This is a genomic window from Bradyrhizobium sp. T-1, from assembly GCF_053592855.1.
In genome coordinates this window covers 4,890,922-5,003,261 of sequence record NZ_CM132115.1, presented here as the reverse complement: position 1 = coordinate 5,003,261, position 112,340 = coordinate 4,890,922, and the positions used below count along the sequence as shown (strand labels likewise).

Annotated in this window: 106 protein-coding genes and 1 tRNA gene (2 of these 107 only partly in view); 57 read left to right on the top strand and 50 right to left on the bottom strand. The window is 63.1% G+C overall.

Annotated elements, in window-relative coordinates; all coding sequences use genetic code 11:
* The 9 genes from ACWAT4_RS24295 to ACWAT4_RS24255 form a co-directional block, all read left to right on the top strand.
* On the top strand, positions 1–209 hold the final stretch of the coding sequence (locus tag ACWAT4_RS24295) for an AraC family transcriptional regulator (RefSeq protein ID WP_212302619.1). The gene continues 766 nt to the left of window position 1, outside the view; only the last 209 of its 975 coding nucleotides appear in the window; its start codon lies beyond the left edge, outside the window; its stop codon occupies positions 207–209.
* Between the two features lie 73 nt (positions 210–282).
* Positions 283–837, top strand: a complete 555-nt coding sequence (locus ACWAT4_RS24290) for a DUF3455 domain-containing protein (RefSeq protein ID WP_449728259.1) — start codon at positions 283–285, stop codon at positions 835–837.
* Between the two features lie 45 nt (positions 838–882).
* A complete protein-coding gene (locus ACWAT4_RS24285; protein WP_449728258.1) occupies positions 883–1,131 on the top strand; it encodes a DUF6894 family protein in 249 nt (82 codons plus the stop codon).
* Positions 1,132–1,358: 227 nt separating this feature from the next.
* Positions 1,359–4,412 carry an autotransporter outer membrane beta-barrel domain-containing protein gene (locus ACWAT4_RS24280; RefSeq protein WP_449728257.1) on the top strand — a complete coding sequence of 1,018 codons (3,054 nt, stop codon included), beginning with the start codon at positions 1,359–1,361 and terminating at the stop codon, positions 4,410–4,412.
* A gap of 228 nt (positions 4,413–4,640) precedes the next feature.
* Positions 4,641–7,850 carry an autotransporter outer membrane beta-barrel domain-containing protein gene (locus ACWAT4_RS24275; protein WP_449728256.1) on the top strand — a complete coding sequence of 1,070 codons (3,210 nt, stop codon included), beginning with the start codon at positions 4,641–4,643 and terminating at the stop codon, positions 7,848–7,850.
* A 148-nt stretch (positions 7,851–7,998) separates the two neighbouring features.
* Complete coding sequence (locus ACWAT4_RS24270) at positions 7,999–9,117, top strand: helix-turn-helix transcriptional regulator (protein WP_449731254.1); 1,119 nt, start codon at positions 7,999–8,001, stop codon at positions 9,115–9,117.
* Between the two features lie 111 nt (positions 9,118–9,228).
* A complete protein-coding gene (locus ACWAT4_RS24265) occupies positions 9,229–10,350 on the top strand; it encodes a helix-turn-helix transcriptional regulator (protein WP_212443811.1) in 1,122 nt (373 codons plus the stop codon).
* A gap of 220 nt (positions 10,351–10,570) precedes the next feature.
* Positions 10,571–10,828, top strand: a complete 258-nt coding sequence (locus ACWAT4_RS24260; RefSeq protein ID WP_449728255.1) for a hypothetical protein — start codon at positions 10,571–10,573, stop codon at positions 10,826–10,828.
* Positions 10,829–11,014: 186 nt separating this feature from the next.
* Entirely contained in the window at positions 11,015–11,743 is a 729-nt protein-coding gene (locus tag ACWAT4_RS24255; protein ID WP_212299212.1) for a sulfite exporter TauE/SafE family protein, read from the top strand.
* On the opposite strand, the gene ACWAT4_RS24250 is transcribed toward ACWAT4_RS24255, so the two are convergent.
* Positions 11,740–14,928, bottom strand: a complete 3,189-nt coding sequence (locus ACWAT4_RS24250; protein ID WP_449728254.1) for an efflux RND transporter permease subunit — start codon at positions 14,926–14,928, stop codon at positions 11,740–11,742. The two genes, ACWAT4_RS24255 and ACWAT4_RS24250, sit on opposite strands and share 4 nt — an antisense overlap.
* A gap of 144 nt (positions 14,929–15,072) precedes the next feature.
* The gene (locus ACWAT4_RS24245) at positions 15,073–16,314 is read right to left on the bottom strand and encodes an efflux RND transporter periplasmic adaptor subunit (protein ID WP_449728253.1); all 1,242 of its coding nucleotides are present in this window, start codon (positions 16,312–16,314) and stop codon (positions 15,073–15,075) included.
* A gap of 199 nt (positions 16,315–16,513) precedes the next feature.
* Between ACWAT4_RS24245 and ACWAT4_RS24240 the strand changes: the two genes are divergently transcribed.
* The 3 genes from ACWAT4_RS24240 (at position 16,514) to ACWAT4_RS24230 (ending at position 18,387) form a co-directional block, all read left to right on the top strand.
* Positions 16,514–17,116, top strand: a complete 603-nt coding sequence (locus ACWAT4_RS24240; protein WP_212299215.1) for a TetR/AcrR family transcriptional regulator — start codon at positions 16,514–16,516, stop codon at positions 17,114–17,116.
* 43 nt (positions 17,117–17,159) lie between these two features.
* Positions 17,160–18,065, top strand: coding sequence for a ribonuclease Z (gene rnz / locus ACWAT4_RS24235; protein ID WP_449728252.1), 906 nt, complete (start codon positions 17,160–17,162; stop codon positions 18,063–18,065).
* A gap of 118 nt (positions 18,066–18,183) precedes the next feature.
* A complete protein-coding gene (locus ACWAT4_RS24230; protein ID WP_212299217.1) occupies positions 18,184–18,387 on the top strand; it encodes a hypothetical protein in 204 nt (67 codons plus the stop codon).
* A gap of 26 nt (positions 18,388–18,413) precedes the next feature.
* Here ACWAT4_RS24230 and ACWAT4_RS24225 read toward each other — a convergent pair whose 3' ends face one another.
* Positions 18,414–19,262 (bottom strand): IclR family transcriptional regulator, encoded by an 849-nt coding sequence (locus ACWAT4_RS24225; protein ID WP_212299218.1) that lies wholly within the window; start codon positions 19,260–19,262, stop codon positions 18,414–18,416.
* A gap of 138 nt (positions 19,263–19,400) precedes the next feature.
* Between ACWAT4_RS24225 and ACWAT4_RS24220 the strand changes: the two genes are divergently transcribed.
* The 6 genes from ACWAT4_RS24220 to ACWAT4_RS24195 are packed head-to-tail and all read left to right on the top strand — an operon-like array spanning position 19,401 to position 26,100.
* Positions 19,401–20,315 (top strand): dihydrodipicolinate synthase family protein, encoded by a 915-nt coding sequence (locus ACWAT4_RS24220; protein WP_449731253.1) that lies wholly within the window; start codon positions 19,401–19,403, stop codon positions 20,313–20,315.
* 26 nt (positions 20,316–20,341) lie between these two features.
* Positions 20,342–21,781, top strand: a complete 1,440-nt coding sequence (locus ACWAT4_RS24215; protein ID WP_449728251.1) for an FAD-binding oxidoreductase — start codon at positions 20,342–20,344, stop codon at positions 21,779–21,781.
* A 2-nt stretch (positions 21,782–21,783) separates the two neighbouring features.
* Positions 21,784–22,890 carry a four-carbon acid sugar kinase family protein gene (locus tag ACWAT4_RS24210; RefSeq protein WP_449731252.1) on the top strand — a complete coding sequence of 369 codons (1,107 nt, stop codon included), beginning with the start codon at positions 21,784–21,786 and terminating at the stop codon, positions 22,888–22,890.
* Positions 22,887–23,924, top strand: coding sequence for a 4-hydroxythreonine-4-phosphate dehydrogenase PdxA (pdxA, locus tag ACWAT4_RS24205; protein ID WP_212443805.1), 1,038 nt, complete (start codon positions 22,887–22,889; stop codon positions 23,922–23,924). Before ACWAT4_RS24210 ends, pdxA begins: the two co-directional genes overlap by 4 nt.
* 13 nt (positions 23,925–23,937) lie before the next feature.
* Positions 23,938–25,068 (top strand): iron-containing alcohol dehydrogenase, encoded by a 1,131-nt coding sequence (locus tag ACWAT4_RS24200; protein ID WP_449728250.1) that lies wholly within the window; start codon positions 23,938–23,940, stop codon positions 25,066–25,068.
* 60 nt (positions 25,069–25,128) lie between these two features.
* On the top strand, positions 25,129–26,100 hold the full coding sequence (locus tag ACWAT4_RS24195) for a Bug family tripartite tricarboxylate transporter substrate binding protein (protein ID WP_449728249.1): 972 nt from the start codon (positions 25,129–25,131) through the stop codon (positions 26,098–26,100).
* Positions 26,101–26,155: 55 nt separating this feature from the next.
* On the opposite strand, the gene ACWAT4_RS24190 is transcribed toward ACWAT4_RS24195, so the two are convergent.
* Positions 26,156–26,899 carry an outer membrane protein gene (locus tag ACWAT4_RS24190; RefSeq protein ID WP_212299223.1) on the bottom strand — a complete coding sequence of 248 codons (744 nt, stop codon included), beginning with the start codon at positions 26,897–26,899 and terminating at the stop codon, positions 26,156–26,158.
* Between the two features lie 241 nt (positions 26,900–27,140).
* Between ACWAT4_RS24190 and ACWAT4_RS24185 the strand changes: the two genes are divergently transcribed.
* The 3 genes from ACWAT4_RS24185 (at position 27,141) to ACWAT4_RS24175 (ending at position 34,899) form a co-directional block, all read left to right on the top strand.
* Positions 27,141–31,361: a M10 family metallopeptidase C-terminal domain-containing protein gene (locus ACWAT4_RS24185; RefSeq protein ID WP_449728248.1), complete on the top strand. Its 4,221-nt coding sequence runs from the start codon at positions 27,141–27,143 to the stop codon at positions 31,359–31,361.
* Between the two features lie 276 nt (positions 31,362–31,637).
* Positions 31,638–32,768, top strand: a complete 1,131-nt coding sequence (locus ACWAT4_RS24180) for a sterol desaturase family protein (protein ID WP_212425753.1) — start codon at positions 31,638–31,640, stop codon at positions 32,766–32,768.
* A gap of 346 nt (positions 32,769–33,114) precedes the next feature.
* Entirely contained in the window at positions 33,115–34,899 is a 1,785-nt protein-coding gene (locus ACWAT4_RS24175) for a DUF6538 domain-containing protein (RefSeq protein ID WP_449728247.1), read from the top strand.
* A 237-nt stretch (positions 34,900–35,136) separates the two neighbouring features.
* On the opposite strand, the gene ACWAT4_RS24170 is transcribed toward ACWAT4_RS24175, so the two are convergent.
* The 12 genes from ACWAT4_RS24170 to ACWAT4_RS24115 form a co-directional block, all read right to left on the bottom strand.
* Positions 35,137–35,376, bottom strand: coding sequence for a hypothetical protein (locus ACWAT4_RS24170; RefSeq protein WP_449728246.1), 240 nt, complete (start codon positions 35,374–35,376; stop codon positions 35,137–35,139).
* Complete coding sequence (locus ACWAT4_RS24165) at positions 35,376–35,660, bottom strand: hypothetical protein (protein ID WP_449728245.1); 285 nt, start codon at positions 35,658–35,660, stop codon at positions 35,376–35,378. Before ACWAT4_RS24165 ends, ACWAT4_RS24170 begins: the two co-directional genes overlap by 1 nt.
* Before the next feature lie 164 nt (positions 35,661–35,824).
* Entirely contained in the window at positions 35,825–36,103 is a 279-nt protein-coding gene (locus ACWAT4_RS24160; RefSeq protein WP_449728244.1) for a hypothetical protein, read from the bottom strand.
* Between the two features lie 147 nt (positions 36,104–36,250).
* A complete protein-coding gene (locus tag ACWAT4_RS24155; protein ID WP_449728243.1) occupies positions 36,251–36,754 on the bottom strand; it encodes a hypothetical protein in 504 nt (167 codons plus the stop codon).
* Positions 36,744–37,085, bottom strand: coding sequence for a hypothetical protein (locus ACWAT4_RS24150; RefSeq protein WP_449728242.1), 342 nt, complete (start codon positions 37,083–37,085; stop codon positions 36,744–36,746). The genes ACWAT4_RS24155 and ACWAT4_RS24150 overlap by 11 nt, the downstream gene beginning before the upstream one ends.
* 298 nt (positions 37,086–37,383) lie before the next feature.
* The gene (gene istB, locus ACWAT4_RS24145; protein WP_208764263.1) at positions 37,384–38,196 is read right to left on the bottom strand and encodes an IS21-like element helper ATPase IstB; all 813 of its coding nucleotides are present in this window, start codon (positions 38,194–38,196) and stop codon (positions 37,384–37,386) included.
* A complete protein-coding gene (gene istA / locus ACWAT4_RS24140) occupies positions 38,193–39,707 on the bottom strand; it encodes an IS21 family transposase (RefSeq protein WP_433995304.1) in 1,515 nt (504 codons plus the stop codon). The genes istB and istA overlap by 4 nt, the downstream gene beginning before the upstream one ends.
* Before the next feature lie 617 nt (positions 39,708–40,324).
* On the bottom strand, positions 40,325–42,427 hold the full coding sequence (locus tag ACWAT4_RS24135) for a hypothetical protein (RefSeq protein WP_449728241.1): 2,103 nt from the start codon (positions 42,425–42,427) through the stop codon (positions 40,325–40,327).
* Between the two features lie 148 nt (positions 42,428–42,575).
* Positions 42,576–42,908: a gene transfer agent family protein gene (locus tag ACWAT4_RS24130; RefSeq protein WP_449728240.1), complete on the bottom strand. Its 333-nt coding sequence runs from the start codon at positions 42,906–42,908 to the stop codon at positions 42,576–42,578.
* The gene (locus ACWAT4_RS24125) at positions 42,901–43,299 is read right to left on the bottom strand and encodes an HK97-gp10 family putative phage morphogenesis protein (protein WP_449728239.1); all 399 of its coding nucleotides are present in this window, start codon (positions 43,297–43,299) and stop codon (positions 42,901–42,903) included. Before ACWAT4_RS24125 ends, ACWAT4_RS24130 begins: the two co-directional genes overlap by 8 nt.
* Entirely contained in the window at positions 43,299–44,924 is a 1,626-nt protein-coding gene (locus ACWAT4_RS24120; protein ID WP_449728238.1) for a terminase large subunit, read from the bottom strand. The genes ACWAT4_RS24125 and ACWAT4_RS24120 overlap by 1 nt, the downstream gene beginning before the upstream one ends.
* On the bottom strand, positions 44,899–45,276 hold the full coding sequence (locus ACWAT4_RS24115) for a P27 family phage terminase small subunit (RefSeq protein WP_449728237.1): 378 nt from the start codon (positions 45,274–45,276) through the stop codon (positions 44,899–44,901). The genes ACWAT4_RS24120 and ACWAT4_RS24115 overlap by 26 nt, the downstream gene beginning before the upstream one ends.
* A 47-nt stretch (positions 45,277–45,323) precedes the next feature.
* Here ACWAT4_RS24115 and ACWAT4_RS24110 point away from each other — a divergent pair, with 47 nt between their 5' ends.
* Positions 45,324–45,992 (top strand): hypothetical protein, encoded by a 669-nt coding sequence (locus tag ACWAT4_RS24110; RefSeq protein ID WP_449728236.1) that lies wholly within the window; start codon positions 45,324–45,326, stop codon positions 45,990–45,992.
* A 5-nt stretch (positions 45,993–45,997) separates the two neighbouring features.
* On the opposite strand, the gene ACWAT4_RS24105 is transcribed toward ACWAT4_RS24110, so the two are convergent.
* The 13 genes from ACWAT4_RS24105 to ACWAT4_RS24045 form a co-directional block, all read right to left on the bottom strand.
* Positions 45,998–46,315, bottom strand: coding sequence for a phage head closure protein (locus ACWAT4_RS24105; protein WP_449728235.1), 318 nt, complete (start codon positions 46,313–46,315; stop codon positions 45,998–46,000).
* The gene (locus ACWAT4_RS24100; protein WP_449728234.1) at positions 46,312–46,734 is read right to left on the bottom strand and encodes a DUF3168 domain-containing protein; all 423 of its coding nucleotides are present in this window, start codon (positions 46,732–46,734) and stop codon (positions 46,312–46,314) included. The genes ACWAT4_RS24105 and ACWAT4_RS24100 overlap by 4 nt, the downstream gene beginning before the upstream one ends.
* A gap of 1 nt (position 46,735) precedes the next feature.
* Positions 46,736–47,020 (bottom strand): head-tail connector protein, encoded by a 285-nt coding sequence (locus ACWAT4_RS24095; protein ID WP_449728233.1) that lies wholly within the window; start codon positions 47,018–47,020, stop codon positions 46,736–46,738.
* 17 nt (positions 47,021–47,037) lie between these two features.
* A complete protein-coding gene (locus tag ACWAT4_RS24090) occupies positions 47,038–47,487 on the bottom strand; it encodes a hypothetical protein (protein ID WP_449728232.1) in 450 nt (149 codons plus the stop codon).
* The gene (locus ACWAT4_RS24085; RefSeq protein WP_449728231.1) at positions 47,484–47,828 is read right to left on the bottom strand and encodes an HNH endonuclease signature motif containing protein; all 345 of its coding nucleotides are present in this window, start codon (positions 47,826–47,828) and stop codon (positions 47,484–47,486) included. Before ACWAT4_RS24085 ends, ACWAT4_RS24090 begins: the two co-directional genes overlap by 4 nt.
* Positions 47,828–48,376, bottom strand: a complete 549-nt coding sequence (locus tag ACWAT4_RS24080) for a phage tail assembly chaperone (RefSeq protein ID WP_449728230.1) — start codon at positions 48,374–48,376, stop codon at positions 47,828–47,830. Before ACWAT4_RS24080 ends, ACWAT4_RS24085 begins: the two co-directional genes overlap by 1 nt.
* 11 nt (positions 48,377–48,387) lie before the next feature.
* Entirely contained in the window at positions 48,388–49,509 is a 1,122-nt protein-coding gene (locus tag ACWAT4_RS24075) for a phage major capsid protein (RefSeq protein WP_449728229.1), read from the bottom strand.
* A 30-nt stretch (positions 49,510–49,539) separates the two neighbouring features.
* Positions 49,540–50,034, bottom strand: a complete 495-nt coding sequence (locus ACWAT4_RS24070; protein ID WP_449728228.1) for an HK97 family phage prohead protease — start codon at positions 50,032–50,034, stop codon at positions 49,540–49,542.
* A gap of 2 nt (positions 50,035–50,036) precedes the next feature.
* Positions 50,037–50,417, bottom strand: coding sequence for a hypothetical protein (locus tag ACWAT4_RS24065; protein WP_449728227.1), 381 nt, complete (start codon positions 50,415–50,417; stop codon positions 50,037–50,039).
* A gap of 94 nt (positions 50,418–50,511) precedes the next feature.
* Complete coding sequence (locus ACWAT4_RS24060; protein WP_449728226.1) at positions 50,512–50,829, bottom strand: gene transfer agent family protein; 318 nt, start codon at positions 50,827–50,829, stop codon at positions 50,512–50,514.
* Entirely contained in the window at positions 50,829–51,497 is a 669-nt protein-coding gene (locus ACWAT4_RS24055) for a tail assembly protein (RefSeq protein WP_449728225.1), read from the bottom strand. Before ACWAT4_RS24055 ends, ACWAT4_RS24060 begins: the two co-directional genes overlap by 1 nt.
* Complete coding sequence (locus ACWAT4_RS24050; protein WP_449728224.1) at positions 51,497–52,756, bottom strand: phage portal protein; 1,260 nt, start codon at positions 52,754–52,756, stop codon at positions 51,497–51,499. Before ACWAT4_RS24050 ends, ACWAT4_RS24055 begins: the two co-directional genes overlap by 1 nt.
* A gap of 228 nt (positions 52,757–52,984) precedes the next feature.
* A tRNA-Gln gene (locus tag ACWAT4_RS24045) sits at positions 52,985–53,058 on the bottom strand.
* A gap of 300 nt (positions 53,059–53,358) precedes the next feature.
* On the opposite strand from ACWAT4_RS24045, the gene ACWAT4_RS24040 reads away from it, so the two are divergent.
* Entirely contained in the window at positions 53,359–53,718 is a 360-nt protein-coding gene (locus ACWAT4_RS24040) for a DUF1428 domain-containing protein (protein ID WP_449728223.1), read from the top strand.
* On the opposite strand, the gene ACWAT4_RS24035 is transcribed toward ACWAT4_RS24040, so the two are convergent.
* Positions 53,673–54,386, bottom strand: coding sequence for a TetR/AcrR family transcriptional regulator (locus tag ACWAT4_RS24035; protein WP_212425754.1), 714 nt, complete (start codon positions 54,384–54,386; stop codon positions 53,673–53,675). The genes ACWAT4_RS24040 and ACWAT4_RS24035 overlap by 46 nt on opposite strands.
* 89 nt (positions 54,387–54,475) lie before the next feature.
* Here ACWAT4_RS24035 and ACWAT4_RS24030 point away from each other — a divergent pair, with 89 nt between their 5' ends.
* On the top strand, positions 54,476–56,764 hold the full coding sequence (locus ACWAT4_RS24030; protein ID WP_212425755.1) for an arylsulfatase: 2,289 nt from the start codon (positions 54,476–54,478) through the stop codon (positions 56,762–56,764).
* Between the two features lie 25 nt (positions 56,765–56,789).
* Here the strand turns inward: ACWAT4_RS24030 and ACWAT4_RS24025 are convergent, their stop codons facing one another.
* From ACWAT4_RS24025 to ACWAT4_RS24015, 3 genes are all read right to left on the bottom strand, one after another.
* Entirely contained in the window at positions 56,790–57,359 is a 570-nt protein-coding gene (locus ACWAT4_RS24025) for an invasion associated locus B family protein (protein ID WP_212425756.1), read from the bottom strand.
* 63 nt (positions 57,360–57,422) lie between these two features.
* The gene (locus ACWAT4_RS24020) at positions 57,423–60,560 is read right to left on the bottom strand and encodes a multidrug efflux RND transporter permease subunit (RefSeq protein ID WP_449728222.1); all 3,138 of its coding nucleotides are present in this window, start codon (positions 60,558–60,560) and stop codon (positions 57,423–57,425) included.
* Entirely contained in the window at positions 60,557–61,732 is a 1,176-nt protein-coding gene (locus ACWAT4_RS24015; RefSeq protein ID WP_212299231.1) for an efflux RND transporter periplasmic adaptor subunit, read from the bottom strand. The genes ACWAT4_RS24020 and ACWAT4_RS24015 overlap by 4 nt, the downstream gene beginning before the upstream one ends.
* Before the next feature lie 390 nt (positions 61,733–62,122).
* On the opposite strand from ACWAT4_RS24015, the gene ACWAT4_RS24010 reads away from it, so the two are divergent.
* From ACWAT4_RS24010 to ACWAT4_RS23980, 7 genes are all read left to right on the top strand, one after another.
* Entirely contained in the window at positions 62,123–62,362 is a 240-nt protein-coding gene (locus tag ACWAT4_RS24010; RefSeq protein WP_212299232.1) for a hypothetical protein, read from the top strand.
* Between the two features lie 231 nt (positions 62,363–62,593).
* Positions 62,594–65,011: a TonB-dependent receptor gene (locus ACWAT4_RS24005; RefSeq protein WP_449728221.1), complete on the top strand. Its 2,418-nt coding sequence runs from the start codon at positions 62,594–62,596 to the stop codon at positions 65,009–65,011.
* Between the two features lie 292 nt (positions 65,012–65,303).
* On the top strand, positions 65,304–67,865 hold the full coding sequence (locus tag ACWAT4_RS24000) for a TonB-dependent receptor (protein WP_212425758.1): 2,562 nt from the start codon (positions 65,304–65,306) through the stop codon (positions 67,863–67,865).
* Positions 67,866–67,885: 20 nt separating this feature from the next.
* Positions 67,886–68,575: a Fe2+-dependent dioxygenase gene (locus ACWAT4_RS23995; protein WP_449728220.1), complete on the top strand. Its 690-nt coding sequence runs from the start codon at positions 67,886–67,888 to the stop codon at positions 68,573–68,575.
* On the top strand, positions 68,572–69,558 hold the full coding sequence (exbB, locus tag ACWAT4_RS23990; RefSeq protein WP_449728219.1) for a tonB-system energizer ExbB: 987 nt from the start codon (positions 68,572–68,574) through the stop codon (positions 69,556–69,558). Before ACWAT4_RS23995 ends, exbB begins: the two co-directional genes overlap by 4 nt.
* 3 nt (positions 69,559–69,561) lie before the next feature.
* Positions 69,562–70,023, top strand: coding sequence for a TonB system transport protein ExbD (gene exbD / locus ACWAT4_RS23985; RefSeq protein ID WP_212299237.1), 462 nt, complete (start codon positions 69,562–69,564; stop codon positions 70,021–70,023).
* 10 nt (positions 70,024–70,033) lie between these two features.
* Positions 70,034–70,825 (top strand): energy transducer TonB, encoded by a 792-nt coding sequence (locus ACWAT4_RS23980; RefSeq protein ID WP_212299238.1) that lies wholly within the window; start codon positions 70,034–70,036, stop codon positions 70,823–70,825.
* Between the two features lie 7 nt (positions 70,826–70,832).
* Here ACWAT4_RS23980 and ACWAT4_RS23975 read toward each other — a convergent pair whose 3' ends face one another.
* The 3 genes from ACWAT4_RS23975 to ACWAT4_RS23965 form a co-directional block, all read right to left on the bottom strand.
* Positions 70,833–71,255, bottom strand: a complete 423-nt coding sequence (locus tag ACWAT4_RS23975) for a hypothetical protein (protein WP_212299810.1) — start codon at positions 71,253–71,255, stop codon at positions 70,833–70,835.
* A gap of 74 nt (positions 71,256–71,329) precedes the next feature.
* Entirely contained in the window at positions 71,330–72,010 is a 681-nt protein-coding gene (locus tag ACWAT4_RS23970) for a site-2 protease family protein (protein ID WP_212299811.1), read from the bottom strand.
* Between the two features lie 73 nt (positions 72,011–72,083).
* Entirely contained in the window at positions 72,084–72,950 is an 867-nt protein-coding gene (locus tag ACWAT4_RS23965) for a LysR family transcriptional regulator (RefSeq protein ID WP_449728218.1), read from the bottom strand.
* Between the two features lie 91 nt (positions 72,951–73,041).
* Between ACWAT4_RS23965 and ACWAT4_RS23960 the strand changes: the two genes are divergently transcribed.
* The gene (locus ACWAT4_RS23960) at positions 73,042–73,953 is read left to right on the top strand and encodes a DMT family transporter (protein WP_449728217.1); all 912 of its coding nucleotides are present in this window, start codon (positions 73,042–73,044) and stop codon (positions 73,951–73,953) included.
* A 2-nt stretch (positions 73,954–73,955) separates the two neighbouring features.
* Here ACWAT4_RS23960 and ACWAT4_RS23955 read toward each other — a convergent pair whose 3' ends face one another.
* The 5 genes from ACWAT4_RS23955 to gntR form a co-directional block, all read right to left on the bottom strand.
* Positions 73,956–74,348, bottom strand: coding sequence for a GFA family protein (locus ACWAT4_RS23955; RefSeq protein WP_212425763.1), 393 nt, complete (start codon positions 74,346–74,348; stop codon positions 73,956–73,958).
* A gap of 7 nt (positions 74,349–74,355) precedes the next feature.
* Positions 74,356–75,102 carry an SDR family NAD(P)-dependent oxidoreductase gene (locus ACWAT4_RS23950; RefSeq protein WP_449728216.1) on the bottom strand — a complete coding sequence of 249 codons (747 nt, stop codon included), beginning with the start codon at positions 75,100–75,102 and terminating at the stop codon, positions 74,356–74,358.
* A 17-nt stretch (positions 75,103–75,119) separates the two neighbouring features.
* Positions 75,120–75,851 (bottom strand): SDR family oxidoreductase, encoded by a 732-nt coding sequence (locus ACWAT4_RS23945; RefSeq protein WP_212299243.1) that lies wholly within the window; start codon positions 75,849–75,851, stop codon positions 75,120–75,122.
* A 152-nt stretch (positions 75,852–76,003) separates the two neighbouring features.
* Complete coding sequence (locus tag ACWAT4_RS23940) at positions 76,004–77,833, bottom strand: IlvD/Edd family dehydratase (protein ID WP_212299244.1); 1,830 nt, start codon at positions 77,831–77,833, stop codon at positions 76,004–76,006.
* A 127-nt stretch (positions 77,834–77,960) separates the two neighbouring features.
* Positions 77,961–79,055, bottom strand: a complete 1,095-nt coding sequence (gene gntR / locus ACWAT4_RS23935) for an HTH-type transcriptional regulator GntR (RefSeq protein WP_212299245.1) — start codon at positions 79,053–79,055, stop codon at positions 77,961–77,963.
* Between the two features lie 204 nt (positions 79,056–79,259).
* On the opposite strand from gntR, the gene ACWAT4_RS23930 reads away from it, so the two are divergent.
* The 12 genes from ACWAT4_RS23930 to ACWAT4_RS23875 all read left to right on the top strand — a co-directional run bounded on the left by ACWAT4_RS23930 (position 79,260) and on the right by ACWAT4_RS23875 (position 90,781).
* Positions 79,260–80,321: an ABC transporter ATP-binding protein gene (locus ACWAT4_RS23930; protein WP_212299246.1), complete on the top strand. Its 1,062-nt coding sequence runs from the start codon at positions 79,260–79,262 to the stop codon at positions 80,319–80,321.
* 54 nt (positions 80,322–80,375) lie between these two features.
* Positions 80,376–81,689: an ABC transporter substrate-binding protein gene (locus ACWAT4_RS23925; protein WP_212299247.1), complete on the top strand. Its 1,314-nt coding sequence runs from the start codon at positions 80,376–80,378 to the stop codon at positions 81,687–81,689.
* A gap of 65 nt (positions 81,690–81,754) precedes the next feature.
* Positions 81,755–82,702 (top strand): carbohydrate ABC transporter permease, encoded by a 948-nt coding sequence (locus ACWAT4_RS23920; protein WP_212299248.1) that lies wholly within the window; start codon positions 81,755–81,757, stop codon positions 82,700–82,702.
* Positions 82,703–82,704: 2 nt separating this feature from the next.
* Positions 82,705–83,580: a carbohydrate ABC transporter permease gene (locus ACWAT4_RS23915; protein WP_212299249.1), complete on the top strand. Its 876-nt coding sequence runs from the start codon at positions 82,705–82,707 to the stop codon at positions 83,578–83,580.
* A 75-nt stretch (positions 83,581–83,655) separates the two neighbouring features.
* The gene (gene denD / locus ACWAT4_RS23910) at positions 83,656–84,642 is read left to right on the top strand and encodes a D-erythronate dehydrogenase (protein WP_212425766.1); all 987 of its coding nucleotides are present in this window, start codon (positions 83,656–83,658) and stop codon (positions 84,640–84,642) included.
* 29 nt (positions 84,643–84,671) lie between these two features.
* Positions 84,672–85,628 (top strand): sugar kinase, encoded by a 957-nt coding sequence (locus ACWAT4_RS23905; RefSeq protein ID WP_212425767.1) that lies wholly within the window; start codon positions 84,672–84,674, stop codon positions 85,626–85,628.
* Positions 85,629–85,646: 18 nt separating this feature from the next.
* Positions 85,647–86,297 (top strand): bifunctional 4-hydroxy-2-oxoglutarate aldolase/2-dehydro-3-deoxy-phosphogluconate aldolase, encoded by a 651-nt coding sequence (eda, locus tag ACWAT4_RS23900; protein WP_212299252.1) that lies wholly within the window; start codon positions 85,647–85,649, stop codon positions 86,295–86,297.
* A gap of 60 nt (positions 86,298–86,357) precedes the next feature.
* Positions 86,358–87,527, top strand: coding sequence for an acetyl-CoA acetyltransferase (locus ACWAT4_RS23895; protein WP_449728215.1), 1,170 nt, complete (start codon positions 86,358–86,360; stop codon positions 87,525–87,527).
* A 117-nt stretch (positions 87,528–87,644) separates the two neighbouring features.
* Positions 87,645–87,851, top strand: a complete 207-nt coding sequence (locus ACWAT4_RS23890; protein ID WP_212299254.1) for a hypothetical protein — start codon at positions 87,645–87,647, stop codon at positions 87,849–87,851.
* 118 nt (positions 87,852–87,969) lie between these two features.
* A complete protein-coding gene (locus ACWAT4_RS23885) occupies positions 87,970–89,169 on the top strand; it encodes a CaiB/BaiF CoA transferase family protein (protein WP_449728214.1) in 1,200 nt (399 codons plus the stop codon).
* Between the two features lie 119 nt (positions 89,170–89,288).
* Positions 89,289–90,425, top strand: a complete 1,137-nt coding sequence (locus tag ACWAT4_RS23880) for a thiolase family protein (protein WP_449728213.1) — start codon at positions 89,289–89,291, stop codon at positions 90,423–90,425.
* Positions 90,422–90,781, top strand: coding sequence for a Zn-ribbon domain-containing OB-fold protein (locus ACWAT4_RS23875; RefSeq protein WP_212299257.1), 360 nt, complete (start codon positions 90,422–90,424; stop codon positions 90,779–90,781). Before ACWAT4_RS23880 ends, ACWAT4_RS23875 begins: the two co-directional genes overlap by 4 nt.
* Positions 90,782–91,055: 274 nt before the next feature.
* Here the strand turns inward: ACWAT4_RS23875 and ACWAT4_RS23870 are convergent, their stop codons facing one another.
* Positions 91,056–91,262: a hypothetical protein gene (locus ACWAT4_RS23870; RefSeq protein WP_212299258.1), complete on the bottom strand. Its 207-nt coding sequence runs from the start codon at positions 91,260–91,262 to the stop codon at positions 91,056–91,058.
* Between ACWAT4_RS23870 and ACWAT4_RS23865 the strand changes: the two genes are divergently transcribed.
* Both ACWAT4_RS23865 and ACWAT4_RS23860 read left to right on the top strand, forming a co-directional pair.
* A complete protein-coding gene (locus tag ACWAT4_RS23865) occupies positions 91,261–91,788 on the top strand; it encodes a carboxymuconolactone decarboxylase family protein (RefSeq protein WP_212443777.1) in 528 nt (175 codons plus the stop codon). The two genes, ACWAT4_RS23870 and ACWAT4_RS23865, sit on opposite strands and share 2 nt — an antisense overlap.
* Before the next feature lie 26 nt (positions 91,789–91,814).
* Positions 91,815–92,117 (top strand): nucleoside triphosphate pyrophosphohydrolase family protein, encoded by a 303-nt coding sequence (locus ACWAT4_RS23860; protein ID WP_212299260.1) that lies wholly within the window; start codon positions 91,815–91,817, stop codon positions 92,115–92,117.
* 9 nt (positions 92,118–92,126) lie between these two features.
* On the opposite strand, the gene glsA is transcribed toward ACWAT4_RS23860, so the two are convergent.
* Both glsA and ACWAT4_RS23850 read right to left on the bottom strand, forming a co-directional pair.
* Positions 92,127–93,974 carry a glutaminase A gene (gene glsA, locus ACWAT4_RS23855; RefSeq protein ID WP_449728212.1) on the bottom strand — a complete coding sequence of 616 codons (1,848 nt, stop codon included), beginning with the start codon at positions 93,972–93,974 and terminating at the stop codon, positions 92,127–92,129.
* Between the two features lie 150 nt (positions 93,975–94,124).
* The gene (locus ACWAT4_RS23850; RefSeq protein ID WP_212444174.1) at positions 94,125–94,346 is read right to left on the bottom strand and encodes an acyl-CoA carboxylase biotin carboxyl carrier protein subunit; all 222 of its coding nucleotides are present in this window, start codon (positions 94,344–94,346) and stop codon (positions 94,125–94,127) included.
* Between the two features lie 94 nt (positions 94,347–94,440).
* On the opposite strand from ACWAT4_RS23850, the gene ACWAT4_RS23845 reads away from it, so the two are divergent.
* The 3 genes from ACWAT4_RS23845 to ACWAT4_RS23835 all read left to right on the top strand — a co-directional run bounded on the left by ACWAT4_RS23845 (position 94,441) and on the right by ACWAT4_RS23835 (position 97,683).
* Positions 94,441–95,415, top strand: coding sequence for an IclR family transcriptional regulator (locus tag ACWAT4_RS23845; RefSeq protein WP_212299263.1), 975 nt, complete (start codon positions 94,441–94,443; stop codon positions 95,413–95,415).
* Positions 95,345–96,904 carry an acyl-CoA carboxylase subunit beta gene (locus ACWAT4_RS23840; protein WP_212443774.1) on the top strand — a complete coding sequence of 520 codons (1,560 nt, stop codon included), beginning with the start codon at positions 95,345–95,347 and terminating at the stop codon, positions 96,902–96,904. Before ACWAT4_RS23845 ends, ACWAT4_RS23840 begins: the two co-directional genes overlap by 71 nt.
* Positions 96,905–97,143: 239 nt before the next feature.
* Positions 97,144–97,683 carry a hypothetical protein gene (locus ACWAT4_RS23835; RefSeq protein ID WP_449728211.1) on the top strand — a complete coding sequence of 180 codons (540 nt, stop codon included), beginning with the start codon at positions 97,144–97,146 and terminating at the stop codon, positions 97,681–97,683.
* A gap of 26 nt (positions 97,684–97,709) precedes the next feature.
* On the opposite strand, the gene ACWAT4_RS23830 is transcribed toward ACWAT4_RS23835, so the two are convergent.
* The 5 genes from ACWAT4_RS23830 to ACWAT4_RS23810 all read right to left on the bottom strand — a co-directional run bounded on the left by ACWAT4_RS23830 (position 97,710) and on the right by ACWAT4_RS23810 (position 103,315).
* A complete protein-coding gene (locus tag ACWAT4_RS23830) occupies positions 97,710–99,185 on the bottom strand; it encodes an FAD-binding oxidoreductase (protein ID WP_212425776.1) in 1,476 nt (491 codons plus the stop codon).
* 108 nt (positions 99,186–99,293) lie between these two features.
* Positions 99,294–99,590 carry a hypothetical protein gene (locus ACWAT4_RS23825; protein ID WP_449728210.1) on the bottom strand — a complete coding sequence of 99 codons (297 nt, stop codon included), beginning with the start codon at positions 99,588–99,590 and terminating at the stop codon, positions 99,294–99,296.
* A 217-nt stretch (positions 99,591–99,807) separates the two neighbouring features.
* Positions 99,808–101,103 carry an MFS transporter gene (locus ACWAT4_RS23820; protein WP_212299267.1) on the bottom strand — a complete coding sequence of 432 codons (1,296 nt, stop codon included), beginning with the start codon at positions 101,101–101,103 and terminating at the stop codon, positions 99,808–99,810.
* A 113-nt stretch (positions 101,104–101,216) separates the two neighbouring features.
* A complete protein-coding gene (locus tag ACWAT4_RS23815) occupies positions 101,217–102,413 on the bottom strand; it encodes an acetyl-CoA C-acyltransferase (protein WP_449728209.1) in 1,197 nt (398 codons plus the stop codon).
* 131 nt (positions 102,414–102,544) lie between these two features.
* Positions 102,545–103,315 carry an enoyl-CoA hydratase gene (locus ACWAT4_RS23810; RefSeq protein ID WP_449728208.1) on the bottom strand — a complete coding sequence of 257 codons (771 nt, stop codon included), beginning with the start codon at positions 103,313–103,315 and terminating at the stop codon, positions 102,545–102,547.
* Positions 103,316–103,468: 153 nt separating this feature from the next.
* On the opposite strand from ACWAT4_RS23810, the gene ACWAT4_RS23805 reads away from it, so the two are divergent.
* Together ACWAT4_RS23805 and ACWAT4_RS23800 are read left to right on the top strand one after the other, a co-directional pair.
* Positions 103,469–104,008: a PaaI family thioesterase gene (locus ACWAT4_RS23805; RefSeq protein WP_449728207.1), complete on the top strand. Its 540-nt coding sequence runs from the start codon at positions 103,469–103,471 to the stop codon at positions 104,006–104,008.
* 59 nt (positions 104,009–104,067) lie between these two features.
* The gene (locus tag ACWAT4_RS23800; protein WP_449728206.1) at positions 104,068–104,688 is read left to right on the top strand and encodes a TetR/AcrR family transcriptional regulator; all 621 of its coding nucleotides are present in this window, start codon (positions 104,068–104,070) and stop codon (positions 104,686–104,688) included.
* Between the two features lie 112 nt (positions 104,689–104,800).
* Here the strand turns inward: ACWAT4_RS23800 and ACWAT4_RS23795 are convergent, their stop codons facing one another.
* Complete coding sequence (locus tag ACWAT4_RS23795) at positions 104,801–105,709, bottom strand: LysR family transcriptional regulator (protein WP_212299271.1); 909 nt, start codon at positions 105,707–105,709, stop codon at positions 104,801–104,803.
* A gap of 102 nt (positions 105,710–105,811) precedes the next feature.
* Here ACWAT4_RS23795 and ACWAT4_RS23790 point away from each other — a divergent pair, with 102 nt between their 5' ends.
* From ACWAT4_RS23790 to ACWAT4_RS23765, 6 genes are all read left to right on the top strand, one after another.
* Entirely contained in the window at positions 105,812–107,308 is a 1,497-nt protein-coding gene (locus tag ACWAT4_RS23790) for a CoA-acylating methylmalonate-semialdehyde dehydrogenase (RefSeq protein ID WP_212299272.1), read from the top strand.
* Positions 107,309–107,332: 24 nt separating this feature from the next.
* Positions 107,333–108,478 (top strand): isobutyryl-CoA dehydrogenase, encoded by a 1,146-nt coding sequence (locus tag ACWAT4_RS23785; RefSeq protein WP_212299273.1) that lies wholly within the window; start codon positions 107,333–107,335, stop codon positions 108,476–108,478.
* Positions 108,475–109,542, top strand: a complete 1,068-nt coding sequence (locus ACWAT4_RS23780; RefSeq protein ID WP_449728205.1) for an enoyl-CoA hydratase/isomerase family protein — start codon at positions 108,475–108,477, stop codon at positions 109,540–109,542. Before ACWAT4_RS23785 ends, ACWAT4_RS23780 begins: the two co-directional genes overlap by 4 nt.
* Positions 109,543–109,567: 25 nt before the next feature.
* The gene (mmsB, locus tag ACWAT4_RS23775; protein WP_212299275.1) at positions 109,568–110,455 is read left to right on the top strand and encodes a 3-hydroxyisobutyrate dehydrogenase; all 888 of its coding nucleotides are present in this window, start codon (positions 109,568–109,570) and stop codon (positions 110,453–110,455) included.
* Positions 110,456–110,584: 129 nt separating this feature from the next.
* The gene (locus ACWAT4_RS23770; protein ID WP_449728204.1) at positions 110,585–112,300 is read left to right on the top strand and encodes an AMP-binding protein; all 1,716 of its coding nucleotides are present in this window, start codon (positions 110,585–110,587) and stop codon (positions 112,298–112,300) included.
* Between the two features lie 6 nt (positions 112,301–112,306).
* Positions 112,307–112,340, top strand: the 5' portion of a protein-coding gene (locus ACWAT4_RS23765; protein WP_212425782.1) for a MaoC family dehydratase. It continues 446 nt past the right edge of the window; 34 of the gene's 480 nt are visible here — the first part of the coding sequence; the start codon lies at positions 112,307–112,309; its stop codon lies beyond the right edge, outside the window.

Sequence of the window (112,340 nt, the reverse complement as noted above, 5' to 3'; positions counted from 1 at the left end):
AGGTCGACGGCAAGACGTTCTCCTCCTTCCTGATCGAGCAACGTCTGAAGCGTGCCCATCGCATGTTGCGGGAACCGGAATTTGCCGAGCGTCCGGTGTCCTCGATCGCCTACGACGTCGGCTTCGGCGATCTCTCTTATTTCAACCGCTGCTTCCGGCGAGCCTATGCGGCCACGCCGAGCGACGTCAGGAGCGGCACGGCAGGTTGAATGCCTCCCGGCGAATTTGACCGAGCCGCCGATTTCAATGCGGGCTTGGGAATTCTTCTTGGGAATATTTGACATGATCCTTGATCGTGAAGGCATGGCTATTGCGCGATTGCTGAGCAGAGGTGTCGCTGTTGCGGGTGTGCTCTATGGAGCGTCGGCCTGGGCGAGGACGCCGGACGAGATCAGGGTTCCCGGAGAGATTCCTGGCACAGTCCTGCATGCCGAGGGGGTGCAGATCTACGAATGCCGGCCCGACGCCGCGCATCAACTGGTCTGGCAGGCCCGCGAGCCGGCGGCGACGCTGATGGACGGTGACAATTCCGTCGGCCGCCACTATGCCGCGCTCCAGTGGAAAGCTGTCGATGCCAGCACGCTGACGTGGGAGCACAGGGACGGCAGCTCCGTGAAAGCGAAGATCGTCGCCCAGGTGGCGGGCCGGAATTCCGACGATCTGCCCTGGCTCAAATTCGGCGTGATCGCGCAGAGCGGCGATGGCCTGTTCTACGGCGTCAGCCATGTCCAACGGATCAACACGAGAGGCGGCGCGGCCCACGGGACATGCGAGCAGGCGGGGACCTATCGCAGCGTGCCGTACTCGGCCGACTACGTATTCTGGCGCGTGGAATAGGGAATGACGCAGCGTTGCGTGCGGCGCCGCCGATTGGAGTATTGAATGCGCCGTTTCTTCTTCGATCTCCTGGTCGGCAATGTCGTCAAGATCGATCCGGGCGGCATGGTTTTCGAGCATGCCAAGGCGACCTTCGTGGTTGCGGATGAGATGGCAAGACACCTGTTCGTCTGGCGCGACGATCTACGCGATCGCGATGCCTGGATCCGCGTCAGGGACGCTGGCGGGCGCGAGATCTACCGCGCTGCGGTCTGGGCCGAGAGCGCCGAGAAGGCGGGTTGGGACCAGGCGTAATGCCTGAGGCGACGGTGTCGCAACTCTGCATCAGTGCCTGGCGAAACGGCGTCAGTTCGTTTTAAGCCCAGGTCCGGTCGCTTTCGTCCAAGTCGAATGCGACGGCCATTCCTACTCTAACGGTCGGCGAATCCAGTTCGCCGTGGCGGGCCTCCTCCATTCGGATGAGGTCGGCCGCAATAGGCCTTCGCGCCCTTTTGGCGAAGGGCATCGACCGGGGAATGGATATGAAACGAAGGCTTCTTGGGACCGTCAGCCGTCGCTTGCTGCGGATTCCGGCGTCCGCGCTGCTGCTGGCGCCTTGGATCATGGCTGAGTCCGCGGAAGCTGCTTGCACGCCGCCGTCGCCGGTCAATAACGCGGTCGTCACCTGTTCCGGAACGATAACCAATGCGAACGGAACGATCGGCTATGGATCGGCAACCGACACCGGCAATACCATCAATGTGGTGGCCGGCACATTCCTGAACGGCACGACCTCCGGCATCACGCTTAACCAGGGCTCGATCAACAATGCCGGCGCAGTCCTGGGCGGCAGCGCGGCGTCGAACGGCGCGACCGGAATTGCGGCCGGCGGGGATTTCGAATTGAAGAACACGGGAGATCGCGTTCAGGCCCTTGGGACCAACGCGATCGCCATCAGCAGCCCCGGTACCGTGAATATCGAGAATGCAGCAGGCATCTACGCGATTGCCACAGGTGGAATCGCGATCCAGGCAAACGTCGTCAACCTGACCACGAACTCCGGCCAAGTCGATGGACTCCGGTTTGGAATCCTCGCAACCACCGCTGTGACGGTCAACAACACCAGCTCCGGCTCGGTCGTTACAAACGGATTGAACGCCGCTGCGATCATGACGTCCGGTAGCGCCCTCATCAACAATGACGGCACATTTTTCGCTACATCGAACGGCAGCGTTGCGATTAGCGCCGGAACCGTGACTGTCGCGAGCAACACCGGCACAATTGCGGGAGGCGCGGCCGGCATCTCCTCCGCCGGCGCGGCCACGATCAACAATGGCGCAACTGGTGACATTCAAGCTGCCCTTATGAACGGCGTCGCCATATCGGGCGGGAGCATTGTGACGGTTGCCAACGCCGGCGAGATTGAGGGGCGTACGGTGGGAAGCCGGGCCATTGCAGCGACGACGGTTGTGGTGTCCTCGAATTCCGGCCTCATCGAGGCCGGTGCGCAGGGCATTGTTGCCAATATCGCAACCGTCACGAACGGCAGCTCCGGAGCTATATCGGCCGACGACGCCAATGGATCCGCCATTAATGCGGGGCTCGCGAATGTCGCCAATGCCGGACAGATCTTTGCATCGAATGCGGGCGGCATCGGTATCCTGGCCACAACGGTCAATGTGACGGCCAACACCGGCACGATCTCGGGCGAGTTCAATGCGATTCGATCGCCGTCGGGTTCCGTGACGGTCAACAACAATGGCGGCACGATCCAAAGTACGAACTTCAATTCCACCGCGGTGTTCGCCAAAACGGACGCGACCATCGTCAATGCCGGCACGATCAAGGGGGGCGCAGGCGGCGGAATCGGAATACGAGCGGATGGCACGGCGACGGTCGCCAACGCCGCCGGCGGGCTCATCTCCGGCGGCCAATTCGGGATCAGCGCCGTCAACGTCAAGCTCAACAATGCGGGTATCGTGGAGTCGAGTTTCTTGGCCGCCGGCGTCGATGCCCGGACGGCCGAGATCATAAACTCCGGCACGATTCGAGCGAACGACGGCGCCGCCATTCAAGCGTTCGATGTGCTGACATTGAGCAACTCCGGCACGATCACCGGCGCGCCGGACGCCGAGGCCATCTCCGTTGGGGGAGCCGCCACCATCAACAACGCCGGCATCATCTCGACAGGCGTGCGCGGCGTGTCGGTCGACGGCGCCGCAACCATCATCAACTCGGGCTTGATCTCCGGTCAGACCGGCGTGCTGGTGAAGGGCGGAGCGGATATCACGAACTCCGGCACGATCACCGGCACCGGCGGCACGGCGATCAAGCTCTCCGCCAACGCGGACACGCTGACGCTGCTGCCGGGCTCGAAGATCGACGGCGTGGTCGATTTCGGTTTCGGCAACGACGTCGTCAACGTCGACTTCGGAGTGCGTAGCAGGGTATCGTCGCTGACAACGATCGACCTGCCGACCTTCATCAATTTCAACGGCACGATCAACACCATCACGTCGGGCTTCAATGGTCCGTCAGTCGTCTCCGGCACGACGCTCGCAACGTTGGATCCGACGGCGCTGGCGCAAACCGACCGCACGCTGATGGAGTTCACCGGCGGCGTGTCGTCGCTGGTGCAGGGTCGTTTGAACGGCGGCGGGACGACCGGTGGCAACATGATGGCGATGGCTTATGCGCCAGAGAGCGCGCAGGCAGGTCCCTTCACCAAGGCGCCGAAGAGCATGTGGACAGATCCGGCGCCGATCACGGTCTGGGTCAACAGCTTTGGCGGCCAGCGCGTTCAGGACGAAACCGCCGCGACGTTGCGCGCGACCTCGACGGCCTGGGGCGGTGCGATCGGCATCGACCGCAAGGTGCAGCCGAACTGGCTGGTCGGCGCCTTCCTCGGCGGTGGGCAGGGCGGCCTCACGGTCGATCTCAACTCGCAATCGGTCGACACCAATTACGTGTTCGCCGGCGCCTACAGCCGCTTCGAATGGGCCTCGCAGTTTTTCGATTTCACGCTCCAGGGCGGCAACGCGGACAACAAATCGCGCCGGTTGGTGCTGAACAGCGCCGCAATCGGTGGCATGGAGACGGCGAGGGCGACCTACAGCGGCTGGTACGTCAGCCCGGAAGTCTCGTACGGCTACAAGCTCAGGATCGGCAACGGCTATCTGCTCACCCCGACGGCGCGGCTGCGCTACGTCGCCGGCCGGTTCGACGGCTACAGCGAGACCGGTTCGGCGCAGGGACTGTCGGTCGGCGGCCGCACGCTCGGAGATTTCGAAGAGCGCGGCGAGATCGATCTCTCGCGTGTCACGGGCCTCGCAGACGGCGAGCTCAAAACCAATATTCATGGCGGCGTGATCGCGCTGCAGCGGGCCGGCGACACCACCATCAACACGGTGCTGCTAGGGCAGAACCTCTCGTTCGTCACGCCCGGCAGCCGCAGCGTCGTCGGTGCGGTGGCTGGCCTCGGTTTCGACTATCGCACCAGCCGCAACGTGTCCGTGTTCGGCGCGGTCGAGGGCATGATGATGTCCGACCAGAGCCGCACCGGCACAGCCAAGGGCGGCCTTCGCGTCGCGTTCTGAGCCGGCAGTCGTGACGTAGATTTGCAACAGCGCTGAACCGAATGCGTCGGTTCGTTTGGAGCATGAATAGCGTCGTTCTCGTCCAAGCTGCAAGTCGACCTTCTCTCTAATTTTGATCTGCGCGAATCGGAAGCGTCCTTCGCCGTCAAATGACGGCGTCGTCGCGTGCAGACCAACGTCGAGCCGTCGGCCGCCATCTTGCGCCGATGGGGCAGTGGGGAAATGGAAATGAACGTGACAGCTCTGAACGGGATTGAACGGCGGCGTTTGGTACGGCGATCGATATGCCTGCTTGCTCCCTCGCTGCTGGCCGTGCCGCTGATCACGCTAGATCGCGCCGAAGCCGCCTGCACGCCGACGTCTCCGGTCAATGGTGTGGTCGTGACCTGTACCGGAACGACAACCGATGCGAACGGCACCAGCGGATATGGGACGGCAACCGACGCCGGCAACACGATCAACCTGACGTCCGGTTCACAGGTGATCGGCACGAAATCAGGCATCACACTGGACCGGGGCGGCATCAACAATGCCGGCACCATCGTGGGAGGCTCCGTGGCAGTCAGCGGCGCGACCGGCATCGATGCCGGCAGAGACCTCGACCTGACGAACAACGGTAGCTCTGGTCTCGTTTCAGTAGCTGGTATCAACGCTATCGCCGTCAGGAGCCTCGGCACATTGAATGTGAGCAATCAGGGATCGATCTTTGCGAGCAGCGCCGGTGGGGTCGGGCTCCGGGGAAATATCGTCAACCTGACCGCCAACAGCGGCACTATCTTTGGTGCCACGACTGGGATATTCGCGGAGGCCGACGCCACGATCACCAACGGCGTCAACGGGGGCATTTCAGCTGGCCCCACCGGCATCGGAGTCACGGCGCAAGGCAAGGCGCTCATCGACAACGCAGGCGCTATTGCCGGATTGTACGCAATCAGCGCCGACTCTGTGACCGTTGCCAGCAATACCAAGAGTATCTTTGGTGGCGACAGGGGGATCTCCGCTCAGACCGCAGCTGATATCACCAACAATGTCGGCGGTACGATCGTCGCGAACAATGCAGATGGCACCGCCATTCTCAGCCAGGGCACGGCAACGGTCGCCAACGCCGGCATGATCCAAGGGCTGGCGAACGGAAGCAAAGCGATTGCCGCGGTAACAGTCGTGGTATCCTCGAATTCGGGCACGATCTCCGCGGGCGCCATGGCCGTGGCCGCCAATACCGCAACCGTCACGAACAGCAGCGGCGGCACGATCTCGGTGTTCGAAAACGACGGATCTGCCATCAATGCGGTGACGGCCAACGTCTCCAATGCCGGACAGATTCTCGCGTCGGGTCCGGGCGGCATGGCGATCCTTGCCGGCACGGTGAACGTGACGGCCAACACGGGCATCATCTCGGGCGATTTCAATGCCATCCGGTCGCCGTCGGGTGCCGTCACCGTCAGCAACAACGGCGGTACGATCCAGTCCACCAGCGACAATTCCCAGGCCATTTTTGCCGGAGCCGGAGCGACCATCGCCAACGCCGGCACGATCAAAGGGGGGCCGGTCAACGGAGCCGCGGTGTTTTCACAGACGACGGCAACCGTCACGAACGCCTCGGGAGGGCTGATTTCCGCCGGGAAGTTCGCGATCATCGCCGACCAGGTCAAGCTCAGCAGTTCCGGCACGGTGGAGTCCACCAATACCGTCAATCCCGGCAATGCCAATGCCGTCAATGCCCGCATCGCTGATATCACGAACTCAGGCACGCTTCGTTCAGCAGGAGAGGCGGCAATCGAGACGTTCAGTGCGCTGACGTTGAATAATTCGGGAACGATCACGGGGGCGTTGAGTGGCATCGACACCAGCGGGCAAGCCGATATCGTCAACACCGGCGTCATCTCCGGACGAAACGCAGTCCTGGCCGGTGGCGGCCTCAATCTCTCGAACGCGGCAGGCGGCATCATTTCCGGCACCGTCGATGGCATTTTTGTGCTGGGCGTCGGTGCGATCAGCAACGCCGGCAGCATCTCGGGGGGCGTTGCCGGCATTGCGACCAACACAGCCGCAACGATCGTCAACACGGGCTCCATCTCCGGCAAGATCGGTCTGAAGGTCGGGGAAGCGGCGAACATCACGAACTCCGGCACGATCACCGGCACCGGCGGCACGGCCATCCTGCTCTCCGAGAAGGCCGATACGCTGACACTGCTGCCGGGCTCGAAGATCAATGGTGTGGTCGATTTCGGCTTCGGCAACGACGTCGTGAACGTCAACCTCACGCCGATCAACAGCAAGGTATCGTCGCTGACCAGCGTCGCGCTGCCGACGTTCACCAATTTCAACGGCACCATCAACACCAATATTTCCGGAGGAAATTTCAACGGCCCGTCGGTCGCCTCCGGTCTGGCGCTCGCGACTCTCGATCCCACCGCGCTCGCCCAGACTGATCGCACGCTGATGGACTTCACCGGCGGCGTGTCCTCGCTCGTCCAGGGCCGCCTGAGCGGTGGTGCGGGCGGAGCCGGCAGCAACATGATGGCGATGGCCTATGCACCGGAGACCGCGCAGGTAGGTGCCGTCACCAAGGCGCCGCACAGCCTCTGGACGGATCCGGCGCCGATCACGGTGTGGGCCAACAGCTTTGGCGGTCAGCGCATCCAGGACGAGACTGCTGCGACCCTACGCGCGGCCTCGACGGCCTGGGGCGGTGCTATCGGCATCGACCGCAAGATGCAGCCGGACTGGCTGGTCGGAGCCTTCCTCGGCGGTGGGCAGGGCGGTCTCTCGGTTGCGCTGAATTCGCAGTCGGTCGACACCAATTACGTCTTCGCCGGCGCCTACAGCCGCTTCGAATGGGCCTCACAGTTCTTCGACTTCACCATCCAGGGCGGCAATGCCGACAACAAATCGCGGCGGTTGGTCCTCAACAACACCGCCGTCGGCGGGATGGAGACGGCGACGGCCAACTACAGCGGCTGGTATGTTAGCCCGGAAATCGCCTACGGCTACAAGCTGGACGTCGGTAACGGCTATCTGCTGACCCCGACCGCGCGGCTGCGCTACGTCGCCGGCCGGTTCGACGGCTACAGCGAGGCCGGCTCCGCACAGGGCTTGTCGGTCGGCAGTCGCACGCTGCAGGATTTCGAAGAGCGCGGCGAGGTCGATCTCTCCCGGGTGACGCGCTTCGACAGCGGCGAGCTCAAGGCCAATATCCATGGCGGCGTGATCGCGCTTCAGCGCGTGGGCGACACCGGCATCAACACGGTGCTCCTCGGCCAGAGCCTGTCCTTCGTCACGCCCGGCAGCCGCAGCACCGTGGGTGGAGTCGTAGGCTTCGGCCTCGACTATCGCACCAGTCGAAATCTGTCCGTGTTCGGTGCTGTGGAGGGCATGGTGATGTCCGACCAGAGCCGCACCGGAACTGCGAAAGGGGGCCTCCGCGTCGCGTTCTGAGCCGGCATCAGCCCTGGCGGCCAGAACGCGGTGCCTGCCGGCCGGGCTCCATCCGCCCGGCCGGCACCCATCCTCCGATCGGAGGATGAGGGCATGCTCTGGTTGTGGTATGACACCAGGCATTGTTCATCCAAAGCTGTTCAACGCCATGCACAGACCGCGGAAGCTGCCCGATCTGGTCGAACAGATCTACGATGCCGGTCTCGATCCTTCGCTGTGGAACGATGTCGTCGTCGGCATCCGCGATTTCGTCGGTGGCCAGGCTTGCGGCCTGTTTTCCAAGGATTCGATCAGCAAGTTCGGCGTCACGCATTATTATTGCGGGGCGGATCCGCACTACATCCAGCTCTATTCGGAGACCCATTCCAAGTTCGATCCGCTGACGATACTGCCGCCGCACGGCCAGATTGTAAGCATTCCCGACCTCGTCAATTTCGACGAATATTGCCGCGGGCGATTCTATCAGGAGTGGATGCAGCCGCAGGGCAGCCGCGATGCCGCCAATGTCGTGCTCGATAAGTCGAATGCGAGTTGCCCCGTGATGATGACGGTGCTGTCGGGCCGGCGCATGGTCGACGCCAGGATGAAGCATCGCATGTCGCTGATCGTGCCGCACGCCAGCCGGGCTCTGCTCATCAACCGTGCCATCAGCTCGAAGCTGACTTTGGCCACGGCGCTGGCAGACGTTCTGGATAGTTTGTCATCCGGCATCTTCCTGCTCGATTCCTGCTGCCATGTGGTGCATGCCAATGCGAGTGGCCACGCGATGATCGAGGCCGACGACGTGGTGCGTCTCATAGCCGGCCAACTCGTGGCCAGCGGTACGGAAGCCAATCAGATCCTGCGCGACGCCTTCACGGCCCGCAGCGATGCGGCCTCGCTCGCGGCAGGAGGACAAGCGATCCCGTTGCTTTCCCCCAAGGGCGAACGCTACGTCGCGCATATATTGCCGCTGTCGTCAGTGCTGCGTAACGGCAGCGAGCATTCATCCGACGCCGTCGGCGCGCTGCTTCTGCGCCAGGTCACGCTCGGTGGGCAGTCCTACGGCGAACTGATTGGGCGGACCTTCGACCTCACGCCGACAGAACTGCGGGTGTTCCAGTCGATTGTCGAGGTCGGCGGCGTGCCGGAGACGTCCATCGCGCTGGGAATCGCGGAGACGACGGTGAAGACGCATCTGCACCGGGTGTTCGCCAAGACGGGCACATCCCGTCAGGCGGATCTGGTCAAGCTGGCGGCGGGATTCTCCAATCCGCTTGTGAATTAATCGGTCGATCGGCGTCGGCGACGTTGAACCTATTGGTCTCTCGGCCGACTCCATAGAAAAGCCGCCGGCATCAACCTCTCAAATCCTCGCGCCCGACTATTGGCTCTTCCAATGCAGTTGACTGCAAAGCACTCCGAATTGATCGAGAGTATCTATGACGCCGGACTCAATCCAGAGTTGTGGTCTGGCGTCGTCGTCATGCTTAACGGATTCTTCGGCAGCCGGGCCTGCGGTCTGATTTCGAAAGACAAGGTGAGCAAGTCCGGATCGACGCATTATTATTGCGGTGTCGATCCGCATTTCATCCAGCTCTATGCCGACGAATACGCGCAGCACGACCCACTCGCCAGGCTGCCCCGGTACGGCGAGGTGCGTAACATCCCCGATCTCGTGAATTTCGACGAATATCGCCGCGGCCGCTTCTATCAGGAATGGCTGCGTCCCCAGGGATGTGCCGACGTCGCGAATGTGGTGCTGGAACAGGCAAATTCGTCATGTCCGATGCTGATGACGGTGATCCCGGGGCGGGAGATGCTGGACGCGAAGATGCGCGCGCGCATGCAATTCCTGGCTCCGCACGCGAGCCGCGCTTTGATGATCAACCGGACGATCGAGCAGAAGCAACAGAAGTCGATGGCGCTGGCCGATGTCGTGGATCGCCTCAATGCCGGCGTGTTCCTGCTCGATGCCGCCTGTAACGTTGTTCACAGCAACCCGGCCGCCGATGCAATCCTGGATACCGACGATGTCCTACGATCCGTGCATGGCCGGCTGCTGGCAAGGTCGCCGGAGGCGAATGCGGCCCTGCGCAACGTCTTCCGTGGCGAAGTGGAGGTGGCTGCCGCGGCGGCGGTCGGCTGCAAAATTCAACTGACCTCGAGCGACGGATCCCATCACATTGCCCATGTGATCGCGCTGCCGTCGCTCTTGCGGGAGGGAAGCGCAGGGCGCGCCTGTGGCGCCATCGGAGCCCTGTTCGTCTGGAAGGCGAAACTCGATACCCGTTCCTGTGCCGGTCTGATCGACCGAACGTTCGAACTGACGCCTGCGGAACTCAGGGTTCTGCAATCCATCGTCGAAGTCGGCGGTGTGCCGGAGACGGCCGCTGCGCTCGGAATCGCGGAGACGACCGTGAAGACGCACCTGCATCGCGTGTTCGCGAAGACCGGCGTGAGCCGCCAGGCGGATCTCGTCAAGCTCGTGGCAGGGTTTTCCAACCCGCTCGTTCACTGACGCATCGTCAGCGCTGAAGCAGGTATCAGCGCCGCGTCGGCAATTTCTTCATCAGAATGTTATCGCGCGTCATTCGTTTGGGTGACGCGACTTGCTGCGTTCTCTCTTACGAGGGCAGACACGGTTTCTTGTTCGTCGCGTTCGATTCTTGTGTGAAGCAACTCACAGCGAGTGGAAGTGAAGTCCATCAATCTCGCTTGCAGGTTGAGAGGAGATCGCCATGCCAAATACGTCACGGAGCCTGGCCGGGAAGTTCCATGGCGTTGTCGACCGCATGGTCGCAGCGCTGCATCAGCAGCGTGCGATCGAGGCGCGGCGCGTCGTTCAGCAGTACCGCCATCTGCTGGACGCGCAGCCCGAAGCATCGCCTTCGAACGAATTTTTTTCCGTCTGCAATGAAGAGGAATTTTCAGCAAATGCCCACCAATCTGATACGCGCGAGCGTTCGGCCAGTCGCCTCAGTCTCGAGCGCGCGTAACGTCAATTATGTCGCAATAGCGCTCACCGCAGCTCTCGTCACCCTTCAACTCGTTGGTCTTGTCATGCTGGAGCGATCGCACGCGCATGCGATGGAAGTGTCATTTCCGCGCGAGGCGGCGACCTGCGCCGAAAATGCCGCTGCGCCGGTATCACCAATTCCCTATGACTGAGCGGAGGGCGGACTATGCCTGATATCACGACTCTGCTGCTTCTCAGCGTTGCCGTGTTCGCCGGAGCCTTCGTCTCCGGGCTCTCGGGTTTCGCATTCTCGGCCGTGGCGGGCGCGGTCCTGCTGCGCGTGTTCCAGCCGTTGGAAGCCGTGCCGCTGATGATGGCGTGCAGCATCGGCGTGCAGGCGACCAATCTGTGGGCACTCCGGCGCAACATCCGCTGGGAAGGAAGCCTGCTCCTGATCATCGGTGGATTGATCGGCGTGCCCATCGCGGTTTCGCTGCTGCAGAGCATGGACACGCATTTGCTCCGGCGCGGATTTGGTGTCGTCGTTGCGCTCTATGCCGCCTATATGCTGCTGCGGCCGACGCTGGTGACGGCCGGCGAGGCCGTCGGCCGGCACTGGGTTGCCCTGATCGGATTCGGAGGAGGGCTCGTCGGTGGGCTCACCGCGATGCCTGGTGCGATCCCGACGATCTGGTGCGACATGCGTGGCATGCCCAAGAGCGAGCAGCGCGGTCTCGTGCAACCCTTCATCGCGGCGATGCAGGTGTTTGCGATCGCACTGCTGGTCGGGCATCAGGACCTGTCGTCGAAGGTCTTCGTCGACCTCGCGATCAGCCTGCCGGCGCTGTTCGCGGGATCGGCGCTCGGCGTGATCGCCTTTCACCGGGTCAACGAGACGGTCTTTCGCAAGACCGTGCTCGTTCTGCTGTTGGTGTCGGGCTTATCGCTGATCTAATGCCCGGCGCCTTGAACCGGTGCCGCGCTGATGTCGCTGCCGTGATGCACCAGCGGCTTCATGCCGGTGATCGTCCTGAGCAGCACGTAGAACACCGGCGTCAGGAATAGGCCGAACACGGTTACGCCGATCATGCCGGAGAACACCGCAACGCCCATCGCCCGCCGCATCTCCGAGCCGGCGCCGGTCGAGAGCACCAGCGGCAGCACGCCCATGATGAACGCCATCGACGTCATCAGGATCGGGCGCAGTCGCAGCCGGCTCGCCTCGATCGCGGCCCGGATCGGCGTGCGGCCTGCGAATTCGAGCTCGCGCGCGAATTCGACGATCAGGATGGCGTTCTTGGCGGAGAGGCCAACCAGCACGATCAGGCCGATCTGGGTGAAGACGTTGTTGTCGCCCTTCGAGATCCAGACGCCGAACATGGCAGCCTGCAGTCCCATCGGCACGATCAAGATGATCGAGAGCGGCAGCGTCAGGCTCTCGTAGAGCGCAGCGAGCACCAGGAACACCAGCAGGATCGCCAGCGGGAACACCCAAAGGCCGGAATTGCCGGCGATGAACTCCTGATAGGTCAGGTCGGTCCATTCGAAGGCAAAGCCGGGCGGCAGCACTTCCGCTGCGATCCGGGTTGCGGCCTCCTGCGCCTGGCCGGAGGAGAAGCCCGGCGCCGCCGCCGCATTGATGTCGGACGACAGGAAGCCGTTGTAGCGGATCGCACGCTCGGGCCCCGCACTCTGGCGGATCTTGAGCAGCGCCGACAGCGGCACCATGTCGCCGGAGGACGAGCGCACCTTCAACTGCCTGACGTCGTCGGCACGCGCGCGGAACGGTGCATCGGCCTGGACATAGACGGAGTAGGTGCGGCCAAACTTGTTGAAGTCGTTGACGTAGTAGGAGCCGAGGTAGATCTGCAGCGTGTTGAACACCTCCGTCACGGGTACGCCGAGCTGCAGCGCCTTGGTGCGGTCGATGTCGGCGAACAACTGGGGCACGTTGACCTGGAAGCTCGAGAACACGCCGGCGATCTCCGGCGCCTTCTGCATCGCAGCCATGAACGCCTTGGTCGCCTCGTTCAGCGCCTCATAGCCGAGACCGGCACGGTCCTCGATCTGCAGCTTGAAGCCGCCGATGGTGCCGAGGCCATTGACCGGCGGCGGCGGAAACATGGCGATGAAGGCTTCCTGGATGCCGGCATATTTCTTGTTGAGATCGGCAGCGATGGCATTGCCGCTCAGGGCCGCGCCCTTGCGCTCGTCGAACGGTTTCAGTGTCGAGAACACGATGCCGGCGTTGGACGAGTTGGTGAAGCCGGAGATCGACAGACCGGGGAAGGCGACAGAGCTCTCGACGCCGGGCTGGGTCAGCGCGATGTCGCTCATCTTGCGGATCACCTCCTCGGTGCGGTCGAGCGTCGCACCATCCGGCAGGCGGGCGAAGCCGACCAGATATTGCTTGTCCTGGCCCGGCACGAAGCCGCTGGGCACTTGCTGAAACAGGAAGGCGGTGAGGCCGACCAGCACCACATAGAGACCCATCACAGCGGCCTTGCCTGAGATCACCTTGGTGACGGTGCCGCTGTAGTTCTCCGAGGAGCGGGTAAAGGCCTTGTTGAAGCCGCGGAAGAACCAGCCAAGGCCCTTTTCCATGATCAGCGTCAGCCGGTCCTTCGGTTCGTTGTGGCCCTTGAGCAGCAAGGCCGACAGCGCTGGCGACAACGTCAGCGAGTTGACAGCGGAGATCACGGTCGAGATCGCGATCGTCAGCGCGAACTGCTTGTAGAATTGCCCGGTGAGGCCGGAGATGAAGGCGAGCGGCACGAACACCGCGATCAGCACCATGGCGATGGCGATGATCGGGCCGGACACCTCGCGCATCGCCTGATAGGTGGCGTCGCGCGGCGACAGTCCGCCCTCGATGTTGCGCTCGACGTTCTCGACCACGACGATGGCGTCGTCGACGACGATGCCGATCGCGAGCACGAGGCCAAACAGGCTGAGCGCGTTGATGGAGAAGCCGAACACATGCATCACCGCGAACGTGCCCACGATCGACACTGGCACGGCCAGCAGCGGGATGATCGAGGCGCGCCAGGTCTGCAGGAACAGGATCACCACCAGCACCACCAGCGCGATCGCCTCCAGCAGAGTATGGATCACGGCCTCGATCGAGGAGCGCACGAACTGGGTGGGATCGTAGACGATCTGGTAGGACACGCCTTCCGGCATGGTCTTCTTGATCTCGGCCATGGTGGCGCGGACGTGGTCGGAAATCTCCAGCGCGTTGGAGCCGGGCGCCTGGAAGATCGGGATCGCCACCGCCTGCTTGTTGTCGAGCAGAGAGCGCAGGCCGTATTCGGACGCGCCAAGCTCGATGCGCGCGACGTCGCGCAGGCGCACGACTTCGCCGCGCGGGCCGGTCTTGACCACGATGTCGCCGAACTGCTCTTCGTTGGCCAGACGGCCCTCGGCATTGACGGAGAGCTGCAAGTCGATGCCCTTGACGTTCGGGGAGGAGCCGACCACGCCGGCGGCCGCTTCGACGTTCTGCGCCTGGATCGCCTTGACGATGTCGCTGGCGGTCAGGCCATGCTCGGCCGCCTTCTGCGGATCGACCCAGACCCGCATCGAATAGTCGCCGGCGCCGTAGAGCTGAACGTCGCCGACGCCGTCGATCCGCGCCAGCCGGTCCTTGACGTTGAGCACGGCGTAGTTGCGCAAATACGTCATGTCGTAGCGGTTGTTCGGCGACAACAAATGCACGACCATGGTGAGATCGGGCGACGATTTCTTGGTGATGATGCCGAGCTGGCGCACCACGGCCGGAAGGCGCGGCTCGGCCTGCTGCACGCGGTTCTGCACCAGCTGCGTCGCCTTGTCGGGATCGGTGCCGAGGCGGAACGTTACCGTCAGCGTCATCGCGCCGTCGGTTGTGGCCTGGCTCGACATGTAGAGCATGCCTTCGACGCCATTGATCTGCTCCTCGATTGGAGTAGCGACGGTCTCCGCGATCACCTTGGGATTGGCGCCCGGATAGGTCGCGCGCACGAGGACTGAGGGCGGCACGACATCGGGATATTCCGAGATCGGCATCGCGAACAGCGAAATCAGGCCTGCGAGAAAGATCAGGACCGACAGCACGCCGGCGAAAATTGGACGATCAATGAAGAATTTCGAAAGATTCATGGACTTGCCCCTGCGCGAGAGACACCTCTCCCGTCATTCCGGGGCGCGGGCAGAGCCCGCGAACCCGGAATCCTGAGGTGATGTCTTTAGTTCTGCGACTTCGAGATTCCGGGTTCGCGCTATGCGCGCCCCGGAATGACGGACCTAACGTTGCACCACGTCCTGGTTGCTGCGGTTGGAGGCCCGCTGCCCGCGCGCACCCATTGTTGCGATCTCCGTCTTGAGGAGAGCGCCGGGGCGCACGCGCTGCAGACCGTTGACGACGATGCGGTCGCCAGGCTTCAGGCCCGCAGTGACGATCCGCAAGCCATCGACCGCACCGCCGAGCGTGACCGGCCGGTAGACCGCGCGGCTGTCGTCGCTAACAGCCATGACAAACTTCTTGTCCTGGTCGGTGCCGATCGCGCGCTCGTCGATCATCACCAGTGTCTGCTGCTTCGGCTGGCCCATGCGGACGCGGGCGAACTGGCCGGGGATCAGACGCCCGTCCTCGTTTGGGAATACCGCGCGCACGCGAATGGTGCCGCTCTGGCCGTTGACCTGGTTGTCGATGAGCTGGATGTGGCCCTTGGCCGAGAGACCGCCTGACGTCGCCATCTCCACCGGGATCTGGTCGAGCTTGCCTCGATTGCCGGAGGTGTCCGCGATCGAGTTCAGTGCGCGCAACACGACCTCTTCGTCCGCATCGAACGAGGCGTAGATCGGATTGACCGAGACCAGCGAGCTCAGCACCGGGGAGGCGGTGCCGGCGGCGACGAGATTGCCGACGGTGATCTCGAACTTGCCGACGCGGCCGTCCACGGGAGCGCGCACCTCGGTGTAGTCGAGATTGAGCTTTGCGGTCTGCAGCGTCGCTTCGGCCGCCTTCACATTGGCGATCGCTTCGCGGTTGGCATTATCGCGCTGGTCATAGTCGCGCCGCGTGACCACGGCATTGCCGACCAGCTGCGCGCCGCGTTCGAGTTCGCTCTGGGTGAACACCACGCGTGCCTTCGCAGCCTCGAGCTGGGCGGCAGCCTTGTCGACCTCGGCCGCATAAGGCGCCGGATCGATCTTGAACAAGAGATCGCCGGCCTTCACCAGCGCGCCCTCGGTGAAATTGGTCGCCAGGATTGCCCCGCCGACACGAGGGCGAAGCTCGACGCGCTGGATGGCCTCGAGCCGGCCGGAGAAATCATCCCACAGCACGGTCTGCTTTGGTTCGATCGTTGCAACCGTCACCGAAACGGCTTGCTCAGCCGCGGCCGCCGTTGCGGTCGCCTGAGCCGAATGGAAATAATGGCCGGTCGCGATCGAGCCTGCTACCGCGAGGGCGCCCACGACAGCGACGCCGCCGAGAAGGCGGCGAATACGGCCGGTGCGGAGGGTATTTTGGGAGGGGTGCATTTGCGCGCTCCATATATGTAGTGTTCACTACAAATGTGGAGCTGGATGTCGCAGTGCAAGATACTTATGTATCATTCACTAAGAAAATTGTAGCCGCATACCGCAAGAATTGAAAGACGGCAGGAAAATAAAGCTAGAACAAATAGATAGGATTTGGCGTTAGCCTCCAGCAAACGCGAATTCCGAGGAGAACAGGCACATGGGCATGGGACGCCCCCGCGAATTCGACGCCGATGTCGCGTTGGATCAGGCGATGGAAGTGTTTTGGCGCCATGGCTATGAGGGCGCCACGATTGCCCAGCTCACGGAGGCCATGGGCATTAACCCGCCGAGCCTCTACGCCTGCTTCGGCAACAAGGAGGGCCTGCTCAAGGCCGCGCTCGACCGCTACACCAAGCTGCGCGGCGCCTGGATGGACGAGGTGGTGGCCGCGCCCACCGCCCGCGACGTCGCCGAGCGGATGCTGATGGGCATTGCCGAAAAGCAGACCGACCCCGCCAACCCGCCCGGCTGCCTGCTCGTACAAGGCGGCATCGCCTGCGGCACCGGCTCCGAAAACGTGCCCTTCGAACTCGCCGCGCGCCGCGCCCAAAACGAGGACCAGCTTCGCGACCGTTTTGTCCGCGCCAAGGCGGAAGGCGATCTCACGACGAGCTCCGATCCCGCCGCGCTCGCGCGCTACGTCTCGGCGGTGTCGGTCGGCATGGGCGTGATGGCGTCTTCAGGCTCGGATCGCGAAGCGCTGCGGCAAGTGGCGAGCGTGGCCGTGCAGGCGGTCGAGGCGCAGTCGGAGCGCAGGTAGGGTTCTTGAAGAGGATCCCCCCTGACCTCGCATAGAGTACGCAATGTTCGCCCTCACATTTCTAGGCACCTCGGCCAGCGTTCCATCCGCGGAGCGCAATCATCCGGCGCTTCTCCTGGAGGCCGCGGGCCATCGCATGCTGATCGATTGCGGCGAGGGCACGCAGCGCCAGCTGTTGCGAAGTGGCGCCGGCTTTCGGCGGCTTGATCGCATCCTCCTGACGCATGGTCATCTCGATCACGTGCTCGGTATCCCCGGACTGTTCTCGACATTGGGATTGCGGCAGACCACCGACGCGATGACCATCCATGGCGGACCAGGCACGCTCGACATCGTGATGCGCATGCTCGCAGGCCTGTGGGGCGCGGGCCGGGCGCCGATTGCGATAGAGTTCGCGCCGCTCTCTGAAAGGCAGGTCGTCGACACCGGCGACTTCACCATCGACGGTTTTCCGGTCCGTCACCGCGACACCGATAGTTTTGGCTTCGTTTTCCAAAGCCCGGCGCGCCGCCATCTGTTGTCTGATCGCCTGTCCGCGCTCGGTGTGCCGGATGGTCCGATCCGCGGCGAGCTGGCCGCGGGGCGGCCAGTCACGATCGAGGGCCGACGGACGATTGATCCGGAGGATGTTCTGGGTCCGCCGAGTGGCGGCAGGAAGCTGGTCGTGATCGGCGACACCGAGGCTACGGAGGGGTTGTCAAAACACGTCGCCGATGCGGACCTGCTGGTGATCGAGGCGACATTCCTGAATCGGGATGCGCCGACGGCGCGAGACTACGGCCATCTCACCGCGGCAGAGGCGGCCACCTTCGCGGCCGCGAGCAACGTCCGGCAGCTCGTGCTGACTCATCTCTCGGGCCGCTATGAGGACGACGAGATTTTGGCCGAGGCGGCAGGCATCTTCCCGAGCGTCCGGATCGCCGCAGACTTCGATCGTATCGCTGTTTAGGAAATGCGCGCACGGCCATTAATCTTACCTGTCAAGGTTTATGCGACTTCGTTCCCGCAGCCGTGCCTTGGCGCGATATTTTCCGTAGATCAGAAATCGGCTTTGTATTGAGAGTACTATGTCTCTTTCCGTTGAATTGATCGTCGAAGGTTATGTGAAACTGAAGGATCGCGATGCGCTGGAGGATATTTTGGCACATCGGCAGGACTTGCTGCGGCAGCTGGTGGCGGTCACCGGCGTCGACCCGAAGCAGGCCATCGCGCAGGTCAACGAGGAAATCACCATTATAGAAGCCGGACTTGCGACGCTCGTTCCGGAATAACCGCCGGGCATCGGCGGACGGCACGCTCAGCCCGACAGGCCAGACTTGATCGCGAGCTCCTGCACCGTGTTCGTCAGTTGCATCAGCCTTGGCATCGCCTGGTCGCGAAAGGTCGGCATGTCCATGCGCATCGCATCTACAGTGATGCTCAGCCCAGCGATCACGGACCCGTGCGCGTCAAGGATCGGCGTCGCCAGCGTGCGCAGGCCGTAAGCGTTTTCGCCGTCGGAGACGGCATGGCCCTTCTTCTTCACCTGGTCGAGCCGGGTGAGCAGGGCGTCGAGATCGGTCAGCGTTCGTTCCGACAGCTTGACGCGGGGCCGCGACTCCAGTCGTTGGATCTGCTCGTCGCGCGCCAGATGCGCCAGCATGGCATGGCCAAGTGCGGCGCTGTAGGCGGGGATGCGCGTGCCCGGCCGACGATCCATCTTGTGGCGGTCGAGGCCGGCGCCGACGCGCGCGAGGTAAATCACGTCGCCGCCATCGAGGATACCGAGCGAGGCTGCATCGCCGACCTCAGGCACGAGGTCGCGCAACAGGGGTTCGACAATGGTGCGCAATGACCCATGCGACAGCACCGTGTAGCCGAGGTCGAGGCAGGCAACACCGAGGCGGAACCGGCGGCTCTGCGGCACCGCCTGGAGATAGCCGAGTTCGATCAGGGTCTGGATCAGCCGGAACGCCGTCCCGCGATCGAGATCGGCGCGTGCGGCAACTTCGCTCAGTGTCAGTTCGAACGCCTCGCTGGTGAAACTCTTGAGCACGGCAAAGGCCTTGCCGACCGAGGCGACATAATTCTTCGGATTTTTATCCCTGGGGTTTTTCGGGGTAGCTTCCGATAGGCGCTTTGCGGCCTTCTTTTCGACCTTGGCCATGCTGAATGTCCTGCCCTGGCAGCCGCAGCCCTTGACGCGGCGACAGCCTGCTTTTACCAACGAAGCAGATTATAACAAATGTTCGCATTCCGAACAACATCGATCTGACGATCGGAGGAAGCTTTGTCGACATCATCGCTGCACCCCCAGTCCTTGCACCCACATGGCGTGTTCTGCGCCGCGTTGACGCCGCTCGACACCGAGCTCGCGCCCGATCACGCGCGCTTCATCGCGCATTGCAGCTATCTGCTGGACGAAGGCTGCGACGCCATCGCGATGCTGGGCACGACGGGGGAGGCGAACTCCTTCTCGGTCGCCGAGCGCACGGCGTTGCTGGAGGCCGTGGTCGCCGGCGGCATCAAGCCGAACCAGCTGCTGCCCGGTACGGGTGTCGTTGCGTTCACCGAGACGATCGCGTTGACGCGCCACGCGCTGTCGGTCGGTGTCGAGACCGTGGTGATGCTGCCGCCGTTCTACTACAAGAATGTCAGCGATGACGGCATCTATGCTGCCTATAGCGAGATCATCCAGCGCATCGGCGATGCCAAGCTCAAGATCGTGCTCTATCACATCCCGCAGATGTCGATGCAGCCGATCTCGCATGCGCTGATCGAGCGGCTGCGCAAGGCCTATCCATCGACCATTGCCGGCATCAAGGACTCTTCCGGCGACTTCGCCAACATGACCGCGATGGTCGAGCGGTTCCCGGGCTTCTCCGTGCTGACCGGCGCCGATCCGCTGCTGCTGCCGCTGCTGCGCAAGGGCGGTGGCGGCTGCATCACCGCGACCTCGAACCTCGTCGCGCGCGATCTCGCCTATGTCTTCAAGCATTTCCGCGACGACGACGCAAAGCTCGCGGCTGCGCAGGCGCGCATTGTGAAGGCGCGTGAGCTGGTCTCGCGCTTCGCGCAGATGCCGTCGTTGAAGGCCTTGGTCGCCGAGCGCACAGGTCACGCCGGTTGGGAGCGGCTGCGTCCGCCGCTGGAGACTTTGCCAGCCGCTCAACGGAAAGAGCTGCTGGCGACTGCCGCGGCAGTTGCGACGGCCGCTTAAGACCGAGGCAGACGACGAGGCGTCCGATGTCCGACACTTTCCGGGATGCATTGACCGGGCTCGCCGCCATCGTCGGCGACAAGCACGTCATTGCGCCCGGATCTGATCAGGAGCCCTATGTGGTGGACTGGCGCGGACGCTATCACGGCCGCGCCGTTGCGGTGGTGAAGCCCGGCTCGACCGCGGAGGTTTCGTCCGTCGTCAGATATTGCGCCGAGAAGCGGTTCGCGATCGTGCCGCAGGGCGGCAACACCGGCATGTGCGGGGCCGCGACGCCGGATGATCGCGCCGGCAATGTCGTGATCCGGCTGGACCGTATGCGCGCCGTACGCGACATCAGTCCGCTCGCCAACACCGTCACGGTGGAAGCTGGCTGCATCCTCGCCGACGTCCAGAGTGCGGCCCGCGATGTCGATCGCTATTTTCCCCTGAGCCTCGGCGCCGAGGGCTCTTGCCAGATCGGCGGAAACATCTCGACCAATGCTGGCGGCACTGCCGTGCTGCGCTACGGGCCGACGCGGGATCTCGTGCTTGGGCTGGAGGTCGTGTTGCCGGACGGGCGGGTGTTCAACGGCCTGCGCGCGCTGCGCAAGGACAATACGGGTTATGCACTCAAACAACTCTTCATCGGCGCGGAAGGTACGCTCGGCATCGTCACCGCCGCGGTGCTGAAACTGTTTGCGCCACCGCGCAGTTCTGCGCTGGCGCTTCTGAAATTGCAGGGTGTCGAGCAGGCGCTCGAGATCATGGCACGCCTGCGCGGCGCTGTCGGCGACCGGCTTGGCAGCCTCGAGATCATGTCCCGGTCCCAGATCGAGGCAATTGCCGCGACCGTGCCGCACGTCGCCATTCCCTTCGCGCTGACGACACCATGGTATCTGATCGTCGAGCTGACCGACGCGCTCGCGGGCGTCGACCTCAACGAGCCGCTGGCGGCGGTGCTTGCGGACGCCATGGAAGCCGGACTCGCTGAAGACGCGATCCTGGCCTCGAACCTCGCGCAGGCAAAGGCGATCTGGGCCGTCAGGCATAGCGTATCCGAGGGCAACAAGCGCAGCGGCTATGTAGTCTCGCATGACAGCGTGGTGCCGCTGGAGCGCCAGGCGGCGTTCGTCACCAATGTCGAGGCCCGGATCAAGGCGGCCGTGCCGCATGCCACCGTCGTGATGCATGGTCATATCGGCGACGGCAACATCCACGTCATCGCGCTGATCGATCGTGCGCGTTGCCAGGATCCGACCGCGACGGCCGCGCTGGTGGCGCAAATTAACGAGATCGTCGATGACGAGACCGCGGCGCAGGGCGGGGCGATCAGCGCCGAGCATGGCATCGGCATCACCAATCGTGGCCGGCTTGCCCGCGTCGCCGATCCGCTCGACATCGAGCTGATGCGCAGCATCAAGCAATTGCTCGATCCGTACGGCCTGATGAATCCCGGCAAGATCTTTGGCGCGGGAGCGGCATGACGATGACACGCGTCCGCCTGCTTGCCGACGATCTCACCGGCGCGCTCGACACCGCGGCGGAGTTCGTCGGCCTGTGCGGACCGTTCGACGTCATCTGGGCGGATGCGCCCGTAGCTTCAGTCTCGTCGAGCCTTGCGATCGACAGCGGCACGAGGGAGCGTTCGAAGGCGGACAGCGTAGATATAGTCGGGCGGCTGGCGCCGCTGCTTCGTGACGGCACGATCGCTTACAAGAAGGTCGACAGCCTGCTCCGCGGCGCCTGGGCGGCCGAGCTCGGCGCCTGTCTGGATTCTGGCCACTGGGCGTCATGCGTCGTCGCGCCTGCGTTCGACTATCAGGGGCGCCGCACCGTGGATGCCCAGCAATATGCACGCACCGTGCAAGGCGACTGGCATCGCGTCGGCGACAATCTGCTGGATCAGTTGAGACAAGAAGACATTGGCGCGCAGCGGGGCAGCGCCGACACCTTGCTGCAAGGCGGTGTTCAGGTCTTCGATGCCGAGAGTGACCTCGATCTCGACCGGGTCGTCGAAATAGCCCGGCGGATGCCCGGGCCCGTGCTCTGGTGCGGCAGTGGTGGTTTGGCCGGCGCGCTTGCCCGCAATCATGGTTCCACTACGCCTTTGGCGCTGAAGCGACCAGTGCTGGGCTTGTTCGGCTCCGATCAGGCGACGACCGCTTCCCAACTCGCGGCATGTGGCGAAGCCACCATCGCATTGGCCGAGGGGCAGGGCAGCGCGATCGTTCAGCGCAAGCTGATCGACGCCGGCGTGGCCATGGTGAAATTCGCGCTTCCCGAGGGCCTTCCGCGTTCAGAGGCGGCACAGCGCATCGCGCACGAATTGACAACGCTGATCGCGGCGCTTGATCCGCCCGGAACCCTGATCGTTGCTGGCGGCGAGACGCTGAAGGCCGTATGCCTTGCCGTCGGCGCGCATGCGCTCCAGGTGACAGGGCGCATCGTTCCGGGGCTGCCGCGCTCGGTGCTGCAAGGCGGGCGGTGGACCGGCGTCGATGTCATCTCGAAATCCGGAGCGTTCGGTGCGCGCGAATTGTGGCGCGATCTGCTGCAGGACAATCATCTGCTCAACATGGAGAGTCCGACATGACCTCTCGTCATCTTGCCATTACCATGGGTGATCCCGCCGGGATCGGTCCGGAGATCATCGTCAAGGCCTGCGTTGGCCTGAAGGACCGGATCGCAAGCGGCGATCTGCGCCTGCTGATTATTGGCAGTGGTGCGGCGCTGGACGGTGCAAAGACCGCGCTCGGCGCGCGCGTCGCGATTCCGCAAGTCACGGCCGACGATCGCGACTGGCCTAACCTTTGTTACCTGCAGGCCGACGCCGAAGGTGATCCGATCAAGCCCGGCGTGCTCAGCGCCGATGGCGGCCGCTTTGCCTACAAAGCGATCGAGCAGGGCGTCCGGCTGACCCAGGCCGGCCGAACCGGAGCCATCGTCACGGCGCCGCTCAACAAGGAAGCCCTCAACAAGGCCGGCTATCATTTCCCGGGTCACACCGAGATGCTCGCGCATCTCACCGGCGTGCGCGGCTCCGTGATGCTGCTGGCCCACGGCAACATGCGCGTCAGCCATGTCTCCACCCACGTGGCGCTGGAAGACGTGCCGAAGCGTCTGACACCGGAGCGGCTGCGCATGGTGATCGATCTCACCAACGACGCGCTGCACCGGCTCGGAATCGCGAAGCCCAAGATCGCGATCGCTGCGCTGAACCCGCATGCCGGCGAGGGCGGTCTGTTCGGCCGGCAGGATATCGACGTCTCCGCGCCGACGATTGCCAAGGCCGTCGCCGACGGCCTCGACGTCGTCGGTCCCGTGCCCGGCGACACCATCTTCGTCAAGCTGCGCGCCGGCCAGTTCGATGCGGCGGTTGCGATGTATCACGACCAAGGGCACATCCCGGTCAAGCTGCTCGGCTTCCAGGTCGATCCCGCCACGGGCCGCTGGCAGGAGCTCTCCGGCGTCAACATCACGCTGGGCCTGCCGATCATCCGCACCTCAGTCGATCACGGCACCGCCTTCGATATCGCTGGCAAAGGCATCGCCAACGAGCACAGCCTGATCGAGGCCATCGACTATGCCGAGCGGCTGGCCGCAGGCAGCACCGCTTCCAAGTCTTGAGATCGAGCCCACGATGACCAACGCCTTCACGCCCATCGAAATCCTCCGCCCCACCATCCTGGAGTTTGGCAACGGTACAATCGGTGCCGCCGCGCGTTTCGCCGAGCGGATCGGTGCCAAGCGGCCGCTGGTGATTTCCGATCCCTTCAATGCGCGCCGCGTTGACACGCTGGCGCTGCCAGGTGCGGTGAAGGTGTTCGGCGAAGTGAAGCCGGAGCCGGACCTGCCCAATCTCGAGAAAGCGGTGGCGATGGCGAAAGATGCCAAGCCCGATCTCGTGGTCGGTTTCGGCGGCGGCAGCGCGATGGATCTTGCCAAGCTGGTTGCGGTGATGTGTACGGGTGACGTCGCCTTCGCCGACATCGTCGGGCCGGAAAAGGTCGCCGGCCGCAGTGTCGCGCTGATGCAGATCCCGACCACCTCGGGCACCGGTAGCGAGGCCGGCACCCGCGCATTGGTCACCGATCCCGTCAGCCAGAACAAGCAGGCGGTGCAGAGCCGATTCATGCTGGCCGATATCGCCATCGTCGATCCTGATCTGACGATGACCGTGCCGAAGGAAATTACGGCCGCCACCGGCGTCGATGCGCTGGCGCATTGCGTCGAGGCCTACACCAGCCGCAAGGCGCATCCGACCATCGATCTCTATGCTCTCGAGGGCGCGCGGCTGGTCGGGCGCTACCTCAAGCGCGCGGTCGCCGATGGCGGTGATCGCGAGGCCCGCGCCGGTCTTTCACTCGCCTCGCTCTATGGCGGCTACTGTCTGGGGCCGGTGAACACCACCGCCGGTCACGCCGTGGCGTATCCGCTCGGCACGCGTCACCATATTGCCCACGGTCTCGCCTGTGCGATGATCTTCCCGCACACGCTGGCGTTCAACATGCCGGCGGTCGAAGCGAAGACGGTCGCGGTGCTGGCGGCGCTCGGATTGCCGGAGCAGACCGATCCGAAACATGCATTCGATGCGACCTACGCATTCTGCAAGAATCTCGGCGTCGAGATGCGGCTCTCGGCCCTTGGCGTGCCCAAGACTGATCTCGGCGTGATGGCGGACGAGGCGCACGCTATTCGCCGCCTGCTCGACAACAATCCGCGCGATTTGAGCCGGGATGCGATCCTGAGCATGTACGAGGTCGCGTTCTAATAATCTCCGCCACGCGCTCGCGGCATCTCAACAACGACGCTGAAAATAGAGGATACTTCGATGAGATCGATGTGGCTTGGCCTTGCCTCGGCAATTCTGCTGGCGATGTCGCCGGCGCAGGCGCAGGACGGTTATCCGTCCAAGCAGGTGACGGTGATTGTGCCGTTCGCCGCTGGCGGCACCGCGGACATCTTTGCGCGCATGGTCTCCAACCATTTGCAGATGAAGCTCGGCAAGCCGTTCGTGGTCGAGAATGTCGGCGGCGCCGGCTCGATCCTCGGCGTGACGCGGCTCGCAAAGTCGGCACCCGACGGCATCACGCTCGGACTGGCCAGCACGTCGGCGCTTGCGATCAATCCGTCGCTGTACGGGCCGAAGCTCAGCTACCAGCCGGATAGGGATCTGGTGCCGGTTGCCCAGATCAGCGTCGTGCCGAACGTGCTCGTCGTCAATCCCAACAAGATCAAGGCGCGGACCGTGCCGGAGCTGATCGCCTATCTGAAGGCGAATCCGGACAAGGTTTCGTTCGGTTCGGCTGGCGTCGGCACCTCGCAGCATCTCGCCGGCGAGCTGTTTCAGCAGATGACCGGCACCAAGATGGTGCACGTGCCCTACAAGGGCTCGAGCCAGATGCTGACCGATCTGCTCAGCGGCCAGATTGATCTGGCCTTCGACAACGTGCCGCTCTTGCTGCCGCAGGTGAAGACCGGCCAGCTCGCGATGCTTGCAACCGCAACGCCGAAGCGCGCTGCATTCGATCCGAAAGTGCCGGCTGTCGCCGAATTCCTGCCCGGCTTCGAGGCGGTGGCCTGGCACGGCTTCTTCGTGCCCGCGGGCACGCCGAAGCCGATCGTCGAAAAGCTCTCCGCCGAGATCCGCGCCTTCATGCAACAGCCGGAGACAGTGCAGAAGATGGCCGAGCTCGGCGCCACCGCAGTCGCGGTCGATTCCGAGCCGTTCGCAGCCTACATCGCCTCCGAGACGGAGCGGTGGAAGAAGGTGATCGAGGCCGCGAATATCAAGTTGGAGTAGAGAGCGTGTACCTGAGGGCCGGGCTGTTCAGCTTCATTTCGGCGGCAAGCCGAATTTACATCGCGAACCGATAGTTCATTCCAAGCTTCAAAGTCTGCAGCGTTGGAGTGACGATGACCGTGTTGGGAGAGCTCACGACGAACTTCTGCTGAGATAGCGTGATGTAGTTGTATTCGGCCTTTGCCGTCCACTGCGTTCCCGGAAACGCAAACTCTACGCCGCCGCCATACAGTCCGCCGCCGTTGGTGTTGGAAACGAAAGTGGTCGTGGTATCCAGCGCCAGCGGCGAGTTGATGGCGAGCGTCTGAGTGACCCAACCGTAGCCCACTTTGCCGTAAAACAGCGTCGTGTTGGCTGCATAACCAAAGCGCAGTCCGACACTTGATGCCCAATTGAACTGTCCGGTTGTTTTGGTCAGTCCGGCCGGTCCCGGAGTAGAGGGACTCGATGAGGAGGGGCTTGCGCTCATCCAGTCGCCGTCGATCTCAGCACCGAGCACGATGGAGCTGATCTGATAATTGAAGCCCGCCTGAAGTCCACCGATAAAGCCGATGTTTGTCGTGTTCCAGGGGCTGCTGAAGGTGGTAACTGTCTTCTGGGAATTCCATGCGGCTCCCAGATTGTAGCCTAGGTAGAACCCTGTCCAGGTAAACGCTGGAGCTACTCCGAACGTTGGATATGGTCTCTTGGGTGCCGGAACGGGGTCGATGGGAGGGTCTGCCGCGAGGGCAGGCGCGACAAGGAACGATATCATTCCCGTAAGAACCGTCGCGCGAAACAATCGTGCTGGTCGAATCATCCCAATGCCCCGCCGTAACCTCCCATACGCATTCGGGCAATTATGGTTAATCCTCGGTTAATTTGACGGCAAAACCGTTTGAGCCGCACCTGGGCTGTCGGCTCCCACCGTGCCGGAAAGCCACTTAACTGGATCGAAAGTTGATTGCCTTTGATTGCTACCTTTCAAGGCATTGGGGTTTTGGATTATGGCGAGTGTTGTGTCTGTCGCCGCGACGGGCAATCAAGATATTGATGGCCTGTTGGGAGGTACGGCTTGGTCCGGTCTCGTCACCTACAGCTTTCCGGATTCCCCATCAGATTTTCCTGCCGATTACGGTTATGGTGAAACCACGGATCCCTATTTCTCGGCGATCCCAGCCGCATTGCAAACTGCGGTAAGCTACGCTGTAGCCCTGGTGATGAGCTACACGAATCTGGTCGTGCAGTTCGCCGGAACTGATGGCGCGGACATTATGGTCGCGCAGACGTCGGTGGTGAATCCGACCTCGTGGGCCTACCTGCCGGACCCCGTATACGCCGAGGGCGGAGATGCTTGGTTCGGCACCGCGTATGATTTTTCGCAGGCTGCACCGGGAAATTACTATTTTGCCGACGCTTTTCACGAACTCGGTCACTCCTTTGGCTTGAAACACAGTCAGGACGCCGGCGGCGTTGCAGACGTAACGGTGCCGACGAACCACGATAGTCTCGAATATACTGTCATGAGCTATCGCAGTTACCCAGGCGGTGCCGTCACGGGCAGCTATAGCAACGAAGACTACGGATATCCTCAGACCTATATGGCCAACGATATCCTCGCGCTGCAGACGATGTATGGCGCGAACTACAACACGCAGAGCGGCAACACCGTCTACACCTGGAGTCCGACGACCGGGCAGGAGTTCATCAACGGCGTCGGACAGCTTGCGCCGGGTGACGGTAACGGCGGCTCGGCCAACCGTATCTTTGAGGCCATCTGGGACGGTAACGGCGTCGATACCTACGACCTGTCGAATTACACGACTGACCTGACCATCAATCTCAATCCCGGTGCGTCGTCGGTGTTCTCGACCGCGCAGCTGGCCTATCTTGGCGACGGCCATTACGCGTCGGGCAATGTCTACAACGCCTATCTTTATAACGGCGACGTGCGTTCCTACATCGACAATGCGATCGGCGGCTCCGGCAACGACACGATCATCGGAAACGCCATCGCCAATGTCCTGAATGGCGGCGCCGGGAACGACACGCTCTCCGGCGGCGGCGGCAATGACACCCTTGTCGGCGGCACCGGTGTCGACGTCATGACGGGTGGCGACGGAGCCGACACCTTCGTCTTTGCGGCCGGCGATAGCTCGCCAGCGGTCGGCCAGCATGATCAGATCACTGACTTTGCTCCCGGCGTTGATCTTATCGACCTGTCGTCCATGGACGCCATCCCCGGCACGGCGGCAAGCGACTCCTTTCACTTCATTGGCGTCTCGGCCTTTGACGGCAGGGCCGGCGAGCTCAACTTTTATTATGATGGCGCGCGGGGCGTCACGGTCCTCCAGGGCGACACCAACGGCGACGGCGTCGCGGATTTTGCCATCGACCTCATCGGCAAGCTGACGATCACGGCAGCCGACCTCGTTGGTGTTACGCCCAACCACGCGCCGGTGCTGACGATTCCGTCCACGAACGTCACCGCCACCGCCGGGCAGGTGATTGCCATGTCGAGCCTGCTCAGTGCGAGCGATGCCGACAACGATACCCTGACCTACTATCTCTACGACAACTCGCCGGCCGCCAGCAGCGGCTACTTCGTGGTCAACGGCACGGTGGTCCCGTCAGGCACCGGCTATGCCGTCACTGCGGCACAGCTCGCCCAGACGACGTTCGTTGCCGGCGCCGGCGGAAGCGTTGACGATCTCTATGTGAAGGTCTTTGACGGCCAGGATTATTCCGGCGGCGGCTTCTACAGCAGTTTCCACGTCAGCGTGGCGCCCAACCACGCACCGGTGCTGACGATCCCGTCCACGAACGTCGCCGCAACTGCAGGGCAGGTGATCGCCGCGTCGAGCCTGTTCAGTGCGACTGACGCGGACAATGACACGCTGACCTACTACCTCTATGATAACTCACCGGCTGCCAGCAGCGGCCACTTCGTGGTCAACGGCACGGTGGTGCCATCCGGTGCCGGCTATGCCGTCACCGCGGCGCAGCTCTCCCAGACCACCTTCGTTGCCGGTGCCGGTGGAAGCGTCGACGATCTCTATGTGAAGGTCTACGACGGCCAGGACTATTCCGGCGGCGGGTTCTACAGCAATTTTCACATCAGCGTCGCCAACCACGCGCCGGTGCTGACGATCCCGTCCACGAATGTCGCCGCGACCGCGGGGCAGGTGATCGCCGTGTCGAGCCTGTTCAGCGCGAGCGATGCCGACAACGACACGCTGACCTACTACCTCTATGATAACTCACCGGCTGCCGGCAGCGGCCACTTCGTGGTCAACGGCACCGCGGTGCCGTCCGGCACCGGCTACGCCGTCACTGCGGCGCAGCTCGCCCAGACCACCTTCGTCGCCGGCGCGGGCGGAAGCGTCGATGATCTCTACGTGAAGGTCTATGACGGCCATGACTATTCCGGTGGCGGATTCTACAGCAATTTTCACGTCAGCGTCGCGCCGAACCATGCGCCGGTGCTGACCATCCCGTCAGCCAACGTTGCCGCCACCGCAGGGCAGGTGATCGCTACGTCGAGCCTGTTCAGCGCGACCGACGCCGACAACGATACGCTGACCTACTACCTCTACGACAACTCACCGGCCGCCAGCAGCGGCCATTTCGTGGTCAACGGCACGGTGGTCCCGTCGGGCACTGGCTACGCCGTTACAGCCGCACAGCTCGCCCAGACGACGTTCGTCGCCGGCGCGGGCGGGAGCTCGGATGATCTCTATGTGAAGGTCTATGACGGCCAGGACTATTCCGGTGGCGGGTTCTACAGCAATTTCCATATCAGCGTCGCCAACCACGCGCCGGTGCTGGCGATCCCGTCTGCGAACGTCACCGCAACTGCAGGGCAGGTGATCGCCGCATCGAGCCTGTTCAGCGCGACTGACGCCGACAACGACACGCTCACCTACTATCTCTATGACAACTCACCGGCTGCCAGCAGCGGCCACTTCGTGGTCAACGGCACCGTGGTGCCATCAGGCACCGGCTACGCCATCACCGCGGCGCAGCTCGCCCAGACGACGTTCGTCGCCGGCGCCGGCGGAAGCGTCGATGATCTCTATGTGAAGGTCTACGACGGCCACGACTATTCCGGCGGCGGTTTTTACAACAATTTCCACGTTAACGTCGCGCCGAACCATGCGCCGGTGCTGGCGATCCCGTCAGCGAACGTTGCCGCCACCGCAGGGCAGGTGATCGCCGTGTCGAGCTTGTTCAGCGCGACCGACGCGGACAATGACACGCTGACCTACTACCTCTACGACAACTCACCGGCCGCCAGCAGCGGTCACTTCGTGGTCAACGGCACGGTGGTCCCGTCGGGCACCGGCTATGCCGTCACCGCGGCGCAGCTCGCGCAGACGACGTTCGTTGCCGGCGCCGGCGGCAGCTCGGATGATCTCTATGTGAAGGTCTATGACGGCCAGGACTATTCCGGCGGCGGCTTCTACAGCAATTTCCACGTCAATGTGGCGCCCAACCATGCGCCGGTGCTGACCATCCCGTCAGCCAACGTTGCTGCCACCGCAGGGCAGGTGATCGCTGCGTCGAGCCTGTTCAGCGCGACCGACGCGGACAATGACACGTTGACCTATTATCTCTACGATAACTCGCCGGCCGCCAGCAGCGGCCACTTCGTGGTCAACGGCACAGTGGTGCCATCCGGTACCGGCTATGCCGTGACCGCAGCGCAGCTCGCCCAGACGACGTTCGTCGCTGGCGGCGGCGGAAGCGTCGACGATCTCTATGTGAAGGTCTATGACGGCCAGGACTATTCCGGCGGCGGGTTCTACAGCAATTTCCATATCAGCGTCGCCAACCACGCGCCGATGCTGACGATCCCGTCTGCGAACGTCACCGCAACCGCTGGGCAGACGTTTGCGGCGTCGAGCCTGTTCAGTGCGAGCGATGCCGACAACGATACGCTGACCTACTACCTCTACGACAACTCGCCGGCCGCCAGCAGCGGCCATTTCGTGGTCAATGGCACGGTGGTGCCATCAGGCACTGGCTACGCCATCACCGCGGCGCAACTCGCCCAGACGACGTTCGTCGCTGGCAGCGGTGGGAGCTCGGATGATCTCTATGTGAAGGTCTTTGACGGCCAGGACTATTCCGGCGGAGGCTTCTACAGCAATTTTCATGTCAACACCGTAGCGAGCGCGGCGCCGCTTGCCGCGCAGCAAACTGTTTCGACAAGCGTAGATCAAGACACAAGCAACGCCTTGGCTGTCGGTATCGGGCACGACTTCCATTGGTTGTTGTAAGGGAGTGGACGAAGGTCGCGGGCAGGACGGCCGCGCTCCGCGACGGCTTCGACAGAGCCTACCGACACGGAGCAGGCTGGTTTCAGCCAGTTGGCGGAGCCAGAGGAGCATGGCTGGAGTTCTTGGATACTTATCGAACGATCTGCGTCGTCCCGGATAATCCTAAGGTTAAGGACGTTTTAAACAGATTCGCGCTTGACCGGTTGCTGTGGGCATACGGGCAGGGCGTTCTTGGCTATGCTGACGCGCTCCAGAATCATTGTTGGGAGACCATTGATGGCTCAAGAAAGTTCGAGGCCGCGCATCGGCGAGGGGCGCATCGGCAGTTCTCTCTGCGCCGCGATCGGCGTGCTCAGCGTCGCTGCGGTGCTATGCCTGCGCTACCCCGCCTTTCTCACGACGCCTGAACTGCGCGTCCATTACGACGTCGAGCTGCTCCGCCTCACTCTCGCGATCGCCATGGTCGTCGGTGCCTGGCTCGGCGTCATCGGGATCGTGCTTGGCGGCCCGCGGGTGAGCGCTACGATCGGCCTCAGCGCGCTTTTCCTCGCCACGCTGCTTGGCGGGCCCTACGTGCCGACACCGGACTTTCTCCAGCCGCGCGTCTATCTCGGCCTCGACTGGCTGGTGCTCGATCTATTCTTCACCGGCGCGGCCTTCGTGCTGCTCGAGTGGATCTTCCCACGGGTGCGGCCGGAGCAAGGGCCGCTCAGCCCCGGCTGGAGGCTCGATCTCGCCTATTTCGGCGTCAACCATCTGCTGATCGGCATCTTCCTGGTGGTGTCGACGCATTTTGCCCATGACTATTTCGCCTGGGCGATCAGCCCGTCACTGCAAGCGCATGTCGTGGCCCTGCCGGCGATCATCCGCTTCGTGCTGGTGATCCTGGCGGCCGATGCAGTCGAATACATCTCCCACCGCGCCTATCACGAGGTGCCGTGGTTGTGGCGAATCCATGCGGTGCATCATTCGCCCGAACACATGGACTGGCTCTCGGGATCGCGCCTCCATTTCTTCGAGCCATTGGCAACGCGCGCCCTGGTGCTGGTGCCTATCGTCCTGCTCGGCTTCCCGCAGGACACGATCTTCGCCTATCTCATTTTCATCTCTGTGCAATCGGTGCTGATCCATTCAAACATCAAGATGGATGTCGGCTGGCTGCGCTACGTGATCGTCACGCCACAATTCCATCACTGGCACCACGCGTCAGACGCCGAGGCCATCGACAAGAACTACGCGGCACACACGCCGCTGTTCGATATGCTGGGCAGAACCTGGCACCTGCCCAAAGACCGCTGGCCGGTCAAATACGGCACCGTGAAGCCGATCCCGGGCGGCATGCTCGGCCAGTTCCTGCACCCCTTTGTCGGGCCGGTGAAGGAATTCCTCGAACATCGGGACCCGTGAAGAGGCGCGTTCCGCTGTTGCCAGCATGAGAATGGCAGCGCGTCCACTCACCGAGAAACATCGGGTGAGGCGGAACGACGCCGGTGACCGGCGTTCACCGGCAATTCCGGTGACCCCAACTGGAGTAGAACTGTCCGCCGAGCAATTTCGGGAAGATGCGGGCCGCGGGCTCGCGCTGGTCGGTCTGAGTAGCTGAGAATACGACCGGATTGGGCTGGCTGGGGAACCTGGACCCGAAGGACCCCCAGCAAAAATTCAACGATTTCAATAATGGCATGAAAATAAACAGCTTTTCCGGCTGAGTGGTTACGAGTAGTGGTTACGAGTCACGGTTACGAGGACTCGAATGTCGATCGCCACGAACATCCAAAAACGTCCTGGTCGCACCTCCTACTATGTCCGCGTCGGTGTGCCGTTGAAGCTTCAGCCGGTGCTTAAGCGGAAAGAGATCTGGCAATCCCTCAAGACGACGGACCCTCGACAAGCACGTGACAGAGCGGCGCCGGTGATCGCTGCGTTCCGTGCCCAGTTCGCTGACCTGGAGCAACGCCGCGAGCCGTCAACTGCGGATCTCCAGGCGGCAGTGTGGTCGCACTATGAGGCTGGACTGGACCAGGACGGCCGTGAGCGTGCCGCCCTGCCTACCGCAGCGGACGTGCAGGAGGCGTCTGGCAAGCTTGCTGCCGATATTCAGGCCGGCCGCGTCGCCTGGACTGATGATCCTTTGGTGCAGTTGAACGCCGCCATTGACGTTCTCGCCATGAATGAGCGGGCGAAGACGGATCGCGAGCGCCGTTCCGTCCAGCTTGCCGAGCTTAAGAAGCATCTTGCGACCGGGGAGACGGCCTTGATCGAATGGAAGGCCGATGACGTGATTCAGAGCGAGCGCCTGTTGATCGCAAAGGGCACGCCTGCCTACCGCGATCTATGCCAGCGGTTACAGCGCGCCCAGATCGAGGTTTTGGAACGGGCCGCCGAACGCGATGTCGGCAACTGGGCCGGTGCCCCCTCTGATCCGATCGTAGTGCCCGCCGATCTCACGCAGGGCAAACGGATTGCCGCTCCGGGCGAAACGCTGATGGAGCTTTACGACAAGTTCAAGGCTGAGCGAATTGGAGACGCGCGGCCGGACACCTGGGATCAAAACCGCAAGATCGTGAAACTCTTTGCCGAGTTCGTCGGCGAGTCGTCGCACGTCTCTGTTATCACGCGCAAAGCGGTTCGCAACTGGAAGCAGGAGCTTGCGCGTTGGCCAGTGAAGGCGGCGGACAGCAAAGCTTTCGAAGGCATGTCATTCCGTAAAGTGATCGAGGCGAACGCCACGGTCAAGAAACCGTCGATCAGCCAGAAGAGCGTGAACAAATATCTCGCCGCGCTAGGCAGCTTCGCGCGTTGGCTGCTCCAGAACGAGTATATCGACGATGACGTGATGAGCGGCATGTATCTGTCGATCGATAAGCGAAAGAAGAACCGGTTTCCGTTCAATGAGCAACAGCTACAGGCGGTCTTCAACTCGCCCTTGTTCGGCACATGCCTTGGCGATGGCGCCGAAAGCAAGCCGGGGAATATCGCCATCCGAGATTGGCGCTACTGGATTCCGCTGATCGCGATCTATTCCGGTGCGCGCCTGGGCGAGCTGTGCCAGTTGCTAACGGCCGACGTGCGGCAGCTTCACGGGGTATGGATCTTTCATATCACCGAGGTCGGGGACGAGGAGGAAGACGGCTCTGCAAAATCCACCAAGACGGGTGGGTCAATGCGCGTGGTGCCGGTGCATTCCAGGCTGATCGAGCTAGGCTTCCTCGATTACCATACCGCCTTGGTGGCACGGGGTGAGCAACGGCTGTTTCCAGAAGTCGAGCGCGACAAGCGCGGCTATTTCGGCGAGGCCTCCAAGTTCTTCAATGGATATTTCAAGGCCGTCGGAGTGAAGCTAGACAAGCGGGTCAACTTCCATAGCTTCCGGCACAACGTCACGGATGCGTTCCGCGCTGCTGGCTATCTGGATGAGCAGCATGGCGTGCTATTGGGGCACACCAAGGCGAGCACGACGGGACGCTATGGCGTCTTACCGGAAGGTCCGCTGCGGGACCGCGTGATGATGATCGAGGCTGTATCGTTTCCGTTATAGGGGCTGGCTCGATGATGAAGATTGGACGATCTGCTTTTTGGACGATATTCGGTGGCGTAGTTGGTGCAGTCCTGGGTTTTCTATTTGGTGGAGTCGGGATCGCTGCACGCGGTAGTGCGATCGGAATTCCGGCGCTGGGGACGGCCATACTAATCGCCGCGGCGGGCTCTTGGATTGGCTATCGCATCGACACCCGAAAGCGAAAGGGCGCGGTGTGATCCCGCGCCCTGTTTGCTTTTAGGAGATGATCCACACTCTCTCTGTTGGATCCCAACGCCGCGTCTCATCTGTCTCATCTTCACAAATCAGCTTGAGCCAAAGCGTTTCGTCCAGCTTTTCTTCGGCGATGAATCTATCAGCGCAGACCTGTGCAGACTTACCCTTGTCGACGACCCTATCATCAATGGTCATAGTAAACTTGCCAAGTGCAACGAGTTCGCCTTTCCGGCTCATTTGAAAAAGTTTGGCGGCTACCATCAGGCGTTGCCCTGCGGCGTGCGATCTACGAGCCGTATTGCCCCCGGGCGCGGTTTAGCCTCAGCGTCGTGCCGACAAGACCAGTCGATTACCATCACAAGGTGCTGCAACAACGAAGGGGATTGCGCGCCCATGGCCCAATGAAAGTCTTCTGGGAAGCTTTCGGCATAGCCATCGATCGTCTTGGCAAGAGCGGTGCGCTTATCTGCTTTGGAAGCTGCGATCGCGGCTTCCAAAGCATCGAGCACGTCATGCATACACGTGAAACTATCGTCGTTGGTCATCGATACCCTCTCTTTCTTGGTTGCGGAGGGCCATTCAACTAGCGCACAAAAAATAGGATTGCGCGTGGCAGAATCGGTTCCGCTGGCTAGCCGGCTCGCAGACCTAAACGTGGCGAGCGTCGGCGATTTATTAAGTGATTGCAGATTGATAGCGCGCTCCGGCGCTAGCGCGCTGATGTTGCAAAACTGGCACAGTTCGCCACGTTCTGCTGGCGCTCCGCATGCTCCAGTGCGTCAATGATCAGGTCGCCGCGAATCTCCAGCGGCCAGATGTCGCCGATCTCGCCGAGCACGATCTTTACTTCGTTCTCCGCCCACAGCCGGGCGGGCTCACTCCCTTCCGAGAAAGGATTACGGGGGGCGATGCCAGCGATGCCGGCGACAATGTCATTGTAGGCAGATGTCGGAATGAAATTCCCAGATGCAGTCAAGGTCAGCCCCATGGTTGGTGATGCACGGGATTCGACATGCGCGATTTGCGAGTCGCCGGCAAGGTCACCGAGCGCGGGTGTAAGCGACTACTGACCAGGCGCGATCAGCATTAGGCAGTGTGTCAAGGGCCGAAGTTAAATCTTTTGATCAGTCATTGCTTACAACGGTCTTTCGCGGCTTCGCGTGAACCCGCCATTTGACCATTGCGCCAGAAGTTTGCCGTCGCGCTCCTTGTCGGCTAGGCATTCATATCGAGACGTGTCCGAGGCGCGCATTGGAATGGAGAAACGCTCGCCCTTGTCCTCAATTTGTTTGATTGTTCCGAAATAGCCCCAAAAGATTTGGAGCTCCGGGACGACTTGTAGTGCGACCCATGCAAGCTCGGCCTCATATCGCGCAGCGATGGCCGCGACGTCAGCTCCTCTTTTCTTCACGTTGTATGTTGGATTGAGCATTCCGCTCACTTGAAACTTATTGCGGGTTTTAACCCCAACCAAATACCTGGTGCTCCGGCGCTCAGCGTAGAGGTCTGCAAAGGGGTGATTAAGAGCGGGAGCGTTGATATTGCGAACGTTCACAAAGCCGGCCCGCTCAAGCAGTATGAAGGCTCTACGTTCGCCCCACTCGCCAAGGGCTTGTGTGCGCTCCCGATTAGTCAACATCCGATGTCCCCGCCCTGCCGATCTTCATTATCCTCCGAATCTCAGTGTAGGTCCATTCCGCGTCCTGTTGCAGCTGGCGCGTAACGGTGTAGGTCTGGCCGATGAGCTTCGAGACCCGCCGCTGGTTGGGCATGCGAAGGGCATAGGTGGCCCAACCGTCATCGCGTAGTGGCCTGATGTCAATTTGAAACTGGCGACCACGCTCCGGTGCCTCGCCCCAAGCCCGGCGCATGGCCTCTTTCAGAACCTCGTTCTCGGCGACGGCACCAAAGGCGCCGTGAATGTGCAGCCGGCCATCCCAATCGCGATCGATGCAGAACCAGTAAGGCAAGCGAACGCCAGCCCGGGACAGTTGCTTGTCGAAGGCTCGCTTCAGTGACTCTAGGAAGCTCCGTGGATGAGTCAGGGCCTTCTCCCGCGCCTTCGCAGTCAAATTGAAGGTGAACGCATAGGCGGGCCTGTCTGCGATCTGGAGGGCCGCTGTCGCGGCTACGGCTTTGTGTAGCGCGGCAATCTGGGTAGGAAGTGCGCGGCAATTAGGATGGCGAGGCAGTGTCGCGGCCTGATGATGATTGCCGCGATGATTGTCGCGCGCAAGAGTTTTGTTGAACTCTGATTGTCGCGCAGCGTCAATCAGCGACGGTTTTAGGTGTCGCGTGCGATGGCGGCCGTCCTGGACCGCGTTTTCGTTCGAGGGCGGTTCGTCTGCGATAGCTCTCGACGTTCATCTCGACGATGGTGGCGTGGTGAACGAGGCGATCGATAGCGGCGAGGGTCATGGCGGGATCCGGGAAGACCCTATTCCATTCGCCGAATGGCTGATTGGCGGTGATCAGCATCGAGCGGCGCTCGTAGCGTGCACTGATGAGCTCGAACAGCACGCTGGTCTCGGCCTGATCCTTTGTGACGTAAGCGAGATCATCAAGGATCAGGAGATCGAAGCGATCGAGACGATTGATGGCCGCCTCGAGGTTGAGCTCGCGTCGCGCCAGCTGGAGCTTCTGCACGAGATCGGTGGTCCGGGTGAAGAGGACGCGCCATCCGTTCTCGATGAGGGCCAGGCCAATCGCTGCCGCCAAGTGGCTCTTTCCGCCGCCGGGCGGGCCGAACAACAGCAAATTGGCGCCCTTGCCCAGCCAGCTGTCACCAGCGGCGAGCGCCATCACCTGCGCCTTCGAGATCATCGGCACGGCTTCGAAGTCGAAGCTGTCGAAGGTCTTTCCGGCGGGCAAACGTGCTTCGACAAGGTGCCGTTCGATCCGACGGCGGCCGCGTTCGGCGATCTCGTGCTCGGCGATGGTCGCGAGGAAGCGGCCGGCCGGCCAGCCTTCCTTGTCGGACTGTTCGGCAAATTGCGCCCACAGCACCTTGATGGCAGGCAGCCGGAGCTCATTGAGCAACAGATTGAGGCGCGCGGCATCAACCGTGTTCGTTACGCTCATGCGGCACCTCCGGTCTCGGCGGTACCGATGAGGCATTCGTAGGTCGCAAGCGGCACGAGCTGCACCACGACGTTCGGCAGGTTGGCGGGATCGGGGGCGAAGTGAGCACGTAGCCGGTTGAGGTCGGGCAGTTGGCCGGCCTCAAGGTCGGCGGTGAGCTGATCGGCGAGTTCGGTCTCGCAGCCGCGTTCATGAGCGAGCGCGAGGAGATCGACCATGATCCGGCAGGCTTTTTTGTCCGGCAAGCGTTCGCGCAAGCGATCGAAGGTCTTTCGATAGGCATCGCGCGGGAACAGCCGATCTCGGTAGACCAGATTGAGAAGCGCCATCGGCTTGCGCCGCAGGGAATGGATCACGTGCCGATAATCGACGACCTGGTCGTACTTGCCATTGGGATGCGGCCGCCCACGCGGCAGGGTGACGAGATGGGTGCCGCCGACGAACACGTCGAGACGATCATCGTAAAGGCGCACCCGCAGCCGGTGACCGATCAGGCGCGATGGCACCGTGTAGAACACCTTGCGCAGGGTGAAGCCGCCCGAGGACGTCACGCGGACGATCACCTCTTCGTAGTCCGAGGTGCGCCGATCGGGCAGCTCCTGCAATACCACGCGCTCGCCATCGATCCGCTTGGCGTTGCGGGCATTGCGGCGGCTGACGATCTCGTCGATGAAGCCGCGATAGGTGGCAAGATCGTCGAAGTCGACAGTTCCGCGCAGCAGCAAGGCGTCCGCGATTGCTCGCTTGAGATGACCGTGGGGCCCTTCGATCGAACCATTCTCGTGAGCAACGCCTCGATTGTTGCGGGAAGGCCGCATGCCGTAATGGGCACAAAGGGCCTCGTATCGCTGCGTCAGATCGTCCCGTGCATCACGATCGAGATTGCAGAATGCGGCCGACAGACTGTCGGTCCGATGCTCCCGCGGCGCCCCACCGAGCGACCAGAGGGCATTCTGCAGGCCTTCGGCCAAGGCAACGAAGCTCTCGCCGCCAAGCACGACGTGGGCGTGCTCGAATCCGCAATAGGCCAAACGGAAGTGATAGAGACGATGATCCAACGGTGCACCCGCAATCGTAACACCCAATTCGTCCATGTCTGTGAAGTCGGAGAGGCCGAGTTGGCCAGGCTCGTGGGTTTGGCGGAAGATCACCTCCTGCTCCTCGCCGTGGATCGCCCGCCAGGCACGGATCCGACGTTCCAGGGTACGACGGATACCGCTGCCGAGATCCGGATGACGCCGCAGCATCTCCTCGAACACCGCCACCGGGCGTAAGCCAGGTGCCGCCTTCAGGATCGGGACGATCTCGGTCTCGAACACGTCGCTCAACGGGTCCGGCCGTCGCCGGCCGCGGGGCGCCTTCCTTTGCGATGGAAATCGGGGGTCTCTCTCGATCCGATAGGCGGTCGACGCACTGAATGACGCCTTGGCCGCCGCCACTGGCGGGCTATCGGTCTGACGGTACTTCATGTAGAGCCTCATCTGGTGATCTGTGATGTGTCGGCCGGGCACGCGAGTGATTCCTCTTGGCGGAAGAACCACTTGCATAACCCCGCCGGCCGCGATCACCAGTCGGCGCGGTCCTCCTCGGATCGCGCCGACGCTGGGCTCGTAACTCCGGTCGGGCTACGCCCTCCCTACGTCACGAGCCCAGCGAAACTCTCTCACCTTGATTGACGCTGCCTTCCATCCTGATCGCCGCGCGACAGCTTTGACTACGTCACCGGTAAGAGCCCAGACGGGTATGTTGTCGTTGGAGGGTGTTACAGAGCTATTGAGAGGGTGTGTTGTAGCGTTAGTGATTGGGGGTGTGGGGTGTGCAACTGAAGTCTCTCCGGCCAACAAATGCGCCGGAACGCGGAAAGCAGCGATTTTTTCGAGGGTTTTGCGGTCTTTCAGGGCGGACTTGCGGACCCGCTGGGGGACTTTTTTCGACCGCTTTTGAGACCCGCCCGGATGATTGTCCTGGGGAAGTGCGCTCGCGGCGCTATACTGATCTTGCTCAGACGTTCTCTTCAGCAACGGCACGTTTGGGTCCTCCAGAAAGCCACCGTCTCGCCGGGCGGTGGCTTTCGCATCTTTGGGTTCAATTGGGGTCTATAGCGTCGGCGATCAGGATTGCTGGCAATTTATCGCCTGAGAACGCCGCCCGGTCGCATCTGCATTCGAAGCTCTTGCCCGATCAGCGTCCGGATATGGTGCTGTGCCGCTTCCGCGACCGTCTTACCCATACGCTCATGATCCTGCGAGGACTGCCCGGGCGAGCCCTGGACCGTGACGGCAATCTGGGGCGCAATTACATGGCCGGCATTGATCATAGGCGCAGCCGGCGCGCCGCCGCCGACCAGCCCGCCATCGGCAAACCGGGGAATGCGGTCGGAATTGATCGCCTCGAGCACGGCGCGGTGCTTCTGGACCGCGGACGCGCGCACCACGAATTCGCCATTGCTGAGCCGTGCCGGGATGCTGTCGGAGGTGCCGGTCCCTGGTCCACTGATGTAGCCGCCGTCAGCCTTGGCGAGGGTAGGGGAGCTGCCGACCAGGCCACCGTCGCTGAACCCCAACATGCCGCTCATAGAGCGCATGATCGGCTGCACGATCAGCATCTTGATCATTGCCTCTTCCAGGGCGCGGACGACCGCCCTGGACATATCGGCAAAGCCCGCCGACACGCTTTTGGTGCCGTCCAGGATGTCCGCGAGGCCGCTGGTAAGGCTGCTACTCATGGTGCTGCCGATCGAACGCATGGCCTCATTGGTCCGCATGGCCGACGCCTCAACGCTATTGAGTGCCGTTGCAACGTCGGGATAGAGCCCTTTGAGCTGTTCGGCGATCTGCACGTCCTGGGGATCGAGAAGTGAGGTCTGCCGGCCGCGCCGGATCGACTGGGCAACGGTGGCCTTCTCGATGGCCTCGGTGGCGTTGGCGTAGGCCTCCGTGACTTCCTGGATGCGTTGGCGCTGCTCTGCGGTCACAACCCCTTCGCCCTTGCCAGCGGCGGCGTTGGCCTGCATGGCGACGGTCTCAAGCTGTGCGGCCACCTTGGCGCGCTCCCGTGCGGCCGTGGTCAAATCCAGCCCAGCCGCTTCCGCCTGCAAGGCCGCCGTGCGCTTCTCAATGCTGTCGGCGGCCGTGTCGAGTTTGTCCACACCGCTGCCGGTGCTGATCTTGGTTGGCGCAGGGCCGGCGCCGCGCGTCTGGCCGGGTGCGGGCGGACCATACTGTTCGCCGTTTGCCGTGAGGGCAGCGATCTCCTTTTGCAGCCGATCGCGGTGGGCCTCCAGTTCTGCTGTGGTGCCGGCGTAAACCTGACCGAGCCCGGGGATGGACAGCGGCGGAAGGTTGACGCTGCCGAACAGCCCGCCACCGGTCCCATTCAAGCGGGCGTTGACCTGGGCGAGCGCGTCGCGCTTGGCGTCCAGGTCGGTGGAGCTGGCAGGCATGCCGGGGATGCGCGGAAGCTTGTTAGAAAGCTCCACCGCCTTGGCGATGTAGCCGATGACGTCCGCCCACGCGCCCTTGATGTCCATCATGACGCTGGCGAGGTCATCCCAGGACGGCTTGAGCGCGGTCGAGAGACGCTGATGGGCGAGCTTTAGCTGGTCGTCGACTTCCTTCGCGCGTTCAACCAGGGCGTTGCTGAAAATGCCATCCGAATTGGCGCTGGCTTCCCTGATCGTCGCCAGCATGCTTTCAGCGGACGTTTTGCCCTGCCGCATGCGATCGATGATCTGAGCGCCGAACATCTTCTCGCCAAGATCCAGGCTGGCGGCATGTTGGCCGATGCTGTCGAGCTGGATCATGGCTGCGAGCACAGCCCTGATCTTGTCCTCTTGGGTTTGAGCGTCTCGGAAGAGAACCAGGCCCTGGAGCTGTTGGCCGGCGGTCTTGGCCAACGTCTCGTTCAGGACGCGAAGCGTTTTCTCAACGTCCGTGATCTTCTCTTCGCCGACGCTCCACTCGCCGATGTCGATCGGGGACTTGTCCTTGGTCGCCTGGAATGCATGGTCTAAAGCGGATTCGAGCTCGCCGGCCTCAACCTTGAGCTTGCGCGCTTCGGACGTGAAGGCCTGGAGGAAGGCCGGACTAACGCCAAGGTTCTGAGCCTTGTCGGCAATCTCCACCATTTGGGCCATCTGCTCACGCGCGCCGCTGATCGCGGCTGTCATGAGCTTGTAGGCACCAACCGCAAGGGCGACCTTGCCGGCGAGTTCAACGGCACCGCGCGCCATGGTCGCAAAGATCGCGTCCTTTGCGAGATCCTTGTTCATTTCGAGAAATTGCCGGGCAATTTGACGCGTAGCGGTGCCGGTGAGCGACGACGTTTGCCGGAGTTGTTCCTTCAACTGGTCAAGGTTGAGCTTGATCGGGATCGAGAGACTAGGCGCCGGCATTTTCGGCCCCCACAAGCAACGTCGCCAGCACGGTGCTGGCAAGGGCAACGCTGGTAGCCAGCGGCTTACCACGCACGTGGGCGTCAAGCAGCGCTTCAACATCGCGCTCTGGCATGCCGCCGCCGATCAGCCCTAGTTCGATGACGCGCGCTACATCTTCCGGGCTGTAGCTGTCGGCGCCAAAATTCGCGAGCAAAGCCGCCGGCGCGTGGCCGTTGATGCCGCGCCAAGAGATGACGCGGCGGACCCAGGGATGCCCCAAGTCAAAGGTATGGGTGCCGCCCGCCCAGGTGATTTCGCGGCCGGTCGTGTCAGTCATTTAGAACCTCACTAACTGAATCGTTGATTGCCTGCTGCATGTCGTCGCGCATGGCTTCATAGGTGTTGTAAAAGAAGGGCCGCGCCGGCTGGCGGCTGGTCCCGAATTCGAAACCGAGCGCGTAATCGTATTGGACGCCGCTACCCTCGCGAACTTCCTTGGTGGTCAGCTCGCCGCCCGCTTGGACGATGTATTCCAGCTCATTGGCGCCGGGCACCACAACGCACGATTCCTCAAGGCGGCCCGTTTCATCGGGCGATTGCTCAAGCGCCCGCAACGCTTCGCGCTGAGCTTGGGACAGGCGTTCGGCTTGCTCGTGGATCACGTCCGATAGGCGTTCGGTGAGCTTGTCTGGCAGCGATTGAATATAGGCTTCGAGATCGTCGGCCATCAGAGCACCAACATGTCCGCTGTGATTTCAGGGTTGTCGAGAAACGAACCGCCTTCGCCGGCTGCTGCGCGTGAGACGGCCATCCAGGTTGCCGAGACCCCGTCGACCCGATCAGTCGACTTGGTCTTGTGAATGGTCCGGTTCGAATTGACGTCGGTGTGAATGGCGACGTTGGAGAAGTTCCAGCGCAAGATCGGATGAGCGCCGTGGTGGAATTTGCTGGCGATGATCGCGGCCTCCAGCACGTTGAGCGCCGGGGACTGTGTAGCCCAGCCCTGCCGGACGGTGACGACGGGAAAGCCTTCCTCTTGCAGCGGCGCGATCACGGCTTGTGCATATGTCACGTCAAAGGCCACTTCCTGGACTCGGAAGCGCTTGGCAAGGGACCTGATGTAGTCGGTGACCGCAGCGTTATCGATCACGTTCCCAGGCGTCGCGGTCAGGAAACCATCGCGCGACCACTGCTCATAGTTCACGCCATCAACGTCGCCGCGCCGGAGAATGTCGGCCTCAGGGCTGAAAAAGTGCGGAAGCACTGTATAGTGGTCGGCATCCCTGAAGCAGGCGACCACGGAGGAAAGGTCCGTCGTCTTGGACATATCGACGCCAACCCAGCAGGGCTCGCCGCGCAAGGTCTCATAATCGATCGGCGCGGCGCCGAGGTCATAGGTCGCCATATCGACGAATGGGCTGGTCGAATGTGCCTGCCAGACGTTTAGCTTGTATTGGAGCAGCCGTGCGCGCTCGGTCGGGCTGTCCTTCGCCCGTGCCACATGCTTGCGAAAGCCAGCAATCGACGGATAGCCATGGGCGCTGCCCGGGTTAACTCTCTTCCAAAGCTCTTCGTCGGCATAGTCGCAATCGGCCGGCGCTTCAAAGAGGACCGGAAGCCAAGTCGGGTCAACGATCTCGCCGCGCGCGATCTTGCGGGCGCGTTCGATCACTTCCCAGGCCTTGGTGTCGTCGCCGCGGCCGGCCGTTGTCGCGACCACGAGCAAGCTGTTGTCGATCTTGTCCAGGCCATTCGTCAGGACCGTCCAAAGCCCATCGCCGCGCCAGACGTGCAATTCATCGGCGAGCACGAATGAAGGCGTGCGGCCTTCCTTGCTCGGTGCATCTGCCGAAATGACTTCAAGCTCGGTCCCGTCGCGGGGATAGGCGATCTTTTTGGCGCTGTTGTGCGCGTCATAGACCTTCGTAACCGGGACCAGATGCTTGGGATCAGCCTGGACAATGCCGCGCGCTTCCTTGAACGCGATGCCGGCCTGACCGCGATCGGACGCCGCAAAGATTACTTCGCCGCCGGGCACGCGCTCAGGACCGATGGTGTGAAGCAGCGCCAAGGCCGCGGATAGACTGGTCTTGCGATTGCCGCGAGGGACCAGAATTACTACGTAGCTCACAATGCGGTTGCCGGCGTCGTCGCGAGGTCCATAGATCGCGCGCACGATACGCTCTTGCCAGGAATCAAGCTGAAATCGCTTCTTGGGCAGCGTCGATTTGGGATGCTTCAACGACCTAAGGAAGCGCACCGCGCGCTCACCATGGCCGAATGGGTCGGGAATGGGCGAGTCGTCGAAAATCCAGTGCGGATAAGTGTCAGACGATGTTGAACGGGTTTTCATCATCGTCCTCGTCGTCGTTGTCGCGGACAGCCGGCCGCGAGCGCGAAACCGGCGTCAAACCGAGTTCGGCCGCGAGTTGGCGCGCCGTCACCATGCTCTTATCCTGAGCCCGGAACAGCTTCAGGTCGATCTCGTTGCGCAGCAGCGCTTCCAACTGGCGAACCCGGCCCATAGCAACGCAATAGCTTTCCAGCGAGCCCAGGTCGGCGATAGTCAGGATACGGCGCTTCGCCATCTCCGGCATCACGCGGCGCCATTCGGCCTTGGCGTGCTTGCTCAACCAGGACGGCGGCTTGGTCGTGGCATCGAGCGCGTTGGCGTCGGCGGCAAGCTGTGGTTTTCGGCCCTTCACGCCGCAACCCTCTCGACAAAAATCAGCGATCGCGGCAAATTTGCAGAATGAAAACTCCTGAATGGCCGGGCATAGCGACGCTCGTTGGCATTATCCTTATCGGAATGATCGCCTCGGATCTGAGCAAATGGCAAACGCTGGCGGCTGCGCTGATTGCGTTTGGGGGTGCTGCGCTTGCCTACCGAGGAGCGATTGCAAAAGTTCAGCACGATCGGGCCATCGTGGAACGCGACGACATGCGCCGTAAGCTGGCGCTCTATCTGAAGCTCGACTTTGCGTTTGGTCAGCTTATCGAAAAAGCTCGATCTCGCGGGGTCAAGTTTACCTTCGCTCCGGGGTTTCCGGACTGGGTTTTCCGCGCGTCCGATTTTGATTTGGAGGAGCCGCCTGAATTGGAGGAAGCGTGGGCATTGCTCGATATATTTCCAAGGCATCTTATCGCCGAGATTCGTAACGTAAGGAATTCGCTGCGGAGACTTGCTGCCATTAAGAAGGACCTTGGCGATAAGACAGTAAGTCCGAGTTCCGATGTCTCCAAAACGCCTTGGATAATCGAGGAGGCCGGAAAATTGATGGATGATATATGGCATTCCGCTGCGGTCGTGGTGGAGGACTTGAAGCCTCTCGTTCGAGAACTTGCGCCCGAAATGGACGAGTCTGAGAGGATGATCAAAATTCACGGCGAACCGGGGCCGAATGACTTCGACGATGAATAGAGAAATCATGAACCGACCCGCAGACAAGCTACGTCCGTCCCGATGCGCCGGCCGATCTCGGTAATGCCGGTGATCTCGTATTGCTGCCCCTCATAGAGCAGCCGGTCATTGAGGCTGAGGCTGGCGAAGTGATACATGCGGAAAGTCCGCGTTGCGTCGGTAGTGTGGCCGCGCTCGCCCTCCCGGTCGTTGGTGGCGTTCTTCAGGAGCTGGGCGCGCATGGTGGCGAACGTGGTCCAAGCCTCTATAGGCGTCCCGTAGAGGTCCAGGCCGGTGGTGCGGCGCTGAAGCTCAATGACGCGGTCGAGGTTGCCGGCCCTCATGCTACCCTCGCTTGGACGAACGCCGCAACCGAGACAATGCCGTGGCTGTAGGAGCCATGAGGATCGCGGAGATACCGCGTTTGGGTGGCCTGCATGTCGTGGACGGTGAAGCCGTCGATCGGCAGCACGCCATCCGCCTGGGCGTCGATCCGCAGCGCCGCGACGATAGCCGACACCGCTTCCTTGCACTGCACTAAGCCGGGCTCTTGGAACCAGACGTGCAGCGTGGCGTAGGACGTCGCATCCCATCGCCGGTATACGGTCTGCCCTTCGCCAACGTAGATGGCCGGCATGATCTCCGGCCGGCCGTTGGCGTCCATCACATGGTCGGCCTGGACCAGCGCCATCAGTTCGGGACTGGCGATTAGGCGCGATCGGATGGCCTTCTGGAGGGCCAAAGAGGGGTCAGAAATGCTCATTTTAGAAGGCAAACGCGCGGTAAGGCGTCAACAAATCGAGGAAGCCGAACGGCAGCTCGCTAGCGCTGACACCAACAAGGGATACCTCGCGGTTGGCGTAAAGGTGCGCCGTAAGTTGCAGCACAGCCTCGTTCAGCGCCGGCAGATTGCCGCCGTCGGGATCTGAGCCGGTATAGGAGCTGATCCAGTCCTTGGCGGCTGCGAGTTTGTCGGCAATGAGCGCGTCATCCAGGTCGATCGTGACGTTCAAATGGGCTTTGGCCTGGTCGAGTGTGACACCGGGCATGGTCAAAAAATCTCCAATTAGAGCGTCTCTTGCACGGCGGGAATGGACCGGTCGGGCGCGCGATTTTTGTCCGTTGAGGCCTCCCCCGGGGTGTGTGACGCGAGGATGTTGCGTTCGGCTTCCGCGAGCTGTGCCGCGAGATGCTGGTCGAGGCCGTAGCGAAGCTCAGCCATCTGCTCTTCCATCTGGCGAACAAACGACCGCACAGAGCGCGTCATCTGTCGGTGCGCAGCGTGCATGTCGCGCTGCCAGTCGCGCAGGGCAGGAAGCTGTTCCGCCAAGGTCGGTGTGCGCGTCACGCTGCACCGTTGGCCTCGCTTGCTTCGCTGCGCAGTTAGGGCTTGTTCAGCGGGCCAGCCGGCGTCTAAGCGCCATCGCAAATTGCGCTTGTTTATGCTGTAGCGTTCCGCCCATTCGTCATGAGAGAGCGTGAGGCCGTTGTAAGTTAGGGTGCGGCGCGCGGTCATTGAGGAGTCCTGTCGTCGTTGCGTTCCAAGCTCTGCTTGGTGCTGTTGTGATGATGGGTGCAGAGCGCCTGCCAGTTCGTCTTGTCCCAGAACAAGACGCGATCGCCGCGATGGGGCGTCTTGTGATCGACCACGACCGCAGGCTTGCCGCACATGACGCAATCCGGGTGCTTGTCGAGGAAAGCGCGGCGAGCCAGCTTCCACTTGTTGTCATAGCCACGATCGTTCGCATTTGGCCGCAGACGATCGGTCTCAGCCTTGCGCTTGATCTGGCATTCACAGAGATCGGTTGCCGCGATGATCTTGCCGCAGCGACATACGCGGCGAGGTTTCCAGGCCATCAGCGCGCCCTCACATGGTTCGTGAGATCGCCGATGGCGTTGAGGTCGGCCTTGATGTTGGTTACGTCGGAAGCGTCGTCCGACTGTTCTTTGCTGCCGAAAACAGCCGTGAGGATATCCTTGAGCAGGTCCATACGGCCATCTCGCGCGGCGAGGATTTCGGCTGGCGTGGCGTTCCACACAACGTCCGGCCTCCAGCCCAAATGGCCGGCGCCGACCTTGTATAGGTCAGCGATGTATTCCTCGAACGAGATGAACTCGCCCGACTGCGGTTTGTCGTTATTCGCGTTCGCGCCACTCAAGATCAGGACGAATTCGAGAAGCTGTTCGCGCGCGCCCAGGATGGTGCTGATCGATGCGGCCGGCATCACTTCGCTGGTCGCCGCAATCAGGTCCATGCTAGCCGTGTAGCTGCCGTCAAGGATGGCTCGGTATAGTTCCGGGAAGCCGTGCTTGTGATGTAGGTGGAATGCGGCCCGCAGCGTGGGACGCAAGGCGTAGACCTTGCTCCCCAGCTGAAGACGGAAACTGTTCGCTGCGAGCCGCATAGTGGTGTCCCTTAGCTCGCGGAGACTTTGAGCTTCACGAACCGGTCAGGGTTGGTGATCGAGCCGCCCACGCGCTTGCGCGAGTGGAACACGGTCTGGCCTTTGGTCGCCAAGGTGTAGGGATCGCGAAGCACCTGGAACGAGATGCGGTCAACGATGCGATAACCGGACAAGTCGCCGAACAGGATAGGGAGCTTGTTCGCGCCGATATCATCCATGTCGATTGCCTCAACGATCGGGCGACCGAGTAGGGTCGGCGCCGCGCCGTTGTTGAGATCGTCGATCAGGAGATAGCGGCCCATGCCATCCTTGAACTGGCGGATGGCCGAGATGGTGTTGCGGTTCATGAGCCACACGCCTCGCTGTGCCCAGAGGGTCGGGATAGCGTGGAACATGCCGATCAGAACGTCTGCCGGGGTCGAGGTGGGGAAGTTTGCAGCGGCGCCAGTGATGACCTGGGCGATGCCGCTTGCGGTCATCAGGCCGGTCGGCTGAGTGGTGCCGTTGCCCTTCACGAAGGCGGAGCCTTCGGCGAAAGCAAATGATTCTGCTGTATCGGAGGCAAGCTCGCCTTCGAGATTGTAGGCGTTGTCTTCGAGCAGTTGATTGGAGACCGGTGTAAATGTGGCCGCTTCATAGGGCGTGATCGTCACCCCGGCATAAGACGGGTCGCTCTCGGTGCGGTCGGCGGTATCGGCAACCCAGGTCGCAGCCGTGGAGCCGGTGCGAGTCGGATACTGCACCTGTGCCGAGCCGACCGTCACGACGCGCGCATACTGGCGGATTGGCGAGAACTGGCGCAGAAGCTTCAACACCTCCGCGCCGAATTCCGGCGGGGTGAGCACAGTGTTGCCGGCTGCCGTGAGTGACTTCTTCTCGATGTCGCTGAGGCTGTCCGGGCCGTGGCGAAGGAACGTCTCGAAAGATTTCTTTTCGAGATCGTCGGCGCCGGTGCCATGGCCTTGCCGGTTCAGCTTGGCTTCAAGACGATCGAGCCGTTCGGCCGACTTGTTCTCGATTGCCTTGATACGATCTTCGAACGAGCCTTTGAACTCGCCGAGTGCCTTCGTGACGATGGCCTCCGGATCCGTGTCGCCGGTATCCTTCAGCTCAAGCGGAGAAACATGCTTCATGGTAGTGACGTTCACCTTTCTAGGTCTGGTTCAGTTGGATGACGCCGCAGCGAAGCGCCGAATGATTGCTGCCACCGCGAGTGCGGCGTCGTAATTCTTCGCGCTGGTAATGCGCGCGCGGGGGTGGGCCGGATTGCGAACCACGCTGATCTCGTAAAGATCGAGCGCGGCAATCACGCGATTGCGGCCCTGTTGGGTTGATGACTTCGTTTTGAAGCCGATCGACAAGCCGGAAACCAAGCCGCTCTTGACCATGCCGAGCACGGTTCGAGCGCGCGGCTGATCCATGTGGAGCTTGCCCTTGACGACCAGGCCGTCCGCGGTTTCCGCGGCATCGGTCCAGGTGCCGATCAGATCAGCCGGGTTGTGCTGAAACAAAATCGGAAGCTCATTCGAGACAAAGCTGAACGCGCCCTTGGTGATGATGTCGCCAGTGCTGTCCGGCGATCCGAACGGCCAAGCGGTGCCGACGATCTCTCCGGCGTCGGTGACGCTGAGCGCTGCTTTGATCTCCAGGCGGTCCATCATTACGCCCGATAGCCAGTGAAGATGTTGATTGCGCGGTCCGCCGCTTGAGCGACCGGAGCCGCTGACGTCCCGCTGCGAATCTTCAGGTATCTGACGGGAGCCCAGCCGGGATGGCTTACACCGATTGCGCGATTGGCCGCTGCCTGAAGTGTGATCTCGGCGTCTTCGTTCCAGAAATCCTGATAAGTCAGGCCATCCGAGCTGACCTGAAACGTCATAACCGCAGCAGTCCAGCCCGTAGGCATCTGGATATGCGAGATTAGCCGGTCGCCGAGATCAATCGCAGCGGAAAGGCTTTGGCCGCTTGCAATCGTCGTCGAAATGATTGTGCCGGTATCGCGACGCTGCAAATCTCTCAGGTCTTCCAACGTGGTCGTCACTTGCTAGTCTCCATCTTTTCCGGTCGGTCGCCTGCGGCGTCCTTTTGGACGCGCGGCTTTGAACTGAGCGACGGCAGCGACAATGGTCTAAGTTTCACTGCACATTTCCTTTCTCATGTGGATTGCCGAACAGCGTCCGCTCTAGGATCTTGGCGGCGAGTTCGTATGTTTCGATAAGAGGCCGACCTTCAACGTAGGCTGCAATCAACTCGGCTGCGCGCTTAGGCGCGGTGCCGGCGCCGATCAGTGCAAGCCTGATCGTCTCGGTGATGTCGGCCTGGGCGAAGTTGCGCGCGAACACTCGATTGCAGAGCCCGCCAATGGGACCGCACTTGGCCTCCAGCTCGCGAACGAGCGGGGGCGTAAGATCGAATGAATATTCCTGGTCACCGAGGAATGCAGTGTGTGCCATCAGCCGCGCTCCCCGAATGCAGTTTCGATCGAGCCGGCGCTGTCGGCATAGACGCTGATGTCTTCAACGTCGGACCACGCCTCAATTGGTGTGGTGCCAACCATGCACTCGCCATAGATCAGCGGGATTGCGTTCCCTTGCTGGCCGGAATTGCCGATGTTGCCGCCGTTAGCGCTGAGACCATTCGAGGCCTGCGTCGGTTGGCCGGCTGGCTTGGTAAGCAGGGTGGAAGCGCCAGACAGAGCGAGACCAAGGCCGATCGCGGCAACTGTGCCGTATGTGGTGCCTGAGAGAATGCCAGACGCCGCAAGCGGGGTCGCAAGCACGCCACCCGATAGGAAGATGGCGCTGCCGACCAGCGCTGAACCGAGCACAATCTTGGTGGTGCCTTTCGCGGTATTGGAAGCCGCGCCCTTCGCGATCGGGATGATATGTAGGTCGGCACGGCCAAGATTGAACTGGTTGACCAGATCGAGATCGAGCTGCATTCCGTTGCGCTTGTCGCCGCGGACGATCTTGTAAGCACCTTGCTCAATTGCCTTCACGAAACGACCGGGGAATGCGCAGTTGAGCGCGCGCAAGGCTTCGCCAGCCGTGGCAACGTGGAAACGATGAGATGCGCCGAAGTCTTTGCTGAGGCGACCATGCAGGTGAACGGTGCCAAGCATCACGCGGCCTCTTGATTGTTGTTGTCGTTCCCGGCATTGAGCGTGCCGCCGGCATGAGCGGATGAGGTGTTCGGGTTCTCGAACTTGTCGCCGCCGGTGTAAGCAGGCAGGCCGAATCCGATCGCGCGCGCTTCATTGGGATTGAGGATGCGCGCCGCTACGGCAGCGCTAAGCGCCTGGGCGCGTGCGAGCAAGTCAGCTCGCGCGAAGGCGTCCAGATTGAATTCGATGCAAAACTGGCCTCGCTCTTCGTTGGTCAAGAGCTTCAATTCGAGCGACTGTTCCCAGGCCTTGAGCCACGGGAGCAGCGTCATAGACACGAACTCTTGACCCAGCGCTTCTACGCTGCGCGGCGTGGCACGGTCCGTATCCATCAGCATGTGAGGCGGGACGCGGAAGATGCGCGCGATCTCGCGGATTGCGAATTGGCGCATCTCCAGGAATTGCGCGTCAACGCTGGTCAGGGCGAGCGCCTGCCAGTTGATGTCACCGGGAAGAATGGCAGTCGCGCCGCTGTTGGAGCCGCCGTGCGCCGCCTGCCAAGCCGCGCGGACCTTTGCGATCGCGTCGGGCGTCATGTTGCTCTTGAGCGAAAGCACGCCAGACGGACGGGCGCCGGTGCCGAATAGGCGCGCGGCGTATTGCTCCAGGACCATGCAAAGCGCGATGGCCTCGCGTGCTTCGCCGACAAGGCCGCGCGACGGACGGTAAGCCGGGGAATGGATGTGGATGATGTCGGCCGCGGGGATTTCGCGCGCGGGATTCTTGCCGTCCGCCTTCACGGCATAAGCCGGTTCGAAATTCGAGTAGTCGACCACGATCGAGGTCAGAGCGGGATCTAGGCGGATCAGTTCATAGGGCTTGCCGTCCGCGCGCACGATCTGCGCAAAGCCACCGTATGGCTGCAAGAGCGCGTCGGCGGTGACTTGGGACCGGAATAGGCCGGCAGGCGTCCAGGCGTTCGGCGCGTCGCCCAGGAGCCGATAGAGGGGATGGGCGGTCGCAGGCTCTTTGCCGCCATCGGCGAGCCGCTTGTAGATGCGCAAGGGGAGCTGGCCGACCGCCTCAGAGATCGACCGGACTGCACATGCAACCGGCGCGCACGTCATTGCGCTGGCCGGGGTTACGGACGCGCCGGCAAGGGTCTGCCCAGCGCCGAAGAGCGACAACAACAGGTCGTCGGGCTCAGCGAGGCTGGCCTTGGTCTCGATGCCGATGCCGATGCCGAGAAGGGATTTGAAGCGGGTCGCGATGGACAAAGGGCACAACAGAGAGTTTGGCCCGCTGGTTGAGCAGGCGAGGGACGATTCTCTGTGTGTGCATTTGTTTCGAGCCGAGGCCCGAACACGTAACTATCTTGCGCGACGATTGCGGCAAAAATGAGTCGTGGTTACGTGGTGCGGTCACGAAAAGCGGTTACGAGTGGCACCGTTTTTAGAGTCGCCCATCTGTCGTAACTAATTGATTTTATTGTGAAAACGTCGAAGTGGCTGGGGAACCTGGATTCGAACCAAGACAAACAGAGTCAGAGTCTGTTGTGCTACCGTTACACCATTCCCCACCGGAATAGTCGAACAAATTCAATATCTTACTGATTTGTCCGACTGCGGCCGGCAGCGCTTCTTGCGCAAATCACGGCTCAGGCGTGGAGGGTTTCTACCCGCTCGGCTGGGGGCTGGCAAGCGCTGCGGTGCACCTGCGTTCTGCGATCCACATGAGGCGCCTCGGCCCTGGGATCGCCGGTTCCTGCTGTTCGCCCCGCCACCGCTCGCGACGGTTTGCCTCAGCCGAATATCGTCATTACCGGTCGGATTGAGGCCCCGTGGATCGTCCTTGGACACACAACCCGAGGAGATCCGTGATGCCCTATATCGATGGTTTCGTGCTTGCCGTGGCGAAGGACAAGATCGAGCCTTACAAGGCGCTGGCGCGAACGGCTTGCGCGGTGTGGATGGAGCATGGCGCGCTCGACTATGTCGAATGCATCGGCGACGACGTTCCTCATGGCGTACTCACCTCGTTTCCGCGTGCGGTGATGGCCAACGAGGATGAGGTCGTGGTGTTCTCCTGGATCGTCTACCGCGATCGGGCGAGCCGCGATGCCGTCAACGCCAAGGTGATGGCCGATCCGAGGCTCAAGAGCTCCGACATGCCGTTCGACGGCAAGCGCATGATCTATGGCGGCTTCACGATGCTGCTGCGGGCGAGCGAGGTGGACTGACCAATCTCCGCCTGGAGCAACAGTGACAGGCAGAAGGCAAGCCTCGTCTCCATCTCTTTCGACCGAAGCGACAGCGGGCCGGGATCGTTGAGGATCGCGTTCACCAGCGTGCCGAGCACGACTTGCAAGCCGAATGCGATGGCGCGGGTCTTGGCGGCTGTGCGCCCCTTGCCCATCGCGGGCAGCAGGAGAGGGGTGGCGTGCATCGTGGTCGCCTTGGCCAGAGCCTTGAACGGCGTCCATTTGTCCGGACGAGTGTCATCATGCTGCAGCGCTGCGCGCAGTACGCCCTCGTGGTGGCGCATCCAGGCGATGATGCCGCTGACGAGGATGTGGCAGAACTGGTCAAGATTTGTCTCGGGTGAGGGGCGCCTGATCTCGCCCAGCCGTTGCTCGCCATCGCGCGCGGCCAGCGCCATCAGCGCGTTGAAATAGGCCTCCTTGCTCTCGAAGCGGCTGTAGAAGGCGCCGACGGTGACGCTCACTTCAGCGCAGAGCGTCTCGATCGAAAGCTCGGCGAGGCTGCGGGTGCGCAGCATGTCGGCGCCGGCGCGCAGCAGCGCCAGCGTCGTTTCGCGGCTGCGCTTTTGGCGAGACGGTGCGACGCCAGGCAGGTCGAAATCGCGAGAGCCGGGCTCCTCGGAAGATGGCCGCGTTCGTGCTTGCATCCGTCCTAAATCATAATCATAATTCGGATTATAATCTAAGACGGGACGAGCCGCGGGTCAACCGCACCGGCCGGGACAGGGAGCAATACATGAGCGCAGGCAGCGGCACGCCGTTCCGCGGCACCGTCGGCAGGACGGTTGCGGAGTCAAAACCCTGGTGGCCGGCGGCTGTGAAGCCGCCCGCGGGCGCGCCGAACATCCTCGTCGTGCTGTTCGACGACGTCGGCTTCTCCGATTTCGGCTGCTATGGCTCTGCGATCAGGACGCCGACGATCGACCGGCTCGCCGCGGAGGGCCTGCGCTATTCCGGTTTCCACACCACCGCGATGTGCTCGACCACGCGCGCGGCGCTGCTGACCGGGCGCAACCATCATTCGGTCGGCGTCGGGTGTCTCGCCAATTTCGATTCCGGTTATCCCGGTTATCGCGGCAAGATCGCGCGTGAAGCGGGCACACTCGCGGAAATGCTGCGCGTGCACGGCTATCGCAACTACATGGTCGGCAAATGGCACGTCACGCCACTGACCGAGAGCGGCGCCACCGGCCCGTTCGACGGCTGGCCGCTGGGGCGCGGTTTCGACCGCTTCTACGGCTTCCTCGACGCCGAGACCGACCAATATGCGCCCGAGCTCGTCTCTGACAACACGCACATCGATCCTCCCGGCACATGCGCCGATGGTTATCATCTGACCGAGGATCTGATCGACCAGGCGATCCGCTTCATCGGCGATCACCAGGCCGATCGGCCCGATATTCCCTGGCTGACCTGGGTCGCGCCGGGCGCCTGTCACGCGCCGCACCAGGCGCCGGCCGATATCATCAGAAGCTACGATGCCGAATTCGCGCACGGCTGGGATGTCGAGCGTGAGCGGCGGCTGGCGCGTCAGAAGGCGATGGGGTTGGTGCCGCAGGAGACGCAGATGCCGGCGCGCAATGATGGCGTGAAGGCGTGGAACGATCATTCGGCCGACGAGCGGCGCGTGTTCACCCGTCTGCAGGCGGCTTTTGCCGGCATGCTCGACCATTCCGACCGGCATCTTGCACGCCTCGTCTCGTTCCTGGAGGCGGCCGATATTCGCGACAACACGGTCATCATCGTCATGTCCGACAATGGTGCGAGCCAGGAAGGCGGCCCGCTTGGCTTCGTCAACGCGATGGGGCCATTTAATTTCAAGCCGGAGCCGATCGCAGAGAAGCTCGCCCGCATCGACGAAATTGGTGGGCCGGACACGCACAGCAATTTCCCGCATGGATGGGCCATGGCATCGAACACGCCGCTGCGGCGTTACAAGCAGAACACCCATGGCGGCGGCATCCGCGATCCCTTCGTCATCAACTGGCCGAGGCAGATTGCAGCCAAGGGTGAGCTGCGACACCAATTCGTGCACGCCTGCGACCTCACGCCGACGCTGCTGGAGTTGATCGGCATTGAGGCGCCGCGCGAGATCGCGGGCTGCAGGCAGATGCCGCTCGAGGGCGAAAGCTTCGCGCGCTCGATCGCGGACGCGACCGCACCCTCAAAGAGCTCGCCGCAATATTTCGAGATGTTCGGCCATCGCGGTCTGTGGCAGGGCGGCTGGAAGGCCGTCGCCTATCATCCGCCGGGCACGCCGTTCGAGAACGATAAATGGGAGCTGTTCCATCTCGACCGGGACTTCTCCGAGACCGACGATCTCGCGGCCAAGGAGCCGGAGCGGCTCGCGCGGATGATCGCGGCATGGTGGGGCGAGGCCGAGAAGCACAACGTGCTGCCGCTCGACGACCGGTTCGGGCCGCGCTTTGCCGAGAATGCGGCACGCTTTCACGGCGCACGGCATCATTTCGCCTTCCACGCCGGCATGGGCCATGTGCCGACCGATGTTGCGCCCGACGTGCGCAGCCGCAGCTATACGATCGAGGCGCATGTCGAGATCGAGGAGGCGGGCGCGGGCGGCGTGCTGATCTCGCATGGCGACGCGACGTCGGGTTACAGCCTCTACATCAAAGATGGCCGCCTCGTGCACGACCTCAACATTGGCGGCAGCCACCAGATCGTGCGCTCCGACCGCAAGGTGCCCTCAGGTGCGCGGCGGCTCGGCGTCCATGTCGAACGTCTCGTGCGCAAGGAACCGCCCGCGAAGGGCTCACGCACCGGCGTCACGGATTACACGCTGCTGATCGACGGGGAGGCGGCAGGCTCGCTCCAGACCCAGCTGGGCTTCCACACTCTGATCTCATGGTCCGGCCTCGACATCGGCCGCGATCGCGGCAGTCCGGTGTCGCACTACGAAGCGCCGTTTGAATTCGACGGGCGACTGCTTCGTGTCACCGTCACCATGCATGACGATCAGTCACTCGACGGCGAAGCCGTCGGCAATGCACAGATGGCGCGGCAGTAACGGAGCGAGCGACCGATGTCCGCCGCTACTTGATCTTGTCGTAGGCCGCCGCGAAATCATTCAGCGGCATCGGGATCGCGATCGTCTCCTTGGCCATGTTCTGGAAGGAGACCTTCAGCTGCTTGCCCGACTTCAGGCTCGCAAGCAGGTCCGGCGCAATCGGCGTCGAGGCGTAGCAGCCGCGGTTCTCGCAGGTCTGGATCTGGAGATCGACCGTCTTGCCCTCGTCGACCTGGAGTTTTGCGCCAACCGGCAGATTGAGGCCGAGCGGCAGTTGGAGCAACGCGACCGGCGTGCGGGTGTCGGGGGCGATGCGGATATTGATCAGCACGATGGTCTGGCCGGTCTTGGTCAGGACGGCGTTCTGCTCGATCGCGCATTCGAGCGGGGCATCGCGGCTGGCGCTGGTGCAACGCGCAATCCAGCCGGGCTGCGCCGGGGCGCCTTCGGCCTGTGGCTGCGCGGGCGCGGGCGAGGGCTGTGCGGCCGGGGCAGGCGGCGCTGCGTTCTTCTTGGCGCCCTGCTGGGCATACGCGGTGCCCGTCGACAATAGGGCAACGGCGGCGAGAGCGGCAAGTCTGGATTGCATGGGCATGGCGAGACCGCGTTGGCGTGAACCGGGGCCTCGCTGTAGCGTCGCGGAAGCCGCGGCGCAAGCTTACTCGGCGGCTTCCTTGACGGTGCCGTGCTGCGACGCCTCGTGTCCTTCGTCGTCGGCCGAACGGCCCGAGAACAGGTTCGAGAACTTGTCGAGATAGAGATAGACCACAGGCGTGGTGAACAGCGTCAGCGCCTGGCTGACGATCAGGCCGCCCACCATGGCGTAACCCAGCGGCTGGCGGATTTCCGCGCCGGTGCCGTGGCCGAGCATCAGCGGCACGCCGCCGAGCAGCGCTGCCATCGTTGTCATCATGATCGGTCGGAAGCGCAGCAGCGCGGCCTGGCGGATCGATTCCTCTGGCGTCTTTCCGTCGCGTTCGGCGGCGATGGCGAAGTCGACCATCATGATGCCGTTCTTCTTCACGATGCCGATCAGCAGAATAATTCCAATCAAGGCAATGAGGCTGAAGTCGAAGCCGGCCGCCATCAGGATCAGCAATGCGCCGACGCCGGCCGAGGGCAGGGTCGACAAAATCGTGATCGGGTGGATGTAGCTCTCATAGAGGATGCCGAGGATCAGATAGACCACGACCAGCGCCGCGAGGATCAGCAGCGGCACGGTGCCGAGCGACTGCTGGAACGCTTGCGCGGTGCCCTGGAAGCTCGAGTTCAGCGTCGCCGGCGCGCCGAGATCAGCCATCGCCTTCTGAACGGATTGGGTGGCCTGGCCGAGCGCCACGCCTTGAGCGAGGTTGAAGCTGATCGTGATCGCCGGGAATTGGCCCTGGTGACTGATCGAGAGCGGGCGGACCGGATCGGTGGTCCAGGTCGCAAAGGTCGACAGCGGCACCTGGTCGCCGGTCAGGGGCGATTTCAGATACAGCTTGTTCAGCGAATCCAGGTTGCCCTGCATCTCCGGCAGGATTTCCAGGATCACGTGATAGCTGTTGAGTTGGGTGAAATACTGGGCAACCTGGCGCTGGCCGAACGCATCATAGAGCGTGTCGTCGATCAGCTGCGGCTGGATGCCATAGCGCGAGGCGGTGTCACGGTTGATCTTGAGCTGGACCGTGGTGCCCTGAGTCTGCTGGTCGGTCGCGACGTCGCGCAGCTCCGGCAGCGTCTGCATCTTGGCGAGAATCTTGGGCGCCCATTCGTTGAGCTCGCCGAGATCGGCGTCCTGCAGGGTGAACTCGAACTGCGTGCGCGTCGGGCGGCCGCCGAGCCGGACATCCTGCGCCGCCTGCATGTAGAGGCGGGCGCCCTCGACCTTGTCGAACTGCGGACGGAGCCGTCCGATGATCTGCTGGGCCGAGGCCTCGCGCTGGTCGCGAGGCTTCAGCGTGATGAAAAGGTTGCCGTTGTTGCCGGCGCGGCCGCTGCCGCCGATCGACATGGCAACGCTGGCAACGTCGGGATCGGCCAGGATGATCTTGCCGAGTTGCTCCTGACGCCTGACCATTTCCTTGAAGGAAATATCCTGCGAGGCTTCCGACGTGGCCGTGATCAGGCCGACGTCCTGCTGCGGGAAGAAGCCCTTCGGGATCAGGACGAAGAGATAGATCGACAGCGCGAGTGTCGCGAAGAAGACGAAGAGCGTCGTGCGTTTCCAGCTCAGCGCGTGGTCGAGCACATATTCGTAGCCGCGCAGCATCGCATCAAAGGCGCTCTCGCTCCACTGGTAGAACTTGCCGTGGGTGACCTCGCCATGAGCGCGCAGGAAGCGCGAGGCCATCATCGGCGTCAAGGTCAGCGACACGAACATCGAGACGAAGATCGTCATGGCAAGAACGACCGCGAACTCGCGGAACAGGCGTCCGATGATGCCGCCCATCAGCAGCAGCGGGATCAGCACCGCGACCAGCGAGATACTGATGGACACGATGGTGAAGCCGATTTCCTTTGACCCCCTGAAGGCGGCAGCGAGCGGCTTCTCGCCTTCCTCGATATAGCGCGTGATGTTCTCGAGCATCACGATGGCATCGTCGACGACGAAGCCGACCGCGATCGTGAGCGCCATCAGCGAGAGATTGTCGAGCGAATAGCCGAACACCCACATCAGCGCGCAGGCACCCAGCAGTGCCAGTGGAACCGTGACGGTGGGAATCACGGTCGCCCAGAAGCTGCGCAGGAAGACGAAGATCACCATGACCACGAGGGCGATGGTCAGGAGCAGCGTGAACTGCACGTCCTCGACCGCGGCGCGGATGGTCGTGGTGCGGTCGCTGATCACCTGGATCTTGATCGCAGGCGGGATCGCGGCCACCAGCCGGGGCAGGGTCGCCTTGATCCGGTCGACGGTTTCGATGACGTTGGCGCCCGGCTGCTTGAACACGACCAGGAACACGCCGCGCTTGCCGTTGGCCCAAGCCGCCTGCTTGGCATCCTCAGGACCGGTGACCGCCTGGCCGATGTCCTTGATCCGCAAAGGGCCGCCGTTGCGATAGGCGATGATGACGTCGTTCCAGTCCTTGGACTGGGTGAGCTGGTCGTTGGCGTAGATCGTGTAGGCGCGTCTGTCGCCGTCGATGTTGCCCTTGGGGCTATCGACGGTGGTGATGCCGATCGCGCTGCGGACGTCTTCCAACGACAAGCCCTTGGCGACGAGTTTGCCCGGGTCGACCTGGACGCGGACGGAAGGCTTCTGCTGACCGCCGATGAAGACCTGCGCCACGCCCGAGAGCTGGCTGATCTGCTGAGCGAGCTGGGCGTCGACCGCGTCGCTGACGCTGGTCAGGGGCAGCGTTTCCGAGGTCGCCGACAAAAGCAGGATCGGCGCGTCTGCGGGGTTGACCTTGCGGTAGGTCGGGGGAGAGGGCAGGTTCTTGGGCAACTGGCCGCTGGCGGCGTTGATCGCGCCCTGCACGTCGTTGGCGGCACCGTCGATGCTGCGGTTGAGATCGAACTGGATGGTGATCGAGGCCGTGCCCAGATAGCTCGTCGAAGTCATCTGCGCGATGCCGGGAATCTGGGCGAATTGGCGCTCCAGCGGTTGCGCGACCGACGAGGCCATCGTTTCCGGGCTGCCGCCGGGCAGATTGGCCGTGATCTGGATGGTCGGGAAGTCCACCTGCGGCAGCGGCGCGACCGGCAGGAGGGGATAGGCGACGAGACCGACGAAGAGAATGCCGGCCATCAGCAGCGATGTGCCGATGGGATAACGGATGAAAGGTGCCGAAATCCCGCCTTCGGTCATTCTTGCTGAACCTTGTTTTTCTGGACCGGATCCGAACTCGCGACAGTCGTCGAGACGAGACTGCCGGGCTGCACCTTGTACTGACCGCCGGTGATGACTTGCTGACCGGGGTTTACTCCTTCATCGACGACCGAACGTCCGTCGATGGAATAACTGACCTTGATCTTGTGAACTTCGGCCTTGTTGTCCGGGCTGACGGTATAGGCGTAGAGGCCGTTGGTCGAATGCTGGACCGCGTCATCGGGGACGATGGTCGCATCCTTCAAAGTCCGCACCAGAAGGCGTGTCGACACCGATTGTCCCGGCCACAGCGTGTGTTCCTTGTTGTCGAACACCGCCTTGAGCCGAATAGTCCCGCTGGTCGTATCGACCTGATTGTTGATCACCGCGAGCTTGCCTTCGGCCAGCGTCTTCTTGCCGTCGGTGGTGAATGCGATCACCTTGAGCTCACCCGACTTCTGGCCCTCGCTGATATAAGGCAGCTGGTCTTCCGGCGCGGTGAAGATCACCGTGATCGGCTCGACCTGCGCGATGCTGACGATGCCGGTCTGGGTCGAAGCGTTGACGATGTTGCCGATGTCGACCTGACGCAGGCCGGCGACACCGGTGATCGGCGACTTGACCTGGGTGTAGTCGAGCTGGGTCTGGGCGTTGGCGATCGCGGCTTCGTCGGCGGCGATCTGGGCGGTGAGCTGGGCAACCGTGGAGCGTTGCGTGTCGGTCTGCTGCCGCGTCGCGAATTCACCGAGCTTGGTGTAGCGCTGAAGATCGAGATTGGCGTTGGCGAGATTAGCCTCGTCCTGCGCCTTCTTGGCCTTGGCCTGATCGAGGGCGGCCTGGAACGGGCGCGGGTCGACCTCGACCAGGAGATCGCCCTGTTTGACCATTTGGCCTTCGGTGAAGGCGATCTTGTCGATCTGGCCGTCCACCCGGGTCCGGACTTGTACGGTGTTGAAGCCCTGCACGGTGCCGAGGCCGGTGAGATAGACCGGGAAGTCGGCCTTTTGGACCGGCGAGATGCTGACGGGCACGGCGGCAACCCGCGGCGCGCCCTTCTGCGCCGTCTGAGCTTTCCCCGCCTCAGACGCCGAGAAGCGCTGCCAGCCGTAATAGCCGCCACCGGCCACAGCTGCGATGATCACAATCCACAGGATCGGCCGTGACTTTTTCATATGGGAGCGTATCGGCTTGTATGCCCAAAACAACGAATTGTGGGGCTATCAAAGGGTTCCAGTACGGCTTGTATAATACACGCCAAGTTCCAGTGTAAACAGCACTATCAGTTGAGAATCCTAAACAATTGGAAAGCTTTGCACCCCGTAGGCAGACGGGTGACCCTGCGGTGTGCAGTGCTGCATTTTCCTATTCCGTGCGAGGAGCGTGCAAGAGATAGACAATGCTCGCGGACGGCGTGGATGAGGCCGCGCGAGGCGAGAGCGGCGCGGTGCCGCGAGGCGAGCCGGGGGCCTTTGCGAGAACGGTTCTAAACTGACCGGGCGGCGTTTCGGTTGTCAGCAAAATCAGCGTCGTCCATATCAGCGCCGCCACAATGGGAGTGCTGAATGGACGAGCTGAACGGCAAGCTGATCGCGTGTCAGATTTTGATCACGGGGTTGATCGCGCGCGTCGCTAATGAGCAGCGCGATCCCTTGCGCTTTCTCACCGACTTCCGCGACGAGATCAAAGCCGTCGTCAACGGCATCAACATCGCCGGCATGGACAACACCGATCGTGTCCGCGCGACGGCGCAGCGCACCGTCGACGAATTGTTCTCGCTGATGAAGCCGCCGAGCAGCGACTGACGCCCTGCGCAAACGACGCGAAGACAAGAGTCGTTGTGTCCGACTGCATCAATGTGTCGCGCGACATTTCGGCATTTTCAAATTCGAAATATTAGAATCGTTTTGATCTAGATGAATTCAAGTGAGCTTGCGGGCCTCCTCGCGTTGACCTGATTTTTTGTGGTCGATAGCACCGCTTCATCGTTCGTCGCGCATGTTGCGTTCGGCGAATTTGGAATGGGGTGTGTTGGAATGGGGTTGGCAGTGGCTCCGCGATCGTTGCGTGCGATTGCGGCAAGAAGTTCTTTTGACGAGAAGCTCGATGGCAATTCCGGCAAGGCGGTGTCGGCCGTTGCCGGTCTGATCGCGGTGGCGTCGGTGTCGAGCGGCGCGCAGGCGCAGCAGTCGAGCCTTCCGCCGGTGAATGTCGACGCGCCGGTCGAGCGCCCGCGTCCATCGGCCTCGAAGCCGACGCCGGAGCAGATCCGCGCGCGTAACGCGCTGCGCCGCGCAGCGCAGCGTCAGCAGGCGCAGCAGCAGGCCGCCGCCGTTGCGCCGGCCCCGGCCGGTGCCGTCGATCGCAATCCCTATGCTGATCCGGCCGCGCCCTACAAGGTCGACCACGTCCAGGCCTCCGGCAAGTTTCCCGAGCCGATGCTGAACACGCCGAAGACCATCACTGTGCTCAGCAAGGAAGTGCTGGAAGACAAGAACGCGACGACGCTGAAGGAGATCGGGCGCTCGACCGCCGGCGTGACGCTGGGGTCGGGCGAGGGCGGCAACGCCTTCGGCGACCGCTTCTTCATTCGCGGTTTCGATGCGCGCAACGACGTCTTCATCGACGGCATCCGCGATCCCGCCGTCTCCATCCGTGAGAACTTCTTCACCGAGCAGATCGAGATCCTGCGCGGGCCGGCATCGTCCTATGCCGGACGCGGTACGGCTGGTGGTGCCATCAATATCGTCACCAAGCAGGCAGGCGACGTCAACTTCCAGCGGATGGACACCAAGTTCGGCACCGACAGAACCAAGCGCGTCACGATCGATGTCAACCAGGTCGTGGATCCGACCTTCGCGGTGCGCACTGGCGGCCTGTTCCAGGATGCCAATGTCGCCGGCCGCAACTACGTGACCGACGATCGCTGGGGCACGTTCCTGTCGACCAAGTACACCCCGACCAACGATATCAAGATCACGACGAACTACGTCCACACCGATCTCAGTGGCCTGCCGGATTTCGGCGTGCCCTATTACAAGCAGGGCAATGTGCCGGTGACGTCGGCCGGCATTCCGCGCGGGACCTGGTACGGCTTCCTCAACCGCGACTTCCAGACCGCGCGGCAGGATTTCGGCACGGCTACGGCGGAATACAAGGTCAACGAGGCCATCACGCTGAGCAGCAAGGTGCGCGGCGAGCACTCGCTGCTCAACTATATCGGCACGCTGCCGCAGAGCCCGGTGACGACCAACATCAACCCGCTGCTCTGGACCACGACGGCGAGCGCGCAGAGCCGCTACCAGCAGGTGGACGTGTGGGCCAACCAGAACGAGGCCACGTTCAAGCTGGACACCGGCGGGGTCAAGCACACTGCGGTGTTCGGCGTCGAATACACCAACGAGAACATCTCGATCGATCGTTACTCGGGTCTCTCGTCGGAACTGGCGGGCTCGCCGTTCACGAGCACCGGGGCCATCTCCGGGGTCAATCTCTACTCCCCTCAGTACACCTATCTGACCGGCTTCACCTCCCCGTCACTGGTGGGTAACCCGACGCGCTACGGCGTCAACACCAGCAGCGTCTACGTCATGGATACTGCGAATTGGCAGGACACCGGCATCCTGAATGGTGGCGTGCGCTACGACGGCTACAACATGAGCGCGTCGGTCAACGCGCCGCCGGCTCTAAAAATGAACGCCGATCTCGTCAATTACAATGTCGGCGCGGTCTATAAGCCGATGTCGATCGGCAGTGTGTATGTAGCCTATGCGACCTCGGCCAATCCGTTCGGGTCGGAGCTCGACGCGACCGGAACCGACTACGGCGGCGTTCCGCCCAATACGGCGGTTCTGCTCGGGCCTGAGCGCAACAAGGCGGCCGAACTCGGCACCAAATGGGAGCTCGCGGATCGTCACCTGCTCGTCAGCGCGGCGCTGTTCCAGACCACCAAGGACAACGCCCGCGAGAACGATGGCACGGGCAAGCTCACCTCGAACGCGGCCTACCGTATCCAGGGCATCGACATCGAGGCCGAAGGCCAGATCACCGATCGCTGGAGCGTCTTCGGCGGCATCGTGCTGATGCAGTCAAAGGTCACTCAGAGCAATATTGCTTCGAACCTCGGTCTGCAGCTCGCCAACGTCGCGCACCAATCGTTCAGCATGTTGACCAAGTACAAGTTCGACGGCGATTGGGAAGTCGGCGGGCAGGCGGTGTATCGCTCCAAGGTCTATGGCGGCACGTTCGCGGCCAACACCGGCAACGAGCTGCCGAGCTACTGGCGCTTCGACGCCTTCGTCGAGAAGAAGATCGACAAGAACTGGACCATGAAGCTCTACGCGCAGAACCTCACCAACAAGCTCTATTACGACACGCTCTATCGTAGTGCCGTGCCGTTCGTCGCGGTCGCACCCGGGCGGGCGTTCTATCTGATCACGACAGCCAAGTTCTAATTGCGCCGGTCCAAATCGGGGATGCCTGCCACGGCAGGTATCCCACTGTCTCGACAACCGCTCACGATGCGCGGACAGCCTGCATCGCAAGGCCAAATATCGTCTCCAGTTTAGAACGCTTACAAACTCGAGTTTAGAACCGTTTCAAACTCGAATTTAGAATCGTTTTGATCTGGATCGATTCAAAGTTTCTGTTGCCGTGACTGCGTTGACCCTCATTGCACCGCTCGATACGACCAATGCGTCGCATTGTCACAATGCGACGCATTGCAGAAACGGAATGGGGCGTAGGATGAGTATGGTGAGGGCTCCGCGGTCGTTGCGTTCGACCGCAGCACGGCAGGCGTCGGGCAGCAATTTCGACGCGGCGACCGGCAAGGCCGTGTCGGCCGTCGCGAGTCTGATTGCGGTTGCCTCCGTCTCGAGCGGAGCTCAGGCCCAACAAACAACTTTGCCGCCCGTGAACGTCGACGCGCCGAAGGAGCGGCCGCGCTCCACCGCCGCGAAGCCGACGCCCGATCAGGTCCGCGCCCGCAACGCGCTACGCCGTGCTGCGCAGCGTCAACAGGCTGTAACGGCGCCGGTCGCCAATCCGAGCCCTGGTGCTCCCGACCGCAATCCCTACGCCGACCCGGCCGCGCCGTACAAGGTCGACCACATGCAGGCCTCCGGAAAATTCCCGGAGAAGCTGGTCGATACGCCGCGATCGGTGACGGTGCTGTCGAAGGAGCTGCTGGAAGACAAGGGCGCCACGTCGCTGAAGCAGGCGATACTGAGCACCGCGGGCGTCACGCTCGGCACCGGCGAGGGCGGCAATGCGTTCGGCGACCGTTTCTTCATTCGCGGCTTCGACGCGCGCAACGACATTTTCATCGACGGCATGCGGGACGCTGGCGTCAGCGTTCGTGAGAACTTCTTCACCGAGCAGGTCGAGATTCTGCGCGGCCCCGCGTCGTCGTTCGCGGGCCGCGGCACGGCGGGTGGCGCGATCAACATCGTCACCAAGCAGGCGGCGACGGAGAAGAGCTTCTACAACATGGAAACCACGTTTGGCACCGATATGACCAAGCGTGTGACGTTGGACGTCAACCAAGTCGTCGATCCCACATTCGCGATTCGCGCTGTCGGCCTGTTCCAGGATGCCAATGTCGCGGGCCGGGACCGGGTTATCGACAATCGCGATGGTGCGTTCTTGGCGACCACCTGGAAGCCGACCGACTCGATCAAAGTTACGAGCAACTACATCCACACTGAATTGACCGGTATCCCGGATTTTGGCGTGCCGTACTATCGGCCGAGCACGTCGTCGACCTCGGGCGGTCCGTTTCCGGACTTTGGCGTTAACCGCAACAATTTCTACGGCTTCGTCAATCGCGACTTCTACAGAACCGGCCAGGACATCGGCACGATCAACGCCGAGGTCCAGATCACGCCGGACCTGATGCTGAGCAACAAGATTCGGGAGTCGCATTCGACGCAGAACTACATCGGTACGCTGCCGGAGGCGCCAACGCTCGCTCCGGGAGCGCCGTTCACGGCTTATACGGTGAGTGCAAACCCGCAGAGCCGCTATCAGGCCACCGACGTGTTCGCCAACCAAACCGAGGCGACGTACAAGTTCAACGACGTTGCCGGCTTTAGGCACACATTGCTCGCAGGCATCGAGTACGACAAAGAGCGATCGTCGATCGATAGTTACACCGGGCTTGGCTCCGAGATCACAACCGGGACAACGCCTTTCTCCGGCACCGGATCGACGACCGGGGTCAACGTCTTTTTTCCGCAGGCGACGGACAATCCGTTTCCGATCCCCGCGGGCCTCACGGGCAGGCCGACCAAGATCGGCATCGACACCACGAGCGGATACATCGTCGATTCCGCCAACTATCGCGATCTGCTGATCCTCAATGGTGGTTTTCGCTATGATGACTACAGTCTCAAGACGTCGGGATACTCGACGACTGGTGCCTTTGGTCAGCAGTCGGCGGAATTCCTAATCCCGAGCTTCAATCTCGGGCTCACGCTGAAGCCTTTGCCGAACGGCAGCGTCTACGTGGCCTATGCCACGTCTTCGAATCCTGTCGGCGCCGAGTTCGACGGCACCAGCACGGCCTACGGCGGCGTCAATCCTACTCTAGCTGGCGGCAACACCCAGATCTTCGGTCCGGAGAAGAACAAGGCGATCGAACTCGGCACGAAGTGGGAGCTGTTCGACCGTCATTTGCTGGTGACGGCGGCGCTGTTCCAGACCGAGAAGGAAAACGCGCGCGAAGCACAGAACATCAGCAACACGACTTCGCCAGCGAACATCCCGGCGGGATGCAGCTATCCCGTTGGAATGACCGGCAACGTGTCTTGCATCACGGCTGGTGCAGCCTACCGGATTCGCGGTATCGATCTCGGCGTGGGCGGCAATATTACCGACAAATGGAGCCTGTCCGGCGGCCTCGTCTTGATGCAGTCGGAGGTGACCAAGTCGCTGGCGCCGTCGCCTAATATTGCGCTTTATCCGACGAATGTCGGGCGGCCGCTCGCCAACATCGCGCATCAGTCGTTCAGCTTGCTCTCGAAGTACCAAGTCAACGATATCTGGGAACTGGGCGGGCAGGCGGTGTATCGCTCGCAAATTTTCGGCGGCACTTTGCTCGCGGCCAACCAGGGCACGTCGATCCCGGGCTATTGGCGATTTGATGCGTTCGCGGAAGCGAAGGTCAACAAGAACTGGCAGCTCAAGCTCCAGGTCAACAACATCTTCGACAAGCGCTACTACGACGCATTGTACCAGAGCGCTGCGCCCTTCGTGTTGGAAGCACCGGGCCGCGCCGCCTATCTGGTGATCTCGGCGCACTACTGATGGAGACATGACGAGGTGCCATGCTGACATGCATAGAAGGCGTCCTGAGCAAGGACGATGTGGCGGAGTTCCGCCGCATCATGGACGCCGCCGAATGGGAAGACGGCCGTTCCACCGCGGGCGCGCAGTCAGCGATGGTCAAGCGCAACGAGCAGTTGCCGCCGGACAGCGAGGTCGCGCGCAAGCTCGGCAACCGGATCATCTCGGCGTTGACGGCGAACCCGCGATTTCTGGCAGCCGCGATCCCGCTCCAGATCTTTCCGCCGCTGTTCAACCGCTATGCGGCGAGCAGCGGCCATCACTTCGGCCTGCATGTCGACAACGCGATCCGCGGTGACCGCCTGACCGGCCTTCGCATCCGCACCGATCTTTCGGTCACACTATTCCTCAGCGAGCCCGAGGATTACGACGGTGGCGAACTTGTGATCGAGGACACCTACGGCTCGCACGAAGTCAAGTTGCCAGCCGGGGACTGCGTGCTCTATCCCTCGACCAGCCTGCACCTGGTCACGCCGGTAACCCGGGGGGCGCGGGTTGCGTCTTTCTTCTGGCTTCAGAGCATGATACGGGACGATCAAGCTCGCAGCATGATCTTTGACCTCGACACCGCCATTCAGGCGCTGGTGGCACGGCTCGGGCGTGACGATCCCGAAACGGTCAAATTGACGGGTATCTATCACAACCTCATTCGCTACTGGGCCGAAGTATGAAGATCACATCTTTCCAAGCGAGCCTCGCCGCAGCCGTGCTGCTCACGGTCACCTGGCTCGCAGTTCCTGTTTCTGCCCAGACACAAACGCAGCCGGCCGCGCCGGCACGGCCCGTTGCGGCGCCGGTACCGGTGGCGGCTCAGCCGGCCCCCGCCGTCGCGGCACAGCCGAATGCGACTGCTGCGCCGGCGCCATCGACGGCGGCGCCTGTCGCGGCGATGCCGGGCGCGTCCTCGACTGATGCCGTCATGGTTCCTTCATCCGAGGCGCCGAAGGCCGGCATCGCACCCGCCATGAAGGAGTTGTCGCCCTGGGTGATGTTCATGTCGGCGGACATCATCGTGAAGGCGGTGATGATCGGGCTCGCCTTTGCCTCGCTCGTGACCTGGACGGTCTTCATCGCGAAGTCGATTGAGCTGTCGGTCGCTTCCGCCAAGCTTCGTTCGGCGCTGAAGAAGATCGCCGAGGTTCGCTCGCTTGCCGAAGCGCAGATGGCGCTCGGCACCAAGGAGGGCATCCTGCCGTCCTTCCTGGCGGCCGCGCTGCGTGAGGCGCGGATGTCGGCCGGCCTGTCCAGCGATGCCGGCATCAAGGAGCGTGCCGCCTCGAGCTTTTTGGAGATCGTGCGCGCGGAGCAGCGCCGTATCCGTATCGGCATGGGGGTGCTTGCGACCATCGGCTCGACATCGCCGTTCGTCGGCCTGTTCGGCACCGTCTGGGGCATCATGAACAGCTTCATCGGCATCTCGAAGTCGCAGACCACGAACCTTGCAGTGGTTGCCCCCGGCATCGCCGAGGCGCTGCTTGCGACCGCGATCGGCCTCGTCGCCGCGATCCCGGCCGTCATCATCTACAATCACTTCTCGCGCGTCACGAAGGGCTATCTCGAGCTCGTCAGCCGCGCCTCGGGGGCTGCGGCCCGGCTGTTGTCGCGCGATCTCGACCGCAGCCATGGCGGTGCGCATTCGCGCGCGGCGGAGTAAGCCATGGCCGTTTCGCTCACAGACAACGATGACGACGACGATTTCTCGGAAACGCATGACATCAACGTCACGCCGTTCATCGACGTCATTCTGGTGCTGCTGATCATCTTCATGGTCGCAGCTCCACTGTCGACGGTCGATCTGCCGATCGACCTGCCGACGTCGAGCGCGATGCCGCAGAAGAAACCGGACAAGCCGACCTATGTCAGCATCAAGCCGGACCTGACGCTCGCGATCGGCGAAAACGCGGTGAAGCGAACCGACCTGGTCAGCTCGCTCGACGCCATCGCCGACATGAGCAAGGACAAATACGTGTTCCTGCGCGCCGACAAGGCCGTGCCTTACGGCGAGTTGATGGGCGTCATGGAAATCCTGCGGGCGGGCGGCTATTCTCGGATCAAGCTGGTGGCGCTCGAAGCACCTCCTGCGGCGGCTGGGCCGGCGCAAGGGGCAGTTCAACCCTGATGGCGGCGTGATGTCCGACCCTGTGATCGACGCAAAATCCTCGCGGCCGTTGTGGATCCTGGCCGCCGTCGCGGCGATTGGCCTGCATCTCGGCGGGGCGGCGCTGGCGCTCGCCAACCTCCGGACCGATGACGGTGAGGACGGCCTCGGCGCCAACGGCGCGGAATACGCCGTCGAAATGACCTCGCCAAAGCTCCCCGAGACGGATCTACCGCCCGGACCGGACAGCGAAGCCTCGCAGTACCAGCCGCAGCAGATGCAGCAGCAGGCCGAGGTGAAAGAGACCGACCTGCCGAAGGAAATCCCTCAGGAAGCCGAAGACCCGGACCGCCTGGTCACCGAGAACGACTCCAAGAAGCCGGTCGAGGACACCACGAAGGTGGCCAAGGTCGAAACCCAGGCCGTCGAGGAGATGCCGAATGCCCAGGAATCGGCAAGGCAGGCGCTCGACGAAAACGCGCGCGAGGACGAGAAGGCGGCCGCGCCCCACCAGGGTATCGGCAAGGACCTTCGCAAGCTGACGGCCGAATGGGGCAAGCGGATCAGCGCCTATTTCGAGTTGCACAAGCGCTACCCCAAGGACAGGAGCAAGACGACGACGGTCAAGCTCAGCCTGGTCTTGAATCGCCGCGGGAACGTCGTTTCCGTCGACGTGGCGCAATCCTCAGGCGATCCCGCCTTCGACAGCGAGGCCATCTCCATGGTGCGCCGTTCGGATCCCGTGCCGGTCCCACCGGCCGAACTCACGGACGATCAGTTCGCCTTCAGCCTGCCGGTGAACTTCAAGAAGCCGTCGAAATAGCCCGCCGTCAGCGCCAGTAGAATTTGATAGAGACGTAGACCACGACCAGGCAGGCGAAGATCAGCGCCACCGGGAGGGGGCGCTTCTCGGTTCCACCAAACATCGTCGCCCCGAACATGGCGGCCTTTTTCGGCTTGGGCGCCGGGCGGCGGAAAGCGGTAACATTGTCCGTCACGGGTTCGGCCGGCCGGCTGCGGACGTCGGGCGGGTTCCCGGCACCACCCATTTCCAGATAGTAGGATTTGTAGACCTCGGCGATGGCGACCTCGGTCGCCTCGGCTTCGCTCATCCGCTCCAGCAGCTTCCTGTAACCGTCGAGGAAGCCCTGTGCGTCCGGTGGCAGGGCCGACAGCCCATTCAGTTTGGCCATCATCTTCCAGGTGGCGAAATCGGCGCGGGCACGGGTGTCGGCACGTCGCGCGATCAGCATATCGGCAGCTTTGACCAAGTTGGCCTCTAGCCCTTCGGCTTTGTCTTAAAGTGCAGGATTTTAAACGGCTTCAACTACGCATTGCCGGTAGCGAAGAGAACAGCTTGAATCACATAACCGGTCAACGTTCGCAGTATTGCTGAAATAACATCAAGATTTAGACCGAACTGGGAACCTGCCAGCGGCAGCAGGATCAGGAGAGCGATCAGGATCAGCATGCCGAACGGCTCGAGCCGTGACAGCGGCAGGGCGAGCGGCCGCGGCAATAGCCCGACTGCGACCCGCCCGCCGTCGAGCGGCGGAATCGGCATCATGTTGAAGACGGCCAGCACGGCGTTGATCAGCAGCGCATTTCTGAGATTGTCGGCGATCCATTGCGCCGAATTGGCGGGTGTCCACGGCAGCGCGTGGACGGCGAGGCCGGCCACGAGCGCCAGCAGGATATTGGTGATGGGACCGGCCAGGGCGACCCAGACCATGTCCAGCTTCGGATTGTTAAGGTTGCGAAAATTCACCGGCACCGGTTTGGCGTAGCCGAACAGGAACGGCGAATGCGCAAACAGCAGCATTGCCGGCAGGATCAACGTACCGAACGGGTCGATGTGACGGAGCGGGTTGAAGCTGACGCGCCCGAGCTGCCAGGCGGTGTTGTCGCCGAGACGGTGCGCGACGAACGCGTGCGCGGCCTCGTGGAAAGTGATGGCGAGCACCAGCGGCAGCACCCAGACCGAGAGGTCATAATAGGAAATGTTCACGTCGCCTCTGTTCCGATTTTGCCGTCGCCTTGCAGACGACCTGGCCAATCCGGCGGTGCAGCAACGCTTCAGGTCAACATAGGGTGGCCTGTTCCGAAATGCCACGCTGCAGATGATCGGCGAGCAGTGCCGCCGGACGCGACAGATTGTGCGTACGGTGGAGGCGGATGTCCGCTCCGGGCAGCGGCGGGAGGCCATCACACTCCGACAGGATGCGGAGCCGGGCAGGCAAGGTGCCGGCTTTGACGACCGTGATTGCGAACCCCTGCGCCGCGATCGCCTCCACCGCAGCAAGCGTCCGGCTGACGAAAGCGAGGCGCCAGGGCCGGCGCGCGGCATCGAGGGCGTCTGCGGCCCATTGTCGAAACAGGCACCCCGGCGGATAAAGCGCGACGGGCAGGGTATCCTGCGGTTCGGCTGTATAGGATCTGGCCGCGGCCCAGACGGCCTGCTCTTGCCGGAGCAGTTCGCCGTCGCCGTGTCCTTGCGGGTGCATGGCAATGACGAGGTCATAGGCCTCGCCGAGCCGGGCCGGCATGGTCGCGGTCAGTCCAGTCTCGATCTCGACCCGAACCGCCGGGTGATCTTTGGCGAAGCTCGCCAGCAGCGGCGGAATGACGATCGTGCCGTAATCGTCCATCACGCCGAGGCGGATGACGGCCTCCGGCTTGCGGGCGCGCAGCGCGCCGACCGCTTCCGCCTGGAGGGCAAGGATTCGCTGCGCAAAGGCGCGCAGCTCATCGCCCGTGGCGGTCGGCACGACACCGTCCCGATTGCGCTGAAACAATTTTGTGCCGAGCCGTTGCTCCAGACGCCTGACCTGCACGCTCACCGCCGACTGGGTCCGGTTCAACTGATTGGCTGCACGCGTGAACGAGCGATGCTCGGCGACGGCGAGAAAGGCCTTGAGCAGATCAGGATCGAGATCGGGGGTGGTCATCACCGAACGTTATCCCAGCATGATGGAAATTCCATTCCCAGTTTCGGCACGGCCCGTATGCTGTTCGTCCAGGCGTTGGACAGGAGGGATCGTGGGCGAGATTTTCGGCGTTCTGGCCGCGGTGCTGTCGAGCGCGCTGGGCGGCGCCTCGATCGGTGCCACGCGCTATCTCGTGACGAGCATCGATCCGCTGGCGATCGGCTCGTTCCGGTTCGGCATCGGGTTTCTCCTGCTGTTGCCGCTGACACTGCTGCGTGGCGACCGCTGGCCGGAGCGCGGTGACTGGGCTGCCGCAATCGGGCTCGGCATCCTGTTCTTCGCGCTGTTTCCGATCTTGTTCAACGCATCGCTCATCTTCACGACGGCCGCGCGCGGAGCGCTCGCGCTGTCCACGCTGCCGCTGTTGACGTTGGTGATTGGCGCCGGACTCGGCAGCGAAGCGCTGACCTGGCGCAAATCGATCGGTGTCGTGGTGGCAACGCTCGGCGTGGCAGTCGCGCTGCTCACCGACCTTGGCTCGGCGCCGTCAGGGGCTTGGCGCGGCGATCTGCTGATGATGGCGGCTGCGTTGTGCATGGCTCTGTACGGCATCTGGTCCAAGCCGTTGATCCGGCGCTCCAGCCCGATCGCCTTTACCACCATGAGCATGGGGGCGGGCGCTGCCTGCCTCATCCTGCTCTCATGTGCCCGCGGCAGCCTTGCCCCCGTCGCAGGCTTTTGCACGCCGCAATGGCTGGCCGCGTTCTATCTGGGCGCATTCGGCGCGGCGCTGACTTTTTATCTATGGGCCTTCGCACTGGAGCGGACGACGCCAACGCGCGTGGCGATCTCGGTCACGGTCAATCCAATCACGGCATCGCTGGTCGGCGCGTGGCTGTTGCACGAGCCGCTGCGCTGGAATCTCGCGGCCGGCATCGTCGCGGTGTTTGCCGGGATCTGGCTGGCCACGACGACAGGCCAGCGCGTTCAGGCCGCCAGCATCCCGGTTTCAAGCCGGCCGTGATCTCACGCCGGGATGGTCGTCTGATATTGCTTCAGGCCGTCGTCGAGCGTCACCCAGGCGAGCTTTTCCGAGACCCAGATGTGCTCGGTCGGCGTAAAAGCGTTGCGGTCGTCGAAGGTCGCGAGCGCAACGCCCGCTAGCGTGCCGTTGCGGCGCCACGCGAACAGCCGCGTGCCGCAGATCTTGCAGAACACGCGGTCGATATTCTCCGAAGATGCATAGCGGCCGGTTTCGCCCGTGATGGTCAGCGCTTTCTGGTCGAACTGGGCGCGGGCGAAGTAGGGCGAGCCCATCGCCTTCTGGCAAATGCGGCAATGACAGATGCGTACGTTCAGCGGCTCGCCCTCCGCCTTGAACCGCACCGCGCCGCACAGGCATCCACCTTCCCGGATCATGGCTGCCTCAGTAGGTTGCGCGTCCGCCGGAGATGTCGAAAACGGCTCCGGTGGAGAAGGCGCAGTCTTCGGATGCAAGCCACGCCACCATCGCGGCGAGCTCTTCCACCAGCACGAAGCGTGCCTTGGGGATCTTCGACAGCATGAAATCGATATGCTGCTGCGTCATCTGGTCGAAGATCGCGGTCTTCGCCGCCGCGGGCGTCACCGCATTGACCAGGATGTCATGCGCGGCGAGCTCCTTGCCGAGCGACTTCGTCAGCGCGATCAGACCGGCCTTGGAGGCCGAATAGTGCGAGGCGTTCGGATTGCCTTCCTTGCCGGCGATAGAGGCGATGTTGACGATGCGTCCGTATTTCTGCTTGAGCATCACGGGCACGATCGCCTTGCAGACGATGAAGGGGCCGTCGAGGTTGATGCGCAGCACCTTGCGCCATTCCTCGAGGTCGGTATCCCAGACCGGCTTGTTGATGCCGGCAATGCCGGCATTGTTGACGAGGATGTCGACCTTGCCGAAGGCGGCCAAGGTCGCATCGCGCGCCTGCTCGACGCCGGCGGTGTCGGTGACATCGACCTTGACGGCGCGGACGCTGTCACCGATCTCTTTGGCCGTCTTCTCAGCCAGCGCGGCATCGAAATCCCAGATCGCGACCTTGGCGCCGGAGGCGACGAAGCGCTCGGTAATGGCGCGGCCAAACCCCTGCGCGCCGCCGGTGACGACGGCGACGCGACCATTGAGATCAATCTTGTTCATGCTGGCGGCCTCTGGCGTCAGAGCATGTAGCCGCCGTCGACGACGAGATCGACGCCGGTGGTGAACGCGCTCTCGTCGCTGCCGAGATAGACCGCCATGTTGGCGATTTCGTCGGCGGTGCCAAGCCGGCCCATCTTCTGGCGTGAGATGAACATCTCCTTGCCCTGCGGCCCCTGCGCGGCGGCGCGGTCGAGCATCGAGGGCGTCTCGACGGTGCCAGGGCAGATCGAGTTGCAGCGGATACCTTTGGTGATGAAGTCGAGCGCGACCGCGCGCGTCAGCAGCGACACCGCCGCCTTCGACGAGCTGTAGACGTAACGGTTTGCTGGCGGCCGCAGCGCCGCGCAGGACGAGATGTTGACGATGCTGCCGCCGCCGCCCGCGAGCATCTCGGGCAGAAACGCCCTGATGGTCCGGTGCATCGACTTGACGTTGAGGTCGAACGAGAAGTCAAAATCCTCTTCCGAGCATTCCAGGATGGTGCCGTGGTGCACGAAGCCGGCTGCATTGAGCAGGATGTCGATCTTACCGACACGCTTGGCAAAAGCGTTGACGTCGGCGGTGTTGCGGACGTCGAGTTTTGCGACCTCGGCGATGCCCTCCTTGGTCAGGCCGGCGATGCCGGCCTCGTTGATGTCGGTCGCAATGACGGTTGCGCCTTCACGCGCGAATGCGAGCGCGCATGCGCGCCCGATGCCAGCGGCCGCAGCCGTGATGACGGCGCGCTTGCCCTTGAGGCGGTCTGCCATGTTCTTGTTCTCCCTTTGAGTTGGTCATTCCGGGGCGCGCCTCTTGGCGCGAGCCCGGAATCCTTACTCCCGATAGTGGTTGTGGATTCTCCGATGCGCACTTTGCGCATCGGAGTTCGCGACTGCGTCGCGCCCCGGAATGACAGAAGCTGCTAGTGATTATCCCGCGGCACGCCGAACGTGGAAGCGACGTTCTGGTAGCGCGTGGCGAGCTCCATGCAGGCGCCGGTCGATTGCTGGCCGACGGTGTTGCGATAGATCTCCTGCCACGGCGTCTGGTTCGGCGGATGCTTGAAGCCGCCGGCGGCCTTGAGTTCGGTGTGGCGCTTCTTCAGCTCTTCGTCGGAGATCAGGATGTTGGCGCTGCCCTTGTCGAGGTCAATGCGCACCTTGTCGCCGGTCCTGAGGATCGCAAGTCCGCCATTGGCGGCAGCTTCCGGCGAGGCATTGAGGATCGACGGCGAGCCCGAGGTGCCGGACTGACGGCCGTCGCCGATGCAGGGCAGGGCGAGGATGCCGCGCTTGATCAGGGCCGCCGGCGGCTGCATGTTCACGACCTCGGCGCCGCCGGGGTAGCCGATCGGGCCTGCACCGCGGATGAACAGCACGCAGTGCTCGTCGATGCCGAGCGCGGGATCCTCGATCCGCTCGTGGTAATCCTCCGGCCCCTCGAACACGATGGCACGGCCCTCGAAGGCGTTGAGGTCCTTGGGGTTGCTCAGGTAGCGGTCGCGGAATTCCTTGGAGATCACACTGGTCTTCATGATCGCGGAATCGAACAGATTGCCGCGCAGCACGATGAAGCCGGCGTCCTTCACCATCGGCTTGTCGTAAGTCCAGATCACGTCGGCGTCCGGCTTGGGCGCGCCCTTGCAGTTCTCGCCGATGGTGCGGCCGTTCACGGTCAGGACGTTTTCATGGATGCGCTTGTGCTTCATCAGCTCGCCGACCACGGTCGGCACGCCACCGGCGCGGTGGAATTCCTCGCCGAGATAGAAGCCGGCGGGCTGAAGATTGACCATCAGCGGAACGTCGTGGCCGTATTTCTGCCAGTCGTCGATCGACAGCTCGACTCCGACATGGCGCGCCAGCGCATTGATGTGGATCGGCGCATTTGTCGAGCCGCCGATCGCGGAATTGACCACGATGCAGTTCTCGAACGCCTCTCGGGTCAGGATGTCGGAGGGTTTGAGGTCCTCCCAGACCATCTCGACGATACGCTTGCCGGTCTCGTAGGCGATCTGGCCACGCTCGCGGTGTGGGGCGGGAATCGCCGCGCAGCCCGGCAGCGAGAAGCCGAGCGCTTCCGCAAGCGAGTTCATGGTCGAGGCGGTGCCCATGGTGTTGCAGTGTCCGACCGAGGGCGTCGAGGACGCCACCAAGTTGATGAAGCCTTCATAGTCGATCTCGCCGGCGGCGAGCTGCTCGCGGGCCTTCCAGACGATGGTCCCCGAGCCGGTGCGCTGGCCCTGATGCCAGCCGTTCAGCATCGGCCCACCCGACAGCACGATCGCGGGCAGGTTCACGGTCGCCGCCGCCATCATGCAGGCCGGCGTGGTCTTGTCGCAGCCGGTCGTCAGCACCACGCCGTCGAGCGGGTAGCCGTAGAGCACCTCGACGAGGCCGAGATAGGCGAGGTTGCGGTCGAGCGCCGCGGTCGGGCGCTTGCCGGTCTCCTGGATCGGATGGGTCGGGAATTCCATCGCAATGCCGCCGGCCTCACGGATGCCTTCGCGGACACGATGCGCGAGCTCGAGGTGGTGGCGGTTGCAGGGGGAGAGGTCGTTGCCGGTCTGCGCGATCCCGATGATCGGCTTGCCGGCCTGCAGCTCCTCGCGCGTCAGTCCGTAGTTGAGGAAGCGCTCCAGATAAAGCGCGGTCATGCCCGGATTGTGCGGGTTGTTGAACCATTCCTGCGAACGAAGGTGGCGGCGGGTGCCGTTGCCGGCGGGCGCGTGCCCATTGGTTGGCTTTTTTGTCATTGGATTCTCCTTCAATGCAAACGCACGGGCCGACTTTGCGGATGTCGATCGGTGCGCTGCCCGGCAGCGCGAGCATGTAACGACGGCCCGCCTGCTGGCGAACGTTTCCTCACAATTGCGATACTACTCATGGGTCGTTGGTAACGCTATCATTTTGTACGGCTGCCGACCATTCCGGCGGGCGGGGACCTGCCGGCCGCTGCATCTGCGAACTCTGCCGCTCGATCACGGTAAAGCCGAGATCGAGCACGGGTTGTTCCGGACGCTTGCCTTCGATCGCCTCGATCAGCATCGCGGCGGCCGTGCTGCCCATCTCGTAGCGGTTCGTCCGCACGCTCGTCAGCGTCGGCACCGAGGAGGCCATGAATTCGAGATCGTTGAAGCCGACGATCGCGATCTGCTCGGGGACCGCGATCTCCCGGCGCCGGCACTCGAAGAGAACGCCGAGCGCGAGGTCGTCGTTGGCGCAGAACACCGCGTCGATGTCGGGCTCGCGGGCGAGCAGATCGGCGAACAGCGCGCCGCCGAGCGTCACAGACGTTGGCGTCGCCGTCGTCACGGTCAATCTTTGGTCGAACAGGCCGGCATCCTTCATGGCCGCGACATAGCCGTCGAGCCGGCGCTGCACGCGCGGGTCCATGCGTGCGCCGACGAAGCCGATCCTGCGGCGGCCCTGATCGAACAGGTGCGCAATCGCTGCGCGGGCTGCATCATAATGAGAAAAGCCGATCATCATGTCGATTGGGCTCGGCCCGATCTCCATGATCTGGACGATCGGGCAGTCGGCTGCCTCCAGCATCGCGCGCGATTCCGTGGTCTGGTCGATGCCGGTGACGATCAGTCCCGCCGGCTTCTGCGCCAGAAACAGGCGCAGCAGCTTCTCCTCCTGGAGAATACTGTAGCGCGTGTTGGACAACTGGATCGAGTAGCGGCTCCCTTCGGAGGCGTCGTAGATGCCGCGCAGCACGTCGGAGAACACGTTGTTGGTCAGTGACGGAATCAAGACGCCGATCACCTCGGTGCGCTGCGAGGCAAGTGCGCGTGCCGCAAGGTTAGGCACATAGCCGAGCTCCCGGGCCGCGCTTTCGACCCGCGTCCGCTTGGCAACCGACAGCGCCTCCGGATTGCGGAAGAAGCGGGATGCCGTAATCGGGCTCACGCCGGCGAGCTCGGCGACTTCGGCCAGCCGAATCTTGCCAGACTTGGTGCGCTTTCGACCCATTTGTTGCTCTTAACACAGCCGCTCCCGCAAACAAAGGATCGTTGACAGCGCTACCAGCAACGACTAACCAAAGACAAATTGCCAAACCCGCACAAACTGCCGACAATGTCGCCTGTTAAGAGGGGCTTCGGGTCGGCGAAGTTCAGAAAAAACAAGACGGTGGCGGCGCGCCAATTGCGTCGTCTAGTCGAAGGAGGGAGCTAGATGTCGTCTGTGCAAATCCGCGACGTGCGGAAATCGTTCGGCAATTTTGAGGTCCTGCACGGCGTCTCGATCCCGATCGAGGACGGCCAGTTCGTCGTCCTGGTTGGCCCCTCCGGCTGCGGCAAGTCGACGCTCCTGCGCATGCTCGCGGGCCTCGAGAACATCACCTCCGGCACGATCTCGATCGGCGACCGCGTCGTCAACAATGTCCAGCCGAAGGAGCGGGACATTGCGATGGTGTTCCAGAACTACGCGCTCTATCCGCACATGACGGTCGCCGAGAACATGGGCTTCTCGCTGAAGCTGCGGAATGCCGGCTCCGACGAGATCAACAAACGCGTCAAGCGCGCCGCCGAGATCCTTGCACTGTCGCCGCTGCTCGATCGCTATCCGCGCCAGCTCTCCGGCGGCCAGCGCCAGCGCGTCGCCATGGGCCGCGCCATCGTACGCGATCCCCAGGTGTTCCTGTTCGACGAGCCGTTGTCGAACCTGGACGCCAAGCTGCGCGTTGCCATGCGCACCGAGATCAAGGAATTGCACCAGCGGCTCAAGACCACGACCGTTTACGTCACCCACGACCAGATCGAGGCCATGACCATGGCTGACAAGATCGTCGTGATGCACGACGGCATTGTCGAGCAGATGGGCACGCCGCTCGAGCTCTATGACAAGCCGGAAAACCAGTTCGTCGCCGGCTTCATCGGCTCGCCCGCCATGAACTTCCTCAAAGGCCATGTGCGCGTGAACGGCGTTGCGACCTTCGAGGGTCCGAACGGCGTCAAGCTGCCGCTCAAGTCCGCGCCGGCCGGCTCCGACGGCAAGCCCGCCGTCTACGGCGTGCGGCCCGAGCACTTCACCATTGCCGATGATGGCGCCGAGGCGGAGATCGTTGTGGTCGAGCCGACCGGCTCGGAGACGCAGGTGTTCGCGAAGGTCGGCGGCGAGCAGGTCGTCGCGGTCTTCCGCGAGCGTCACCAGTTCAATCCGGGGGACAAGGTGCGGCTGAAGCCCGACCCGGCGCTGGTGCATCTGTTCGACGAGGCGACGGGTAAGCGCATGTAGCGGCGTTTCGTGACGTAAGACTGCCAAATACAAATAAAATTTAGGGAGAGAACGATGAGCGATTTCGACAGGCGAAGTGTGCTTAAAGCCGGCCTGGGCGGCGCAGCGTTGCTGGCTGGCCCAGGTATCGTCCCCGTCCGGGCTGCGGAGTGGACCAACACGCCGGAGCCGAACGCCTCTATCCGCGTGCTGCGCTGGAAGCAGTTCATCCAGGCCGAGTTCGACAAGTTCGCCGAGCAGACCAAGAAGTTCTCCGAGAAGACCGGCATCAAGGTGAAGCTCGAGGCCGAGAGCTGGGAAGACATTCGCCCCAAGGCCGCGGTCGCCGCCAACGTCGGCGCCGGTCCCGATCTCATCATCGGGACGCTCGATGACCCCTTCAAATTCCCCGAGAAGCTGATCGACATGACCGATGTCGCCGACTATCTCGGCAAGCAGTATGGCGGCTGGTACCCGGTGGCCGAGCGCTACGGCAAGAAAGGCAACGGCTGGATCGCCATTCCGCAAGGCGCGACCGGCGGCTGTCTGAACTACCGCATCAGCCACGTGAAAGCCGCGGGCTTCGAGCAATTCCCCAAGGACACCGACGGCTTCCTCAAGCTGTGCCAGGCCCTGAAGAAGAACAACACGCCGGCGGGCTTCGCGCTCGGCCATGCCACGGGCGATGCCAACGGCTGGTGCCAGTGGGCGCTGTGGGCGTTCGGCGGCAAGGTTGTCAACGACAAGAACGAGGTCGTGATCGACTCGCCGGAGACGATCGCCGCGATCGAATACGTGAAGCAGCTCTATGCGACGTTCATTCCGGGCGTGCTGTCGTGGAACGATAGCAACAACAACAAGGCGTTCCTGAACGGCGAGCTCAGCCTCACCCTGAACGGCATCTCGATCTGGACCGTCGGCAAGAACTCGACCGATCCGAAGCAGCAGGAGATCGCCAAGGACATGGATCATGCGCCGATGCCGATCGGGCCCGTGGGCGTGCCGACCGAGCAGCAGAACGTCCTCGTCTACTACGGCTACAAGCACTCGAAGTATCCGAAGGCGGTCAAGGAATACATCAAGTTCATGATGGACAAGGAGAACTACGACGCCTGGGAGGTCGCCTCCAACGGCTACGTCTCGCCGCCGCTCCCGGCCTATAACGACAATCCGGTGTGGACCTCCGATCCCAAGATCACGCCGTATCGCGACTGTCTGAAGCGCTGCCGCGATAACGGCTATGCCGGCGATCTTGGCTATGCCTCGGCCGCCGTCATGGGCGACTTCGTCGTGGTCGATATGTTCGCGGAAGCCGCCTCCGGCTCGGCCACGCCGCAGGAGGCAGCGAAACGCGCCGCCGAGCGCGCCAAGCGCTACTACCAGGTCTGATCCGCTAGCGCGGCGGCGTCCAGTTCGCTGGGCGCCGCCGTTGTCGTTCTTTTTGGGAGTCCGACATGGCCGTTATCGCCGAGCCCGTCGCCGCGCAGATCAAGCGCAGCAGCTTGTGGACCAGGGCGTTCGAAAGCCGGAATTTTCTCGGCGCCATGTTCATGGTGCCGGCGATCGCCATCCTGATCCTCTTTCTGGCTTATCCGCTGGCGCTCGGGTTCTGGCTCGGCATGACCGACACCAAGATCGGTGGCGTCGGCCGTTTCATCGGCTTCCAGAACTTCGTCTCGCTGTCCAAGGACAGCGTGTTCTGGCTGTCGGTGTTCAATACCATTTTCTACACGGTGTTCGCGAGCATCGTGAAGTTCGCGGTCGGGCTCTATCTGGCCCTGCTGCTCAACGAGCGGCTGCCGTTCAAGTCGATGGTCCGCGCCATCGTGCTGTTGCCCTTCGTGGTGCCGACCGTGCTGTCGGCGATCGCCTTCTGGTGGATCTATGACAGCCAGTTCTCGATCATCTCCTGGGTGCTGATCAAGGCGGGCCTGCTAACCCACTACATCGATTTCCTCGGCGATCCCTGGAATGCGCGCTGGTCCGTCGTGCTCGCCAACATCTGGCGCGGCGTGCCCTTCGTCGCGATCACGCTGCTGGCGGGATTGCAGACCATCTCGCCGTCGCTCTACGAGGCCGCAAACCTCGACGGCGCCACCAACATGCAGCGCTTCCGCCACATCACGCTGCCGATGCTGTCGCCGATCATCGCGGTCGTGATGACGTTCTCGGTGCTGATGACCTTTACCGACTTCCAGCTCATCTACACCATCACGCGCGGTGGTCCGATCAATGCGACGCACCTGATGGCGACGCTGTCGTTCCAGCGCGCCATCACCGGCGGCAACCTTGGCGAGGGCGCGGCGATCTCGAATGCGATGATCCCGTTCCTGGTCGCGGCGATCCTGCTCAGCTTCTTCGGGCTTCAACGCTCACGCTGGCAGCAGGGCGGGAGGGACTGACCATGACCACCGTAGACGATCAAAGCGTCGGAATGGACTATCTGGAGAGTTTTCCGCGGAAGTTCCTGCGCGTTTATCTCCCGCTCGGTCTGATCATCCTCTTCCTGCTGTTTCCGTTCTACTGGATGGCGGTGACGACGTTCAAACCCGACGCGGAAATGTACGACTACGAGAAGTACAATCCGTTCCTGATCGCGCACCCGACCCTGGAGCACATCAAGAAGCTGTTCTTCGACACCGACTATCCGCTGTGGATGTGGAACACGGTGATCGTCTCGGTGTCCTCGACCTTCATCTCGCTGTTCGCCAGTGTCTGCGCGGCCTATGCGATCGAGCGCCTGCGCTACAAGGGCTCGCGCTATGTCGGCCTCGCGATCTTCCTCGGCTATCTGGTCCCGCCCTCGATCCTTTTCATTCCGCTGGCGGCGATCGTATTCCAGCTCGGCCTGTTCGACGGCAATCTGGCGTTGATCCTGACCTATCCGACCTTCCTGATCCCGTTCTGCACCTGGCTGCTGATGGGCTATTTCCGCACCATTCCCTACGAGCTGGAGGAATGCGCACTGATCGACGGCGCCACGCGGCTTCAGATCCTGGTCAAGATCACGCTGCCGCTGTCGCTCCCAGGGGTGATTTCGGCCGGCATCTTCGCCTTCACGCTGTCCTGGAACGAGTTCATCTACGCGCTGACCTTCATCTCCTCGTCGGAGAACAAGACCATTCCGGTCGGCGCCATCACCGAGCTCGTCAATGGCGACGTCTATCATTGGGGTGCGCTGATGGCGGCGGCCCTGACTGGCTCGGTCCCCGTAGTTATCCTTTATTCCTTCTTCGTAGAGTACTATGTGTCGGCGATGACCGGCGCCGTGAAGGAATGATCGGGGGGCCTGCCTGAGAACGCGCCAACGGGTTTCAAGAGCGGCGCGTTCCGGCCAATAAGAAGGAGTAGGCTCTTGCACATTCTGGTTCTGGGCGCGGCTGGCATGGTCGGCCGCAAATTGTGTGAACGTCTCTTGCGCGACGGCCGTCTCGGCAAGAGCGACATCACCAAATTGACCATGCATGACGTGGTCGAGCCCAAGAAGCCGGAGAAAGCCGGTTTTCCGGTCGAGACCGTCGCGGGCGATTTCGCCGTCCCCGGCGCTGCCGAAAAGCTGATCGCCGGCCGCCCGGACGTGATCTTCCATCTCGCGGCGATCGTCTCGGGCGAGGCCGAACTCGATTTCGACAAGGGCTACCGCATCAACCTCGACGGCACGCGGATGTTGCTCGACGCGATCAGGCTCGTCGGCGGCGGCTACAAGCCCCGCGTGGTGTTCACGTCCTCGATCGCGGTGTTTGGCGCCCCGTTCCCGGATGCGATCGGCGACGAGTTCTTCCATACGCCGCTGCTCAGCTACGGTACCCAGAAGGCGATCGGCGAATTGCTGCTGGCCGACTATTCCCGCCGCGGCTTCTTGGACGGGATCGGCATTCGCCTGCCGACCATCTGCATCCGTCCCGGTCTGCCCAACAAAGCGGCATCGGGCTTCTTCTCCAACATCCTGCGCGAGCCGCTGGCCGGCAAGGAGGCGATCCTCCCGGTGTCCGAGGACGTCCGCCACTGGCACGCGACGCCGCGCTCGGCCGTCGGCTTCCTGCTGCATGCTGGAACCATGGATCTCGCCAAGGTCGGTCCGCGCCGCAACCTGACCATGCCGGGCCTGTCGGCTACCGTCGGCGAGCAGATCGCCGCGCTGAAGCGGGTCGCGGGTGACAAGGTCGCAGCCCGCATCAAGCGGGAGCCCGATCCCTTCATCGTCGGCATCGTCGGCGGCTGGCCGCGCAACTTCGACGCAAAGCGGTCGCTCGAGCTCGGCTTCACCACTGCCGAGAAGACTTTCGACGACATCATCCGCATTCACATCGAAGACGAGCTCGGCGGCAATTTCGTCGCCTGATCTAACCGATGAATAGCCGGGATATGACGATGGCGAGCGTAGCTTGCATCGGTGAATGCATGGTCGAGCTTCGGCAGGCTCAGGGCGGGCAGGCCGGCGGCCTGTTCTCGCGCGGCTTCGGCGGCGACACTCTCAACACGGCGGTGTATCTGGCGCGGCTCGATGTCAAGGTCGACTATCTCACCGCGCTCGGCGACGACGGCATGAGCGACGAGATGATCGCAGCCTGGAATGCCGAGGGCGTTGGCACGCGGCGCGTGGTGCGACTGCCGGGCAAGCTGCCCGGCCTCTACATGATCCAGCTGGATGCCAATGGTGAGCGCCAGTTCTTCCACTGGCGCGACAGTGCGGCCGCGCGGCAGTTGATGAGCCTGCCGGAGACCGACGAGCTGCTCAACTCGCTGATGAGCTACGACATCGTCTATCTCTCCGCGATTACGCTCTCGATCTATGATGCCGCCGGGCGCGACCGGCTGTTCGCGGCGATCAAGCGTGCGCGTCTGCTCGGCACCCGTTTCGTGTTCGACACCAACTTCCGCGCGCGCGGCTGGCCGGATCGCGACGTCGCGCGTGAGGTGTTTGCGGCGGCGTTCGCGGCTGCCGACATCGTGCTGACCTCGACCGAGGATATGCTGGCGCTCTATCCCGGCGAAAGTCCTGAGCAATTGATGGCGCGCATCCCGACGCCTGAGCTGGTGTTCCGGCTTGCCGAGCCGGTCAGCCTGCTGCGCTTCCCCGGCGGGACCAGCGAGGTCCGCGCCGAACCCATGACCAAGCCGGTCGTCGACACCACGGCGGCCGGCGACAGCTTTGCCGCGGCCTATATCGCGGCCCGGCTCGGCGGTTCCGAGCCGGTGGAGGCGGCCCAGGCCGGCCATCGTCTCGCCAGCCTCGTGATCTGCTATCCCGGCGCCATCATTCCGGGCTATGCCATGCCACCGAAGAAGCGGCATCGTCCGGCGCCCACGCGCCAGGCGACCAAGTAAACGAAAAGATCCCTTAAGATGACCACCACCGCCCAACAGAACCACCTCGTCGCGCTGTTCAAGGCCGCGACCGTCATTCCCGTCCTCACCATCGAGCGTATCCAGGACGCCGTGCCGCTGGCGAAAGCGCTGGTGGCCGGCGGCGTCCGCACGCTGGAGGTGACCATGCGCACCCCCGTTGCGATCGAGGCGGCGCGGGCGATGATGGCCGAAGTGCCCGATGCGGTCGTCGGCATCGGCACCATTCTCAATCCGGCCGACTTCACCCGTGTCGAGAAGCTCGGCGTCGCATTCGGCATCAGCCCGGGACTGACCCCCGATCTCCTCAAGGTCGCCGCCGATAGCTCGCTGCCGTTCGCGCCGGGCATTGCCACGGCGTCCGAGCTGATGACGGCGCTGTCCTACGGCTTCGACGTCGCAAAGTTCTTCCCGGCCGAGCAGGCCGGCGGCATCAAGGGCCTGCGTTCGCTTGGCGGGCCGTTCCCGAACGTGCGGTTCTGCCCGACCGGCGGGGTCGGCGAGGCCAATGCGGCGACCTGGCTTGCCGAACCCAACGTGGTCTGTGTTGGCGGTTCCTGGCTGTGCCCGACGGCGGAGATCAAGGCGGGGAACTGGGCCGGCATAACTGCCATCTGCCAGCGCACCCTCCAGGCCCTTAAACCTGCGTGAAGTCTTGCCATCCCTGGGCTAAGACTTAGGTCAGCAAGAGATCGCCAGGGAGAAAAGACCATGACCGCCAGCATCGTCGGATGGGCGCATACGCCATTCGGCAAGTTCGACACCGAAACCGTCGAAAGCCTCGTCACCCGCGTCGCGAATGAGGCGATGGCCGATGCCGGCATTTCGGCCTCCGACGTCGACGAGATCGTGCTCGGCCATTTCAACGCCGGCTTCTCGGCGCAGGATTTTACCGCCTCGCTGGTGCTCCAGGCCGACCCGAAGCTGCGCTTCAAGCCGGCGACCCGGGTCGAGAACGCCTGCGCCACCGGCTCTGCTGCGGTCCATCAGGGCCTGCGGGCGATCGCCGCAGGGGCAGCAAAAATCGTGCTGGTCGTCGGTGTCGAGCAGATGACGCGTACGCCGGGCCCCGAGATCGGCAAGAACCTGCTCAAGGCGTCCTATCTGCCGGAGGACGGCGACACCGTCGGCGGTTTTGCCGGCGTATTCGGCAAGATCGCCAGCTCTTATTTCCAGAAATACGGTGACCAGTCCGATGCACTGGCGCTGATCGCGGCCAAGAACCACAAGAACGGCGTCGCCAATCCCTTCGCCCAGATGCGCAAGGATTTCGGCTTCGACTTCTGCCGCGCCGAGAGCGAGAAGAACCCCTATGTCGCGGGTCCCCTGAAGCGTACCGACTGCTCGCTGGTCTCCGACGGTGCGGCGGCGCTGGTGCTGGCCGATACCGAGACCGCCAAGGGCATGAGCAAGTCGATCGGCTTCCGCGCCACTGCGCATGCCCAGGACTTCCTGCCGATGTCCAAGCGCGACATCCTCCAGTTCGAGGGCTGCACGGTCGCCTGGCAGCGTGCACTGGAAAAGGCCGGTGTGACGCTCAACGATCTCTCGTTCGTCGAGACCCACGACTGTTTCACCGTCGCCGAGCTGATCGAGTACGAAGCGATGGGCCTGACGCCGAAGGGGCAGGGCGCCCGCGCCATCAAGGAAGGCTGGACGCTCAAGGACGGCAAGCTGCCGGTCAATCCGTCCGGCGGCTTGAAGGCCAAGGGCCATCCGATCGGCGCCACCGGCGTCTCCATGCATGTGATGACCGCGATGCAGCTTGCAGGGCAGGCGCCGGAAGGCATGCAGCTGAAGAACGTCAAGCTTGGCGGCATCTTCAACATGGGCGGCGCCGCGGTCGCCAACTACGTCTCCGTCCTGGAGCCGCTGAAGTAAGCTCGCTCAGGGTGGGCAAAGGCGCCATGCGCCGTGCCCACCTCTTTCTTGCGCTAGATCATGGTGGGCCGGTTCCAGCCCGCCTTAATGCTCTGATTGATTTGCAGGGAATGCATCATGAGCACTGACTACGAAGATTCACTTTCTCTCGAGGCCCTCAACGATCGGATCGCGATCCTTGAGGATAATATCCGCCAGCTTATCGAGCAGGCTGCTGCCGCATCCGGCGAGCAGAGCGAGTCGCGGATCGCCGACCGTATCAACCAGCAGAACGATGAACTCGACCGTCTCATGAAGATCCGCGAATCCCGCCAGAAGAAATAGCTGCCGATTGCTGCGCATGCGGCCATACGCCGGCCGCCCTTGTGCGCCCGGCGTCGCTGCCGTTAGCTGGACCGAAATCGCGGGGACATCTCAAGCCTGCGCAATCGGGAGTGAACGGATGGGGCCGCTGAAGGGCATCAAGGTCATCGACATGACCACCGTGCTGATGGGGCCCTATGCGACCCAGATGCTCGGCGACTACGGCGCCGAGGTGGTCAAGGTGGAATCGCTCGACGGCGACGTCACCCGCCTGATCGGTCCGATGCGGCACACCGGCATGGGTCCGGTGTTTCTCAACACCAACCGCAGCAAGCGCTCGATCTGCCTTGACCTCAAGAAACCCGCTGGCCGTGAAGCTGTGCTGCGCCTGCTGACGGACGCGGACGTGCTCGTCTACAACGTCCGTCCGCAGGCGATGGCGCGGCTTCAGCTCGGCTACGACGTCGTCTCCGCGATCAATCCGCGCCTCGTCTATGCCGGCGTGTTCGGTTTCGGCCAGGACGGGCCTTATGCCGCCAAGCCCGCCTATGACGACCTGATCCAGGGTGCCACGGCGCTTCCCGCGCTGATGGCGCAGACCGGTGATGGCATTCCGCGCTACGTGCCGAATGCGCTGGTCGACCGCATCGTCGGCCTCACCGCCGTCGGCGCGATCTGCGCCAGCCTCGTGCATCGCGATCGCACCGGGCGCGGCCAGCGCGTCGACATCCCGATGTTCGAGACCATGGCCGGCTTTGTCATGGGCGACCACATGGGTGGGCTCACCTATGAGCCGCCACTCGACAAGGGCGGCTATGCCCGCCACCTCTCGCGCGACCGCAGGCCGTACAAGACTTCCGACGGCCATCTCAGCGTCATCGTCTACAACGACAAGCAGTGGGAGAATTTCTTCAAAGCGACGGGGCGTGACGATCTCCGTGCCGATCCCAAATTCGCGACGTTTGCTGGCCGCGCCGCCAATATCGACGTCGTCTACGCCGAGCTCGCGCGCATCTTCGAGACGCGCACGACGGCCGAGTGGATCGAGCTGCTGACCAAGGCCGACGTGCCCGTCATGCCGATGCACGACCTCGCGTCGATCCTGCACGATGAGCATCTGGAGGCGACCGGCTTCTTCCCGGTTGTCAGCCACCCGACCGAAGGACCGATCCGCAGCATGAAGGTGACGGCGACCTGGTCGGAGACCGAGGCCGAACCGGTGCGCCTGGCGCCGCGGCTCAACGAGCACGGCGCGGAGATTTTGCGCGAGGTTGGATACACGCAGGACGAGATCGCCGCCATGGTCCGCGATGGTGTCACGCGCGCGGTGCCGGAGTAGGGGAGAATGATCAGGGCTCTCTCATCCGTCATTCCGGGGCTCGCGAAGCGAGAACCCGGAATCTCGAGATTCCGGGTTCGGCCCTTCGGGCCGTCCCGGAATGACAAGGGGGAGGGAACATGAGCTTCATCACCGGCGTCGGCCTCACGCCCTACGGCAAGCACGAAGGCTCATCCTCGCTCGACCTCATGAGCAAGGCGGCGCAAGCTGCGCTCGACGATGCCGGGCTGAAACGCAGCGATGTCGACGGTATCCTCTGTGGCTATTCCACCGTCTCGCCGCACATCATGCTGGCGACCGTGTTCGCCGAGCATTTTGGCATCCGCCCGTCTTACGCCCACGCCGTGCAGGTCGGCGGCGCCACCGGCCTTGCGATGACGATGCTCTCGCATCACCTCGTCGCATCAGGCGTCTGCCGCAACGTCCTCGTCGTCGCCGGCGAGAACCGTCTCACCGGGCAGAGCCGCGATGCCTCGATCCAGGCGCTGGCGCAGGTCGGGCATCCCGACTACGAGGTGCCGCTCGGGCCGACCATTCCCGCTTATTACGGCCTCGTCGCCAACCGGTACATGCACGAGTACGGCGTCACCGAAGCGGACCTCGCCGAATTTGCGGTGCTGATGCGGGCCCACGCCTGCACCCATCCCGGCGCGCAATTCCAAGATCCGATCACGGTTGCGGACGTCATGGCCTCGAAGCCGGTCGCGCTGCCGCTCAAGCTGCTGGACTGCTGCCCGGTCTCCGACGGTGGTGCCGCTTTCGTTATCAGCCGCGAGCGGACCGGAGAGGCCGGCGTGCGCATCCGCGGCTGCGCCCAGGCGCACACCCATCAGCATGTCACGGCCGCTCCCGGCCTGAGCGAGCTCGGTGCCGAGATCTCGATCGCGCGGGCCAAGGAAGCTACGGGGCTTGCGATCTCCGACGTGCGTTACGCCGCGATCTACGACAGCTTTACCATCACGCTCGCGATGCTGTTGGAAGACCTCGGCCTTGCCGGCCGCGGCGAGGCGGCCGCGCGGGTGCGTGCGGGTCATTTCAGCCGCGACGGGGCGATGCCGCTCAACACCCATGGTGGCCTGCTCAGCTACGGCCATTGCGGCGTCGGCGGCGCCATGGCGCATCTGGTCGAGACGCATTTGCAGATGACGGGGCGGGCGGCTAGCCGCCAGGTGCGCGACGCCTCGATCGCGCTGCTGCATGGCGACGGCGGCGTGCTGTCGTCCCATGTCAGCATGTTTCTGGAGCGGGTGCGATGAGCGAACGAATCGCGGACTGGACCAAGGGCGAGCAGGCGATCACGTACCAGACCTGCGTCGTATGCGGCCACATCCAGTATTTCCATCGCGCCTTCTGCGCTGCCTGTGGAGCCGCCGACCCGCGCGAGGCGCAGGCCAGCGGCAAGGGCACGGTCTATGCGACCTCGTTGGTCTGCCGCGCCGCGACGCCGGAGACGCGCGCGCACGTGCCCTACAACATCCTGCTGGTCGATTGCGCCGAAGGTTTTCGCATGATGGCCCATGGCGAGAAAGATCTCGCCATTGGCGACGAGGTGACCGCGGGCTTCAAGCCGTTTGCCGGTAAACTGGTCCCGTTCTTTGCGAAGAAGAGGTAGTGGGATTCGTCATTCGGGGGCGGTCAAGGACCGAGCCTGGAACGGGTATTCTGGGCCTGGCCTGTGCGAGGGCCACCCCGGAATGACGAAAACTCTGAAACGCTACCTAACGCCCGTAGAACAAGATGCTGGCGATGACGAGCATCGCCATCACCGCCAGCATGTGCGCGAACGCTTCCGAGGCCGCCCCCTTGGTGGCTTCCTTCATGCCGTCTTCTCCCTAGACTTGGGCGTGACTCGTCGTTGCGTGGTAAGCGCAAAACGGCCAATTATTTTACTCGGAACACCCCACTTGCGAGTACTCACCGCGATTTGTCCCCACGCGGCGAATATCGACTGTGCCAAGGTCGATCAGCAATGCGGCGGCAATTTGACTCGATAATGTTGCTCCTGCGTCCACGCAAGAATAGAGTTTTTGGGAACTTGCTCCGGCGACGACAATAAACATCAAAAGCTTCAGGAAAAACTCAAGGCAAATCATGGCCCGTATCGACTACAGCGACCCGTCCGGAGCGTCCGACCGTACCCGCGAAATCCTCGACAAGAACCGCAATGCCAACATTTTCCGGATGATGGCGCATTCGCCGAGCTATTTTGAGCAGTACTGCCGCCTCGGCGGCGCGATTCGCCACAAGGGCGAGCTCGATCCCGTCGTGCGCGAGCTCGCGATCACCCGCACCGGCATCTTGTGCGAGGCCCCGTACGAGATCATCGCGCACAAGCGCATCGGCAAGAATGTCGGCGTCACCGACGCGCAGAATGAGGCGCTCGAGAACTGGCAGGCTGCGACCTGTTTCGACGAGACCCAGCGCGCCGCGCTTGCCTTCACCGACGAGATCGTCAAGCTGAAGAAGCCGACGGACGCGACCTTCAAGGCGATCGCCGCGAAGCTGACGCCGGCCGCACTGGTCGAGCTGCAGCTCTCGGTCGGGTTCTACATCATGACGTCAAAGTTTTTGGAGACGTTTGAGATCGATCTCCAGCCCGTCACCGAAGTGGTGGGCTGATCAGCCGCGATCTGCGAGGGATGGTCATGACGATCGATGAATATGCGGCCTGGGCCGCAAGCGTTGCGAAAGTCGATGAGCATCCCTCGAATGAGCGGCTGTCCTATCTCGGGCTCGGCCTTGCCGGTGAATCCGGCGAGGTCGCCGAGCACATCAAGAAGCTGCTGCGCGACGACTGGCTCGACAAGGCGGGTCTCGTCGAAGAGCTCGGCGATGTCATCTATTACTGGGCCTGCCTGTGCGCCGCGACGGGGCAGCAGCCATCCGAACTGCTCAAGGCCAGCGCCGCCAAGATCAAGCGGCGGATCAGCGAGGCGGCAAGCCGCTAAAGCGCCGCACTACGTCGACGTCAGGATGTCGACCTTGGTGTTGGCGACGATCAGGCGATCTGCCAACAGCTGCGCCAGATTGCGCATGATCCGCTCGCTCGCCCGCGGGTGCTGCCTGCGAAATCGCTCGAAATCCTTCAGAGGCACTTCGAACGCGGTCGCCGCCATGTCCGCGAACACGTCGGCGGAGCGGGCGGTCTCGATCAGCGCCATCTCGCCAAACGCCATTCCGGCGGTCAGCGTCGCGAGCCTGACGCCGTCGGGCAGGGTGACATGAACGGCGCCGCTACGCAGGAAGAACAAGGCATCGGCGGGATCGCCCGTCGTGATGATCTTTGCGCCGGACTGATAGGTCCGGATCGTGCAGATCGAAGCCAGATCTGTCAGCTCTTCTTCGCTAAGGCCGTCGAGCAGCGGCTGCTCGGACAGCTCGGTGGTCTCGTGAAAATCGATCGAGCCGCCATAGCGGTAGACGATCTGGTCTTCCGCCCATTCGATCGCGGTGTCGAGCAGATAGAAGTCGCGGACGTTCTTCAGCTCCGCAGTCCACTCCCGCAAGCTGTTCCATTCCTTGGAGGCGCGCCGGACGCCCGACAGCACCACGGTCACATTCAGCGCGGCGAGCTCTTCGAAGGCCTCGGCCAGCAGCCGGGCGCCGGCGCGCGTAGTCGAGGTGACGCGGTGCAGGTCGAATACGACGATTTGCGGCCGCGGTTGTCCCGCGAGCCTGCGCGTCACGTAGTCGACGGCCGACAGCGACAGCACGCCGACCAGTTCGATGACCCGCACGGCCTGGTCGTGCGCGGCGAGGATATCACGCTCCTGCTGGCGGCGGACGCGGCGTGACGGGCTCTTGCCGATGTCGTAGTCGGCAATCACCGCGTTGCGGGCGTCGTCGCTGCGGTTGAGCATGTGCAGATCGTAATGCGAGGACAGCGCCTCGCAGACCTTGATGCCGCGCACGCTGTTGCCGTGCTTGTCGAGCTTGGGCGAATAGCTGCCGAGCCCGAGACGGGCAGGGAGTGCTGCCAGAATGCCGCCGCCGACGCCGCTCTTGGCGGGGATGCCGATCCGGTAGATCCACTCGCCGGCATAGTCGTACATGCCCGACGACGTCATCACCGACAGCGTGCGCGAGATCGCGTAAGCGCTCAGCACCTGCTCGCCGGTGACCGGATTGACGCCGCGATTGGCCAGCGTTGCCGCCATCACCGCGATATCGCGCGCGGTGACCAGCACGGCGCATTGCCGGAAATAGACATCGAGCACGCCGGCGACATTGTCCGAGATCACCGCATTGGTCTTGAGCAGATAGCCGATGGCGCGGTTGCGGTCGCCGGTCTGGCTCTCCGACGTATAGACCGCCTCGTCCACGGCGAGATCGCGGCCCGCAAAGCGGCTGAGCGCCAGGCGAATCTGCTCGAAGGCCTCGGCGCCCTTGCTGGCATGGATCAGCCCGGTGCAGGCGATCGCGCCGGCATTGACCATCGGATTGAACGGATGATTTTCGGAGTTGAGCCGGATCGAGTTGAAGGGATCGCCCGAGGGTTCGACGCCGATCGCACTCTCGACTTTACTGGCGCCCAGAAGATCCAGCGCCAGCGCGAACACGAACGGTTTCGACATCGACTGGATCGTGAAGGGCACCCTGGAGTCGCCGACTTCGTAGACATGGCCGTCCAGCGTTGCGAGGCTGATGCCAAAATAGGCAGGATCGGCCTTGCTCAATTCGGGAATGTAGTCGGCGACATGGCCTGACGTCTCTGCGGAGAATTCGTTGAGGCACGTGTCGAGAAACCGCAGTAGCGGCGGCTTCGAGCGGGTCCAGGCAGTGGCGGGCGGCGGTTGCGCTATCATCGCCCACTTGTGCAACGCAATCCGAGCACGCGCAACCCGTCAACGTCTGCAGGCCGGTGCATCGTAACGCCCGGACGCAAGATGCCGATCGCCATGGCGATATGATCTGTTTCAGATTGTCGCGGATGGGAAGCCGCCGGCGGCGCGTGCTCAGCTCGCGACGATCGCAATCGCTTGGCCTTCGGCAACGAGGTCATCGATCTTCACGAGCAATGATGTGAGCGTGCCTGATGCGGGTGAGGGTACCGGTATCTCCATCTTCATGGCTTCGACGAGCACAATTTCATCGCCATCGGCGACGGTTCCTCCAACTTGCACGGGAGTCGCGCAGACGCGACCGGCGACCTCCGTGATGATCTTAATTTCTGGCATGCCATCGCCTTTTTGTTGTCGTCGCAAAATGCCTGAGGTAGCGTCGTCTGCAAGTGGAATTTAATTCCGCACAGCGGAACAACCGGTAGGGATCATGGGACGACGTTCGGAGCGATTGAGCAGGCAAGGTGCGCTCGCCGGCGATGCCGGTGAGGGTGATGTTATCCAGGTGGTGTCGCGCGCGTTCGACGTGTTGCGATGCTTCGAGGGCCACGATAGCAGGCTCGGCAACCTCGAGATTTCAAATCGCTGCGGCTTGCCGCGCTCGACGGTGTCGCGGCTCACGCACACGCTGACGCGCATGGGGCAGCTGGTCTATCTGCCGCGCGATCAGAAGTATCGGATCGGCCCGAGTGCGGTGGCGATGAGCGCCTCGATGATGAAGGGCGCGCAGCTGCGCAGCATGATCCGGCAGCGGCTGCAGGAAGTCGCTGAGCAGCTTCCAGGCACCGTCGGCTTCGTCGTGCCCGATCGCTTCCATCTGGTTTATCTGCAGTTCGCGCGCTCGGCTTCTGCGCTCGGCCTACACGAGGGCACCGGCAGCCGGATATCGATGGCTTCGACCGCCGCGGGCGCGGCTTACACGGCGGCCTTGGCGCCGGAAGTCGGCGATGCCTACATCGCGGAAATGGAGCGCGAAGCGCCTGAGGCGGCAAAGATCCTCAAGCCCCGTATCGAGGCCAACAGGCAGTCGCTGCGCGAGCGCGGCTACGTCACGGCCTGCGGCCTGTGGAGCCCGCACATCAATGGCCTGGCGGTGCCGATCTGGTCGCCGCAGTACCAGACCTTCGTGGTCGTTACGATCGGCCTTCTCTCGGCGATGTATGACGAGCAGCGTCTGCATGCCGAGGTCGCGCCGTTGATGCTGACGCTCGGCCGTTCGCTCGGCAGCCTGATGGAGGGCGCCGAAGGCGACGTCTTCAACAACCGCATCCCGCGCAAACCGGTCGCAATGGCCGTGCACAACAATAATAAGCCGATCAATTCGGAGGGAGTGAATGAACTGGAAGCCGGAACTCGACGAGCTCGCCCGGCGCGAAGCCTTCGCGCGGGAGATGGGCGGCGTTGACAAGGTCAAGCGACAGCATGACCAGGGCCGGCTGACTGTTCGGGAGCGCATCGACAGACTGATCGACAAGAATAGCTTCCACGAGATCGGTGCCGTCTCCGGCATCGGTGAGTACGATTCCAGCGGTGAGTTGCAGAAGGTGACGCCGGCGAACTGCGTGTTCGGTCGCGCGCGCATCGACGCCCGCACCGTTGTCGTCGTCGGTGACGATTTCACGGTGCGCGGCGGCTCCGCGGATGCGTCGATCTCCGCCAAGCCGTTGATGGCGGAGGAGATGGCGCACGACTTCCGTCTGCCCATCGTCCGCATCATCGAAGGCTCCGGCGGTGGCGGTTCGGTCAAGACCATCGAGACCAAGGGCGCGGCGAATTTGCCGGGCGGCATTGGCGGCACCCGCTGGTATCGCTTCACGACGGAGAACCTGTCGCGCGTGCCCGTAGTCGCGCTTGGCCTCGGATCGGTTGCGGGCCTGGGCGCCGCACGTCTTGCCGCCAGCCACTATTCCATCATGACGCGGAAGTCCGCGATGTTCGTTGCGGGGCCGCCGGTGGTGAAGGCGCTGGGCCAGAACCTCTCGAAGGAAGAGCTCGGCGGCGCCGACATCCAGACCCGCGCCGGCGCGGTCGATCATGCCGTCGACACGGAGGAAGAAGCGTTTGCCTGCGCGCGGCGCTTCCTGTCCTATCTGCCGTCATCGGTCTATGAGCTGCCGCTGACCTTGCCCTGCACCGATGATCCGGAGCGCAGCGAAGAGGCGCTGATGAATGCGGTGCCGCGCAACCGCAAGCAGGTTTACAAGATGCGGCCGATCATCGAGCAGGTCGTCGACAAGGGCTCGTTCTTCGAGGTCGGCAGCAATTTCGGCAAGCCGATCATCGTCGGCCTGGCGCGGCTCGAGGGCCGCGCGGTGATGCTGCTCGCCAGCGACAGCTTTCACTATGGCGGCTCGTGGACGGCGGATGCCTGCCAGAAGGTGGTGCGCTGGGTCGACTTCGCCGAGACCTTCCATCTGCCGATCGTCTATCTCATGGACTGCCCGGGCTTCATGATCGGCCTCGACGCCGAGAAGGCGGCAACCATCCGCCACGGCGTGCGCGCCATGGCCGCGGTCAACCAGACCACCGTGCCCTGGTGCACGGTGATCTTGCGCAACGCGTTCGGTGTCGCCGGCGTCGTGCATCAGCCGGCCGACCGCTTCTCGATCCGCTACGCCTGGCCGTCGGCCTATTGGGGCTCGCTGCCGCTCGAAGGCGGCATCGAAGCCGCCTACCGCGCCGACATCGACGCGGCCGAGGACAAGGCAGTCAAGCTCAACGAGATTCAGGAGCGGCTCAACAAGCTGCGCTCGCCATTTCGCTCGGCCGAAAAATTCTGGGTCGAGGAAATCATCGATCCCCGCAAGACGCGCTCGCTGTTGTGCGAGTTCGCGCGCCTCGCCGAGCCGCTGCGGAAAGCGGGACCGCCCGAGAGCATGACGATCCGGCCGTAAGGCCGAGTTGTCATTGCGAGCGCAGCGAAGCAATCCAGGTTGTCTCTGCGGAAAAACTCTGGATTGCTTCGCAGCGCTCGCAATGACGATTGTTGCTCGGGCATGCCCGGGTTCCATTGGCCGGGCCAGGTTAGCGTTGCCTAAATCCAGCCATTTTTCGCCGCGCTTCAGACCCATTTCGGTCAAACCGATATTGGTAGCTCCTACCCGGGGCAGGGCCCTCCAGATGGAGTCCTGCAATGATCAAGCGAGTAATTTCTGCGTGCTTCTTTATTGCCATTAGTTCAGTTGCCTCCGAAGCGCGACCCTATCGCAATCTTCAAGCGCCTGGGTGCAACGTCACCATGCCCTGCGACTTTTCGTATTCGCAAACGCAACGCGAGCGGGCTCCCAGGCGTTCCCTGCAAGCCTATCGCGCAACGCAAATGATGGTGACAGACGCGGGGTACACCGCCACGACGATCAACGTGTCCGGTGGTGATCGCGTCATCGGCGGTCGTCCGGCCGGTTGCCCTTCGTCCTTCTGCGGCTGCGGCGCGGCGCTGCGCGTGTTCGGCCATATCGTGCCGGAATTGAACCTCGCCGCCAACTGGCTGCGTTTCCCGCGCACGGCGCCGGCGCCGGGAATGGTCGCAGCGCGGCGCGGGCATGTCTTCGTTCTCGAGCAACCCCTCGGCGGCGACATGTGGATGGCGTATGACGCCAATTCAGGTGGTCACGCCACACGCATGCATGCGCGCTCGTTGCGGGGATACACGGTCGTCAACCCGCGCGCTTGAGGCAATGGCAAGGTGCCCGGCGTACATCACAGCCGGAGCACCTTGCCGGGATTCATGATGTTCTGCGGATCGAGCGCGCGCTTGATGGTGCGCATGATGTCGAGCTCGGTCTTCGAACGGTAGTGGCTGAGCTCGTCGAGCTTCTCGATGCCGATACCGTGCTCGGCGGAGATCGAGCCGCCCATGGAGGTGACGAGATCGTTCACGGCGCGCGTGATGGCAGCTGTGTATTGGTTCAGCGTTTGTTGATCCATGCCAATCGGCCCCATGAACGAGAAGTGCAGATTGCCGTCGCCGATATGCCCCAAAGGATAGGGGCGAATGCTCGGAAGAATCTCCAGCACGGCCTTGAGTCCCTTGTCGATAAACTCCGGAATCCCGGAGATCGCCACTGATATGTCGTAGCTGATCCCCGGACCTTCGGCGCGGGAGGCCTCGGCCATGCCTTCCCGGATGCGCCACATGTTGCGCGATTGACTGACGGTCTGCGCGATCACCGCGTCGAGCAGGCGACCGGCCTCGAGTTGATCGGCGAGAAATTGCTCCAGCTTCTCCGACATGCCATCGGCCCCGTCCAGTCGCGGGCGAGAGGACGACCATTCCAGCAGCAGATACCACGGCGTATCCGCATTCAGCGGATCCTGGACGCCGGGAATATGGCGCATCACGAGGTCGACGGCCGCGCGGCTCAGCAGCTCGCAAGAGCCGACATTGTCTTCGGACGCGGCGTGTGCCTCAGAGAGGATCTCCAGCGCCGCGCGCGGATCGCGGACGGCGAGCCAGGCCGTGCAGACATCCTTCGGCGCCGGCCATAGCTTCAGAACCGCCTTGGTGATGATTCCCAGCGTCCCTTCGGCGCCCATGAAGAGGTGCTTGAGGTCGTAACCGGTGTTGTCTTTCTTCAGCGCACGCAATCCGTTCCAGACGTCGCCGTTGGGCAGCACGACTTCGAGCCCGAGCACGAGATTGCGGGCATTGCCATAGCGCAGCACCTGCACGCCGCCGGCATTGGTCGAGAGGTTGCCGCCGATCATACAGGAGCCCTGGGCGCCGAGGCTGAGCGGCAGGAACCTGTCGTGGCTGGCCGCGATCTCCTGCAGCGTTTGCAAAACGCAGCCGGCCTCGACCGTCATGGCATACCCGACGGGATCGACCTCTAGCACGTGGTTCATCCGTCCGAGCGACAGCACGATGCCGGTGTGGGCAGGCCAGGGCGTGGCGCCGCCCATCAGCCCGGTGTTGCCACCCTGCGGGACGATCGCGATGCCGTGCTGATGGCACAGCCGGACGACTTTCGAGACTTCCTCGGTGTTGCCGGGACGTATGACGGCCCCGGCGCCACCAACCAGCAGCCCTCGCCAGTCGGTGACGAACGGCTGCTTGCCGTGCTCGTCCTCAACAAAGCCCTTCTCGCCCACGATCGCGCGCAACGCATCGCGCAGCTGGGCGGTCAAGGGAGCGGTCGGAATGGTGGGGACGGGCGAGGGGAAGGCAGTCGGCATTTCGTTTCCTCTGGCGCATCTTGGTGTGCACTGCGCGCGCGAAGCGCTTCAGGCCGCATTGTCCACGTTTGGGCCGTGGAGTCTATCGGCAAAGACCAAGGCCAATCATCAGCCGTTCCTGATGGAAGCGCGGCATCCCGGATATCGCGATCGAGCATGCAGATGTCCAATGATGGTCTCATGCCGGTATTCGGCATCCGCGCCATGGCCGCGCGTCAACCAGATTGCGGCGTGCTGGTGCACGATAATCCCGGGCAGCGCCTTCGCATCGCCGGCGTGGTGCATCCGCTGCCCGATCGCTTCTCGGTCCGCTACGCCGGTCGCGCCCTGGCGAAAGGGCACGATGCTAGGAACGATTTTCGGCGCGCCGCATTCAACGCGTATGAGGAACCTATATTTCGGCATCAGCGCTCTCGCTGGTGCGCTGGTTCTCCTCACGATTTGGCTGGGCCAGCACGAACGGCAGGCGTCAATCGACCGCCTCGAGCAATGGGAGATTCGGTCCCCGTCTGAGCGCTAGCGTGATGCGCCCCTCGGGCGGCCTATCGAACCCGAACGATCTGACCGGCGTGTCGCTGGTCGGTGACGCCGATGTGTTCGGCGTCACCACCACGATCAGGTATCAGGCCATTGCGGGCTTCGGCTGTGGTTTCGGCTGCCTCGACAACGCCAGCACGATCAGCGAGGCGAACACGCAGAGCGCGCCGGCGATAAAGAAGGCGGGCAGGTAGCTCTGCAGCAGCGTCCGCGACAGGCCTGCGCCGAAGGCGGCGGTGCCGGCGCCGAGCTGGTGGCCGGCGAATATCCAGCCGAACACCAGATTGGCGCGCTCGGGTCCGAATTTCTGCGCGGTGAGGCGTACCGTCGGCGGCACCGTCGCGATCCAGTCAAGGCCGTAAAACATCGCAAAGATCGACAGGCCGTAGAACGAGAAATCGCTGAAGGGCAGGAAGATCAGCGAAAGACCGCGCAGGCCGTAGTACCAGAACAGGAGATAGCGGTTGTCATAGCGGTCCGACAGCCAGCCCGACATGATGGTACCGAAGAAATCGAAGATGCCCATCGCCGCCAGCAGGCTCGCCGCCTGCACCTGCGGGATGCCGAAGTCGAGGCACATCGGGATCAGGTGCACCTGCACGAGGCCATTGGTCGAGGCGCCGCAGACGAAGAAGGTCGCAAACAGGATCCAGAACGCGCTCGACTTCGAGGCGTCGCGCAGCGTGCCAAGCGCCACGGCCGTGATCGAGCCATGGCTCGCCGGCGGCGCGGGCACAGGCTCGGTGCCTTCGTCGCCGAAGGGACGCAGGCCCAGATCGCTCGGCCGGTCGCGCATGACGAGCGCCACGGCCGTGGCGGAGACGCCGAGCATGATGCAGACGAAACCGAGCGCCAAACGCCAGCCGAAGCGTTCAGTCAGGCTTGCGAGCAGCGGCAGGAACACGAGCTGACCGGTGGCGACGCTTGCGGTCATGATGCCGATGACCAGGCCGCGTCGCGCCGCGAACCAGCGCGTGGCGATGGTGGCGCCAAGCACGAGCGCGGTCATGCCGGTGCCGATGCCGATTACCACGCCCCACAGGGCTACGAGTTGCCAGACCTGGGTCATGCCGATCGAGAGCACGAGCGCCGAGACGACGATCAGCTGTGCCGTCAGGGTGACGTTGCGCAGGCCGTAGCGGTTGAGGAGGGCGGCCGCGAACGGCGCCATCAGCCCGAACAGGATGAAGCGGATCGAGAGCGCGGAGGAGATCTCTGCCGTGCTCCAGCCGAACTCCTTCTGGAGCGGAACGATGAATACGCCAGGCGCGCCGACCGTGCCGGCGCTGATCAGCGCGGCGAAGAAGGTCACGCCGACCATCACCCAGCCGTAGTGAATATTGCGGCGGCCGAGCGCTGCCGAAAGCCAATTCGAGATCATTGCCCTCAATCCAGGTTGGCGGGCTTCGGGACACCCGCGTCATTGTCGCAGTCTGCCATGGAAGCCGGAAGTCTGAAATGACAGACTTCCCTTATTTTAGGACATCGCCCCGGCTAGTGCGCGAGACGCTCCACCGCGATCGCCGTGGCCTCGCCGCCGCCGATGCAAAGCGCAGCAATGCCGCGCTTGAGATTGTTGGCCTCGAGCGCGTGCAACAGCGTCACGATCAGCCGCGCACCGGTGGCGCCGATGGGATGGCCGAGCGCGCAGGCGCCGCCATTGATGTTCAGCTTGTCGCGGGGAATGCCGAGATCGCGCTGCGCGGCCATCGCCACGACCGCAAAGGCTTCGTTGATCTCGAACAGGTCGACATCACCGGCGCTCCAGCCGACCTTGTCGAGCAGCTTGCGGATCGCCGGGATCGGCGCCGTGGTGAACCATTGCGACTCCTGGCTGTGGGTGGCGTGGCCCTTGATCGTGGCAATAGCAGGAAGGCCGTTGCGATCGGCGAGCGAGCGCTTGGTCAGCACCAGCGCGGCGGCACCGTCGGCATTGGCGGAGGAGGCTGCCGGCGTGATGGTGCCGTTGGCGCGGAAGGCCGGCTTCAGCCCGGGGATTTTTGCGGGATCGACCTTCAGCGGATGCTCATCATTGGCGATGATGCGCTGACCTGCCTTCTCTGTCAGCGTGATCGGTGCGATTTCGGACTTGAACGCGCCGCCCTCGACCGCCTTGCGTGCGCGGCTCAGCGTCTCCATCGCATAGGCGTCCTGGTCCTTGCGGGTGAACTGATAGGCTTCCGCGGTCGCTTCGCCGAAATCGCCCATGGAGCGGCCGGTCTCGTAGGCATCCTCGAGGCCGTCCATCATCATGTGGTCGATGATGCGGTCATGGCCGGCGCGATAGCCGCCGCGCGCCTTCGCCAGCAGATACGGCGCGTTGCTCATGCTCTCCATGCCGCCGGACACGACGATCTCGGCCGAGCCGGCGCGAATGATATCGTGCGCCAGCATGGTCGCCTTCATGCCGGAGCCACAGACCTTGTTGACGGTGGTGGCGCCGGTGGCGTCGGGGAGACCAGCGCTACGTGCGGCCTGACGCGCCGGCGCCTGGCCCTGGCCAGCCGGCAGCACGCAGCCCATGAAGACCTCGTCGACCTTCTCCGGGGCAAGCTTGCCGCGCTCCAGTGCGGCGCCGATCACGTGCGATCCGAGCTTGTGCGCGGCGAGCGGCGATAATTCGCCCATGAAGCGGCCGAGCGGGGTGCGGGCGGCGGAGACGATGACGACGGGATCGGCGGCTTCGGCCATGACAAGACTCCCTGCGAGGGTGTGTAAGATTATGTTCATCATATGATGCGATGCAAAAAATGCAACCGCGGCAGGGATGAGAAAATGTCGTGGTTCGGATGAGAATTGGTCGTTCGAATGGGAAGGGCGGCTTATCTCTTCCGGTTCACGAATGCCTGCATCAGCCGCGTCGGCTCGTCCGTCAGGAACGACTCGCCGAACACCTTGACGCTGAGATTCACCGATTCCGTCAGCGGCAGCTCCTCCCATTGCCGCAGCAGCGCCTTCTGGGACCGCAGCGCCTCCGGGCCGCATTCGAGCAGCGCTGTCACGAGGTGCTCGATTTCGGCATCCAGTCCGCCGGCCGGCGCGACCTTGTCGACCAGGCCCCAGGCCAGCGCTGTCGGTGCGTCGATGTTCTCCGCGGTCATGACCAGCCAGCGCGCGCGAGCCCAGCCGATCAGACGCGGCAGCAGCGCGGCGTGGATCACCGAGGGAATGCCAACGCGCACCTCGGGCATGCCGAAATATGCATCATGCGCGGCGATGCGGAAGTCGCAGGCGGCCGCCACTTCGAGCCCGCCGCCGAGACACCAGCCGGGCATGCGCGCGATCGCGGGGGCAGGGAATTGGCGCACGGCCTCGCAGAGATCGCGCAGGCGGCTGATGAAGGCCTCGGCCGCCTTCTGGTCGAGCTTCGCCATCTCCTTGATGTCGGCGCCACCGATCATGCTCTTCTCGCTCTGGCCGCGCAGCACCAGCACGCGGATGCTGCGGTCGGTCGCGAGCTGCTGCAGGCCTTCGCGCATCGCGTCTGTCACCGGTGAGCCCAGAATATTCAGCGAGCCGGCGTTGCAGATCGCGACATGGACGACGCCCCGCGAATCGCGCGTTACGCCGCAGTGGTTGTTGAGCATTTCCATCCGGGGGGATCTCGAAAATTAGCGGACATGCGCGACAGCGCGCGGCCGGCATTACTCCGGGCCGAAATGCCGTCCTTGTCAAGCGGGCGAGACGGAGTTGCCAACGCGAAGTCCGCGACATAGTATGACGTACATAATTCAAAAGGGGCTGCCATGATCGACTCCGCTCAACTGGACCTGTTTTCGCCTGCGCTGCGGCGAGAACGTATGGTGGACTGGCAGGTCCCGGCGCCGGTTGCAGAGGTGGCAATGGGTTTTTCGGGCATGGACGCCATGCTGGGTATCCGCGATGGACGCCTGCCGCCGCCGCCTTTCGCAAAACTGATCGGCTTCATCATGGCCGTGGTCGAGCCGGGCCGGATCGTGATGGAACTGGAGCCGCGCGAGGATCTCGAAAACACAATCGGCCTCCTGCACGGAGCGACCGCTGCCGCGCTCCTCGATACAGCCATGGGGTGCGCCATTTCGACCCGATTGGAGGCCGGGCAATCGTCCGTGACGCTCGATCTGAAGATGACCTTCCTGCGTCCCCTGTCGGTCCGATCGGGGGTGATCTCAGCCGAAGGCAAGGTCATCAAGCTCGGGCGTCAAACCAGTTACACTGAAGGCTTTGTCCGCGACGGTAAGGGGACACTCGCGGTCCATGCAACTGCAACCTTTTCCATGATCGGCAACAATTTTACCGGGAATTAATGCGCCGGCGGACCGATATACGTGTTATGAGATGACTTCCGACATCCAATGAGAGCTGCATGCGCTATTCCCGGGAACACAAGCAGGAAACCCACGACCGCATCGTGAAGAAGGCCTCTGTGCGCCTGCGCGAAAAGGGAGCCCATGGTATCGGCGTTGCCGACCTCATGAAGGAGGCGGGCCTCACCCATGGCGGCTTCTATGCGCATTTCGATTCGCGCGAGGCGCTGGTGATCGAGGCCTTTGCCTACGCCATGGACCGCTCGATGGAACACTGGCGCAAGCTGACCGGCGAGGCTGCTCCCGACAAGCGGCTGGCGCTGATCGCGGAGTCCTATCTTTCGTCGCTCCACCGCGACAATCCCGGCCATGGTTGCTCGATCCCCGCGCTCGGCGCCGAGATTGCCCGCGAGAGTCCGAAGACGCGCAAGGCATTTGCCGGCAAGCTCGACGAGATGGTCGAGATGATGACCGATTTCATTCCCAATTTGCCGCGCAAGGCCGCGCGCAAGCAGGCGATCGCGACGCTGGCCACGATGGCCGGCACCATGCTGCTGGCGCGTATCGCGGGTTCGAGCGAGCTGTCAGACGAGGTGCTGAAGGCGGGCAAGGACAGCGCGCTGGATGGTGCGAGACGTGAGCCGAAGGTAACGGCTGCGAAGAAGGCGAAGCAGAGCTAGGCCGAGGTGCCATAGGGTGGGCAAAGGCGCGCATGCGCCGTGCCCACCATCTCTCCACGTTCGCGGTCATCATGGTGGGCACGCTTCCCGTTGCCCTCCCGGGAGCGGCGGTCTACCGCCCCGCAAACAACGCCCGCTCGCGCTCCACGATCTCCCCGATGTAATCCGCCACGGCCCGGATCCGCGCGAGATCCTTGCTGTCGGCGTGCATCAGCATCCAGAACGTCCGCGTGATCGAGATCTCCTCCGGCAGCACCGCGACAAGCTGCGGATAGTCGCTCGCCATGAAGTGCGGCAGCACCGCGATGCCGAAGCCTGAGAGCGTGGCGTTGAGCTGCGCGATCAGATTGGCGCTGCGGAAGCGCGCGGAGATCCGCGGCGACACCTGCGGCAGGTAGTCGAGCTCCGGCGTGAACAGCAATTCCTCGATATAACCGACGAAGCGATGTTGCAGCAGGTCCTGCCGCGCGGCAATTTTCGGGAAGCGGTCGAGATAGGCGGGGGCCGCATACAAGCCGAGGCGGTAGTCGAGCAGCTTGCGGCCAACGATGCGGCCTTCCTTCGGCATGGTCAGGCTGATTGCGATATCGGCCTCGCGCTTGGAGAGGCTGAACAGCCGCGCCGTGGCCACAAGTTGCAAATCGAGGTCGGGATAGCGGTCGGCGAAGGGGGCGAGCCGCGGCGCCAGGAAGGCGGTGCCGAAGCCGTCGGGCGCGCCGATCCGCACCGTGCCGGTCAGCCGCGCCACGGAGCCGCCGACCTGCTCCTGGTTGGCGACGATGGTGGATTCCATCGCCTCGGCGCTGTCGGCCACGCGCTGGCCGGCCTCGGTGAGCAGGTAACCGGTCTTGCGCCGGTCGAACAGCTTTGCCGAGAGGTGCTTTTCCAGCCGGTCCACGCGGCGGATCACGGTCGCATGATCGACGCCGAGCTGTTTTGCCGCAGCCGAGACCGAGCCGCCCCGCACGATGGCGAGCACGAAGCGGAAGTCGTCCCAGTCGATGTGACCTTGATCCAGCATTTTCGCACATCTATGGTGCAATATCTCAGACTTGAATCCTATAAAATGCAGGTCGATAGGATTTGTCAAAGCGTTCAAGCTCGCCCTCAAGGAGATCATTCCATGCGTTCAGTCGGACATTTCATCGGTGGCAAGGAAGTGAAGGGCACGTCTGGCCGGACGGCGGACGTCTTCGAGCCGATGACCGGTGACGTCCAGGCCAAGGTCGCGCTGGCGTCCAAGGCCGAAGTGCGCGCCGCGGTCGAGAACGCGCGCGCCGCGCAGCCGGAATGGGCCGCGACCAACCCGCAGCGCCGCGCCCGCGTGATGATGAAGTTCCTCGAGCTGGTGCAGCGCGACTACGACAAGCTTGCCGAGCTGCTCGCCCGCGAGCACGGCAAGACCGTTCCGGACGCGAAGGGCGACATCCAGCGCGGCCTCGAAGTCGCCGAGTTCGCCTGCGGCATCCCGCATCTGATGAAGGGCGAGTACACCGAAGGCGCCGGTCCCGGCATCGACATCTACAGCATGCGCCAGCCGCTCGGCGTCGTCGCCGGCATCACGCCGTTCAATTTCCCGGCGATGATCCCGATGTGGAAGTTTGCCCCCGCCATCGCCTGCGGCAACGCCTTCATCCTGAAGCCGTCGGAGCGCGATCCCGGCGTGCCGATGCTGCTCGCTGAGCTGATGATGGAAGCAGGCCTGCCGGCCGGCATCCTCAACGTCGTCAACGGCGACAAGGAAGCCGTCGACGCCATCCTCGACGATCCCGATATCAAGGCCGTCGGCTTCGTTGGTTCGACGCCGATCGCGCAGTACATCTATGAGCGTGCGGCCCAGACCGGCAAGCGCTGCCAGTGCTTCGGTGGCGCCAAGAACCACGCCATCATCATGCCGGACGCGGATATGGACCAAGCGGTCGATGCGCTGATTGGCGCCGGCTACGGCTCGGCCGGCGAGCGCTGCATGGCCGTCTCGGTTGCCGTTCCCGTCGGCAAGGCCACCGCCGACCGCCTGATGGACAAGCTGATCCCGCGCGTCGAGAGCCTCAAGATCGGCACCTCGATCGATCCGTCGGCGGATTACGGTCCGCTGGTGACGCGTGAGGCGGTCGAGAAGGTCAAGAGCTACATCGACATCGGCATCAAGGAAGGCGCGACCCTTGCTGTCGACGGCCGCGGCTTCAAGATGCAGGGCTACGAGAAGGGCTTCTATCTCGGCGGTTCGCTGTTCGACAACGTCACCAAGGACATGCGGATCTACAAGGAAGAAATCTTCGGCCCCGTGCTCTCGGTCGTCCGTGCGCACGACTACAAGGAAGCGCTGGCGCTGCCGTCCGAGCATGATTACGGCAACGGCGTCGCCATCTTCACCCGCGATGGCGACGCTGCCCGCGACTTCGCAGCCAAGGTCAATGTCGGCATGGTCGGCATCAACGTGCCGATCCCGGTGCCGATCGCGTATTACACCTTCGGCGGCTGGAAGAAGTCCGGCTTCGGCGATCTCAACCAGCATGGTCCGGATTCGGTCCGCTTCTACACCAAGACCAAGACGGTGACCTCGCGCTGGCCGTCCGGTGTCAAGGAAGGTGCGGAGTTCTCGATCCCGCTGATGAAGTAGTTCTCCTTGGAGCGAGAGGCCGGGATGCAATTCGCTCTGAACGAGGATCAGGTCGCGGTTCGCGACATGGCGTTGGCGTTTGCGGCGGAAAAGATCGCGCCGCACGCGTTGCGCTGGGACGAGGAGAAGCATTTCCCCGTTGACGTGATGCGTGAGGCTGCTGCCCTCGGCATGGGCGGCATCTATATCCGCGAGGATGTCGGAGGATCCGCGATGTCGCGGTTCGACGCGGCGCTGATCTTCGAGGCGCTGGCGACGGGCTGCCCGACCACCTCGGCCTTCATCTCCATCCACAACATGGCGTCCTGGATGATCGATGCCTACGGCAGCGACACCCAGCGCCACACCTGGTTGCCAAAACTCTGTTCGATGGAGCTCATCGCGAGCTACTGCCTGACCGAGCCGGGCGCCGGTTCGGACGCCGCAGCGTTGCGTACGCGTGCCGTGCGAGACGGCGATCACTATGTTCTTACCGGCCAGAAGCAGTTCATCTCCGGCGCCGGCGGCACCGATCTCCTGGTCGCGATGGTCAGGACCGGCGGCGACGGCCCCGGCGGCATCTCGACCCTCGTCATCGACGGCAAAACGCCTGGCGTGTCGTTCGGCGCCAACGAGCGCAAGATGGGCTGGAACGCGCAGCCAACCCGCGCGGTGATTTTCGAAAACGCCCGCGTGCCGGTGGCCAATCGGCTGAGCGAGGAGGGTGTCGGCTTCAAGATCGCAATGGCCGGCCTCGACGGCGGTCGTCTCAATATCACCGCTTGCTCGCTCGGCGGCGCACAGACGGCACTCGACAAGGCGCGCACCTACATGAAAGAGCGCAAGGCGTTTGGAAAGCGGCTCGACGAATTCCAGGCCCTGCAATTCAAGCTCGCCGATATGGCGATCGAGCTGGAGGCCGCGCGCACCTTCCTGTGGCGCGCCGCCGCCGCGCTCGACCGCAAGGACCCGGACGCCACCATGCTGTGCGCGATGGCCAAGCGCTTTGGCACCGATGTCGGTTTCGAGGTCGCCAACCACGCGCTGCAGCTTCACGGCGGCTACGGCTATCTCAGTGAATACGGCATCGAGAAGATCGTACGCGATCTGCGCGTGCACCAGATCCTCGAAGGCACCAATGAAATCATGCGGCTCATCGTGGCGCGCAAACTGATCGAGGGCGCACGATGACTGCGATGGAGGAGGGCGATCTCGTCGCCCGCGTCGAAGGCGCGGCCGGGATCATTCGGCTCAACCGTCCCAAAGCGATCAACGCCGTCACGCTGGAGATGTTTCGCGACATCGACAAGGCGCTCGATCGTTTCGAAGCTGATCCCGCCGTTGCGGTGATCGTGCTGGAAGGCGCCGGCGAGCGTGGCCTCTGCGCCGGCGGCGACATCCGCACGCTCTGGGAGAGCTCGAAGGCTGGCGGCGATCTCGGCAAGATCCTGTGGCGCGAGGAATACATCCTCAATGCCCGGATCAAGAAGTTTCCAAAGCCCTATGTCGCCTTCATGGACGGCATCGTGATGGGCGGCGGCGTCGGGCTGTCGGCGCATGCCAGCCACCGCATCGTCACCGATCGCACCAAGCTCGCGATGCCCGAGGTCGGGCTTGGCTTCTTCCCCGACGTCGGTGGCACGTGGCTGTTGTCGCGCTCGCCCGGCGAGATCGGTACGTATTTTGGGTTGACCGGCCAGACCATGAATGGCCCCGATGCGATCCATGCCAAGTTTGCGGATGCCGTGGTGCCGGCCGCCAAATGGCCGGAGCTGCGCGAAGCGCTGACCCGGGTTCGTCCGGGTGTGAGCGCGGCCGAGGTCACCAGGCTGATCAACGGTTTTGCGAGCGGTGAGTTCGCCGGGCCGGTCGCCGCCAAGGAGCCTGTTATCGACGCATTGTTCGGCTTCGACCGCATGGAGGACATTCTCGCTGCGCTCGAGCGCGACGGTTCGGAGTTCGCGCTGGCGACATTGAAGACGCTCAAAGAGAAATCGCCGCGTGGCATGGTGGTGACGCTGAAGCTGCTGCGGCTTGCGCGCACGGCGTCCAGCCTGGAAGAGTGCCTGGTGCGCGAATATCGCGCCGCGCTGGAAGTCTTCCGCAGCGACGATTTCCGCGAAGGAGTGCGCGCGGCCGTGATCGACAAGGATCGCAATCCATCCTGGTCGCCGCCGCGAATCGAGGATGTGACGCCGGCGATGCTTGCGCCGTATCTCGCCGAGATCGGCGCCGACGAGCTGAAGTTCAACTAACAACGCTACAGCGGAGGAAACGAAGATGGCCACGATCGCATTCATCGGTCTCGGCAACATGGGCGGCCCGATGGCCGCCAATCTGGTCAAGGCCGGCCACAAGGTGGTGGCCTTCGACCTCGTCGAGGCTTCCCGCAATCAGGCCAAGGCCGATGGCGCCGGCATCGCTGACAGTGCGGCGGGCGCCGTGAAAGGCGCTGATGTCGTCGTCACCATGCTGCCGGCCGGCAAGCATGTGCTCGGCGTCTGGAACGAGGTCGTGCCCGCCATGACGAAAGGCACGCTGATCATCGATAGCTCTACCATCGACGTCGAAAGCGCCCGTCAGGCGCATGCGCTCGCGGCCAAGAGCGGCGTGCTTTCGGTGGACGCGCCGGTCTCCGGCGGCACCGGTGGTGCCAAGGGCGCCACGCTCACCTTCATGTGCGGCGGCGAGGAGAGCGCGTTCGCGGCGGCCAAGCCCGTGCTGGAGAAGATGGGCAAGAAGATCGTCCATTGCGGCGGCGCGGGGGCGGGCCAGGCGGCCAAGATCTGCAACAACATGATCCTCGGCATTTCCATGATCGCGGTGAGCGAAGCTTTTGCGCTCGGCGAAAAGCTCGGGCTCTCGCATCAGGCGCTGTTCGACGTCGCCTCGACCTCGTCGGGCCAGTGCTGGTCGCTGACGACCTATTGCCCGGTTCCGGGCCCGGTGCCGACCTCGCCGGCGAACAACGACTACAAGCCGGGTTTCGCCTCGGCGCTGATGGTCAAGGATCTGACCCTGGCGCAGGACGCCGCCAAGGCTGCGGGCGCGGCGACGCCGCTCGGCAAGCATGCGCAGGAGATCTATCAGTCTTTCGACGCAGCCGGCCAAGGCGGGGTGGATTTTTCAGGAATTATCAAGCACGTTCGCGGTCTCGCTGGAAAATAGCGAGGCTTCGTAGCCCGGATGGAGCGAAGCGAAATCCGGGATAGTTCCTCCTCACGGCCCTGATCGGCCCCGGATTGCGCTTCGCTCCATCCGGGCTACGCTCGAAGACCAATTCGACGGGCTCTGATCATGACGACATTCCAGGACGCGCGCGCGTTTCTTCTTCAGCACCGCACGGATTACGAGACTGCGGTCAGGGACTTCCGCTGGCCCGATCCTGGCCCCTTCAACTGGGCGCTCGACTGGTTCGACCAGCTGGCGAAAGATGCGGAATCCAAGGATAGACCCGCGCTTTGGATTGTCGATGCTGCACAGGACAAGCAGACAAAACTGTCCTTTGCGGCGCTGTCGCAGCGCTCGAACCAGGTCGCGAACTTCCTGCGCGCGCAGGGGCTGAAGCGCGGCGATCATCTCTTGCTGCTGCTCGGCAATGTGGTGCCGCTGTGGGAGACGATGCTGGCGGCGATGAAGCTCGGCGTCGTCGTCATTCCCGCAACGACACTGCTCACGGCCGACGAGTTGCGCGACCGGCTCGATCGCGGCAAAGCGAAGGCGGTGGTGGCTGCGGAAGACCAGGTCGCGAAATTCGCGAGCCTTGGCGCCGAGAATGTCGTGCGCATCGTGGTTGGCGCCGCCTCCGATGGTTGGCTCGCCTATGGCGAGGCGGCGAAGGCTTCGGAGACCTTTGCAGCCGACGGCCCGACCAACGCCGACGACCCGATGCTGCTGTATTTCACCTCGGGCACCACTGCGAAGCCAAAACTGGTGCGCCACAGCCAGCGCAGCTATCCCGTCGGCCATCTTTCGACCATGTACTGGATCGGGCTGAAGCCCGGCGACATCCACCTCAACATCTCCTCGCCGGGCTGGGCCAAGCACGCCTGGAGCTGCTTCTTTGCGCCTTGGAATGCGGGCGCCACCGTTTTCGTGGTCAATCAGCCGCGCTTCGATGCAAAGGGCCTGCTCGCCACCATCGGCCGCTGCGGCGTCACCACGCTGTGCGCGCCGCCGACGGTGTGGCGGCTGTTCATCCAGGAGAACCTGGCGTCGTTCAAGGTGAGCCTGCGCGAGGTCTGCGGCGCCGGTGAGCCGCTCAATCCTGAAGTGATCGACCAGGTGCAGGCTGCCTGGGGCCTCGTCATCCGCGACGGCTATGGTCAGACCGAGACGACGGCGCTCGCGGGCAACTCGCCGGGACAAAAGATCAAGGTTGGCTCGATGGGCCGGCCGCTGCCGGGCTATCGCGTGCAGGTCAGCGATGCCGACGGCCAGCCGGCCAAGGAGGGTGAGGTGGCCTTGCTGTTGGGGGCTGACCGTCCCGCCGGTCTGATGCAGGGCTATCAGGGCGATGACGGCAAGCTGTCCGGCGCCGAAGGCGAGCTCTATCGCAGCGGCGACGTCGTCTTCGAAGATGAGGACGGCTATCTCACCTTCGTCGGCCGCTCCGACGACGTGTTCAAATCCTCGGACTACCGCATCAGCCCGTTCGAGCTGGAGAGCGTGCTGCTCGAGCATGAGCTGGTCGCCGAAGCCGCGGTGGTGCCGAGCCCTGATCCGATCCGGCTCGCGATTCCCAAGGCCTTCGTGCTGCTGACCGCTGGCGCCGAGCGGACGCCGGAGACGGCGCTGTCCATCTTCAGGCACCTGCACACGCGGCTTGCGCCCTTCAAGCGCATCCGCCGCCTCGAAATCGTCACCGAGCTGCCGAAGACGATCTCTGGCAAAATCCGCCGCGTGCAGCTACGACGGCTCGAACGCGACGATGATCGCAACGATCCGCTGCGCGGCCGGGAATTCCGCGAGGAGGATTTTCCGGATCTGCCGAAAACAAGAAGTGAGACCTGAAGCGAAATGAACGAAATCTGGAAGAAGCCGCCGATCACGC

What these genes read in the sequence shown, in the direction of transcription:
- ACWAT4_RS23790 (WP_212299272.1), top strand. Translation starts at nt 105,812, where the DNA reads ATGCGTTCAGTCGGACATTTCATCGGTGGCAAGGAAGTGAAGGGCACG.
- ACWAT4_RS24255 (WP_212299212.1), top strand. Translation starts at nt 11,015, where the DNA reads ATGCCTGATATCACGACTCTGCTGCTTCTCAGCGTTGCCGTGTTCGCC.
- ACWAT4_RS24030 (WP_212425755.1), top strand. Translation starts at nt 54,476, where the DNA reads ATGAGCGCAGGCAGCGGCACGCCGTTCCGCGGCACCGTCGGCAGGACG.
- ACWAT4_RS23805 (WP_449728207.1), top strand. Translation starts at nt 103,469, where the DNA reads ATGATCGACTCCGCTCAACTGGACCTGTTTTCGCCTGCGCTGCGGCGA.
- ACWAT4_RS24165 (WP_449728245.1), bottom strand. Translation starts at nt 35,660, where the DNA reads ATGACCAACGACGATAGTTTCACGTGTATGCATGACGTGCTCGATGCT.
- exbD (WP_212299237.1), top strand. Translation starts at nt 69,562, where the DNA reads ATGGCCGTTTCGCTCACAGACAACGATGACGACGACGATTTCTCGGAA.
- ACWAT4_RS23870 (WP_212299258.1), bottom strand. Translation starts at nt 91,262, where the DNA reads ATGATTTGCCTTGAGTTTTTCCTGAAGCTTTTGATGTTTATTGTCGTC.
- ACWAT4_RS23995 (WP_449728220.1), top strand. Translation starts at nt 67,886, where the DNA reads ATGCTGACATGCATAGAAGGCGTCCTGAGCAAGGACGATGTGGCGGAG.
- ACWAT4_RS23850 (WP_212444174.1), bottom strand. Translation starts at nt 94,346, where the DNA reads ATGCCAGAAATTAAGATCATCACGGAGGTCGCCGGTCGCGTCTGCGCG.
- ACWAT4_RS23795 (WP_212299271.1), bottom strand. Translation starts at nt 105,709, where the DNA reads ATGCTGGATCAAGGTCACATCGACTGGGACGACTTCCGCTTCGTGCTC.
- eda (WP_212299252.1), top strand. Translation starts at nt 85,647, where the DNA reads ATGACCACCACCGCCCAACAGAACCACCTCGTCGCGCTGTTCAAGGCC.
- ACWAT4_RS24020 (WP_449728222.1), bottom strand. Translation starts at nt 60,560, where the DNA reads ATGACCGAAGGCGGGATTTCGGCACCTTTCATCCGTTATCCCATCGGC.
- ACWAT4_RS24015 (WP_212299231.1), bottom strand. Translation starts at nt 61,732, where the DNA reads ATGAAAAAGTCACGGCCGATCCTGTGGATTGTGATCATCGCAGCTGTG.
- ACWAT4_RS23865 (WP_212443777.1), top strand. Translation starts at nt 91,261, where the DNA reads ATGGCCCGTATCGACTACAGCGACCCGTCCGGAGCGTCCGACCGTACC.
- ACWAT4_RS24060 (WP_449728226.1), bottom strand. Translation starts at nt 50,829, where the DNA reads ATGGCACACACTGCATTCCTCGGTGACCAGGAATATTCATTCGATCTT.
- ACWAT4_RS24265 (WP_212443811.1), top strand. Translation starts at nt 9,229, where the DNA reads ATGCAGTTGACTGCAAAGCACTCCGAATTGATCGAGAGTATCTATGAC.
- ACWAT4_RS23915 (WP_212299249.1), top strand. Translation starts at nt 82,705, where the DNA reads ATGACCACCGTAGACGATCAAAGCGTCGGAATGGACTATCTGGAGAGT.
- ACWAT4_RS24155 (WP_449728243.1), bottom strand. Translation starts at nt 36,754, where the DNA reads ATGTTGACTAATCGGGAGCGCACACAAGCCCTTGGCGAGTGGGGCGAA.
- ACWAT4_RS24225 (WP_212299218.1), bottom strand. Translation starts at nt 19,262, where the DNA reads ATGGCCAAGGTCGAAAAGAAGGCCGCAAAGCGCCTATCGGAAGCTACC.
- ACWAT4_RS23875 (WP_212299257.1), top strand. Translation starts at nt 90,422, where the DNA reads ATGAGCGAACGAATCGCGGACTGGACCAAGGGCGAGCAGGCGATCACG.
- ACWAT4_RS23800 (WP_449728206.1), top strand. Translation starts at nt 104,068, where the DNA reads ATGCGCTATTCCCGGGAACACAAGCAGGAAACCCACGACCGCATCGTG.
- ACWAT4_RS24275 (WP_449728256.1), top strand. Translation starts at nt 4,641, where the DNA reads ATGAACGTGACAGCTCTGAACGGGATTGAACGGCGGCGTTTGGTACGG.
- ACWAT4_RS24005 (WP_449728221.1), top strand. Translation starts at nt 62,594, where the DNA reads ATGGGGTTGGCAGTGGCTCCGCGATCGTTGCGTGCGATTGCGGCAAGA.
- ACWAT4_RS23785 (WP_212299273.1), top strand. Translation starts at nt 107,333, where the DNA reads ATGCAATTCGCTCTGAACGAGGATCAGGTCGCGGTTCGCGACATGGCG.
- ACWAT4_RS24285 (WP_449728258.1), top strand. Translation starts at nt 883, where the DNA reads ATGCGCCGTTTCTTCTTCGATCTCCTGGTCGGCAATGTCGTCAAGATC.
- ACWAT4_RS23930 (WP_212299246.1), top strand. Translation starts at nt 79,260, where the DNA reads ATGTCGTCTGTGCAAATCCGCGACGTGCGGAAATCGTTCGGCAATTTT.
- istB (WP_208764263.1), bottom strand. Translation starts at nt 38,196, where the DNA reads ATGAGCGTAACGAACACGGTTGATGCCGCGCGCCTCAATCTGTTGCTC.
- ACWAT4_RS24250 (WP_449728254.1), bottom strand. Translation starts at nt 14,928, where the DNA reads ATGAATCTTTCGAAATTCTTCATTGATCGTCCAATTTTCGCCGGCGTG.
- ACWAT4_RS23920 (WP_212299248.1), top strand. Translation starts at nt 81,755, where the DNA reads ATGGCCGTTATCGCCGAGCCCGTCGCCGCGCAGATCAAGCGCAGCAGC.
- ACWAT4_RS24215 (WP_449728251.1), top strand. Translation starts at nt 20,342, where the DNA reads ATGTCCGACACTTTCCGGGATGCATTGACCGGGCTCGCCGCCATCGTC.
- ACWAT4_RS24105 (WP_449728235.1), bottom strand. Translation starts at nt 46,315, where the DNA reads ATGAGGGCCGGCAACCTCGACCGCGTCATTGAGCTTCAGCGCCGCACC.
- ACWAT4_RS24190 (WP_212299223.1), bottom strand. Translation starts at nt 26,899, where the DNA reads ATGATTCGACCAGCACGATTGTTTCGCGCGACGGTTCTTACGGGAATG.
- ACWAT4_RS23840 (WP_212443774.1), top strand. Translation starts at nt 95,345, where the DNA reads ATGAACTGGAAGCCGGAACTCGACGAGCTCGCCCGGCGCGAAGCCTTC.
- ACWAT4_RS24135 (WP_449728241.1), bottom strand. Translation starts at nt 42,427, where the DNA reads ATGGCGCGCGGTGCCGTTGAACTCGCCGGCAAGGTCGCCCTTGCGGTT.
- ACWAT4_RS23905 (WP_212425767.1), top strand. Translation starts at nt 84,672, where the DNA reads ATGGCGAGCGTAGCTTGCATCGGTGAATGCATGGTCGAGCTTCGGCAG.
- ACWAT4_RS24100 (WP_449728234.1), bottom strand. Translation starts at nt 46,734, where the DNA reads ATGAGCATTTCTGACCCCTCTTTGGCCCTCCAGAAGGCCATCCGATCG.
- ACWAT4_RS24085 (WP_449728231.1), bottom strand. Translation starts at nt 47,828, where the DNA reads ATGGCCTGGAAACCTCGCCGCGTATGTCGCTGCGGCAAGATCATCGCG.
- ACWAT4_RS24175 (WP_449728247.1), top strand. Translation starts at nt 33,115, where the DNA reads ATGTCGATCGCCACGAACATCCAAAAACGTCCTGGTCGCACCTCCTAC.
- ACWAT4_RS23895 (WP_449728215.1), top strand. Translation starts at nt 86,358, where the DNA reads ATGACCGCCAGCATCGTCGGATGGGCGCATACGCCATTCGGCAAGTTC.
- mmsB (WP_212299275.1), top strand. Translation starts at nt 109,568, where the DNA reads ATGGCCACGATCGCATTCATCGGTCTCGGCAACATGGGCGGCCCGATG.
- exbB (WP_449728219.1), top strand. Translation starts at nt 68,572, where the DNA reads ATGAAGATCACATCTTTCCAAGCGAGCCTCGCCGCAGCCGTGCTGCTC.
- ACWAT4_RS24170 (WP_449728246.1), bottom strand. Translation starts at nt 35,376, where the DNA reads ATGGTAGCCGCCAAACTTTTTCAAATGAGCCGGAAAGGCGAACTCGTT.
- gntR (WP_212299245.1), bottom strand. Translation starts at nt 79,055, where the DNA reads ATGGGTCGAAAGCGCACCAAGTCTGGCAAGATTCGGCTGGCCGAAGTC.
- ACWAT4_RS24230 (WP_212299217.1), top strand. Translation starts at nt 18,184, where the DNA reads ATGTCTCTTTCCGTTGAATTGATCGTCGAAGGTTATGTGAAACTGAAG.
- ACWAT4_RS24160 (WP_449728244.1), bottom strand. Translation starts at nt 36,103, where the DNA reads ATGGGGCTGACCTTGACTGCATCTGGGAATTTCATTCCGACATCTGCC.
- ACWAT4_RS23845 (WP_212299263.1), top strand. Translation starts at nt 94,441, where the DNA reads ATGGGACGACGTTCGGAGCGATTGAGCAGGCAAGGTGCGCTCGCCGGC.
- ACWAT4_RS24290 (WP_449728259.1), top strand. Translation starts at nt 283, where the DNA reads ATGATCCTTGATCGTGAAGGCATGGCTATTGCGCGATTGCTGAGCAGA.
- ACWAT4_RS24090 (WP_449728232.1), bottom strand. Translation starts at nt 47,487, where the DNA reads ATGACCGCGCGCCGCACCCTAACTTACAACGGCCTCACGCTCTCTCAT.
- ACWAT4_RS24245 (WP_449728253.1), bottom strand. Translation starts at nt 16,314, where the DNA reads ATGCACCCCTCCCAAAATACCCTCCGCACCGGCCGTATTCGCCGCCTT.
- ACWAT4_RS24055 (WP_449728225.1), bottom strand. Translation starts at nt 51,497, where the DNA reads ATGCTTGGCACCGTTCACCTGCATGGTCGCCTCAGCAAAGACTTCGGC.
- ACWAT4_RS23825 (WP_449728210.1), bottom strand. Translation starts at nt 99,590, where the DNA reads ATGCCGAAATATAGGTTCCTCATACGCGTTGAATGCGGCGCGCCGAAA.
- ACWAT4_RS24130 (WP_449728240.1), bottom strand. Translation starts at nt 42,908, where the DNA reads ATGACTGACACGACCGGCCGCGAAATCACCTGGGCGGGCGGCACCCAT.
- ACWAT4_RS23820 (WP_212299267.1), bottom strand. Translation starts at nt 101,103, where the DNA reads ATGATCTCGAATTGGCTTTCGGCAGCGCTCGGCCGCCGCAATATTCAC.
- ACWAT4_RS23835 (WP_449728211.1), top strand. Translation starts at nt 97,144, where the DNA reads ATGATCAAGCGAGTAATTTCTGCGTGCTTCTTTATTGCCATTAGTTCA.
- ACWAT4_RS23925 (WP_212299247.1), top strand. Translation starts at nt 80,376, where the DNA reads ATGAGCGATTTCGACAGGCGAAGTGTGCTTAAAGCCGGCCTGGGCGGC.
- ACWAT4_RS23885 (WP_449728214.1), top strand. Translation starts at nt 87,970, where the DNA reads ATGGGGCCGCTGAAGGGCATCAAGGTCATCGACATGACCACCGTGCTG.
- ACWAT4_RS24095 (WP_449728233.1), bottom strand. Translation starts at nt 47,020, where the DNA reads ATGCCCGGTGTCACACTCGACCAGGCCAAAGCCCATTTGAACGTCACG.
- ACWAT4_RS24260 (WP_449728255.1), top strand. Translation starts at nt 10,571, where the DNA reads ATGCCAAATACGTCACGGAGCCTGGCCGGGAAGTTCCATGGCGTTGTC.
- ACWAT4_RS24195 (WP_449728249.1), top strand. Translation starts at nt 25,129, where the DNA reads ATGAGATCGATGTGGCTTGGCCTTGCCTCGGCAATTCTGCTGGCGATG.
- ACWAT4_RS24080 (WP_449728230.1), bottom strand. Translation starts at nt 48,376, where the DNA reads ATGCGGCTCGCAGCGAACAGTTTCCGTCTTCAGCTGGGGAGCAAGGTC.
- ACWAT4_RS24070 (WP_449728228.1), bottom strand. Translation starts at nt 50,034, where the DNA reads ATGGACCGCCTGGAGATCAAAGCAGCGCTCAGCGTCACCGACGCCGGA.
- ACWAT4_RS24040 (WP_449728223.1), top strand. Translation starts at nt 53,359, where the DNA reads ATGCCCTATATCGATGGTTTCGTGCTTGCCGTGGCGAAGGACAAGATC.
- ACWAT4_RS24180 (WP_212425753.1), top strand. Translation starts at nt 31,638, where the DNA reads ATGGCTCAAGAAAGTTCGAGGCCGCGCATCGGCGAGGGGCGCATCGGC.
- ACWAT4_RS23770 (WP_449728204.1), top strand. Translation starts at nt 110,585, where the DNA reads ATGACGACATTCCAGGACGCGCGCGCGTTTCTTCTTCAGCACCGCACG.
- ACWAT4_RS23860 (WP_212299260.1), top strand. Translation starts at nt 91,815, where the DNA reads ATGACGATCGATGAATATGCGGCCTGGGCCGCAAGCGTTGCGAAAGTC.
- ACWAT4_RS23830 (WP_212425776.1), bottom strand. Translation starts at nt 99,185, where the DNA reads ATGCCGACTGCCTTCCCCTCGCCCGTCCCCACCATTCCGACCGCTCCC.
- ACWAT4_RS24110 (WP_449728236.1), top strand. Translation starts at nt 45,324, where the DNA reads ATGAAAACTCCTGAATGGCCGGGCATAGCGACGCTCGTTGGCATTATC.
- ACWAT4_RS24035 (WP_212425754.1), bottom strand. Translation starts at nt 54,386, where the DNA reads ATGCAAGCACGAACGCGGCCATCTTCCGAGGAGCCCGGCTCTCGCGAT.
- ACWAT4_RS23950 (WP_449728216.1), bottom strand. Translation starts at nt 75,102, where the DNA reads ATGAACAAGATTGATCTCAATGGTCGCGTCGCCGTCGTCACCGGCGGC.
- ACWAT4_RS23880 (WP_449728213.1), top strand. Translation starts at nt 89,289, where the DNA reads ATGAGCTTCATCACCGGCGTCGGCCTCACGCCCTACGGCAAGCACGAA.
- ACWAT4_RS24120 (WP_449728238.1), bottom strand. Translation starts at nt 44,924, where the DNA reads ATGAAAACCCGTTCAACATCGTCTGACACTTATCCGCACTGGATTTTC.
- ACWAT4_RS23945 (WP_212299243.1), bottom strand. Translation starts at nt 75,851, where the DNA reads ATGGCAGACCGCCTCAAGGGCAAGCGCGCCGTCATCACGGCTGCGGCC.
- ACWAT4_RS24010 (WP_212299232.1), top strand. Translation starts at nt 62,123, where the DNA reads ATGGACGAGCTGAACGGCAAGCTGATCGCGTGTCAGATTTTGATCACG.
- ACWAT4_RS24280 (WP_449728257.1), top strand. Translation starts at nt 1,359, where the DNA reads ATGAAACGAAGGCTTCTTGGGACCGTCAGCCGTCGCTTGCTGCGGATT.
- ACWAT4_RS24200 (WP_449728250.1), top strand. Translation starts at nt 23,938, where the DNA reads ATGACCAACGCCTTCACGCCCATCGAAATCCTCCGCCCCACCATCCTG.
- pdxA (WP_212443805.1), top strand. Translation starts at nt 22,887, where the DNA reads ATGACCTCTCGTCATCTTGCCATTACCATGGGTGATCCCGCCGGGATC.
- ACWAT4_RS24125 (WP_449728239.1), bottom strand. Translation starts at nt 43,299, where the DNA reads ATGGCCGACGATCTCGAAGCCTATATTCAATCGCTGCCAGACAAGCTC.
- ACWAT4_RS24000 (WP_212425758.1), top strand. Translation starts at nt 65,304, where the DNA reads ATGAGTATGGTGAGGGCTCCGCGGTCGTTGCGTTCGACCGCAGCACGG.
- ACWAT4_RS24210 (WP_449731252.1), top strand. Translation starts at nt 21,784, where the DNA reads ATGACACGCGTCCGCCTGCTTGCCGACGATCTCACCGGCGCGCTCGAC.
- ACWAT4_RS24240 (WP_212299215.1), top strand. Translation starts at nt 16,514, where the DNA reads ATGGGCATGGGACGCCCCCGCGAATTCGACGCCGATGTCGCGTTGGAT.
- ACWAT4_RS23810 (WP_449728208.1), bottom strand. Translation starts at nt 103,315, where the DNA reads ATGGAAATGCTCAACAACCACTGCGGCGTAACGCGCGATTCGCGGGGC.
- ACWAT4_RS23815 (WP_449728209.1), bottom strand. Translation starts at nt 102,413, where the DNA reads ATGGCCGAAGCCGCCGATCCCGTCGTCATCGTCTCCGCCGCCCGCACC.
- ACWAT4_RS23890 (WP_212299254.1), top strand. Translation starts at nt 87,645, where the DNA reads ATGAGCACTGACTACGAAGATTCACTTTCTCTCGAGGCCCTCAACGAT.
- ACWAT4_RS24025 (WP_212425756.1), bottom strand. Translation starts at nt 57,359, where the DNA reads ATGCCCATGCAATCCAGACTTGCCGCTCTCGCCGCCGTTGCCCTATTG.
- ACWAT4_RS23955 (WP_212425763.1), bottom strand. Translation starts at nt 74,348, where the DNA reads ATGATCCGGGAAGGTGGATGCCTGTGCGGCGCGGTGCGGTTCAAGGCG.
- ACWAT4_RS24075 (WP_449728229.1), bottom strand. Translation starts at nt 49,509, where the DNA reads ATGAAGCATGTTTCTCCGCTTGAGCTGAAGGATACCGGCGACACGGAT.
- ACWAT4_RS23980 (WP_212299238.1), top strand. Translation starts at nt 70,034, where the DNA reads ATGTCCGACCCTGTGATCGACGCAAAATCCTCGCGGCCGTTGTGGATC.
- ACWAT4_RS23975 (WP_212299810.1), bottom strand. Translation starts at nt 71,255, where the DNA reads ATGCTGATCGCGCGACGTGCCGACACCCGTGCCCGCGCCGATTTCGCC.
- ACWAT4_RS23965 (WP_449728218.1), bottom strand. Translation starts at nt 72,950, where the DNA reads ATGACCACCCCCGATCTCGATCCTGATCTGCTCAAGGCCTTTCTCGCC.
- ACWAT4_RS24270 (WP_449731254.1), top strand. Translation starts at nt 7,999, where the DNA reads ATGCACAGACCGCGGAAGCTGCCCGATCTGGTCGAACAGATCTACGAT.
- glsA (WP_449728212.1), bottom strand. Translation starts at nt 93,974, where the DNA reads ATGATAGCGCAACCGCCGCCCGCCACTGCCTGGACCCGCTCGAAGCCG.
- rnz (WP_449728252.1), top strand. Translation starts at nt 17,160, where the DNA reads ATGTTCGCCCTCACATTTCTAGGCACCTCGGCCAGCGTTCCATCCGCG.
- ACWAT4_RS23780 (WP_449728205.1), top strand. Translation starts at nt 108,475, where the DNA reads ATGACTGCGATGGAGGAGGGCGATCTCGTCGCCCGCGTCGAAGGCGCG.
- ACWAT4_RS23940 (WP_212299244.1), bottom strand. Translation starts at nt 77,833, where the DNA reads ATGACAAAAAAGCCAACCAATGGGCACGCGCCCGCCGGCAACGGCACC.